This is a genomic window from Methylobacterium brachiatum (assembly GCF_900113845.1).
In the GTDB taxonomy this organism is placed as follows: Bacteria; Pseudomonadota; Alphaproteobacteria; order Rhizobiales; family Beijerinckiaceae; genus Methylobacterium; species Methylobacterium brachiatum.
On sequence record NZ_FOQW01000008.1, the window covers coordinates 57672 to 166596 of the forward strand.

Annotated in this window: 113 protein-coding genes and 1 pseudogene (2 of these 114 only partly in view); 57 read left to right on the forward strand and 57 right to left on the reverse strand. The window is 70.5% G+C overall.

The window, feature by feature from the left end; translation table 11 throughout:
* Both BMZ47_RS11720 and BMZ47_RS11725 read left to right on the forward strand, forming a co-directional pair.
* Positions 1-376: the 3' portion of a DUF1345 domain-containing protein gene (locus tag BMZ47_RS11720; RefSeq protein WP_007559750.1), read on the forward strand. The gene continues 284 nt to the left of window position 1, outside the view; only the last 376 of its 660 coding nucleotides appear in the window; its start codon lies off the left edge, out of view; its stop codon occupies positions 374-376.
* Between the two features lie 76 nt (positions 377-452).
* Positions 453-1607 carry a pyridoxal phosphate-dependent aminotransferase gene (locus BMZ47_RS11725; protein ID WP_091862223.1) on the forward strand — a complete coding sequence of 385 codons (1155 nt, stop codon included), beginning with the start codon at positions 453-455 and terminating at the stop codon, positions 1605-1607.
* 4 nt (positions 1608-1611) lie between these two features.
* Here BMZ47_RS11725 and gph read toward each other — a convergent pair whose 3' ends face one another.
* Positions 1612-2310 (reverse strand): phosphoglycolate phosphatase, encoded by a 699-nt coding sequence (gph, locus tag BMZ47_RS11730; RefSeq protein WP_091862228.1) that lies wholly within the window; start codon positions 2308-2310, stop codon positions 1612-1614.
* A 128-nt stretch (positions 2311-2438) separates the two neighbouring features.
* On the opposite strand from gph, the gene BMZ47_RS11735 reads away from it, so the two are divergent.
* From BMZ47_RS11735 to BMZ47_RS11765, 7 genes are all read left to right on the forward strand, one after another.
* Entirely contained in the window at positions 2439-2903 is a 465-nt protein-coding gene (locus tag BMZ47_RS11735; RefSeq protein ID WP_091862231.1) for a hypothetical protein, read from the forward strand.
* Between the two features lie 130 nt (positions 2904-3033).
* Positions 3034-3747 carry a ribose-5-phosphate isomerase RpiA gene (rpiA, locus tag BMZ47_RS11740; RefSeq protein ID WP_007559775.1) on the forward strand — a complete coding sequence of 238 codons (714 nt, stop codon included), beginning with the start codon at positions 3034-3036 and terminating at the stop codon, positions 3745-3747.
* Between the two features lie 30 nt (positions 3748-3777).
* Positions 3778-4341, forward strand: a complete 564-nt coding sequence (locus BMZ47_RS11745) for a DUF2059 domain-containing protein (protein WP_091862234.1) — start codon at positions 3778-3780, stop codon at positions 4339-4341.
* Between the two features lie 153 nt (positions 4342-4494).
* Positions 4495-5763 carry an O-antigen ligase family protein gene (locus BMZ47_RS11750; RefSeq protein WP_425285059.1) on the forward strand — a complete coding sequence of 423 codons (1269 nt, stop codon included), beginning with the start codon at positions 4495-4497 and terminating at the stop codon, positions 5761-5763.
* Positions 5760-7142: a glutathione-disulfide reductase gene (gene gor / locus BMZ47_RS11755; RefSeq protein WP_091862240.1), complete on the forward strand. Its 1383-nt coding sequence runs from the start codon at positions 5760-5762 to the stop codon at positions 7140-7142. Before BMZ47_RS11750 ends, gor begins: the two co-directional genes overlap by 4 nt.
* A 54-nt stretch (positions 7143-7196) precedes the next feature.
* Positions 7197-7517, forward strand: coding sequence for an RNA polymerase sigma factor region1.1 domain-containing protein (locus BMZ47_RS11760; RefSeq protein WP_091862243.1), 321 nt, complete (start codon positions 7197-7199; stop codon positions 7515-7517).
* Between the two features lie 208 nt (positions 7518-7725).
* Positions 7726-9108 (forward strand): class II 3-deoxy-7-phosphoheptulonate synthase, encoded by a 1383-nt coding sequence (locus BMZ47_RS11765; RefSeq protein ID WP_091862246.1) that lies wholly within the window; start codon positions 7726-7728, stop codon positions 9106-9108.
* Positions 9109-9150: 42 nt separating this feature from the next.
* Here BMZ47_RS11765 and BMZ47_RS11770 read toward each other — a convergent pair whose 3' ends face one another.
* The gene (locus tag BMZ47_RS11770) at positions 9151-11970 is read right to left on the reverse strand and encodes an EAL domain-containing protein (RefSeq protein WP_230366745.1); all 2820 of its coding nucleotides are present in this window, start codon (positions 11968-11970) and stop codon (positions 9151-9153) included.
* A gap of 262 nt (positions 11971-12232) precedes the next feature.
* Here BMZ47_RS11770 and BMZ47_RS11775 point away from each other — a divergent pair, with 262 nt between their 5' ends.
* The 3 genes and pseudogenes from BMZ47_RS11775 to BMZ47_RS11785 all read left to right on the forward strand — a co-directional run bounded on the left by BMZ47_RS11775 (position 12233) and on the right by BMZ47_RS11785 (position 14485).
* On the forward strand, positions 12233-12610 hold the full coding sequence (locus tag BMZ47_RS11775) for a plastocyanin/azurin family copper-binding protein (protein WP_007559784.1): 378 nt from the start codon (positions 12233-12235) through the stop codon (positions 12608-12610).
* A gap of 351 nt (positions 12611-12961) precedes the next feature.
* A pseudogene (locus BMZ47_RS11780) lies at positions 12962-13895 on the forward strand (IS110 family RNA-guided transposase).
* A gap of 233 nt (positions 13896-14128) precedes the next feature.
* On the forward strand, positions 14129-14485 hold the full coding sequence (locus tag BMZ47_RS11785; RefSeq protein ID WP_244536803.1) for a hypothetical protein: 357 nt from the start codon (positions 14129-14131) through the stop codon (positions 14483-14485).
* 12 nt (positions 14486-14497) lie between these two features.
* Here the strand turns inward: BMZ47_RS11785 and BMZ47_RS11790 are convergent, their stop codons facing one another.
* The 3 genes from BMZ47_RS11790 to BMZ47_RS11800 form a co-directional block, all read right to left on the reverse strand.
* Positions 14498-15214 (reverse strand): YoaK family protein, encoded by a 717-nt coding sequence (locus tag BMZ47_RS11790; protein WP_091862255.1) that lies wholly within the window; start codon positions 15212-15214, stop codon positions 14498-14500.
* Between the two features lie 238 nt (positions 15215-15452).
* Positions 15453-15839, reverse strand: a complete 387-nt coding sequence (locus tag BMZ47_RS11795) for a hypothetical protein (RefSeq protein WP_091862258.1) — start codon at positions 15837-15839, stop codon at positions 15453-15455.
* A gap of 107 nt (positions 15840-15946) precedes the next feature.
* On the reverse strand, positions 15947-16180 hold the full coding sequence (locus BMZ47_RS11800; protein WP_091862261.1) for a hypothetical protein: 234 nt from the start codon (positions 16178-16180) through the stop codon (positions 15947-15949).
* Positions 16181-16433: 253 nt separating this feature from the next.
* On the opposite strand from BMZ47_RS11800, the gene hrpB reads away from it, so the two are divergent.
* The 8 genes from hrpB to BMZ47_RS11840 all read left to right on the forward strand — a co-directional run bounded on the left by hrpB (position 16434) and on the right by BMZ47_RS11840 (position 24299).
* Positions 16434-18887 (forward strand): ATP-dependent helicase HrpB, encoded by a 2454-nt coding sequence (hrpB, locus tag BMZ47_RS11805; protein WP_091862263.1) that lies wholly within the window; start codon positions 16434-16436, stop codon positions 18885-18887.
* A 46-nt stretch (positions 18888-18933) separates the two neighbouring features.
* Complete coding sequence (locus tag BMZ47_RS11810) at positions 18934-19359, forward strand: PaaI family thioesterase (RefSeq protein ID WP_091862266.1); 426 nt, start codon at positions 18934-18936, stop codon at positions 19357-19359.
* A gap of 79 nt (positions 19360-19438) precedes the next feature.
* The gene (locus tag BMZ47_RS11815) at positions 19439-20650 is read left to right on the forward strand and encodes an SMP-30/gluconolactonase/LRE family protein (RefSeq protein WP_091862269.1); all 1212 of its coding nucleotides are present in this window, start codon (positions 19439-19441) and stop codon (positions 20648-20650) included.
* Positions 20651-20865: 215 nt separating this feature from the next.
* The gene (locus BMZ47_RS11820) at positions 20866-21150 is read left to right on the forward strand and encodes a hypothetical protein (protein ID WP_091862271.1); all 285 of its coding nucleotides are present in this window, start codon (positions 20866-20868) and stop codon (positions 21148-21150) included.
* A gap of 398 nt (positions 21151-21548) precedes the next feature.
* Complete coding sequence (locus BMZ47_RS11825; RefSeq protein ID WP_091862274.1) at positions 21549-22133, forward strand: DUF1285 domain-containing protein; 585 nt, start codon at positions 21549-21551, stop codon at positions 22131-22133.
* Positions 22130-22789, forward strand: coding sequence for a CoA pyrophosphatase (locus BMZ47_RS11830; RefSeq protein ID WP_091862277.1), 660 nt, complete (start codon positions 22130-22132; stop codon positions 22787-22789). Before BMZ47_RS11825 ends, BMZ47_RS11830 begins: the two co-directional genes overlap by 4 nt.
* A gap of 14 nt (positions 22790-22803) precedes the next feature.
* Positions 22804-23061, forward strand: a complete 258-nt coding sequence (locus BMZ47_RS11835) for a DUF6111 family protein (RefSeq protein ID WP_091862280.1) — start codon at positions 22804-22806, stop codon at positions 23059-23061.
* Positions 23058-24299, forward strand: coding sequence for a CCA tRNA nucleotidyltransferase (locus BMZ47_RS11840; RefSeq protein ID WP_091862284.1), 1242 nt, complete (start codon positions 23058-23060; stop codon positions 24297-24299). Before BMZ47_RS11835 ends, BMZ47_RS11840 begins: the two co-directional genes overlap by 4 nt.
* 4 nt (positions 24300-24303) lie before the next feature.
* On the opposite strand, the gene BMZ47_RS11845 is transcribed toward BMZ47_RS11840, so the two are convergent.
* From BMZ47_RS11845 to BMZ47_RS11885, 9 genes are all read right to left on the reverse strand, one after another.
* Entirely contained in the window at positions 24304-24705 is a 402-nt protein-coding gene (locus BMZ47_RS11845; RefSeq protein ID WP_007566550.1) for a F0F1 ATP synthase subunit epsilon, read from the reverse strand.
* A gap of 148 nt (positions 24706-24853) precedes the next feature.
* On the reverse strand, positions 24854-26311 hold the full coding sequence (atpD, locus tag BMZ47_RS11850) for a F0F1 ATP synthase subunit beta (protein WP_007566551.1): 1458 nt from the start codon (positions 26309-26311) through the stop codon (positions 24854-24856).
* 42 nt (positions 26312-26353) lie between these two features.
* On the reverse strand, positions 26354-27244 hold the full coding sequence (locus tag BMZ47_RS11855) for a F0F1 ATP synthase subunit gamma (RefSeq protein ID WP_007566552.1): 891 nt from the start codon (positions 27242-27244) through the stop codon (positions 26354-26356).
* Between the two features lie 162 nt (positions 27245-27406).
* The gene (gene atpA / locus BMZ47_RS11860; RefSeq protein ID WP_007566553.1) at positions 27407-28942 is read right to left on the reverse strand and encodes a F0F1 ATP synthase subunit alpha; all 1536 of its coding nucleotides are present in this window, start codon (positions 28940-28942) and stop codon (positions 27407-27409) included.
* Positions 28943-28997: 55 nt separating this feature from the next.
* Positions 28998-29570, reverse strand: a complete 573-nt coding sequence (locus BMZ47_RS11865) for a F0F1 ATP synthase subunit delta (RefSeq protein ID WP_091862286.1) — start codon at positions 29568-29570, stop codon at positions 28998-29000.
* 241 nt (positions 29571-29811) lie between these two features.
* Positions 29812-30168, reverse strand: coding sequence for a DUF6883 domain-containing protein (locus BMZ47_RS11870; RefSeq protein WP_091862289.1), 357 nt, complete (start codon positions 30166-30168; stop codon positions 29812-29814).
* On the reverse strand, positions 30169-30429 hold the full coding sequence (locus tag BMZ47_RS11875) for a hypothetical protein (protein ID WP_007566556.1): 261 nt from the start codon (positions 30427-30429) through the stop codon (positions 30169-30171).
* 77 nt (positions 30430-30506) lie between these two features.
* Positions 30507-31199, reverse strand: a complete 693-nt coding sequence (locus BMZ47_RS11880) for a DsbA family protein (protein ID WP_091862292.1) — start codon at positions 31197-31199, stop codon at positions 30507-30509.
* 93 nt (positions 31200-31292) lie between these two features.
* On the reverse strand, positions 31293-31919 hold the full coding sequence (locus BMZ47_RS11885; protein ID WP_007566558.1) for a 2-hydroxychromene-2-carboxylate isomerase: 627 nt from the start codon (positions 31917-31919) through the stop codon (positions 31293-31295).
* Positions 31920-32123: 204 nt separating this feature from the next.
* Between BMZ47_RS11885 and BMZ47_RS11890 the strand changes: the two genes are divergently transcribed.
* Complete coding sequence (locus BMZ47_RS11890) at positions 32124-33362, forward strand: argininosuccinate synthase (RefSeq protein WP_007566559.1); 1239 nt, start codon at positions 32124-32126, stop codon at positions 33360-33362.
* A gap of 21 nt (positions 33363-33383) precedes the next feature.
* Here BMZ47_RS11890 and BMZ47_RS11895 read toward each other — a convergent pair whose 3' ends face one another.
* Positions 33384-34004, reverse strand: a complete 621-nt coding sequence (locus tag BMZ47_RS11895) for a hypothetical protein (protein ID WP_208601043.1) — start codon at positions 34002-34004, stop codon at positions 33384-33386.
* A 161-nt stretch (positions 34005-34165) separates the two neighbouring features.
* Here BMZ47_RS11895 and vapB point away from each other — a divergent pair, with 161 nt between their 5' ends.
* The 3 genes from vapB to BMZ47_RS11910 are packed head-to-tail and all read left to right on the forward strand — an operon-like array spanning position 34166 to position 35410.
* Positions 34166-34399, forward strand: coding sequence for a type II toxin-antitoxin system VapB family antitoxin (vapB, locus tag BMZ47_RS11900; RefSeq protein WP_091862298.1), 234 nt, complete (start codon positions 34166-34168; stop codon positions 34397-34399).
* Positions 34399-34821, forward strand: a complete 423-nt coding sequence (gene vapC, locus BMZ47_RS11905) for a type II toxin-antitoxin system tRNA(fMet)-specific endonuclease VapC (RefSeq protein ID WP_091862301.1) — start codon at positions 34399-34401, stop codon at positions 34819-34821. Before vapB ends, vapC begins: the two co-directional genes overlap by 1 nt.
* A gap of 7 nt (positions 34822-34828) precedes the next feature.
* Positions 34829-35410: a hypothetical protein gene (locus tag BMZ47_RS11910; protein WP_091862304.1), complete on the forward strand. Its 582-nt coding sequence runs from the start codon at positions 34829-34831 to the stop codon at positions 35408-35410.
* Here the strand turns inward: BMZ47_RS11910 and mtgA are convergent.
* Positions 35388-36083, reverse strand: coding sequence for a monofunctional biosynthetic peptidoglycan transglycosylase (gene mtgA / locus BMZ47_RS11915; RefSeq protein WP_425285063.1), 696 nt, complete (start codon positions 36081-36083; stop codon positions 35388-35390). The two genes, BMZ47_RS11910 and mtgA, sit on opposite strands and share 23 nt — an antisense overlap.
* 135 nt (positions 36084-36218) lie before the next feature.
* Between mtgA and BMZ47_RS11920 the strand changes: the two genes are divergently transcribed.
* Together BMZ47_RS11920 and BMZ47_RS11925 are read left to right on the forward strand one after the other, a co-directional pair.
* Positions 36219-37190 carry a polyprenyl synthetase family protein gene (locus BMZ47_RS11920; protein WP_007566563.1) on the forward strand — a complete coding sequence of 324 codons (972 nt, stop codon included), beginning with the start codon at positions 36219-36221 and terminating at the stop codon, positions 37188-37190.
* 123 nt (positions 37191-37313) lie between these two features.
* Complete coding sequence (locus tag BMZ47_RS11925) at positions 37314-37670, forward strand: hypothetical protein (RefSeq protein WP_091862310.1); 357 nt, start codon at positions 37314-37316, stop codon at positions 37668-37670.
* Between the two features lie 32 nt (positions 37671-37702).
* Here BMZ47_RS11925 and mmsB read toward each other — a convergent pair whose 3' ends face one another.
* The 4 genes from mmsB to BMZ47_RS11945 all read right to left on the reverse strand — a co-directional run bounded on the left by mmsB (position 37703) and on the right by BMZ47_RS11945 (position 42876).
* Positions 37703-38944 carry a multiple monosaccharide ABC transporter permease gene (gene mmsB, locus BMZ47_RS11930; protein WP_091862313.1) on the reverse strand — a complete coding sequence of 414 codons (1242 nt, stop codon included), beginning with the start codon at positions 38942-38944 and terminating at the stop codon, positions 37703-37705.
* Positions 38941-40476 (reverse strand): multiple monosaccharide ABC transporter ATP-binding protein, encoded by a 1536-nt coding sequence (mmsA, locus tag BMZ47_RS11935; protein ID WP_091862315.1) that lies wholly within the window; start codon positions 40474-40476, stop codon positions 38941-38943. The genes mmsB and mmsA overlap by 4 nt, the downstream gene beginning before the upstream one ends.
* 100 nt (positions 40477-40576) lie before the next feature.
* On the reverse strand, positions 40577-41650 hold the full coding sequence (chvE, locus tag BMZ47_RS11940) for a multiple monosaccharide ABC transporter substrate-binding protein (RefSeq protein ID WP_091862317.1): 1074 nt from the start codon (positions 41648-41650) through the stop codon (positions 40577-40579).
* A 473-nt stretch (positions 41651-42123) separates the two neighbouring features.
* Positions 42124-42876 (reverse strand): SDR family oxidoreductase, encoded by a 753-nt coding sequence (locus tag BMZ47_RS11945; RefSeq protein ID WP_091862320.1) that lies wholly within the window; start codon positions 42874-42876, stop codon positions 42124-42126.
* A 197-nt stretch (positions 42877-43073) separates the two neighbouring features.
* On the opposite strand from BMZ47_RS11945, the gene BMZ47_RS11950 reads away from it, so the two are divergent.
* The 5 genes from BMZ47_RS11950 to mutS all read left to right on the forward strand — a co-directional run bounded on the left by BMZ47_RS11950 (position 43074) and on the right by mutS (position 49565).
* Positions 43074-44807, forward strand: coding sequence for a patatin-like phospholipase family protein (locus tag BMZ47_RS11950; protein ID WP_091862323.1), 1734 nt, complete (start codon positions 43074-43076; stop codon positions 44805-44807).
* Between the two features lie 107 nt (positions 44808-44914).
* The gene (locus tag BMZ47_RS11955; protein WP_091862326.1) at positions 44915-45145 is read left to right on the forward strand and encodes a hypothetical protein; all 231 of its coding nucleotides are present in this window, start codon (positions 44915-44917) and stop codon (positions 45143-45145) included.
* Between the two features lie 62 nt (positions 45146-45207).
* Positions 45208-46068 carry an alpha/beta fold hydrolase gene (locus tag BMZ47_RS11960; protein ID WP_091862329.1) on the forward strand — a complete coding sequence of 287 codons (861 nt, stop codon included), beginning with the start codon at positions 45208-45210 and terminating at the stop codon, positions 46066-46068.
* A 325-nt stretch (positions 46069-46393) separates the two neighbouring features.
* Positions 46394-46693: a hypothetical protein gene (locus BMZ47_RS11965; protein ID WP_050732619.1), complete on the forward strand. Its 300-nt coding sequence runs from the start codon at positions 46394-46396 to the stop codon at positions 46691-46693.
* A 154-nt stretch (positions 46694-46847) separates the two neighbouring features.
* A complete protein-coding gene (mutS, locus tag BMZ47_RS11970) occupies positions 46848-49565 on the forward strand; it encodes a DNA mismatch repair protein MutS (protein ID WP_091862333.1) in 2718 nt (905 codons plus the stop codon).
* Between the two features lie 69 nt (positions 49566-49634).
* On the opposite strand, the gene BMZ47_RS11975 is transcribed toward mutS, so the two are convergent.
* Together BMZ47_RS11975 and BMZ47_RS11980 are read right to left on the reverse strand one after the other, a co-directional pair.
* Positions 49635-50078, reverse strand: a complete 444-nt coding sequence (locus BMZ47_RS11975; RefSeq protein WP_007566579.1) for a response regulator — start codon at positions 50076-50078, stop codon at positions 49635-49637.
* A gap of 66 nt (positions 50079-50144) precedes the next feature.
* The gene (locus BMZ47_RS11980) at positions 50145-51185 is read right to left on the reverse strand and encodes a histidine kinase dimerization/phosphoacceptor domain -containing protein (RefSeq protein WP_007566581.1); all 1041 of its coding nucleotides are present in this window, start codon (positions 51183-51185) and stop codon (positions 50145-50147) included.
* A 253-nt stretch (positions 51186-51438) separates the two neighbouring features.
* Between BMZ47_RS11980 and BMZ47_RS11985 the strand changes: the two genes are divergently transcribed.
* The 3 genes from BMZ47_RS11985 (at position 51439) to BMZ47_RS11995 (ending at position 54563) form a co-directional block, all read left to right on the forward strand.
* The gene (locus tag BMZ47_RS11985; RefSeq protein ID WP_091862336.1) at positions 51439-52821 is read left to right on the forward strand and encodes an AmpG family muropeptide MFS transporter; all 1383 of its coding nucleotides are present in this window, start codon (positions 51439-51441) and stop codon (positions 52819-52821) included.
* A gap of 25 nt (positions 52822-52846) precedes the next feature.
* A complete protein-coding gene (locus BMZ47_RS11990) occupies positions 52847-53785 on the forward strand; it encodes an EcsC family protein (protein WP_091862339.1) in 939 nt (312 codons plus the stop codon).
* A gap of 118 nt (positions 53786-53903) precedes the next feature.
* Positions 53904-54563, forward strand: a complete 660-nt coding sequence (locus BMZ47_RS11995; protein WP_007566585.1) for an MgtC/SapB family protein — start codon at positions 53904-53906, stop codon at positions 54561-54563.
* A 3-nt stretch (positions 54564-54566) separates the two neighbouring features.
* Here the strand turns inward: BMZ47_RS11995 and ilvA are convergent, their stop codons facing one another.
* From ilvA to BMZ47_RS12010, 3 genes are read right to left on the reverse strand one after another with little or no spacing between them, the layout of a single operon-like run.
* Positions 54567-56150, reverse strand: coding sequence for a threonine ammonia-lyase, biosynthetic (ilvA, locus tag BMZ47_RS12000; protein ID WP_081497019.1), 1584 nt, complete (start codon positions 56148-56150; stop codon positions 54567-54569).
* A gap of 15 nt (positions 56151-56165) precedes the next feature.
* The gene (locus tag BMZ47_RS12005; protein ID WP_091862341.1) at positions 56166-56456 is read right to left on the reverse strand and encodes a type II toxin-antitoxin system RelE/ParE family toxin; all 291 of its coding nucleotides are present in this window, start codon (positions 56454-56456) and stop codon (positions 56166-56168) included.
* Entirely contained in the window at positions 56453-56704 is a 252-nt protein-coding gene (locus tag BMZ47_RS12010) for a type II toxin-antitoxin system ParD family antitoxin (RefSeq protein ID WP_091862344.1), read from the reverse strand. Before BMZ47_RS12010 ends, BMZ47_RS12005 begins: the two co-directional genes overlap by 4 nt.
* 152 nt (positions 56705-56856) lie before the next feature.
* On the opposite strand from BMZ47_RS12010, the gene BMZ47_RS12015 reads away from it, so the two are divergent.
* Positions 56857-57426 carry a DUF433 domain-containing protein gene (locus BMZ47_RS12015; RefSeq protein ID WP_091862346.1) on the forward strand — a complete coding sequence of 190 codons (570 nt, stop codon included), beginning with the start codon at positions 56857-56859 and terminating at the stop codon, positions 57424-57426.
* A gap of 3 nt (positions 57427-57429) precedes the next feature.
* Positions 57430-57774 (forward strand): DUF5615 family PIN-like protein, encoded by a 345-nt coding sequence (locus BMZ47_RS29145; RefSeq protein ID WP_167369037.1) that lies wholly within the window; start codon positions 57430-57432, stop codon positions 57772-57774.
* Between the two features lie 13 nt (positions 57775-57787).
* Here the strand turns inward: BMZ47_RS29145 and BMZ47_RS12025 are convergent, their stop codons facing one another.
* From BMZ47_RS12025 to BMZ47_RS12040, 4 genes are all read right to left on the reverse strand, one after another.
* A complete protein-coding gene (locus tag BMZ47_RS12025) occupies positions 57788-58135 on the reverse strand; it encodes a diacylglycerol kinase (protein WP_007566598.1) in 348 nt (115 codons plus the stop codon).
* Positions 58132-59190 carry an AbrB family transcriptional regulator gene (locus BMZ47_RS12030; RefSeq protein ID WP_091862353.1) on the reverse strand — a complete coding sequence of 353 codons (1059 nt, stop codon included), beginning with the start codon at positions 59188-59190 and terminating at the stop codon, positions 58132-58134. Before BMZ47_RS12030 ends, BMZ47_RS12025 begins: the two co-directional genes overlap by 4 nt.
* Before the next feature lie 361 nt (positions 59191-59551).
* Entirely contained in the window at positions 59552-61042 is a 1491-nt protein-coding gene (locus BMZ47_RS12035; RefSeq protein WP_091862355.1) for an argininosuccinate lyase, read from the reverse strand.
* A 229-nt stretch (positions 61043-61271) separates the two neighbouring features.
* Entirely contained in the window at positions 61272-62201 is a 930-nt protein-coding gene (locus BMZ47_RS12040) for a LysR substrate-binding domain-containing protein (RefSeq protein ID WP_091862358.1), read from the reverse strand.
* Between the two features lie 137 nt (positions 62202-62338).
* On the opposite strand from BMZ47_RS12040, the gene BMZ47_RS12045 reads away from it, so the two are divergent.
* Positions 62339-63928 (forward strand): catalase, encoded by a 1590-nt coding sequence (locus BMZ47_RS12045; RefSeq protein ID WP_007566607.1) that lies wholly within the window; start codon positions 62339-62341, stop codon positions 63926-63928.
* A gap of 102 nt (positions 63929-64030) precedes the next feature.
* On the opposite strand, the gene BMZ47_RS12050 is transcribed toward BMZ47_RS12045, so the two are convergent.
* The 13 genes from BMZ47_RS12050 to BMZ47_RS12110 form a co-directional block, all read right to left on the reverse strand.
* Positions 64031-64489, reverse strand: coding sequence for a BA14K family protein (locus BMZ47_RS12050; protein ID WP_091862360.1), 459 nt, complete (start codon positions 64487-64489; stop codon positions 64031-64033).
* A gap of 258 nt (positions 64490-64747) precedes the next feature.
* Positions 64748-65974: an MFS transporter gene (locus tag BMZ47_RS12055; RefSeq protein WP_091862363.1), complete on the reverse strand. Its 1227-nt coding sequence runs from the start codon at positions 65972-65974 to the stop codon at positions 64748-64750.
* On the reverse strand, positions 65971-67626 hold the full coding sequence (lnt, locus tag BMZ47_RS12060; protein WP_091862661.1) for an apolipoprotein N-acyltransferase: 1656 nt from the start codon (positions 67624-67626) through the stop codon (positions 65971-65973). The genes BMZ47_RS12055 and lnt overlap by 4 nt, the downstream gene beginning before the upstream one ends.
* Before the next feature lie 39 nt (positions 67627-67665).
* Positions 67666-68799, reverse strand: a complete 1134-nt coding sequence (locus BMZ47_RS12065) for a hemolysin family protein (protein WP_091862366.1) — start codon at positions 68797-68799, stop codon at positions 67666-67668.
* 36 nt (positions 68800-68835) lie between these two features.
* Positions 68836-69321 carry an rRNA maturation RNase YbeY gene (gene ybeY, locus BMZ47_RS12070; RefSeq protein WP_091862369.1) on the reverse strand — a complete coding sequence of 162 codons (486 nt, stop codon included), beginning with the start codon at positions 69319-69321 and terminating at the stop codon, positions 68836-68838.
* Positions 69318-70424 (reverse strand): PhoH family protein, encoded by a 1107-nt coding sequence (locus BMZ47_RS12075; protein ID WP_007566619.1) that lies wholly within the window; start codon positions 70422-70424, stop codon positions 69318-69320. The genes ybeY and BMZ47_RS12075 overlap by 4 nt, the downstream gene beginning before the upstream one ends.
* 37 nt (positions 70425-70461) lie before the next feature.
* Positions 70462-71799 carry a tRNA (N6-isopentenyl adenosine(37)-C2)-methylthiotransferase MiaB gene (gene miaB, locus BMZ47_RS12080; protein ID WP_091862372.1) on the reverse strand — a complete coding sequence of 446 codons (1338 nt, stop codon included), beginning with the start codon at positions 71797-71799 and terminating at the stop codon, positions 70462-70464.
* A 208-nt stretch (positions 71800-72007) separates the two neighbouring features.
* Positions 72008-73744, reverse strand: coding sequence for an L-lactate permease (locus BMZ47_RS12085; RefSeq protein WP_091862375.1), 1737 nt, complete (start codon positions 73742-73744; stop codon positions 72008-72010).
* 263 nt (positions 73745-74007) lie between these two features.
* Positions 74008-74877 (reverse strand): lysophospholipid acyltransferase family protein, encoded by an 870-nt coding sequence (locus BMZ47_RS12090; protein ID WP_091862377.1) that lies wholly within the window; start codon positions 74875-74877, stop codon positions 74008-74010.
* Between the two features lie 4 nt (positions 74878-74881).
* Positions 74882-75397, reverse strand: a complete 516-nt coding sequence (locus tag BMZ47_RS12095; protein WP_007566627.1) for a GNAT family N-acetyltransferase — start codon at positions 75395-75397, stop codon at positions 74882-74884.
* A complete protein-coding gene (gene tsaB, locus BMZ47_RS12100; RefSeq protein WP_007566628.1) occupies positions 75394-76068 on the reverse strand; it encodes a tRNA (adenosine(37)-N6)-threonylcarbamoyltransferase complex dimerization subunit type 1 TsaB in 675 nt (224 codons plus the stop codon). Before tsaB ends, BMZ47_RS12095 begins: the two co-directional genes overlap by 4 nt.
* A 173-nt stretch (positions 76069-76241) precedes the next feature.
* Complete coding sequence (locus tag BMZ47_RS12105) at positions 76242-77933, reverse strand: methyl-accepting chemotaxis protein (RefSeq protein WP_091862380.1); 1692 nt, start codon at positions 77931-77933, stop codon at positions 76242-76244.
* A gap of 364 nt (positions 77934-78297) precedes the next feature.
* A complete protein-coding gene (locus BMZ47_RS12110) occupies positions 78298-78864 on the reverse strand; it encodes a NifU family protein (RefSeq protein WP_050732597.1) in 567 nt (188 codons plus the stop codon).
* Between the two features lie 175 nt (positions 78865-79039).
* Here BMZ47_RS12110 and BMZ47_RS12115 point away from each other — a divergent pair, with 175 nt between their 5' ends.
* The 4 genes from BMZ47_RS12115 to BMZ47_RS12130 all read left to right on the forward strand — a co-directional run bounded on the left by BMZ47_RS12115 (position 79040) and on the right by BMZ47_RS12130 (position 81223).
* Positions 79040-79501 (forward strand): atp-dependent helicase, encoded by a 462-nt coding sequence (locus tag BMZ47_RS12115; RefSeq protein ID WP_425285060.1) that lies wholly within the window; start codon positions 79040-79042, stop codon positions 79499-79501.
* 99 nt (positions 79502-79600) lie between these two features.
* Entirely contained in the window at positions 79601-79999 is a 399-nt protein-coding gene (locus tag BMZ47_RS12120) for a DUF2934 domain-containing protein (RefSeq protein WP_091862664.1), read from the forward strand.
* Positions 80000-80160: 161 nt separating this feature from the next.
* Complete coding sequence (locus BMZ47_RS12125) at positions 80161-80826, forward strand: HAD family hydrolase (RefSeq protein ID WP_091862386.1); 666 nt, start codon at positions 80161-80163, stop codon at positions 80824-80826.
* A gap of 190 nt (positions 80827-81016) precedes the next feature.
* The gene (locus BMZ47_RS12130) at positions 81017-81223 is read left to right on the forward strand and encodes a hypothetical protein (protein WP_007566640.1); all 207 of its coding nucleotides are present in this window, start codon (positions 81017-81019) and stop codon (positions 81221-81223) included.
* A gap of 21 nt (positions 81224-81244) precedes the next feature.
* Here the strand turns inward: BMZ47_RS12130 and BMZ47_RS12135 are convergent, their stop codons facing one another.
* Both BMZ47_RS12135 and BMZ47_RS12140 read right to left on the reverse strand, forming a co-directional pair.
* The gene (locus BMZ47_RS12135) at positions 81245-81490 is read right to left on the reverse strand and encodes a hypothetical protein (protein WP_425285061.1); all 246 of its coding nucleotides are present in this window, start codon (positions 81488-81490) and stop codon (positions 81245-81247) included.
* Positions 81491-81666: 176 nt separating this feature from the next.
* A complete protein-coding gene (locus tag BMZ47_RS12140; protein WP_244536806.1) occupies positions 81667-81996 on the reverse strand; it encodes a hypothetical protein in 330 nt (109 codons plus the stop codon).
* Between the two features lie 413 nt (positions 81997-82409).
* Between BMZ47_RS12140 and BMZ47_RS12145 the strand changes: the two genes are divergently transcribed.
* Positions 82410-83333, forward strand: a complete 924-nt coding sequence (locus BMZ47_RS12145) for a DUF6328 family protein (RefSeq protein ID WP_091862392.1) — start codon at positions 82410-82412, stop codon at positions 83331-83333.
* 84 nt (positions 83334-83417) lie between these two features.
* Here the strand turns inward: BMZ47_RS12145 and BMZ47_RS12150 are convergent, their stop codons facing one another.
* On the reverse strand, positions 83418-83792 hold the full coding sequence (locus BMZ47_RS12150; protein WP_091862395.1) for a DUF6481 family protein: 375 nt from the start codon (positions 83790-83792) through the stop codon (positions 83418-83420).
* A 470-nt stretch (positions 83793-84262) separates the two neighbouring features.
* On the opposite strand from BMZ47_RS12150, the gene BMZ47_RS12155 reads away from it, so the two are divergent.
* From BMZ47_RS12155 to BMZ47_RS28810, 11 genes are all read left to right on the forward strand, one after another.
* Positions 84263-84733 (forward strand): ureidoglycolate lyase, encoded by a 471-nt coding sequence (locus BMZ47_RS12155; protein WP_167369038.1) that lies wholly within the window; start codon positions 84263-84265, stop codon positions 84731-84733.
* A gap of 177 nt (positions 84734-84910) precedes the next feature.
* Entirely contained in the window at positions 84911-85105 is a 195-nt protein-coding gene (locus BMZ47_RS12160) for an AtzG-like protein (RefSeq protein WP_091862667.1), read from the forward strand.
* Positions 85102-86499: an AtzE family amidohydrolase gene (locus BMZ47_RS12165; protein ID WP_091862401.1), complete on the forward strand. Its 1398-nt coding sequence runs from the start codon at positions 85102-85104 to the stop codon at positions 86497-86499. Before BMZ47_RS12160 ends, BMZ47_RS12165 begins: the two co-directional genes overlap by 4 nt.
* Entirely contained in the window at positions 86499-86882 is a 384-nt protein-coding gene (hpxZ, locus tag BMZ47_RS12170) for an oxalurate catabolism protein HpxZ (RefSeq protein WP_091862404.1), read from the forward strand. The genes BMZ47_RS12165 and hpxZ overlap by 1 nt, the downstream gene beginning before the upstream one ends.
* A 108-nt stretch (positions 86883-86990) precedes the next feature.
* A complete protein-coding gene (locus BMZ47_RS12175) occupies positions 86991-88613 on the forward strand; it encodes an ABC transporter substrate-binding protein (protein WP_091862407.1) in 1623 nt (540 codons plus the stop codon).
* A 291-nt stretch (positions 88614-88904) separates the two neighbouring features.
* On the forward strand, positions 88905-89858 hold the full coding sequence (locus tag BMZ47_RS12185) for an ABC transporter permease (protein WP_091862414.1): 954 nt from the start codon (positions 88905-88907) through the stop codon (positions 89856-89858).
* A gap of 14 nt (positions 89859-89872) precedes the next feature.
* Entirely contained in the window at positions 89873-90802 is a 930-nt protein-coding gene (locus BMZ47_RS12190; RefSeq protein WP_007566660.1) for an ABC transporter permease, read from the forward strand.
* On the forward strand, positions 90799-91854 hold the full coding sequence (locus BMZ47_RS12195) for an ABC transporter ATP-binding protein (RefSeq protein ID WP_091862417.1): 1056 nt from the start codon (positions 90799-90801) through the stop codon (positions 91852-91854). Before BMZ47_RS12190 ends, BMZ47_RS12195 begins: the two co-directional genes overlap by 4 nt.
* Positions 91855-91862: 8 nt before the next feature.
* The gene (locus BMZ47_RS12200; RefSeq protein WP_007566664.1) at positions 91863-92888 is read left to right on the forward strand and encodes an ABC transporter ATP-binding protein; all 1026 of its coding nucleotides are present in this window, start codon (positions 91863-91865) and stop codon (positions 92886-92888) included.
* A gap of 95 nt (positions 92889-92983) precedes the next feature.
* The gene (locus tag BMZ47_RS12205) at positions 92984-94231 is read left to right on the forward strand and encodes a hypothetical protein (protein WP_091862423.1); all 1248 of its coding nucleotides are present in this window, start codon (positions 92984-92986) and stop codon (positions 94229-94231) included.
* A gap of 13 nt (positions 94232-94244) precedes the next feature.
* Positions 94245-94874 (forward strand): hypothetical protein, encoded by a 630-nt coding sequence (locus BMZ47_RS28810; RefSeq protein ID WP_139220972.1) that lies wholly within the window; start codon positions 94245-94247, stop codon positions 94872-94874.
* A gap of 22 nt (positions 94875-94896) precedes the next feature.
* On the opposite strand, the gene pdxR is transcribed toward BMZ47_RS28810, so the two are convergent.
* Positions 94897-96378, reverse strand: a complete 1482-nt coding sequence (gene pdxR, locus BMZ47_RS12215; RefSeq protein ID WP_091862425.1) for a MocR-like pyridoxine biosynthesis transcription factor PdxR — start codon at positions 96376-96378, stop codon at positions 94897-94899.
* Between the two features lie 93 nt (positions 96379-96471).
* Between pdxR and BMZ47_RS12220 the strand changes: the two genes are divergently transcribed.
* Positions 96472-97098 (forward strand): FMN-binding negative transcriptional regulator, encoded by a 627-nt coding sequence (locus BMZ47_RS12220; RefSeq protein ID WP_091862428.1) that lies wholly within the window; start codon positions 96472-96474, stop codon positions 97096-97098.
* Positions 97095-97811 carry a GNAT family N-acetyltransferase gene (locus tag BMZ47_RS12225; protein ID WP_091862430.1) on the forward strand — a complete coding sequence of 239 codons (717 nt, stop codon included), beginning with the start codon at positions 97095-97097 and terminating at the stop codon, positions 97809-97811. The genes BMZ47_RS12220 and BMZ47_RS12225 overlap by 4 nt, the downstream gene beginning before the upstream one ends.
* A gap of 2 nt (positions 97812-97813) precedes the next feature.
* Here the strand turns inward: BMZ47_RS12225 and BMZ47_RS12230 are convergent, their stop codons facing one another.
* Together BMZ47_RS12230 and BMZ47_RS12235 are read right to left on the reverse strand one after the other, a co-directional pair.
* Positions 97814-99361 carry a GMC family oxidoreductase gene (locus BMZ47_RS12230; protein ID WP_091862433.1) on the reverse strand — a complete coding sequence of 516 codons (1548 nt, stop codon included), beginning with the start codon at positions 99359-99361 and terminating at the stop codon, positions 97814-97816.
* Positions 99358-100782 (reverse strand): alpha/beta hydrolase, encoded by a 1425-nt coding sequence (locus BMZ47_RS12235; protein ID WP_091862436.1) that lies wholly within the window; start codon positions 100780-100782, stop codon positions 99358-99360. Before BMZ47_RS12235 ends, BMZ47_RS12230 begins: the two co-directional genes overlap by 4 nt.
* A 118-nt stretch (positions 100783-100900) precedes the next feature.
* Between BMZ47_RS12235 and BMZ47_RS12240 the strand changes: the two genes are divergently transcribed.
* Positions 100901-101674: a GNAT family N-acetyltransferase gene (locus tag BMZ47_RS12240; RefSeq protein ID WP_091862439.1), complete on the forward strand. Its 774-nt coding sequence runs from the start codon at positions 100901-100903 to the stop codon at positions 101672-101674.
* Here the strand turns inward: BMZ47_RS12240 and xseA are convergent.
* The 9 genes from xseA to BMZ47_RS12285 all read right to left on the reverse strand — a co-directional run bounded on the left by xseA (position 101657) and on the right by BMZ47_RS12285 (position 108349).
* Positions 101657-103351: an exodeoxyribonuclease VII large subunit gene (gene xseA, locus BMZ47_RS12245; protein ID WP_091862441.1), complete on the reverse strand. Its 1695-nt coding sequence runs from the start codon at positions 103349-103351 to the stop codon at positions 101657-101659. The genes BMZ47_RS12240 and xseA overlap by 18 nt on opposite strands.
* A gap of 114 nt (positions 103352-103465) precedes the next feature.
* The gene (locus BMZ47_RS12250; protein WP_091862444.1) at positions 103466-103768 is read right to left on the reverse strand and encodes a type II toxin-antitoxin system RelE/ParE family toxin; all 303 of its coding nucleotides are present in this window, start codon (positions 103766-103768) and stop codon (positions 103466-103468) included.
* Positions 103765-104046 (reverse strand): type II toxin-antitoxin system ParD family antitoxin, encoded by a 282-nt coding sequence (locus BMZ47_RS12255; protein ID WP_091862447.1) that lies wholly within the window; start codon positions 104044-104046, stop codon positions 103765-103767. The genes BMZ47_RS12250 and BMZ47_RS12255 overlap by 4 nt, the downstream gene beginning before the upstream one ends.
* 139 nt (positions 104047-104185) lie before the next feature.
* Complete coding sequence (locus BMZ47_RS12260; protein WP_091862450.1) at positions 104186-105658, reverse strand: MDR family MFS transporter; 1473 nt, start codon at positions 105656-105658, stop codon at positions 104186-104188.
* A gap of 97 nt (positions 105659-105755) precedes the next feature.
* The gene (locus tag BMZ47_RS12265) at positions 105756-107090 is read right to left on the reverse strand and encodes an MFS transporter (protein ID WP_091862452.1); all 1335 of its coding nucleotides are present in this window, start codon (positions 107088-107090) and stop codon (positions 105756-105758) included.
* A complete protein-coding gene (locus BMZ47_RS12270; RefSeq protein ID WP_091862455.1) occupies positions 107090-107299 on the reverse strand; it encodes an Rmf/CrpP family protein in 210 nt (69 codons plus the stop codon). The genes BMZ47_RS12265 and BMZ47_RS12270 overlap by 1 nt, the downstream gene beginning before the upstream one ends.
* A 65-nt stretch (positions 107300-107364) precedes the next feature.
* Positions 107365-107622, reverse strand: coding sequence for a DUF6894 family protein (locus BMZ47_RS12275; protein WP_007566692.1), 258 nt, complete (start codon positions 107620-107622; stop codon positions 107365-107367).
* 71 nt (positions 107623-107693) lie between these two features.
* The gene (locus BMZ47_RS12280) at positions 107694-107957 is read right to left on the reverse strand and encodes a hypothetical protein (RefSeq protein ID WP_091862458.1); all 264 of its coding nucleotides are present in this window, start codon (positions 107955-107957) and stop codon (positions 107694-107696) included.
* Between the two features lie 158 nt (positions 107958-108115).
* Positions 108116-108349: a hypothetical protein gene (locus tag BMZ47_RS12285; protein WP_091862460.1), complete on the reverse strand. Its 234-nt coding sequence runs from the start codon at positions 108347-108349 to the stop codon at positions 108116-108118.
* A 122-nt stretch (positions 108350-108471) separates the two neighbouring features.
* On the opposite strand from BMZ47_RS12285, the gene BMZ47_RS12290 reads away from it, so the two are divergent.
* Positions 108472-108925 carry the start of an NAD-dependent epimerase gene (locus BMZ47_RS12290; RefSeq protein WP_091862463.1) on the forward strand. Its footprint extends 563 nt past the window's final position, so the window shows 454 of its 1017 coding nt (coding positions 1-454); its start codon is at positions 108472-108474; its stop codon lies off the right edge, out of view.

Here is a 108925-nt window from a genome sequence, read left to right on the forward strand (position 1 = left end):
GCTGGTGGTCGGCGGCCGCATCGCCGGACCCGGCGAGCGCTACGCCCTGGCGCTCGCCGGCGCGAGCCTGCTCTGCACCTGGGTGTTCGTGCAGATGATCTTCACCGTGCACTACGCCCACGTCTATTACGGCACCGAGGACGAGGCCGGCGCCGAGCGCGGCGGGCTCGACTTCCACGGCGAGACCGAGCCGGATTTCTGGGACTTCCTGTACTTCACCGTGACCATCGGGGCGGCGGCGGCCACCTCCGACACCAATCTCACCAGCAAGCGCATGCGCCGGATTGCCACCGCGCAGACGATCGGCGCCTACCTGTTCAACACCGGCATCCTGGCGCTGGTGGTCAACATGGCCGCGGGCCTTGCGCCGCACTGACGCCGGTTGAGGCCGGGGCCGCCAGGGGCTAACCCCGGCGCTCCGCTGACCCGCCCTCGCGCCCCGTCAGGACAACATGATTCCGATCTCCCGGCGGGCCGCCGCCGTCCAGCCGTTCCTCGCCATGGACGTCATGGCCGCGGCCGCCGCCAAGGCCCGGCGCGGCGATGACGTGGTGCGCATGGAGGTCGGCCAGCCCTCGGCCCCGGCCCCGCGGGCGGTGATCGCGGCGACGCAGGCGGCGCTCGCCACCGGCCGGGTGCCCTATACCGAGGCGCTGGGCCTACCGGCCCTGCGCGAGCGGATCGCCCGGGACTATGCCCAGCGCCACGGCGTCGCGGTGAGCCCGGAGCGGGTGGTCATCACCACCGGTTCATCGGCGGGCTTCGTGCTCGCCTTCATGAGCCTGTTCGATGCCGGCGCCCGAGTGGCGGTGCCGCAGCCGGGCTATCCGGCCTATCGCAGCATCCTGGCGTCCCTCGACCTCGTGCCCGCCCCGATGGTGCTGCGCGACGAAGACCGCTTCGCCCCGACCGCCGCGCTCCTTCGGGAAACCCATGCCCGCGCCCCGGTGGCCGGCGCCCTGGTGATGAGCCCGGCGAACCCCTCCGGCACGGTGATCACGGAAGCCGCGTTGCGCGACCTCTGCGCGGCCACCCGGGAGCTGGGCCTGCCGCTGATCTCGGACGAGATCTATCACGGCCTCAGCTACGGCCTGCCGACCATCACCGCCCTGCGGTTCGATCCCGACGCCGTGGTGATCAACTCGTTCTCGAAATACCACTGCATGACCGGTTGGCGCGTCGGCTGGATGGTGGTGCCGGAGGTCCTGGTCCGCCCGATCGAGCGGCTGGCGCAGAATCTCTACATCTCGGCACCCTATCTCTCGCAGGTCGGCGCGCTGGCGGCGCTCGACGCCACGGACGAGCTCGACGCGGTGCGCGACGGCTATGCCCGCAACCGGGCGATCCTGCTCGACGCGCTGCCCGGCCTCGGTCTCGGGCGCGTGCACCCGGCCGACGGCGCCTTCTATCTCTACGCGGATGTGGCGAACCTCACCAACGACGCCACCGGCTTCTGCCGGCGCATGCTCGACGAGGCCAACGTCGCCGCGACCCCGGGGCTCGATTTCGACCCGGATCTCGGCCACCACCATGTCCGGTTCTCGTTCGCCGGCTCCGAGGCCGAGTGCCACGAGGCGGTGGCGCGGCTGCGGAGCTGGCTGCGCTGAACCTTTAAGCGGCCTCCACCGGCACCAGGGCGCGGACCGCCTCCGGCAGCTCCGAAAAATGCTCGATCACCCGGTCGGGCCCGAGCTCGGTCACCGGCTTGTCGGTATAGCCGAAGGTCACCGCCACCACCGGGATGCCGGCGGCCTTGGCGGTGTCGATGTCGGTGCGCGAATCGCCGACCATGACGGCCCGGGCCGGATCGCCTCCGGCGCGCTCGATCGTGCCGGTGAGGTGGCTCGGGTCGGGCTTGTAGGCCGGGAAGGTGTCGCGTCCGCAGATCGCCGCGAAGCGGTGGCCGATCCCGAGCAGGCGCAGCAGCTCCACCGACTGGCCCTCGAACTTGTTGGTGCAGACCGCCAGCCGGAAGCCCGCCGCCTCCAGCGCATCCAGCGCCTCCACCACCCCGGGATAGAGGTGCGACGTGTCGGCGAGGTGCTTGCCGTAATGGGCGATGAAGGCCTCGAACAGTCGCCCGTGGTCCTCCGGCGAGAGCGCGCGGCCCTCCGCCTCGAAGCCGCGCCGGATCAGCGCCTTGGCGCCCGCGCCGATCAGGCCGCGGGCCTGGGACAGGGGCAGCTCGGCCAGGCCCTCGCGCTTCATCAGCACGTTGAGGGTGCCGATCAGGTCGCCCGCGGTCTCGGCCAGGGTTCCGTCCAGGTCGAACACGGCGATCGGCGGACGGGCGGTCGAGTCGGGCGGCATCTGGTCGGGCTCCTGCTGGGATACGGTCTCGCTAAAGCCGGCCAGACCCGGCGGCAAGGCGGCGCGGCGCCCCACACTCGCCCGAAAGCCCAGCGAAAGGCTGGGCGCGTCAGCTCCCGGATCCCGCGATGAAACCGTCCCTGCCCCTTCTTGCCCTCTGCCTCGCGCTGGCGAGCGCGCCGGCCGCCGCGACCTCGTTCGAGTTCGTGCCCGCGCCGCAGACCGACCTCAACCGGATGTACCGGGTCGACAAGGTCACCGGCGAGGTGACCTCGTGCCAGTACGGGCTGCAGGAATCGGCCGGCGGCATCGGCCAGACCGTGTGCTTCGGCCCCGGGGAGGGCGCCGGCTCGCAGGCACCGTCGGAATACGGGCTGGTGGCGAGCCGCCACACCCGCGAGGCCGGCGTGTTCCGGGTGAATTACCGAACCGGCGAGATGAGCATCTGCTTCGTGCTCGTGAAGAAGGAGCAGGTGGTCTGCACCCAGCAGGCCAAGCCCGGCGCCGAGGCGAGTTCCGACGCGCCGCTCACCGGGCCGGCCCCCGGCCGGGCCGGGGCCAGCGCCACGCCGGCACAGGGCGGACGCTTTTGAAGCCACCCGTCCCGCGGAGGCGTTCCGGTCCGCCCTGCGGCGTGCTAGGGGCCGCGCGACCGCCTCAGGAAGCCCGGCTGCCCCGCATGCGCGACATCTCGATCCACCCCGCCGACCGGGCCGACCGGCCGTGAGCGGGCCGGACCTGCGCCGGGCGGCGGCGTCGCGCGCCCTCGACCTGGTCGAGCCCGGCATGCGGCTCGGCCTCGGCACCGGCTCGACCGCGGCTGCCTTCGTGGCCCTGCTCGGCGAGCGGGTCCGCGACGGGCTCGACATCGTCGGCGTGCCGACCTCGGAGGCGACGCGGTTGCAGGCCGAGGGCCTCGGCATCCGCCTCGCCACGCTCGACGAGCAGCCCGAGCTCGACCTGACCATCGACGGCGCCGACGAGGTCGACGACCAGCTGCGCCTGATCAAGGGTGGCGGCGCCGCGCTGCTGCGGGAGAAGATCGTCGCCTGCGCCAGCCGCCGCATGGTGGTGATCGCCGACGCGGCCAAGCACGTCGCCCGGCTCGGCGCCTTCCCGCTGCCGATCGAGGTGAACCTGTTCGGCTTGACCGCGACCCAGCGCGCCGTCGAGGCGGCCGTCGCCCGGGTCGGCTGCTCCGGCCCAGTTCGGCTGCGCCGCGACCCGGCCGGCAAGCCGCTGCTGACCGATGGCGGCCATCACATCCTCGACGCCCATCTCGGCGCCATCCCCGACCCTGACGCGCTCGGGGCCGCCCTCTGGGCGGTGCCAGGCGTAGTCGAGCACGGCCTGTTCCTCGGCATCGCCGACGCCGCGATCCTCGCGGCGAATCGGGACGGGCAGGCCGAGGTCACCGTTCTCGGCAGCTTGGTCTGAAGCGCGATACTCCTTGCAGGAACGTTCAGCATGTCCCGTCGCCTCACCGCCGCGCTCGGCCTCGCCCTCGCCGCGGTCACGATCCTCCCGCATGCGGCCTCGGCCCAGGCGAACAAGACGGCCCCCGCCAAGCCGGCGGCGCAGCCGAACACGCCGGCCGCCGCGACGCCGACCTACACGCCGAGCCATCTGGCTCTCGCGCGCGAGGTGATGCTCAGCTCCGGCATCGCCCGCTCGTTCGATTCGGTCCTGCCGGCCTTCGCCGACCAGATCCGCAAGCAGACCGTGACCCGCCCCGAGCTGACGAAGGATCTCGACGAGGTCCTGGCCTCCCTTCAGCCGGAGATGGAGCTGCAGAAGCAGCGCATGATCGACATCGCCGCCCGCACCTACGCGGCGAAGTTCCCGGAGCCCGAGTTGAAGGAGATCGCGACCTTCTTCCGCTCGCCGGCCGGCAAGCACTACGTCGAGGCCCAGCCGCAGCTCCTCGACGAGATGGTGCAGGAGATGCAGGACTGGACGCAGGAAGTGTCCGAATACGTCATGGTCCGGGTCCGGGCCGAGATGGGCAAGCGCGGCCACCAGATGCAGTGAGGATCGCGCCGGCGGATCGACCGCCGCGCCGACGGCCTCGGCCCGCGCAAACCGCGACGCGCCCCCTCTCTCCTGCACGGGAGAGGGGACCCGCGCCACGACCGAAGATGTGTGAACATCCTCGCTCGAAGATGGGGGCGCCTTGGACATCCGATGCCGTTGAACTCCATGCCGGCGCGCGCGCGCGGTCAGACACGTTCCGCGCAGACGACCCACCGCCTCTACGCGGCCGGCGCGACGGTGCTCGCCGTCCTGCCGCTGGCGATGGTGCTCGCCAACCGGTCGAGCCCGGTCTTCATCGGCCTCGCCGCGCTCGCCTTCCTGGTTGGACGCTTCCTTGAGGATCGCCGCACCCTCGCGCCGCGCGTCGTTGCCCCCCTGAAACAACCGCTCGGCCTCGCGACGCTCGCCTTCCTGGCCTGGTGCCTCGTCTCCTTCGCTTGGACGCCATTCCCCGGTGCGTCGCTGCGGGTGCTGGGCGAGTTTCTGCCCACCCTGATCGCCGCCTACCTGCTGGCCTGCCTCGCCCCGGGCCGGATCCCGGATTTCGCGCCCCCTCTCGCAGCGGCGGCGATCGGGCTGGCGGGCCTGATCATCGCCATCGACCTCGCCTCGGACCTCGCCCTCGAACGCGCGCTCGGGCGCCGGGTCGCGGCCTTCGTCCACAATCGGCCGGCCCTGACCCTCGATCTCGTGGCTGGCCCCGTGGCCCTCGTGCTCTGGCGGACCCGGGCCCGAGGTCTCGCTGTCGCCACCCTGGTCTTCGGCGCCCTGGGCGTGCTGCGCTCGATCAGCGGCGCTGCGCAGCTCGGCCTGCTGGCCGGAGCCGGGCTGTTCGCCCTGGCCCGTCTGCTGCCCCGGCGGGCCGGCATCGGTCTGGCGGGCCTGGGCCTCGGCCTCGCCGTGGCCCTCGCGCCCGTGGAAGGCGACTTGCTCGCCAAGGTCATGCCCGAGGCGGCGCATGAGCGCCTGGTCCAGTCCTCCTCCCGGGCCCGGGTCGCCATCGCCCGCAGCTTCGGCGCGGCCGTCGCGGCCGATCCGTGGCTCGGAGCCGGATTCGGCACCAGCGCGCGCTTCGCCGAGACCCCGGTGGCCGGCACGGTCGCGCCGGAGATGCGGATCATCCTCGGGGTCGGCCACCCGCATAACAGCTTCCTGCAGGTCTGGGCCGAGCTGGGATTGCCCGGCGCGCTCCTGGGGACATTGGTCCTGCTGCTGATGCTCGGCCGGATCGCCGGGCTGCCGCAGCCCGACCGGGCCGCGGCACTGGGTCTCGTCGCCTGCGCGGCCGCCATCGCGTTCGTCGAGCACAATGGCTGGGCGGCGTGGTGGACGGCCGGGCTCGGCGCTGCCATCACCTGGATGCGTGCAGCTGCGCCGCGCGCCGCCGCGACGGAACCCGAGATGGACGGCCCCGCATGAGCGCCTTCGACGTCGACCTCTTCGTCATCGGCGGCGGCTCGGGGGGCGTCCGCGCCGCCCGGATCGCGTCCGGCTACGGCGCCAAGGTCATGCTGGCCGAGGAATACCGGGTCGGCGGCACCTGCGTGATCCGCGGCTGCGTGCCCAAGAAGCTCATGGTCTATGCCGGCCGCTTCGCCGACGAGTTCGAGGACGCCGCGGGCTTCGGCTGGACGGTCGAGCGCCCGCGCTTCGACTGGCACGTCCTCAAGCAGCGCCGCGACACCGAGGTGACCCGGCTCGAAGGGATCTACGACACCAACCTGATGCGCGCCGGCGTCGAGATCGTGCCCGAGCGCGCCGTGATCGAGGATCCGCACACGATCCGCCTGCTCGGATCGGACCGGATCGTCCGGGCCGAACGGATCCTGGTGGCGGTCGGCGGTCATCCGGTGAAGGAGCCCGCGGTGCCCGGGATCGAGCTGGCGATCACCTCGAACGAGGTGTTCGAGCTGGAGAGCCTGCCCGAGCGCATCCTGGTGATCGGCGGCGGCTATATCGCGGTCGAGTTCGCGGGCGTGTTCGCGGCTTTGGGCAGCCGCACGACCCTGCTCCACCGGGGCGATCGGCTGCTGCGCGGCTTCGACAACGAGGTCCGCGACGCCCTCGCCGAGGCCTACGGCCGGCGCATGGACCTGCGGCTCGGCCGCACGCTGACCCGGATCGACCGGCGCGCCGACGGGCTGCGCGCGCGCCTCGACGACGGCTCCGAGATCCTGGCCGATCAGGTCCTGGTGGCCACCGGCCGGCGCCCGAACGTCGCCGGGCTCGGGCTGGAAAAGGCCGGGATCGAGACCGACGCTGCCGGAGCGATCCCGGTCGACGCCTATTCCCAGACCTCGGTCCCCTCGATCTACGCGGTCGGCGACGTCACCAACCGCGCCAACCTGACCCCCGTGGCGATCCGCGAGGGCCACGCCTTCGCCGACACGGTCTATGGCGGCAAGCCGTCCTGCGTCGACCACCGGCTGATCCCGACCGCGGTGTTCTCGACCCCCGAGATCGGGATCGTCGGCCATACCGAGGCCGCCGCCCGGGAGATCTACGGCAAGATCGACGTCTACAAGGCGCGCTTCCGGCCGATGAAGGCGACGCTCTCGGGCCGCGAGGAGCGGATCCTCATGAAGGTGCTGGTCGATTGCGCCAGCGACCGGGTCGTCGGCGTCCACCTCTTCGGCCACGATGCCGGCGAGCTGATCCAGGCGGTCGGCATCGCGGTCACGATGGGCGCCACCAAGGCGGATTTCGACCGCACCATCGCGGTCCACCCCACCGCCGCCGAGGAGCTCGTGACCATGCGGGTGCCGGAGGTGACTAAGCATCCCGTAGGGGTCGGTTAAGTTCGCCGCGTCGCGGGGTCTCGACGCGGTGCGCGGCCGAGCCATATCAGGGTCATGGGCAAGCAGGGCGCAGGCAAGGGCAATCGCGAGGACGACGCGCACGCGCGGCGTCAGGCGATCATCGACGGCCTGCTGGCCGATGCGCTGCGGCCGGCCTTCAGCTACCGGGTCCCCAGCCACGACGCGCTGCCCCCCGACATCCGCCGGGCGATCGACCGGCTGCTCGCCAAGGCCGAGACCCTGCGCAGCCGCTGCCTCACCTACGACGACCTCGAGGAAGCGCTGCCGCCCCGAGACGTCTCCGCGGAGGATCTGGAGGCGATCTTCTGGATCCTGGCCGAGCACGGGATCGAGGTCGAGGACGGCGAGGCGTGAGGCCAGACCAATCTCAAGACTTCGCCTGCCGGATCGGCGAAGAAACGTCCGCCGAGCGCTGAGCTCAGCCGCGCCAGACAAACAACTCTGCTTCAGGCTCCTGCCTGCCCTCAGGAATCCGGCACTCGCAAGGGCCCGGGAACCTCTCTATAAGCCGCGCTTCGCGCGTCACGCGCGATCGCACGAAGGATGTGCGCGGAGAGAGGTCATGGCCGAGCGTTGGACACCGAAGAACTGGCGGAACCTGCCGATCCAGCAGGTCCCCGCCTATCCGGATTCGGCGGCGCTGCAGGCGGTCGAGACCCAGATCGCGAGCTTTCCGCCGCTGGTCTTTGCCGGTGAGGCCCGCAAGCTGAAGACGGCGCTCGGGCGCGTCGCGGCCGGCGAGGCCTTCCTGCTCCAGGGCGGCGACTGCGCCGAGAGCTTCGACGAGCATTCGGCCGACAACATCCGCGACTTCTTCCGGGTGTTCCTGCAGATGGCGATGGTGCTCACCTTCGCGGGCGGCTCGCCCGTGGTGAAGGTCGGGCGCATCGCCGGGCAGTTCGCCAAGCCGCGCTCCTCGCCGACCGAGACCCTCGATGGCGTGAGCCTGCCGAGCTATCGCGGCGACATCGTCAACGGCATCGGCTTCAGCGAGGAGGCCCGCACGCCGGACCCGCGCCGCCAGCTCGAGGCCTACCGGCAATCGGCCGCGACCCTGAACCTGCTGCGCGCCTTCGCCACCGGCGGCTACGCCAACCTGGAGAACGCGCATCGCTGGATGCTGGGCTTCGTGAAGGATTCGCCGCAATCCTCGCGCTACCAGGATGTCGCCGGCCGCATGACCGACGCGCTCGACTTCATGCGGGCGATCGGCATCAACCCGGAGACGCATCCGGAGGTGCGGACCACCGACTTCTACACGAGTCACGAGGCCCTGCTGCTCGGCTACGAGGAGGCGCTGACCCGCGTCGACTCGACCACGGGCGATTGGTACGCGACCTCCGGGCACATGCTCTGGATCGGCGACCGGACCCGGCAGCCGGATCACGCCCATGTCGAGTACGCCCGCGGAATCAAGAACCCGATCGGCCTGAAATGCGGCCCGTCCATGCAGGCGGACGGCCTGATCCGGCTGATCGACCTGCTGAACCCGGAGAATGAGCCCGGCCGGCTGAGCCTGATCTGCCGGTTCGGCGCCGACAAGGTCGGCGACCACCTGCCGGGTCTGATCCGGGCGGTCGAGCGGGAAGGGCGGTCCGTGGTCTGGATCTGCGACCCGATGCACGGCAACACCGTCGCGGCCGGCCGCTACAAGACTCGGCCGTTCGACCGGGTGATGCAGGAGATCGAGGGCTTCTTCGGCGTCCACCGGGCCGAGGGCACGTTCGCGGGCGGCATCCATCTCGAGATGACCGGCAAGGACGTGACCGAGTGCACCGGCGGCGCCCGGGCGCTCACCGCCGACGACCTGCAGGACCGCTACCACACCTACTGCGACCCGCGCCTCAACGCCGAGCAGGCGCTGGAGGTGGCGTTCCGCACGGCCGAGCTGGTCAAGGCCGAGCGCAGCCATGTGGAGCGTCCGCGCCTCGACGCGGCCGAGTGAGGCGCCGCGCCAATCCCTCCCCCGCCACGGGGGAGGGGCCCGTCAGGCGATCGCCCGGGCGGCGCCGTTCCAGCGCTGGATGACCTCACCCACCTGGCAGACCGGGACCGGGCGGCTGATCAGGTAGCCCTGGACCTCGTCGCAGCCCTCGGCGCGCAGATGCGCGAGCTGGGCCTCGGTCTCCACGCCCTCGGCGGTGGTGGTCATGCCGAGGCTGGTGCCGAGCCCGATCACCGCGCGGACGATGAAGTCGGTCCCGTCCTTCAGGCACAGGTCGCGCACGAAGGACTGGTCGATCTTGATCTTGTCGAACGGGAAGCTGCGCAGGTAGCTCAGCGACGAGTAGCCGGTGCCGAAATCGTCCATCGAGACGCGCACGCCCAGCGCCTTGAGGCTGTGCAGGATCGCGGTGGTGGCGCCGGGATTGGCGACCAGCACGGATTCGGTGATCTCGAGTTCCAGCCGGCGGCCGGGCAGGCCGGTCCGGCGCAGGGCCTCGCGCACCGCGGTCACCAGGCTCGCCGAGGTGAACTGCACCGCCGAGACGTTGACCGCGACCTTGAGCCCGTCCGGCCAGCGGGCGGCCTCCTCGCAGGCCCGGCGCAGCACCCATTCGCCGAGCGGGACGATCAGGCCGAGCTCCTCGGCGATCGGGATGAACTCGGCGGGCGAGACGAAGCCGCGGCTCGGGTGGTTCCAGCGCAGCAGGGCCTCGAAGCCGCAGATCCGGTCCGTGGCGAGGCTGTAGATCGGCTGGTAGTAGACCTCGAACGCCTCGCGGGCCAGCGCGTCGCGCAGGTCGCGCTCCAGCATGCGCCGGGCCTGGAGACGGGCATCCATCTCGGGCTCGAAGAACCGGAACGAGCCCCGGGCCTCGGTCTTGCCGCGGTCGAGGGCGACCTCGGCGTTCTTCAGGAGCTTCTCGCAGCTCGCGCCGTCGCCCGGCGCCAGGGTGATGCCGATGGTCAGCCCGACGCTGATCTCGTGGTTGCTCAGGCTGTAGGGCGCGCTCAGCACCTCGAGGATCCGCCGGGCCAGGATCGCGGCCTCCTCCGGCCGGTCGACGCCCCGCTGGACGACGATGAACTCGTCGGCCCCGAGCCGGGCGACGCAGTCGACCTCGCGCACGCAGGCGGTCAGCCGCGCGCCGACCGCGGCCAGCAGCTCGTCCCCGACCCCGTGCCCCAGGGTCTCGTTCACCGGCCGGAAATCGTCGAGGTCGATGGCGAAGACCGCGAAGCCCGCATCGCGCCCGGCCTGGGCCACCGCCAGGTCGATCTGCTGGCCCAGAGCCTCCCGGTTCGGCAGCCCGGTCACCGTGTCGTGATGCGCCAGGAAGGCGATGCGCGCCTCGGCCCGCCGGCGCTCGGTGACGTCCTCGTAGGTCGCCACGAAGCCGCCATCGGCGGTCTCGCGCCGGTCGATCGAGACCGTGCGGCCGTTGGCGAGTTCCTGAAACTGCGTGTGCCAGGTGCCGCCGCGATGCGCCTCGTGCTCCTGGCGGAGGAGGGCAGCGAGGTCGCTGCCCGGATGGTTGCCGGCCGCGAGGCTCACCCGCAGCACGTCCTGCGCGGACATCCCGGGGACGATCGCACCGGCGGGCAGGCCGTAGATCTCGCTGTAGCGCCGGTTCACCACCATCAGGCGGTGCTGGGCATCGTAGAGGCACAGCCCCTGGGACATGTTGTCCAGAGCCGCGTCGAGCCGCAGGTTGGTTGCGGTGAGCCGGTCCTCCTGCTCCTTGAGGAGGCTGATGTCGCTGCACACCGCCACGAAGCCGCCCTGCTGGGTGGCGCTGCGGCTCACCCGCAACCAGCGCCCGTCGGCCAGCCGGATCTCGCCGTCGCGGGCGAGCGCCCGGAAGCACTCGTCGAGATTCGGCGAGCCGGGGGCGGGGCGCGACAGGGACAGGCCGGCCGCGATCGCGGCCTCCAGCCCGTCGAAGAAGTGCAGCGCCTGGGTGTTGGCGAGCGCGATGACGCCCTCGGCATCGACCACGATCACGCCCTCGCGGGAGGTCTGGAGCGCGTCGGTCACCAGGGCCTCGGCGACGCGGCGCTGGCTGACCTCGCGCTGCATCATCGCCCGGATGTTGTCGCGCATCACCGCCATCGAGCGCAGCAGGCTGCCGAGCTCGTCGCGACCGCCGGCCGGGATCCGGTCGTCGAGCCGGCCGCTGGCAATCCGCTCCGCCGCCGCCGAGGCATCCGCCAGGGGTCCGGTGATGCGGCGGTTGAGCAGCCAGGCGATCATCGCGCAGGCGAACACCGCCAGCCCCGCCACGATGGCGTTGACCTGCATCTCCCGGGCGACGAGCATCCGGGCGGCCTGCCGGAAGGTGAAGCCGTCGCCCGCGGTGTAGTTGACCAGCAGGTCGATCTGGCCGTCCACCACGTTGGCCTGATGGTCCAGGGCGTCCCAGCGCTCGGGCCGGGCGGTGGCCGGATCGAGGCCGCGGCGCATCTCCTCCCAGGTGGCCACCGCGGCCTGGACAGCCCCGGCGGTGCGCACCGACCGGTCCGATTGCGAGCGCTCGACCGCGATGGTCAGGTCCTCGGAGAGGGTGGTCGAGAGCTCGGCGATCTCGGCATCGAGCTTGGTCGCCGCTGCGGCGTCGCGGGCATGGGTCCGGCGCGCGAAGGCGCTGCGCATCTTGGCGAAATCCGCCGCGGTCGCCCGGGCGTAATTGATCGACATCAGCGACTCGTCATAGGTGCGATTGACGAGCGCCCCGACATGCGAGATCGCCACGACGGCGTAGAGGCCGAGCGCGCCGGACAGCAGGCTCATGCCCAGGAAGGCGACGAAGATCCGGCCGCGGATCGTGGCGGGCAGGCCCGCGATGCCGCGCACGGCGCGCATCGAACTCGAGGGTTCGCGTTCGTCCGTCGCTCTCTCGGGGTCTCGCATCGCACCGGGCCGCCGTGTGACAGGTGCGGTCGACCGTAATTGCTACATGTTAAGACGCGATTAGCCGGGTGGATTGCCGAATCGACCCGTGAACAACCGTTTTGGTATCGCGATCACTGCCCAAACAGCCGAAATGGCCGGAACACGAGGCATCGCGAAAATGATTTCTCAATAAAATCTCAGGTAGATTGCCGCGACGAGCCCGAGGAACAGCATGCCCCCCGCAGCGTCGAGTTTGTTCGCACAGCCCCGCGGGCGATCGGCCCTGCCGGCTTTCGCCGCTCTGGCGCTGGGGATGATCTGCGGATTGATCCTGATCGGCGATCTCGAAGCCTCCGGGCTGATGGTGTCGCAGAAGGGCCGGGCGTTCCAGCCGGGCAACCTCGCGTTGAGCCGGGGCGAGACGGTGATGTTCGTCAACGACGACAGCGACCTGCTGCATCACGTCTTCGTCGAATCGGACACGTTCAGCTTCGATTCCGGCGACCAGGAGCCGGGCAGCCGCACGCCGGTCACCTTCACCGAGCGCGGCACCTTCCAAGTGCTGTGCGGCATCCATCCGAAGATGAAGCTGGTAGTGAAGGTGAATTAGGCCCGTTCGGTAGGGGGCGCGGTCGCGGTTCGATCGCTCACCGGCATAGCCTGCGCAGAGACGTAATTTGGGGCGGCGCGCGCTGCCCGAATATCGTGTTTCCCTGGATTGCTTCGTTGCGCGCGCAATGACGGTGGATGCGTAGACCAGCATCGATCCGAACCGCGCCCTCATCCTGGTAAGTCAGTTCGGGTCCGATCTGGTAAGGTCGGCGCTGCGGCGACGGACAGGACCCCGGCTCATCCTAGGGCTCTGACGCCTGTACCTCAGCTTGGGAGCCTGCCCGTTCCTTCCATGACCCCGGACAGTCGCTCGGGCCGCAAGAGCCCGGTTGCGCAAGGGTGGGGCGGGATGGGGCCGGTGTATGTCGGGATCGACATGTGCAAGGCGCGGCTGGACGTGCATGTCCTGCCGCAGGGCCAGGCCTTCGCGGTAGCCCGCGACGGGGCGGGTCTGAGCGACCTGGTGGCGCGCCTGCGGGCGTTGGCGCCGGATCTGGTCGCGATCGAGGCAACCGGCGGCTTCGAGCAGGTGGCGGCGGCCGCGCTGGCGGGGGCGGGTCTGCCGCTGGTGGTGGTCAACCCGGCCCAGGTCCGGCACTTCGCCAAGGCGCTGGGCCAGCGGGCCAAGTCGGACCCGATCGACACCCGCGGTGATCGCCCGGTTCGCGGCAGCGACGCGGCCCGAAGTGCGGCCCTTGCCGGAAGCGGCGACGCGGTTGCAGGCCGAACTAGTCGCCCTGCGCCGTCAGATCATCGAGATGCTGGCGGCGGAGAAGAACCGGCCTCACCGCACCGAGGTGCCGCGGATCGCCAAGAGCACTACCCGGCTGGTCAAGGCGCTGGAGAAGGAGCTGGCCGGCGTCGACGACGAGATCGACACGGGCGTGCGCGGCTCGCCGGCCTGGCTTGCCACGGAGGACCTGCTCGCCTCAGTGCCCGGGGTGGGGCCGGTCACGGCACGCACGCTCCTGGCCGAGTTGCCGGAACTGGGCCGGCTCGACGGACGGCAGATTGCCGCCCTGGCCGACCTTGCGCCGTTCGTACGCGAGTTCTGCAAGTGGAAGGGCCGCGCCATGGTGGCGGGCGGGTGCAAGAGCGTGCGCACGGCGCTGTTCATGGCCGCGCTGACCGCCTGCCGGCACAACCCGGTGCTCAAGCCGTTCCGCGACCGCCTGGTCGCCGCCGGCAAGCCCAAGATGGTGGCCGTCATCGCGGTCGCCCGCAAGCTGCTCACCATCCTCAACGCCATGCTCAGGGACCAGAAACCATGGCAAATCGCTTGACGACCAACACAGTCGCTGAGGAGCCCGCGCGAGCGGGCCTCGAAGGAAGCCTCCAGGGATCGCGCGGCTGGCTGGAGCCCTCCTTCGAGGCCTACGCACGCTCCCTCGTCTCGGGATCGAGCTGCGAATCGATCCGGCTCGTCGCGATGTCGATTCGCGCATCCGGCGCCGCGCGCCTGGATACTAGTCCGATGGAGCCGTCGCATACGAGGGATCCGTAATGCGATTTGGGCATGGCCCTGGCCCAGGGCACCAAACAACCCGAATCCCTCGCATTTGAGCGATCCGCGAAACCCTCGCGTCTCATCGTCGTGGCAAGCTCTCCGCCAGGAGACCCCGCGATGATCGACGCGCTTCAGACTGCGACCGCCGGCATGACCCGGGCGACCGACCGGCTCGGCACGGCAGCACAGACAGTCGCGGCGATCGGCGCGCCGGTCGGGGATGCGGCGCTGCCACCCGCCGTGCAGGTCGACCTGTCCAGCACCGTCGCCGATCTGATCGAATCCCGGACGTCCTTCGCGCTGAACGCCGCGGTGGCGCGCACCGCCGACCGCATGAGCGGCCAGCTCCTCGACATCAAGGCCTGAGCGCGGCGTCCGTCAGTCCGCCGGGGCCGAGCGGCGGGCGGCGATCGCCGGAATCGCCAAAAGGGCCAGGATCGCGGCGGCGGCGAACAGGAGCCCCACGCCGATCGCGCGATAGGCGACCACGCCCAAAAGGCCGCCACCGAGGAACGCGCCGACCGTCATCAGGTGGAGCCGCAGCTTGGCGGGGTCGTGACGCTTGGCCTGGGGATCGCCCGCCTTGCGGTCCAGCCAGCGCGCGAGCTCGATGCCGATATCGGTGACCATGCCGGTGACATGGGTGGTCCGCACCCGGGAATCGGTGATCTTCGTCACGGCGGCGTTCTGCAGCCCCAGGACGAAGCTGAGGCCGAACACCAGCGCCTCGCCTCGGGCGGGCTCGGCCAGCGGCAGCGCGATCAGGCCGATCGCGACGAGCAGGCAGGCCTCGGCGCAGATGCTGTAGGCATAGGCGCCGTAGGGCGCATGGCGGCGGCGCCGCCGGATCAGCAGCGTCGAGGTCGCGGCGCCCAGCGCGAACAGGATGACGAGGAGCAGCGCCTTGGCGGCGAGGATGAGGTCGCCGGTCCCGGCCCGGTCGGAGATCGCCGACACATTGCCGGTCATGTTCGAGGCGTAGAAGCCGACCGCGTAGAAGCCGGCCGTATTCAGCGCGCCGGCCACCGCGGCGAGGGACCAGGAGAGGTTGAGATCCGCCTGGAAGGTGCGCGTCCCGCCTTCATGGACAAGCATGGAAGTGCCGATGCCGTGGAATCAAAGCCGACTGAGCCAGCAATCGTAACCGACCCCACTTCGATCGGGTACGCGGTTCCGGTGCAGCCGTGCCCTGCGCGGCCCCGGCGTCCCCCGATGTCGGGGATGCTGCGGATGAAAGCGGGCTCTGGATCCCGGCGAAACGATACGGCGCAGCCTCCCGGGAAGGCTGCGCCGTTCGGATCTCGTGACGCCCCAGCCAGGGCACCGGACCGGCTCACCAGCCGCGGTAGTGGCGGCGGTAGCCGTAATCGTCGTCGCAATCCCAGTCGTCGCGCCAGCGGCGATGGCCGTAGCCGACCGGAACGCGCTCGTAGGTGACGACCCGTCGCGTCGCGTAGACCGGTTCCACCTCCTCGTAGGCGCGGTAGACCGGGCGGGGCCGGACGACCACGGGCGTCGGCCCGTAGCCGTCATACGGGGTGCTATAGGAATAGCTGTAGGCGGGGGCGGCCTGGGCCGCAGCGCCGATCAGGGCGCCGGCCGCCAAGCCGCCGATGATGCCCGCCGCGATGGCGCCGCCGCCGCGGGCCTCGGCGGCGGTGGAAGCGAGGGTCCCCGCGCCGATCAGCGCGGCGGCCGAAAGCACAGCGATCCGTCTCATGACCTGACTCCGAGTGCAGCGCGGGACCGCCGGGGCGTTCCCGATCACGGAAGACAGAATGCCTAGGATTCGCTGCATCGACGCTGAAGTGGGCTTGCAGCTTCTGTTCAGCTTTCGACCGGTGCGGCGGTCGCCGGTGATTCCCGGATGTAGCCGCGCGAGATCAGACGGCTGCGCTCGCGGGTGCGCCGCTCGGCATCCATCAGGTCGGACAGGGCGTCGGCGATGGCGCAGCGGAGCGCAATGCCCGCGTCGCCGTCGGCGAAGCCGAGATAGGCGCGGCTGATCGCATCGACCGGGCAGGCATGGTCCTTCTGGGCGGCGAGGGCCTGGGTCAGCATCGGGATCCCCTTCGTTGCTGCCGGAACGAAGAGAGAACAAGCCAGAAGGGTTAACGTTTCGTCAACGGGCCTGGCCGCCCCATCGCGAACGCCCGTTAACCCTGTGGATAACGGGGATCCGGCTGCCAGCGGGCTGTGGATAGGCCTGTTCACGCCGGCCCGGCAGGCCGGCGCATCCCATCCCGGCGAATCGCGTGCACCCCGTCGGCGGGACGGTTGCGCCACGGCGCCGACCGGGCCATCAGCGGAGGCGATGGCCGGCCCGACACCCGCACTGCCGATCGAGGCAGCGCTCCCCGCATTGCGCAGCGCGCTCGCCGCCCGGAACGCCGCCGTGCTGGTGGCGCCCCCCGGTGCCGGCAAGACCACACGCGTCCCCTTGGACCTGCTCGACGCACCCTGGCTGGGCGCGAAAAAGATCATCCTGCTGGAGCCGCGCCGCCTGGCGGCCCGGGCCGCCGCCGCCCGGATGGCGCAGATCCTCGGCGAGGCGGTCGGCGGCACGGTCGGCCTGCGGGTCCGGCTCGGGTCGAAGATCTCGGCGAGGACCCGGATCGAGGTGGTCACCGAGGGCGTGTTCACGCGCATGATCCTCGAAGATCCGGAGCTCGCCGGCGTCGGCGCGGTCCTGTTCGACGAATTCCACGAGCGCTCCCTCGACGCCGATCTCGGCTTGGCCTTCGCGTGCGATGCGCAGGGCGGGTTGCGCGAGGATCTGCGCATCCTGGTCATGTCGGCGACCCTGGACGGCGCCCGGGTCGCGCGGCTGCTCGGCGATGCCCCGGTCGTAGCCTCCGAGGGCCGGGCCTTCCCGGTGGAGACCCGCTACGCCGAGCGCGACCCGAACCGGCGGATCGAGGATTCGGTCGCCGAGGTGACCCTGCGGGCGCTGCGGGCGGATCCGGGCTCGGTGCTGGTGTTCCTGCCCGGACAGGCCGAGATCCGCCGGACCCACGATCTCCTGGCCGACAAGGTCGGGCCGGAGGTCCAGCTCGCTCCGCTCTACGGCGCGCTGACCCCGGCCGAGCAGGACCGCGCCGTCGCGCCGGCGCCGCCCGGAACCCGCAAGGTCGTGCTCGCCACCAGCATCGCCGAGACTTCCCTGACCATCGAGGGCGTGCGGATCGTAGTGGATTCCGGTCTGGCGCGGGTACCGGTCTACGAGCCCGGCCTCGGCCTGACTCGGCTGGTGACCGCCCGGGCTTCGCGCGCCTCGGTGGACCAGCGCCGGGGCCGCGCCGGGCGGACGGAGCCGGGCCTGTGCTGGCGGCTGTGGTCCGAGGCCGGCACCAACGCGCTCGAACCGTTCACCCGGCCCGAGATCCTGTCGGCGGACCTTGCCGGGCTGCTGCTCGACTGCGCCGCCTGGGGCGTCACCGACCCGCGCACGCTCAACTTCCTCGACCCGCCCCCTGCGGCCGCGCTCACGGAGGCCCGCGCCATGCTCGGCGCCCTCGGGGCGCTCGATTCCGACGGGCGGCTCACCGAGATCGGCACGAAGCTGCGCGCCCTGCCGCTGCCGCCGCGGCTGGCCCGGATGGTGACGGTGGCGGCCGGGACGGGCCAGGCGCGGGCCGCCGCCGACCTCGCGGCGGTGCTGGTCGAGCGCGGGCTCGGCGGGGACGGCATCGATCTCGACGAGCGGGTGGAGCGCTTCCGCCGGGACCGGGGCGGCCGGGCCGCGGATATGCGGCGCCTGGCCGAGAACTGGGCGCGGATCGCCGGGGGCGCCCAGCAGGACGATCGGGAAGCGGCCGGCCCGCTGCTGGCTCTGGCCTATCCGGACCGGGTCGCCCGGGCCCGGGGCCGGGAGGGCGAGTTCGTGATGGCCAGCGGCCGCGCCGGCCGTCTCGACCCGGCGAGCCCGCTCGCCCGGGAGACCTATCTGGTGATCGCCGACCTCGCGGGCGCCGCCGGCAATGCGCGTATCCTGGCGGCCGCCACCATCGGGGCCGAGGCGATCGAACGGCTGTTCGCCGACCGGATCGAGGCCCGCACCGAGGTGACCTTCGATCCGCAGGCCGCCGCCCTGCGGGCCCGGGCGGTCCGGCGTCTGGGCGCGGTCAATCTCGGCGAGCGGCCGTTGCCGGTCCCGGCCGACACGGAGTCCGCGGCGATCCTGGCCCGCGGCATCGTCGGCCTCGGCCTCGACCGCCTGCCCTGGACCCCGGGCCTGTCGCAATGGCGCGCCCGGGTGCGGTTCCTGCGCGCCGCGGGGGGCGGGGATTGGCCGGACCTGTCGGACGCCGCCCTGGCCGAGAGCGCCGAAACCTGGCTGGCGCCGGCCCTCGTCGGGCGCAACGCCCTGGCGGCGATCACCCCGGCCGACCTCGCCGGTGCCCTGCAGGACCTTCTGCCCTGGCAGCTGCGCGGCCGTCTCGACGCCGCGGCGCCGACCCATGTCGAGGTTCCGACCGGCTCGCGCATCCCGGTCGATTACACCGAGGCCGAGCCTGTCCTGGCCGTCCGGGTCCAGGAATTGTTCGGCCTCGACCGGCACCCGACCGCGGGCGGCCGCCCCCTCGTCCTGCACCTGCTGTCGCCGGCGCACCGCCCGATCCAGATCACCCGGGATCTCCCGGGCTTCTGGCGTGGTTCCTGGGCGGCGGTGCGGGCGGAGATGCGCGGGCGCTACCTGCGCCACCCCTGGCCGGAGGACCCGCTGGCCGAGGCCCCGACCCGGCGCGCGAAGCCGCGCGGGACGTAAGTCCGCGGGGCATCGACCCTCTCAACGACAGGACGGACGCGACGCGATGACGACCGACCCGAAGACGTTCGATCCGGCATCCGAGGGCTGGGCGGAGGTGGAGGACCACGGGTTCATCGCCCATGTCGGCCCCCTGTATGTCCGAGCCGCGGACGGCGCCTACGCGTTCCGGGCCGAGCAGAAGCACGCCAACCTGATCGGCGTGGTCCATGGCGGCATGCTGATGAGCTTCGCCGACCGCGCGCTGGGCGAGACCGCGATGCGGGCGGCGGACGGTGCGAACTGCGTGACGATCCAGCTCGAGATGAAGTTCATCGATGTCGGCCGCCTCGGCGACTGGATCGTGGTGCATCCCCAGGTGGTCAAGCGCACCGGCTCCCTGGTGTTCATGCGCGGCGATGTCCGGGAGGGAACGCGCCTCGTGGCGTCGGCGGACGGCGTCTGGAAGATCCTGCGGCGCAAGCCCAGTTGATCGCCAGACGTTCCGCGCCATAATGCCGCGATCGCCAAGATCGAGATCGAGAAACGGTCGGCAGATGGGGAGGAACGTCATGCGGCAACCGCAGGTTGATGCAATCAAGACTGGGCTCGCCTTGCCGTCACGGCGCGCGATGCTTGTCGGCGCTGGCGCTGCTCTGGCTTCCGCCACGAGCGCCTTCGGCCAGCCGGAACCGCCGAGCACGGTGACCAACCCGCCGCGGGACTTCCGGCCCGGCGCATCGCCGAGCACCTATTTCAACGATCCCGACGTGATCACGGTGGATCCGTCCTTCGAGCGTTACATCGTCCCCAACAGCGCGATCCGCCGTCTCTGGACCGGCGCGCTCTGGGCCGAAGGGCCGGCCTGGAACAGCCTCGGCCGCTTCCTGATCTGGAGCGACATCCCGAACGGCCGGCAGATGCGCTGGCTGGAGGAGGACGGCCATGTCGGCGTCTTCCGCAGCCACAGCAACAACTCGAACGGCAACAGCTTCGACCGCCAGGGCCGCCAGATCTCCTGCGAGCACATCACCCGCCGGGTGGTGCGCTACGAGCTCGACGGTTCCGCCACGATCCTGGCCGACCAGTTCGACGGCAAGCCGTTCAATTCCCCCAACGACGTCGAGCAGCACGCCGACGGGTCCTACTGGTTCACCGATCCGCCCTATGGCGGCCTTCTGTACGAGGGGACGCCGGACGAGCCAGGCGGCCCCTCGAACCCGCAGGGCCATCTCAATCCGCTGCTCGGCCAACCGGCCGGTCTCCGGACCAGCAAGCGCGCGCTTCCCAACGCGCTCTACCGGATCGATCCCACCGGCCGGATCGACCAGGTCCTGACCGACGCGCAGGTGCCTAACCCGAACGGCCTGTGCTTCTCGCCCGATCACAAGACGCTCTACCTCTCCTCCACCGGCAAGGGCCCGGGCGATACCGGCCCCGGCGGCAAGGGCGAGATCTACGCCTTCGATGTCGGGACCGGCGCCAGCCTGTCGAACCGGCGGCTGTTCTCGGATTGCGTCGTCGACGGTGTGAAATGCGGCCCCGACGGGATGCGGACCGATGTCGACGGCAATCTTTGGGTGGCGAGCAACGCGGGCCGCGCCGTCGGTTACAACGGCGTCACGGTCTGGAACCCGCAGGGCAAGCTGATCGGCCGCATCCGCCTGCCGGAGGTCTGCGGCAACCTCACCTTCGGCGGCCCGAAGCGCAACCGCCTGTTCATGACCGCGAGCCAGTCGCTCTACGCGGTCTACGTGAACACGCAGGGGGCGGGACCGGCCTGAGCCGGGAGGGCGGGTCGGGCAGGCGCCGCTTGTCGGATCTTGATCGATCCGGGACCGGAGAGCGGGCAACAATCGACTCGCTCACGCGTCGCGGGCCGAAATCGTTCCGTGCACAAGCAAAGGGACGGGATTGCAAGACCAGCATTGCGCTGTGTGTCGTCCAACCGTGCGGCGCCAGGCAGATTGATTGCGGCTGAAGACGAGAAGTCCCGACGATGTTCAACACCGTCAAGCTCGCCAAGACCCTCGAGGCCAGCGGTCTCAGCCGCGATCAGGCCGATCAGATCGCCAGCAGCCTATTCGAATCGCTGAAGGAATACTCTGGCGACATCGCCACCAAGGGCGACTTGAGAGCGCTCGAAGCGTCTATCCGCGCGGAGATCGCGACGGGACACCTTGCTCTCGAGAAAATCGTGCACGCTCAAACGAAGTGGCTACTCAGTGCACTGGTCGGAGCGACGGCGTTGATGACCGCTGCCGCAAAGTTCTTACTCCACTAATCTTGAACGCAAAATCGATTTGCCCGCGTGTCGTTTGATGCGGGGCCGTGCTACAATAGCGTCCCTCAGCAGGAGGAATGTCATGTCTTCCTATCATCGACCGATGCGGGGCCTTGAACAGGCGATCCGAAAACAGACTGTGATGCTTGTTGCAGGCTTGATGGCTTGTGGCGTGTTGTCCCTCGCGGTGCTCGCGTTGACTTAGGGCTGGCGGGAACACGGAAGAAGCGGTCCTCTGCCGGCCCATTCAGTCTTGCCCGATCCTGGATGCGAGCGACAGACGGATCGCTGGCGAACCGGGCCATCAGACGCGGCGGCGACCGGCGCAGGCCCTGTCGAGCGAATCGAAGATGACCAACCGTGGTTGCGGGGCCGCGGAAGCGCTATCTGTAACGGGCATGAGCGAGGATCCCGCCCCCGACCCGACCTTGAGCCGCCTCAGCGCCGCCCTGGGCGACCTGCCCAAGCGTGGGCTGCCGCCGGTCGACAAGTGGGATCCGCCCTATTGCGGCCCCATCGACATCCGCATCGCCGCGGACGGGACCTGGCACCACAACGGCTCCCCGATCCGCCGGGAGAAGCTGGTCAAGCTGTTCGCCTCGATCCTGCGGCGCGAGCCGGATGGGCGGGTCGTGCTGGTCACCCCGGTGGAGAGCGTCGGCATCACCGTGGAGGATGCCGCCTTCGTGGCCGTCGAGATGGCGGTCGACGGCGAAGGGGAGGGCCGGCGGATCTCGTTTCGGACCAATGTCGACGACCTCGTGAGCGTCGATTCCGAGCATGCCTTGCGCTTCGAGCAGGGCCCGGACGGGGCGTTGAAGCCCTATCTCCATGTCCGCCGCGGGCTCTGGGCCCGGGTGACCCGGGCGCTCACCTACGATCTGGTCGATCTCGCGGAGGAGCGCGTGATCGACGGGCGGCCGTGGCTCGGGCTCTGGGCCGGCGGCATCTTCCACACTATCGCCCCGGCCGAGGCCGCGTGAGCGACACGCGCGCCGATTTCCTCGCCCGCGCCGCGTCCCACCTGTCGCCGGACCCGCCGGGCCCGGACGACCCAACGTCGAATCCCCGCGGCGATCACAGCCTCGACCCGGACGGCAGCGCCGTGATCCCGCCGCCGCCACATCGGCGGGCCGCCGTGCTGGTGCCGGTGGTGTTCCGGGTCGGCGGTCCCCGGCTGGTGCTGACCCAGCGTGCGGCCAATCTCCGCGACCATTCCGGGCAGGTCGCGCTGCCCGGCGGCAAGATCGACCCCGCCGATCCCGGACCGGCGGATGCGGCCCTGCGGGAAGCCCACGAAGAGATCGGGCTCGCGCCCGAAAGCGTGCGCCTGCTCGGCTATCTCGACCCCTACCTGTCCGGCACCGGGTTCCTGGTGACACCGGTGATCGGCATCGTGCCCGACGACGCCGCCTTCACGCCGAACCCGTCCGAAGTGGCGGACGTGTTCGAGGTGCCGCTGCCGGTTCTGATGGATCGGGAGCGCTACGTCCTGGAGGCGCGGATCTGGCAGGGACGCACCCGCCGCTACTATGCCCTGACCTTCGAAGACCGCCTCATCTGGGGGGTCACGGCCGGGATCCTGAACAACCTCCGGGAGCGCCTCTACCCGGAAACCAGCACACACCCCGCGGGATAAGGTCACCGACAATCATGCTGCGCCGCCTCATTGAAGAGTTCGGCCTCTTCCTCATCCCCTTCGCGGTGTTCACGATCTACCTGGTGCTGGTCGGCCGCAATCCGCTCCGCCGGGTGCATTGGGATCCGCACCTCCTCCGCCTCGTGCTCACCGGACTCGCCATCGTGATCGGCACGCTGGTCTACGAGGGCCTGTTCTCCGAACGCCGGGCCGGCGGGTACGTGCCGCCCCACATGGAGAACGGCCGCCTCGTACCGGGCGGCTTCAAGTGACGCACGCGCTCGATCACGGCGGGCTGGCGGCCCTCCTGGACCAGCCGGCCGTGCGCCGGGCGCTGGCCGCTCTGGACGCGAAGGGCGCCGAGACCCGCCTGGTCGGCGGCTGCGTGCGCGATGCGCTGCTCGGCAATCCATCCGCCGATATCGACCTCGCGACCACGCTGCTGCCGGATGCGGTGATGGACGCCGCCCGCGGGGTACCGGGCCTCAAGGCCGTGCCGACCGGGATCGAGCACGGCACCGTGACGCTGGTCACCGGGGACGGACCGATCGAGGTCACCACCCTGCGCGAGGACGTCGAGACCGATGGCCGCCACGCCGTGGTGCGGTTCGGCGGCGATTTCGCCAAGGATGCCGAGCGGCGCGACTTCACCGTCAACGCGCTCTCCCTCGGGGCCGACGGGCGCCTGCATGACACGGTCGGCGGGCTGCCCGACCTGGCGGCCGGGCGTGTCCGCTTCATCGGCGATCCCGCAACCCGCATCCGCGAGGATGCGTTGCGGATCCTGCGCTTCTTTCGCTTCCATGCCCGCTTCGGCGCGGGCCCGCCGGATGCGGCGGCGCTCGCCGCCTGTATCGCTGCGCGCGACGCCCTGGACCGGCTATCCCGCGAGCGCGTCCGGGCCGAGTTCCTGAAACTCCTGACCGCCCCCGGCGGGGTGCCGATGGTCGGAACGCTGAGCGCCACGGGGCTGCTCCAGCGGATCACGGGCGGCGTCGCCGAATGCGGGCGCCTGGAACGAGCCAGCGTCGCCGCACTCTCGCCGGCGATGCGTCTCGCCGCCCTCTCGGTCGAAAACCGGCAGGACGCGGATCGCCTGCGGGAGCGCTTGCGTCTGTCGAAGCAGGAATACGCGCTGCTCACCGGCTATGCGGATGCGCTGGCGGACCTTCACGGCCGCGCCGGGATCGACGCACCGGCCGCGCGCGCGCTGGCCGCGGAACACGGGCTGCCGTTACTCAGTGAGACGCTGGCCATCTTGTCCGGCGAGCCCCGGCCGATCCTGACGAAGGACGCCGAGCGGGCGCTGCAGGCTCTGAGCGGGGAGGGCGGTGCGCCGAGCTTCCCGCTGGCGGGGGCGGATCTCGTGGCGGCCGGACTGCCGGCCGGCCCCGCCATCGGCCGCGGATTGGCCGCGGCCCGGTCGCTCTGGTTGGAACTCGGTTGCCCGATGGACGCCGAGACGCGGGCGTCGCTGCTGGAGCGGGCGCTCGCGAGCGCCCGCCCGTGACCGATCAGAGCTTGAGCAGCGCCTTGGTCTCCTGGAGCTGAACGATCTGGCCGTTCAGCTCCTCGCGCTTCTGCAGGTCCTCGGTGGCGTCGCGCTGCAGCTCGGCCGCCTCGATGTCGCGGTCGAGGGATTCGTGCGTCAGCTCCTCGATCGGCGCGGCGCGCTCGGCCAGCACCGTCACGGCGGTCGGGCCGATATCGGCGAAGCCGCCGCGGACGTAGATCCGCTTGCCGCTGCCCTGGCTCTCGGTGATCACGATGACCCCGACCCGCAGGGAGGTCAGGACCGGGGCGTGGCCCGGCATCACGGTCATCTCGCCCTCGGTGCCGGGCAGCTGAACGGCCGTCACCTCGCCGGAATACAGCGTCCGCTCGGGGCCGACGAAATCGAAGTGGAAGGTGGCCATCTCAGGACGATCCCGGAACCGCAACACGCTCTCCGCCCCATCGCGGGGCGGAGCTGGAGGTGGGGCGGTACGGACGGCGCCGACGAAGCTCGCCGATGCCGCCACCCCACCCCGACCCCTCCCCGCAACCGGGGAGGGGATGCCGGCCTTAGGCGGCCTTCAGCTTCTTGGCCTTCTCCTGGGCCTGCTCGATCGTGCCGACCATGTAGAAGGCGGCCTCCGGCAGGTCGTCGTAATCGCCGTTCACCAGGCCCTTGAAGCCCTTGATGGTGTCTTCCAGCGGCACCTGCACGCCCGGCGAGCCGGTGAACACCTCGGCGACCGAGAAGGGCTGCGAGAAGAAGCGCTCGATCTTGCGGGCGCGGGCGACGGTGAGCTTATCCTCCTCGGACAGCTCGTCCATGCCCAGGATCGCGATGATGTCCTGGAGGGCCTTGTAGCGCTGCAGCGTCTGCTGGACGCGGCGAGCCACGTCGTAATGCTCCTCGCCGAGAATCGCCGGCGACAGCATGCGCGAGGTCGAGTCCAGCGGATCCACCGCCGGGTAGATGCCCTTCTCGGCGATCGAGCGGGACAGCACGGTCGTGGCGTCGAGGTGGGCGAAGGAGGCGGCGGGCGCCGGGTCGGTCAGATCGTCGGCCGGCACGTAGATCGCCTGCACCGAGGTGATCGAGCCCTTGGTGGTGGTGGTGATGCGCTCCTGCAGGGCGCCCATATCGGTGGCCAGCGTCGGCTGGTAGCCCACCGCCGAGGGGATGCGGCCGAGAAGCGCCGACACCTCGGAACCCGCCTGGGTGAAGCGGAAGATGTTGTCCACGAAGAACAGCACGTCCTGGCCCTCGTCGCGGAACTGCTCCGCGATGGTCAGGCCGGTCAGCGCGACGCGCGAGCGGGCGCCCGGCGACTCGTTCATCTGGCCGTAGACCAGGGCGCACTTGGAGCCCTCGGCCGAGCCGTTATTCTCCTTCGGGTCCAGGTTCACCTTGGACTCGATCATCTCGTGGTAGAGATCGTTGCCCTCACGGGTCCGCTCGCCGACGCCGGCGAAGACGGAGTAGCCGGAGTGCACCTTCGCGATGTTGTTGATCAGCTCCATGATCAGCACGGTCTTGCCGACGCCGGCGCCGCCGAACAGGCCGATCTTGCCGCCCTTGGCGTAGGGGGCGAGCAGGTCGACGACCTTGATGCCCGTGACCAGGATCTGCGCCTCGGTGGACTGGTCGGCGTAGGAGGGGGCCGGCTGGTGGATGGCGCGGTAGGTCTCGCACACGACCGGGCCGGCCTCGTCGATCGGCTCGCCGATTACGTTCATGATTCGGCCCAGCGTGTTCATGCCCACCGGGACCTTGATCGGCTCGCCGGTATCGGTGCACTCCTGGCCGCGGGTCAGGCCCTCGGACGTGTCCATGGCGATGCAGCGCACGGTGCTCTCGCCGAGCTGCTGGGCGACCTCGAGGACGAGGCGGGCGCCGTTGTTCTTGGTCTCCAGGGCGTTCAGGATCTCGGGCAGGTGCCCGTCGAACTGCACGTCGACCACGGGGCCGATGACCTGGGTGATCTTGCCGACCTTGTTGGAGCCGGCGCCGGGGATTGCGGTGTTCGCCATCGTAAACCTACCCTTCAAGCTGTGCGTTCAGGTCGCGGAGCCTCAGAGAGCTTCCGCGCCCGAGATGATCTCGATGAGTTCTTTGGTGATCATGGCCTGACGCGTGCGGTTGTAGATCAGCGTCTGCTTCTTGATCATCTCGCCCGCATTGCGGGTGGCCGAGTCCATGGCGCTCATCCGCGCACCCTGCTCGGACGCGGCGTTCTCCAGGAGCGCCCGATAGACCTGCACGGTGAGGTTCTTCGGCAGCAGCGTCTCCAGGATCGCCTCCTCGGAGGGCTCGAATTCCAGAGCGGCGTTGCCGTTGGCGCTCTTGACCGCCGTGTCGGCCGCCGGCAGCTCCGCCGGGATCAGGCGCTGCGCGGTGGGGATCTGCGAGATCACCGACCGGAACTCGGAATAGAACAGGGTGGCGACGTCGAACTCGCCGGCCTCGAAGCGCGTCAGGATCTTGTTGGCGATCTCGGCGGCGAACTCGTAATCGACCGGGCGATTGCCGCGGATATCCATGCTCTCGACGATCTGGTCGCGGTAGAGGCGACGCAGCTGGTCGTTGCCCTTCTTGCCGACCGTCATGATCTTGACGGTCTTGCCCTCGGCGGTGAGCTTCTGGATGTATTCCCGGACCGCCAGGCGGACGATCGAGGAGTTGAACGCGCCGCACAGGCCGCGATCGCCGGTGCAGACGACTAGGAGATGGGTCTGCTCGGAACCGGTGCCCGAGAGGAGCTTCGGGGCGCCGACGCCGCCGACCAGATTGCCGGCGAGGTTGCCGAGCACCTGAGCCATCTTCTCCGCGAAGGGACGGCCGGCCTCGGCGGCCATCTGCGCACGGCGCAGCTTGGCGGCGGCGACCATCTGCATGGCCTTGGTGATCTTCTGCGTCGCCTTCACCGAGGTGATGCGGTTGCGCAGGTCCTTCAAACTCGCCATCGGGCCGCGTCCAGATCCGTTCCAGGGCCTCTCCTCCCCCGTGCGGGGAGGAGCCGAAGGTGGGAATTGTGCCGGGTCCGGCGGCCGATGGTGCGATCAGCACCGGCGCCGCCCCCAACCCTCCCCACCGGAGGCGGGGAAGTCACACGGGTCAGCGCCCGATCAGGCGCCGATCGACTTGGCCACGCCCTCGACCACGCTCTTCAGCTTGCCGGCGCTCTCGTCCGACAGATCCTTCGAGGTGGCGATGGCGCTGAGCAGGTCCTGGTGCTTCGTGCGCAGCGTGCTGAGCAGGCTGTCCTCGAAGGCGCGGATCTTGCTGACCGGGAGCTTGTCCAGGTAGCCGTTCACGCCGGCGTAGATCACGGCGACCTGCTCTTCCATCTTCAGCGGCGAGAATTGCGGCTGCTTCAGGAGCTCGGTGAGCCGCGAGCCGCGGTTGAGGAGCTGCTGGGTCGAAGCGTCGAGATCCGAGCCGAACTGCGCGAAGGCCGCCATCTCGCGGTACTGCGCCAGCTCGCCCTTGATCTTGCCGGCGACCTTTTTCATCGCCTTGGTCTGGGCGGAGGAGCCCACCCGCGACACCGAGAGGCCGACATTCACCGCCGGGCGGATGCCCTGGTAGAACAGGTCGGTCTCGAGGAAGATCTGGCCGTCGGTGATCGAGATCACGTTGGTCGGGATGTAGGCCGAAACGTCGTTTGCCTGAGTCTCGATGACCGGCAGGGCGGTCAGCGAGCCGTTGCCGGCGGCGTCGCCCATCTTGGCGGCGCGCTCGAGCAGGCGGCTGTGGAGGTAGAACACGTCGCCCGGATAGGCCTCGCGGCCCGGCGGGCGGCGCAGCAGCAGGGACATCTGGCGGTAGGCCACGGCCTGCTTGGACAGATCGTCGTACACGATCACGGCGTGCATGCCGTTATCGCGGAAATACTCGCCCATGGCGCAGCCGGCGAAGGGCGCGATGAACTGCATCGGCGCGGCGTCCGACGCGGTGGCCGCGATGACGATCGAGTATTCCAGGGCGCCCTGGTCCTCGAGCACCTTCACGAACTGGGCGACCGTGGAGCGCTTCTGGCCGATGGCGACGTAGATGCAGTAGAGCTTGGACTTCTCGTCCCCGCCCGCGGCATGGCCCGGCTTCTGGTTGAGGATGGTGTCGAGGGCGATGGCGGTCTTGCCGGTCTGACGGTCGCCGATGATCAGCTCGCGCTGGCCGCGGCCGACCGGGATCAGGGCGTCGATCGCCTTCAGGCCCGTGGCCATCGGCTCGTGCACCGACTTGCGCGGGATGATGCCCGGCGCCTTCACGTCGACCCGGCGACGCTCGGTGGACTGGATCGGACCCTTGCCGTCGATCGGGTTGCCGAGGCCGTCGACCACGCGGCCGAGCAGGCCCTTGCCGACCGGCACGTCCACGATGGCGCCGGTGCGCTTGACGGTCTGGCCTTCCTTGATCTCGCGGTCGGAGCCGAAGATCACGATGCCGACGTTGTCCTGCTCGAGGTTGAGCGCCATGCCGCGCACACCCGACTCGAACTCGACCATCTCACCGGCCTGGACGTTGTCGAGGCCGTAGGCGCGGGCGATGCCGTCACCGACGGACAAGACCTGCCCGACCTCGGAGACCTCGGCCTCTTCGCCGAAGTTCTTGATCTGGTCCTTCAGGATCGCGGAGATCTCGGCGGCGCGGATGTCCATACTCGGGCCTCTGTCGCTAAATCGTCAGTGCATGTTCGGATCGGATGGGGCGCGCTTACTGCGCGGTCCGCATCGCGAGGCGGATACCGTTGAGCTTGGTCTTCAGGGACGCGTCGATCATCCGCGAGCCCATCCGGACGACGAGGCCGCCGATCAGGCTCGGATCGACGACCAGGTCGAGATCGACATCGGCCTTGGCGATGTCGCGCAGCGACGCCTTGATCTCCTCGATCAACGCGTCGGACGGCCGTTCGGCCACCCGCACCTCGGCGCGCACGACGCCCTCCGAGTCCTGAACCAGCGACCGGAAGGCCCTGATCATGCCCGGCAGGGCGAACAGGCGCCGATTCGAGGCCGCGAGGCGGATGAAGTTTCCGGCGAGACCACCGATCCCGGCACGGTCGAGGACGGCGCCGATGGCGGCGGTCTGCTCCACCGGGGTGAAAGCCGGGCTGCGGACGAGGCGGCGCAGGTCCGCGCTCTCCTTCAGCAGGGCATCGAATTGATTGAGGGCCTCGGCGACCGCGTCGACCTGGCGCTCGTCACGCGCGAGCTCGAAAAGGGCGGAAGCGTACCGGCCCGCCACGCCTGCGACCAGGGGACCAGCCTCGGAACCGTTCTGCGCCACCCGTCGCTCTCTTCTCTGTTGCCCGCCCGATCCGCGCGCTCCGGCCGGGAACGCGGTGCGGATCTCGTTCGGGACGTGGGATCGCGCCAGCAGCGGGAAGGGTCGAGAACCAGCCCTTGTGGCGCGGCGACCGCCTAGCATGCCAGCATGGCCGCACGCAACACGGACCGGCGCGGCTCTGCGCGATACGGCGGCGGAAGTGTGACGCAGTGGATCGTTCGAACACGACCCGCGGGCCCATTCAGATCCGATGCGCGGTCACGAGCTCCGCAACGCCGCGGATGCCGCTCGGTGTTCCGGAGCTGACTTGCCAGATCGATCGGACCTCTGGGTTCGAGGCCAGGGGCGTGCGGATCGGCCCCTCGAAGACGAGGCGATGTCCCCACATTTTCGGCGGCAAACGAAGGCCGACGAAATTCGTCGCCGACGTATGCTCGAACAGGGCCTCGATCAGCACTCCGGGGCGATCCGGATCAAACCCTTGCGAGAGCCACCACCGGGCCTTTGCGGGGCTTCCGCCCGAAAGGTTCAGCAGATAGCCGGTGATCTTGGCCGGCGCGATATTGAAGCCGGACGGCCAGGAAATGTAGGGCCGCACTTAAGCCGGCCGCCGGTGCTCGCGGATCATCTCCCGACCGATCGTAACGAGGCCGGTGAAGGGAGCGTCGAACTCGATGTCGAAGGCCTCGGCCTCGCCCCAGACCGCAACGACGGTCCCGACCGTCCCCGCCGGCACGGTCTCGCCATCCTCCGTCTGCGCGTCGACCGCGAGCGTCACGGCGTCGAGGGCGTCGATCGCGAAACGGCGAGGGGGCCCGTCCGTCGTGAAGGCCGGGCGATTGGGCGCTTCGTAGGTCATGGCCGTCTCTTCCAATCGCTCGAATCTGCAACGCCGCGCGGGGTTGCACAAGTCGGGCGCCCGACGGTCAGGAAATCTCAGCAGGCCAGCCGATCGCACCGCCGGGTGCTGGCGATCATCTTCGCCATGGCGTTGGCGCCGGGATGGCCGAGGATACCGCTGTTGCCCAGGACATAGGAGGGCGTGGCGTAGAGGCCGAGATCGGCCGCCATCCGCATCTGGCTCTTGAGGGCCTGCCGGACCTCCTCGCTGTCGGCGATCTCCTCGACCTCCGCCTGCGGAATGCCGAGCGCCGCCGCGGCCGTGAGGGCGCCGGGCCCGTCGATCCGTCCGGGTTTCCCCAGGAGCGTGCGGTAGAAGGTCCAGGCGGCGGCCGAGCCGAGCTTGCGCTGGACCGCCAGCATCACCTTGGCGGCCTGGGCGGATTGCGGAGACAGGATCGGATTGTTGACGAGGCCGACGCGCAGGTCCGGATCGGATTCGTGCAGGGCCACGACGTCGGCGGCGGCCTTGCGGCAGTACGGGCAGTTGAAGTCGAAGAACTCGTACAGGGTGGTCTGGGCCTCGCGCGGGCCGGCATAGGTGACGCCGCGCAGCGCCGGGATCTGGCCGGTGATCTCCCCCGGCAGTATCGAGTTCGCGACGGGCCTGCCGTCATCGCCCGTCACCGCAACACGCTGGCCGTAGGATTGGGCGGCGGCCCGTCCGAGTCCGGCACCGATGGAGGCACCGGCGGCGGCAGCGATGAGGTTACGACGGGTCAGCACCATAGACATCGTCCGGGACGGGAGGGATTTCGGGCCGAGGCGGGGCCGCAACGCGGATGCGCGCCGCCGTGATGGCGCAGGTCCGTGAACGCCGCCCTACCGGATGCCGGCCGGACGGTCGCCCACCGCCCAGGCCAGGGCCTGTTCCAGGCGGTCGTTGCCCCAGAACAGCTCGCCGTCATCGGCGAGAAAGGTCGGGGCGCCGTAGATGCCGCGCGAACGGGCTTCCTCGACGGCGACCCGAAGCCGGGTCTTGTTGGCCTCGCCGGCGGCGGCGCGCACGGTCTGGGTACCGTCGAGCCCGAGCGAATCGAGGATCTCGACCACAGCGGCCGGCTCCGCGATCGAACGCCCCTCGGCGAAGCTCGCGGTGAAGACCGCCTTCGAGAACGGCACCAGCCAGTCCTGATCGTGACCGTAGATCGCCGCCCGCACCGCGCTCAGGCTGTTCTGCGGGAATTGCGCCGGCCGGGTCAGGGGCGGCAGGCCGAGGCGGGCGGCCTCGCGCTCCACGTCGCGCCACATATTCTTGCCCTTGGCCGGGTAGAGATTGAACGGCGAGGTCGTCCAGCCCTGCGAGGCGAAGAGCGGGCCGACCAGGAACGGCCGCCAGCGCACGGCGACGCCTGCCGCCTCCGCGGCCGCCTCGATCCGCATCGCCGCCAGATAGGAATACGAGGAGGCGAATTCGTACCAGAACTCCAGGGTGGGCTGGCGCGCCATGGACTTCGCTTCTCCGATGCTTGTCGTGCTGCGGGGATCAGGCAATGCCCACGCCGCGCCGTGCCTCACACGGCCGCAAGGCCGTCATGAGGCGAAACGCTGTCGATCGTCCGGCAACAGGCTACGCGCGAGGCGGCACGCCGGTTGCAGGCCGATGACACCCGCGATAAGCCGCCGACACCCTGCACCAGTTCCGGAACCAGCATGTCCGATCCCGCGAAGAGCCCCGTGAAGAAGGTCGTGCTGGCCTATTCCGGCGGCCTCGACACATCGATCATCCTGAAGTGGCTGCAGACCACCTATGGCTGCGAGGTCGTCACCTTCACGGCCGATCTCGGCCAGGGCGAGGAGCTCGAGCCGGCCCGCCGCAAGGCGGAGCTGCTCGGCATCAAGCCCGAGAACATCTACATCGAGGACCTGCGCGAGGAATTCGTGCGGGACTACGTGTTCCCGATGTTCCGGGCCAACGCCGTCTACGAGGGCGTGTACCTGCTCGGCACCTCGATCGCGCGGCCCTTGATCGCCAAGAAGCAGATCGAGATCGCCGAGCGGGTCGGGGCCGACGCGGTCTGCCACGGCGCCACCGGCAAGGGCAACGACCAGGTCCGGTTCGAGCTCGGCTACTACGCGCTCAAGCCCGACGTCACGGTGATCGCCCCCTGGCGGGAATGGGACCTGCGCTCCCGCGAGCAGCTGATCGCCTTCGCCGAGCAGCACCAGATCCCGATCGCCAAGGACAAGCGCGGCGAGAGCCCGTTCTCGGTGGACGCCAACCTCCTGCACGCCTCCTCGGAGGGCAAGGTGCTCGAGGATCCGGCCGTCGAGGTGCCCGACTACGTGTTCTCGCGGACGATCTCGCCGGAGCAGGCGCCGGACACGCCGACCATCATCACCATCGGCTTCGAGAAGGGCGACGCGGTCTCGATCGACGGCGAAAAGCTCTCGCCCGCCAGCCTGCTGGCCAAGCTCAACCAGCTCGGCCACGACAACGGCATCGGCCGGCTCGACCTCGTCGAGAACCGCTTCGTCGGCATGAAGAGCCGCGGCATGTACGAGACCCCAGGCGGCACGATCCTGCTGCCCGCCCACCGGGCGATCGAGTCGATCACGCTGGATCGCGGCGCGGCCCACCTCAAGGACCAGCTGATGCCGCAATACGCGGAGCTGATCTATAACGGCTTCTGGTTCTCGCCCGAGCGCGAGATGATCCAGGCGCTGATCGACAAGAGCCAGGAGAAGGTCACCGGCACGGTGCGGCTGAAGCTCTACAAGGGCGGCGTCCACGTGATCGGCCGCGAGAGCCCGCACTCGCTCTACGACCAAGACCTCGTGACCTTCGAGGAAGGCGCCGTGGCGTACGATCACCGCGACGCCGCGGGCTTCATCAAGCTGAACGCGCTCCGGCTGCGCACCCTGGCGCAGCGCAAGAAGCGGGACGCCTGAGCGTCCCCCGGGGGCCCGCGCTCAGGCGGGCTCCCACACCGACGCGGCGTTCCGGCGGAAGGTGCCGGGCCCGAGATCGGCGTAGCGCAGGAAGATCTGGAAGGCCGGCTGCATCTCGCGGTGGAGCCGGACCAGGTTCTCCGGTTCGGTGCCGCCGCCGAGATGCCGGCCCATGTCGAGCGTGTAGGCCTCCGCTCCGCCGTAGGGCCGCTCCGGGTCGATCCGCGGCACGCCGTGATCGTCGTCCCACATGTGGTTGAGCCGCGGGATCAGCGCGAGATGCTCCTCCGTCACCGCGAAGGTGATGTGCTCCGGGGTCTCGCCCGTGGCGGAATCCCTGAACACGTCGGTGATCGCCGCGCAATCCAGCTTCGCCAGCGGGTTGTGGTACTGGTAGCGGCCGGGCTTCAGCCGGGCATTCTGCGAGAACACGGCGAGCCCATCCTCCAGCGCCCGGTGCTCCTCCTCGGCGCCGTCATCGTCCCCCGTCACGTTGGCGATGTCGCCGTCCCGGTCTCGGCTGCCGTAGGGCGCCTCCGGGTGGATCATCGGCGCGCCGGGCTCGGCGCCGTTCCAGGCGACCACCATCCGGCGGATCAGGGCGATGCGCTCGAGGGTGAGGTCGTAGACGGCGTCGGTCATTGTCATTCGGTCCCGGATATCGCGGCTCTGGCGCTCCTCTTACAGAGCCGATTCGGTGCCTGCTACCGCCCGAACGGCCTTGTGTCTCCACGCGATCGGTCCTACGTATATCCCAACTGGATATCCCATCGCCCGATTGAGATATCTCCAGGAGGTTGCGCATGGCCAGTTCTACGGTGTTCTCCAGCAATCGCAGCCAAGCGGTGCGGCTACCCAAGGCGGTCGCTTTCCCTGCCGACGTGCATCAGGTCGATGTCTTGAAGATTGGCCGCAGCCGTGTGATCGTTCCACAGGGGCAGAGATGGGACGATTTTTTTCTGAATGAGCCGTGCGCGAGCGAAGATTTTATGAATGAACGCGTGCAGCCGGGAGCGGAGACACGCGAGCTGTTCTGATGTTTACGTACATGCTTGATACAAACATCTGCATCTACGTCATAAAGAGGCATCCTGCCGCAATGCGTGAAAAATTCAATGCGCTCGCGGAGCAGCTTTGCATTTCGAGCATCACGTTCGGCGAATTGTATTATGGGGCGGAAAAATCGGTGCGCCGCGCCGAGAATCTGACGAATATCACTCGCTTCGTAGCACGGCTGGAAGTGCTGCCCTTCACCGATAAGGCAGCGGTCCATTACGGGCAGGTCCGGGCCGAACTGGAGCGGGCCGGAACACCGTGCGGTATCCATGACATGCAGATCGGCGCTCACGCTCGCAGTGAGGGGCTGATCGTCGTCACCAACAACATGCGGGAGTTCAACCGTATGCCCGGGGTAAGGTCGGAAAATTGGCTGACCGCACCCACTGGACCGGCCGCCTGACACCGACATGCACCTCCTCCACCGATACCTGCCGACCTACCAGTTCAGCGAGACGCATGCCTGTCTGATCGCCGCCGAGCCCACCGCGATCCTCGACAACGTCGTCGCCTACCGGCCGGATTCGGATCGATTCTTCCGGACGGTGATCGGCCTGCGCGAGATTCCGATGCGCCTCCTCGGCAGGCCGGACGGGCCGCGCGCCCCGTTCGGCTTCGACGATTTCACCCTGCTCGACCGGAGCGCGGACGAGATCGTCTACGGGCTGGTCGGACGATTCTGGCGTCTGGATTACGGGCTGGAGCCGGTGGCGGACGGCCCAGCGTTCCAGGCATTCGCGGCGGGAGACGTCGCCAGGCTCGCGCTGGCCTTTGCCACCCGGCGTCATCCGGACGGCCGAACCCAATTGGTCACCGAGACGCGGATCGACTGTCCCAGCCGCGCTGCACGCCTGAAATTCACGCTCTACTGGCTCGTAATCCGGCCCGTGAGCGGCCTCGTGCGCCGGCGCATGCTCGCATCGATCCGGCGCGCCAGCGAGCAGCCCCCGGGGGAGCGATCGGGACACGTCACCGCCGCAGGCAGCCCGTGAGCCCCTCGATCTGACCCATCATCGCCTGGATCTGAGCGGCCCGGCGGCGGACCCCGGGGGAGGGGCGGCCGGCGCTGCGGGTGATCGGGTTCGGCAGGACGGCGGCCAGCAGGGCGGCCTCGCCCCGGGTCAGCCGGCTCGCATCCTTGCCGAACCAGTGCCGGCTCGCCGCCTGGGCGCCGTAGATGCCGTCGCCCCATTCGGCGATGTTGAGATAGATCTCCATCATCCGCCGCTTGCCCCAGAGGGCATCGAGCGCCAGCGCGAGCGGGATCTCGAAGGCCTTGCGGATGTAGGACCGGCCCGGCCACAGGAAGACGTTCTTCACGGTCTGCATCGCGATGGTCGAGGCGCCCCGGCTCGGTGAATCCTCGTCCTCCACGACCTCGCGGATCGCCCCGAAATCGACGCCGTAATCCAGGCAGAAGCGCTGGTCCTCCGAGGCGATCACGGCCTGCGGCAGGACCGACGCGATCGCGGCCAGCGGCACCGGATCCCGGCTCACCGGCTGAAGCGTCAACCACCGTCCGAGCATCAGAGTCGACGGCGGCGTCACCGCGCTATAGACGAGCGCCAGCGTGAGCGTGAAGATGAAACCGAGGGCGGGGAGCAGCAGCAGCGCTCCCACGAGCCGGCGCACACGGCGGGGGCGCCTCGGGCGAGCGCGCGGCAGGTCGCGTGGCCCGTCTCTCGAGACGGCGCGTGACGCCGCGATCCGCCTGGGTCCGGTTCGGTCGTACTTGATTTCATCTCCGCGCAAAGCGACGCCCGATTGATTTCGCCAGGCCAAGACCGGACGCAGCGCCCGATGACCTCGACTCCCTCAACGCAGGCTCAGACCGGTTCGGTCAAGACGGCCACCCCCGCCGCCGAGTTTTCCCACAGGCTGGCGCAGGTCGCCGAGACGGTCGAGACCTTCCTGGTCGAACGGCTCGGCCCGGACATCGGCCCCGGCGAGATCGCCCGGCCGCCGCGCCTGATGGACGCGATGCGCCACGCCGTGCTGGGCGGCGGCAAGCGCCTGCGCCCGTTCCTTGCCATCGAGACCGCCCGGATGCTGGGCGGCTCCGAGGCCGCGGCGCTGGCGGCCGGCGCCGGGGTCGAGCTCGTGCATTGCTACAGCCTCGTCCACGACGACCTGCCGGCGATGGACGACGACGACATGCGCCGGGGCAAGCCGACGGTGCACAAGGCCTATGACGAGGCGACCGCGATCCTGGTCGGCGACGCCCTCCAGACGCTGGCCTTCGAGATCGTGGCCGACCCAACCTGGCAGCCGGATGCACGGATCCGCGCCGACCTGGTGCTCGGGCTGGCCCGCGCCTCAGGCCTCGGCGGCATGGTCGGCGGCCAGCTCCTCGACCTCACTGCCGAGGGGCGGTTCGGTGCGGCCAACATGGATGTGGACGACACCCTGCGGATGCAGGCGATGAAGACCGGCGCGATCCTGGCCTTCTCGGTGGAAGCCGGCGCGATCGTCGGCGGCGCCGACGCGGGACAGCGCGCGGCGCTGCTGCGCTACGGCCTGGCGCTGGGCCAGGCGTTCCAGATCGCCGACGACATCCTGGACCGGGAAGCCTCGCCCGAGGCGATGGGCAAGGCGACCGGCAAGGACAAGGATGCCGGCAAGGCGACGCTGGTCGACCGCCTCGGCCTCGACGGCGCCCGGGCCGAATGCGACCGCCTCGTCGGCGTCTGCGAGGACGCCGTCGCACCCTGGGGCGAGGGCGCGCGCACCCTTCGCGATGCCGCCCGGTTCACGGTTGCCCGCAAGACCTAAGGCCATGCATCGGTGAGGGCGGTTCGCCGTCACGCATGCTCACGGCACAGGGCGACGCCGGATCGCGACAATTGAGCGGGTCGGTTTGACCGGCCCGCAAGGACGGCGCCGCGATCGTCGGGCATGCCCTCCTCTCCGTCGCTTTCGCGTATCCTGGCCGCCGGCACGGGCCTCGGCGGGCTCGGCTACATGATGGCTCACCCGGACCCCTCCGTGGAGAGCATCCTGATCGGTCTGGCGTGCGTGATCCTGTGCGCCGGCCTGTCCGCGATGCCGGCTCCCAAGAAGCCGATCCGGCGCGAAGCGGCCCCGATCCAGCCGCCGCCCCGGCAGCCGGAGCCGCAGGCGATCCAGCTCCTGCCCGGTCCGCAACCCCATCGGCTGCTCATGGCCAAGGTCATGCAGCCCGGCTCCGAGCCCCCCGCGGCGGCGAGCCAACGGGAGCGCAGCGACGACCGGCAGCCTCAGCGGACCCCGTAGATCCGCAGCGAGGGACCGGCCTTCGCCGCCGGTCAGGCGCGGTTCTTCTTGTTGTAGACGTCGAGGCAGACCGCAGCCAGGAGCACGACGCCCTTGATGACCTGCTGGTAGTCGATGCCGATCCCGAGGATCGACATGCCGTTGTTCATCACGCCGATGATGAACGCCCCGATGACGACACCCGAGACCTTGCCGATGCCGCCGGCCGCGGAGGCGCCGCCGATGAAGCAGGCCGCGATGACATCGAGCTCGAAGCCGACGCCAGCCTTCGGGGTCGCGGTGTTCAGGCGCGCGGCGAAGATCATGCCGGCGAGCCCGGCCAGGGCGCCCATATTGGCGAAGGTCAGGAAGGTCAGCCGCTCGGTCTTGATCCCCGACAGGCGCGCGGCCTTGATGTTGCCGCCCAGCGCGTAGATGCGCCGCCCGATCGTCGTCCGCGTGGTGATGAAACGGTACAGCATCACCAGCACGAACATGACGATCAGCACGTTCGGCAGGCCGCGATACGCGCTCATCTGGTACGCGAAGGCGAGGATCACGATGGTCGTGATGCCGTTGCGGAAGATGAACGACGCCAGACTGTCGGGCTGACTGCCATGCCGCACCTGCACCGCGCGGCGCTGCCAGTTGACCCCGAACAGGATGAGCGCGAGCAGCGCCCCGATCAGCAGGGAGGTCCAGGGGCCGGCGAAATTGGTCAGGAACCCCTTGGCGAGGAGCTGGAACACCTCCGGGAACGGCCCGATCGAGGCGCCCTGCAGCAAAGCCAGGGTCAGGCCCCGGAAGACCAGCATGCCGGCCAGGGTGACGATGAAGCTCGGAATGCCGAGATAGGCGACGAACGCGCCCTGCAGACCGCCGATGGCGGCCCCGACCGCGAGGCAGACCACCGTGGCCGAGAGGGGATCGAGGCCGACGCGGACCATCAGCAAGGCGGCGAGCGCGCCCACGAAGCCCACGATCGACCCGATCGACAGGTCGATATGCCCGGCCACGATGACCAGCAGCATGCCCAGCGCCATCACGACGACGTAGCTGTTCTGCAGGATCAGGTTGGTCAGGTTGAGCGGCTGAAACAGCACGCCATTGGTGGTGTACTCGAAAAACAGCGTGATCAGCAGCAGGGCGATCAGCAGCCCGTAATCCCGGAACTGCGAGGTCCCGAGGAAGCCGCGTTTCGCGCCCGCATCGGCGGCGGGCTTGGCCTCGGGCAGGGACTCGGGAAGGGACTCGGTGCCGGGGATCATCGACTTGCCCGCAGAGATATCGCTCATCCGTTTCGTTCCTTCGAGCGCATGATCGCGCGCATGATCGCCTCCTGGCTCGCTTCCGAGCGCTGGAACTCGCCCACGAAACGCCCCTCGTTCATCACGTAGATGCGGTCGCACATGCCGAGCAGCTCCGGCATCTCCGACGAGATCATCAGCACGGCCCGGCCGCCATCGGCCAACTCGTTGATGATCGAGTAGATTTCGTATTTGGCGCCGACATCGATGCCCCGTGTCGGCTCGTCCAGGATCAGCACCTTGGGGTGCGTGAACAGCCACTTGCTCAGCACGACCTTCTGCTGGTTGCCGCCCGAGAGGTTGACCGTCTGCTGCGCCACGCCGAAGGAGCGAATGCGCATCTTGGTCCGGTAATCGGTGGCGACCTGGCGCTCCTTGTCCTCGTCGATCACCGCAGCCGTGGACACGCCCGGCAGATTCGCCAGCGTCGTGTTCTTGGTGATGGTCTCCTCGAGAACGAGGCCGAGCTGCTTCCGGTCTTCGGTCACGTAGGCGATGCCCGCCGCGATCGCCTTGCCGATGGTCGAGACATCGACATCCCGGCCCTCGATCCGGACGCGGCCCGAAATGCCCTGGCCGTAGGAGCGGCCGAACAGGCTCATCGCGAGTTCGGTGCGGCCGGAGCCCATCAGGCCGGCGATGCCGACGATCTCGCCTTTGCGGACGGTGAGGTTGACGTTGCGCACCACCGCCCGGTCGGCGTGGACGGCGTGGTGCACCGTCCAGTCGCTCACCTCGAGCATCACGTCGCCGATCCGCGGCTCGCGGACCGGATAGCGGTTGGCCATCTCGCGGCCGACCATGCCCCGGATGATGCGATCCTCGTCGATCGTCCCGTCGCGGCAATCGAGCGTCTCGACCGTGGTGCCGTCGCGCAGGACGGTGATCCGGTCGGCGACCTTCGCGATCTCGTTGAGCTTGTGCGAGATCAGGATCGACGCGATGCCCTGCTCGCGGAAGCGGATCAGCAGGCGCAGGAGCGCGTCGCTATCCTTCTCGCTGAGGCTCGCGGTCGGCTCGTCGAGGATGAGCAGCTTGACCTTCTTCGACAGCGCCTTCGCGATCTCGACGAGCTGCTGCTTGCCGACCCCGAGATGGGTCACCAGCGTATCGGGATTCTCGTCGAGGCCTACGGTCCTGAGGAGTTCGACCGCCCGGGCGAACATCCGGTCCCGGTCGATGATGCCGAACCGCGCCGGCTCGTTGCCGAGGAAGATGTTCTCGGCGATCGACAGGAACGGGACCAGCGCGAGCTCCTGGTGGATGATGACGATCCCGACGCGCTCGCTGTCGGAGATGTCCCGGAACTGGCAGAGCCGGCCCTCGTAGTGGATCTCGCCCTCGTAGGTGCCGTGGGGATAGACCCCGCTCAGCACCTTCATCAGCGTCGACTTCCCGGCGCCGTTCTCGCCGACCAGGGCGTGGATCTCGGCGGGCTGGACCGTCAGGTTGACGTTGGAGAGCGCCTTGACGCCGGGGAATGTCTTAGTAATCCCGCGCATTTCGAGGACGGGCTGCATGCGACCAATTCCGGCTCGTCGTTCATGAGGTCGGCAGCCGACGCCGGGGATGCCGGCATCGGCCAGGATCGGTCGGAGCCGGCGCCCGGCCCCGGACGGCTTACTTGAGCTGGTCGAGCGTGTAGTAGCCCGTATCCACCAGGGCCGGCTTCCAGTTGGCCTTGGTGACGATTACGGGCTTCAGCAGGTAGGCCGGAACGACCTTCTTGCCGTTGTTGTAGGTCTTGGTGTCGTTGACCTCCGGCTGCTTGCCGGACACGATGGCGTCGATCATCGCGACCGTCACCTTGGCCAGCTCGCGCGTGTCCTTGAAGATCGTCGAGTATTGCTCGCCGGCGATGATCGACTTGATCGATTGCAGCTCGGCGTCCTGGCCGCTGACGACCGGCATCTTCAGGCTGCCGGACCCGTAGCCGACGCCCTTGAGCGACGAGATGATGCCGATCGAGATGCCGTCGTAGGGCGACAGGACCGCGTCGAGCTTGGCGTTGCCGTAATAGGCCGAGAGCAGGTTATCCATGCGGGCCTGGGCCGTGGCCGGATCCCAGCGCAGGGTCGAGACCTTGTCCATGCCGGTCTGGCCGGACCGCACGACGAGCTTCTTCGCGTCGATGTAAGGCTGCAGCACCGACAGGGCGCCGTCGTAGAAGAAGTAGGCGTTGTTGTCGTCCGGCGAGCCGCCGAACAGCTCGATGTTGAACGGCCCCTTGCCGTCCTTCAGCCCGAGCCCGTCGACGATCGAGCTGGCCTGCTGCACGCCGACCTGGAAATTGTCGAACGTGGCGTAGTAATCGACGTTGGGTGTGCCCTTGATCAGGCGGTCATAGGCGATGACCTTGACGCCGCTATCCTTGGCCTTCGACAGAACGTCGCTCAGCGTGGTCCCGTCGATCGAGGCGATCACCAGGACCTTGGCGCCCTTGGTGAGCATGTTCTCGATCTGGGCGAGCTGGTTCGGGATGTCGTCGTCGGCGTATTGCAGGTCCGGCTTGTAGCCCTTGGCCGCCAGCAGCTTCACGATGTTGTTGCCGTCGTCGATCCAGCGCTGGGACGACTTGGTCGGCATGGCGACGCCGATCAGGTCGCCGCCGGCGGCAAGCGCCCCGGGAACGGCGATACCCGCCAGCATCGAGGCGGCGAGCGCGAGCTTGAGAAAGGTCTGCCTGGTGATCATCAAGTCCCCCCGGTCGTAGCGTAGTCTTGCGCGCCTCTTCGGCGCACTTCGCATTGTGCGAATGTTTTTTTGATTTGCAGAAGTCATCGCGTGGCCGGATCGATACGTCCGGTCCGGAACGATCACCTTGCGCCGGCGCGTGGATCCCGGCTCATCCGGGGCGACCGAAAGTCGTCGGCCTCGCAGCACCCCGTTCACGCGCTCTGCAGACGCTCGGCGACGGGACGCGCGATGGCGATGCACAGGCGCGAGGGCCCTCGACCTGTGCGCGACCGAGTTCGGACCCCGGCCGTTTTGTTCAGAGATTTGTATGAGTTATAAAACCGGGCGTCAATCGGCGCCGCGCGGCGCGCACGGAAAAACCGTGGCTGTTGGTAAGCGCGACCCCGCCGGCTCGGCGCGACGCGGTCTCCGGGCGGCGCAGGCCTGAGCGGCGGGCGCGGCGATCGCCTGGGCGCGCCGCGCCGGGAAGCTCAGCCGCGGCCGACGAACGGCATCTTGGTCGCCATGACGGTGATGAACTGGACGTTGGCGGACAGGGGCAGGTTGGCCATCATCAGCACCGCGTCGCCGACATGGTCCGGGTCCATCACCGCCTCGGCCCGGATGGAGCCGTCGGCCTGGGCGACGCCCTCCTTCATCTTGCCGCCCATCGGGGTGTCGGCATTGCCGATATCGATCTGGCCGCAGGCGATGTCGTAGGCGCGCCCGTCGAGCGAGGTCGCCTTGGTCAGGCCGGTCACCGCGTGTTTCGTGGCCGTATAGGCGATCGAGTTCGGCCGCGGGGCATGCGCCGAGATCGAGCCGTTGTTGATGATCCGCCCGCCCCGGGGATCCTGGTCGCGCATGATCCGGAAGGCGTGCTGGGTGCACAGGAACAGGGCGGTGAGGTTGGTGTCCACCACCTGCCGCCACGTCTCCAGCGGCAGGTCTTCCAGGGCGACAGGCGGCGCGCCGATCCCGGCATTGTTGAACAGCAGGTCCAGGCGGCCGAACCGCGCCTTGGTCTGCGCGAACAGGTTGGCGATCGAATCCGGGTCGGTCACGTCCGTGGGGACCACGAGCGCGCGCCCGTCCTCGATCTGCGCCGCGACCGCGTCGAGGGGGGCCTGCCGCCGCCCCGACAGCACCACGCTCCATCCGGCCCGGGCGAGGGCCAGGGCCGAAGCCTTGCCGACCCCCGTCCCCGCTCCGGTCACGATCGCGATCCGATCAGCCCCCGACATCACTGCCTCCCTGTTTATGGCGTTGTCCTGCCTGTACCGGACGGCCGTGGCGGCGCGAAGGGCGATCCGTTTCAGATCGGCCCGAACCGTCGCGGACCGCACCACCACCGACACGCTATAGTAGTACGGGGGAAGCGGGCCGGGAGCGGGGCGATGCGGGCGTATGGGATGGCGGACGTGACCGGGGCGGGGCGGGGGTGAGCCAACCCGAGATCCCGTTCCTCGCCGGTCTCGACCCTGCGGCGGTCGAGGCGGTGCGGGCCCGCATGGTCGCGCTGACGGTGCCCGGGGGCCGGACGCTGTTCGAGCAGGGCGAGACCGGGGATGCGCTCTACACCCTGGTCTCCGGCGCGGTCGGCGTTTCGACCCGCGACCATCACGGGGTCCAGACCCGGATCGCCCGGCTGCGCCCGCCCGCGATCTTCGGCGAGATGGCGCTGTTATCCGACGCGCCGCGGGCGGCGACCGTGACGGCTTTGCGCGAGTCCCAGTTCCTGTGCCTCACCCGCGCGGCCTTCGAGACCGTGATCGCGGAGCATCCGCACACGCTCCTGTACTTCGCGCGAATGCTCGCCGAGCGCCTGCGCACGCTCTACGAGGGGCATTCGGTCCACCACGCGCCGCGGACCTTCCTGGTGATGGCCGTCACCGAGGGCCCCGATCCCGAACCGTTCGCGCAGGCCTTCGCCACCGCCCTGGACGCCATCCTGCCGGGAAAGACCGGTTGCCTGAGCCATTGGCCGGCGGGTGCCGACGAGGATGGGGTCCAGGCCTTCGAGGCCCGTCACGCGCGGACGGTGTTCGTGGCCCGGGACATCGATTGCCCCTGGTGCCGCCTGAGCCAGCGCCTCGGCGACCACGTTCTGCTCCTGGCCGAGCCCGGCGCGCCGCCGCGCCCGGACGTGACCGCCTATCTGGAGCGGGTGCGCTCCGACTGGATCCGGATGGATTTGGTCGTCCGCCAGGATCCTCGGGCGCCGCACCCGAAGGCCCTGCATCCGGCCGTCGCGGCCATGCCCGCGGCGATGCGGATCCAGCTCCGTCCCGGGCGGGCGGACGATATCGGACGGCTGGCGCGGCTCGCCAGCGGCCTCGGGCGGGGCCTCGTGCTGGGCGGAGGCGGCGCGCGGGCGCTCGCCCATCTCGGCGTTCTGCGCGCCCTGGACGAGGCCGGTTGCGCGCCGGATTTCGTCGGCGGCACCAGCATGGGCGCGGTGATCGCCGCCAGCCTCGCCATGGGCTGGAGCCTCGCCGAGATCCGGGAGCAGACCGAGGCCGCCTTCGCGGGCCGCAACCCGATCAACGATTACACGCTGCCGATCCACGCCCTGACCCGCGGCGCAAAGGTCGATGCGAGCCTCGCCGAGCGCTATGGCGGCGCGCGCATCGAGGATCTGTGGCTGCCGTTCTTCTGCGTGTCGTCGAACCTGACGACCGGCCGCGCGATGATCCACCGCGCCGGCGACCTCCCCAAGGCGCTGCGCGCCAGCATCGCCATCCCGGGCCTCCTGCCGCCGGTCCTGTGCGACGAGGGCGTCCTGGTCGATGGCGGCATGATGAACAACGTGCCGGCGGACGTGGCGGCCGATCTGGAGCGCGGTCCGGTCCTGGCCGTCGATGTCGGCAGCGATCGGGCGTTCCAGGACATGCCGACACGGGGCTGGCGCGGCCGGCTCCTGCGCAGGCTGATCAGATCGCCGGCGGCGATGCCGGGCCTGGCGCCGCTGCTGCTGCGGGCCGCCACCGTATCGAGCGACGCGCAGACGATGGTGGCCGCAGCCCATGCCACGGCCCTGCTCAGACCGCCGCTCGCCGGCATCGACCTGCGGGCCTGGTCGAGCTTCCGGGAATCCGCTGAACTCGGCTACCGGGACACGCAAGCGAATATCGCGGCCGGCCATCTGGCGCCGTGGCTCGACCCGATGCGCTGACGGATCGAGGCGCCGCCCCGGCGGTCGGGCGTGTGCCAGCGCACGGCGGCGATCCGCACGCGGTAACCGAATGGCCGGGGCAACGATCTTCCCTCTGAGACGACACGTTGAGCCCGAAGATCATGATTCCCCATTCAGCCAGACCGCGCGCGACGACCGAGACGACCGGCGCGCGAAGCCTACGCGACACCGCGGGGTCGCCCTATGTCCCGGCGACCGGTGCCCTGCTGCACGGCGCGGCCTTCGTCCTGCTCTGTCTCTGGACGCGGACCTCCCCCGACCGGCTCAGGGACCAGCTCGATCCCGGGGCGGATTCCTGCTCGGCGCTCGGCTTCTGACCGGACGGATGCGTGGCGGTCCCGCGGGGTGAGCCCGTGGGCATGAGGGAGCAAGGCACGGGATGACGGATGTGGCGGGCGTCGCGTTTCGTCGGGTCGGCCTGCCGGGGCTGAGCCTGTACGTCGCAGAGGCCGGTCCGGAGGCGGGTCCGCCCACCATCCTGCTGCATGGCTTCCCGGAATTCTGGTACGGCTGGCGGCACCAGATCGGGCCGCTCGCGGAGGCAGGCCTGCGGCTCGTCGTGCCCGACCAGCGGGGCTACGGCCTCAGCGACAAGCCGGATGGCGTGGCCGCCTATCACCTCGACAAGCTGGCCGGCGACGTGATCGCCCTGGCCGACGCGTACGGTTTCGCGACGATCCGCCTGGTCGGCCACGATTGGGGCGGGCTCGTCGCGTGGTGGACAGCCAGCCACTATCCCGACCGGATCGCGCGGCTCGCGATCCTCAACGCGCCGCATCCGGGCGTTGTCGGGGCCTACATCCGCAGCCATCCGGGGCAGTGGCTGCGCAGCGCCTATGTCGGGCTGTTCCAGCTTCCGGTCCTGCCGGAGCGGCTGCTCACGGCCGACCGATGCCGGGCTCTGCGGCACGCGCTGACCCGCACGAGCCGGCCGGGCGCCTTCGCGACGTCCGATCTCGACCGCTACGTCGAAGCCTGGCTGCAGCCCGGCGCGATGACCGGGATGCTGAATTGGTATCGCGCGCTCGCCCGATTGCCGCGGGCGACGCCGCCCCGGGTCCGGGTGCCGACCCTGATCCTCTGGGGCAAGCAGGACACCGCCCTCCAGCCCGGCCTCGCGGAGGCGAGCCTGGACCTCTGCGATGCCGGGCGGATCGAATGGTTCGATCAGGCGACCCACTGGCTCCCCCATGAGGAGCCGGCCGCGGTGAACGCCGCGCTGCGGCACTTCCTGAGCTGAGCGCCGGTTCGAGCGCGGCGGCACGAGCCCGCTCCCGGAGTCCCGCTTCTCCGTGACCGGGAAACCGTATCCGCGCCGAGCAGACCGCAAGCGCGTGCGGTGCTCGGGCTCGATCGTGGCCACTGGATAATCTTCCCAGAAGTTGCATCACCACAGTCAAAATGATGCGCAAGGTTAGTTTCGTCGGCTCGGTACGGTCGGCATCACCGATTAATCCGACCTTTTGTCAGATTGCGCAGGAGCATTTTTGCCTAGCGCACCGGAACATCTCGGTGCGCGAGCCATTATGGTGGCACCTCTCAGACTAGACCGGAGCATTTCAAAGATGTCATTTCGTTCACTGCTGACCGCGGGCCTGTTTTTCGGCGGCCTCGTCGCCGGGACAGCGGCGGTCCAGGCCGCTCCGGCGATGCCGCAGCCGGGCCTGGCCGGCGCCGACATGGTCGATACCGTGGCGATGCATCACCATCGCCACCATCGGATGCACCGGCACCATTCCACGCGCCATGAGCGTCGGATGCGCCGCATGAACACGATGCGTCACGGCAACCCGAACGCGAAGAACCCGGCCCTGCGCGGCTACCAGCAGAACCTCGGCAACACCACCGGCGGCCCGCGCTACTGAGCCGGATCAACCGGTCTTCGAACGACAGCCCGGCGCCCATGGCGCCGGGTTTTTTGTTGCGTGGGAGGCTTCATCCACCGGTGGTGACGGCTTCTCCCCAGGCGCGTCGCTCCGCACGACCTGATTCGGCGGGCCCACTCTGCTAAGAGGCGCCATGGCCCGAACCGCCGTCCGCTCCGCCCCCGAAACGCCCCCCGCCGCCGCCCTGGATCCGGCCGGCGCCACGCCCATGATGGCGCAGTATATCGAGATCAAGGCGGCCAATCCCGATTGCCTCCTGTTCTACCGGATGGGGGATTTCTACGAGCTGTTCTTCGGCGACGCGGAGATCGCGTCGCGGGCGCTCGGCATCGTGCTGACCAAGCGTGGCCGCCACGGCGGCGCCGAGATCCCGATGTGCGGCGTCCCGGTGGACCGGGCGGACGATTACCTCAGCCGCCTCATCGCCATGGGCAACCGGGTGGCCGTCTGCGAGCAGACCGAGGATCCCGCCGAGGCCAAAAGGCGCGGCCCGAAATCGGTGGTGCGGCGGGAGGTGGTGCGCCTCGTCACGCCGGGCACCATCACCGAGGACCGCCTGCTCGATCCCGCCAGCGCCAACCTGCTGCTGGCGATCGGACGGCGCAAGACCGGGGAGGGCGCGACTGCCTATGGTCTCGCCGCCATCGACATCTCCACCGGCCGCTTCTCGCTGAGCGAGGTCCCCACCGGGGATCTCGCCGGCGCGATCGCCCGGCACGATCCCCGCGAGATCGTCCTGTCGGAGGCGATCCACGCCGATCCGGCCCTGGCGCGGATCTGGCAGGAGAGCCGGGCCGCCATCGTCCCCCTGGCGCAGGCGGAGCTGGAGCCCGCCGCGGCCGAGCGGCGGGTGCGCGAGCAATACGGCGTCTCGACGCTCGACGGCTTCGGCAGCTTCACTCGGGCCGAGATCCAGGCGGCCGGGACCGGCCTTCTCTACATCGCCCGCACACAACTCGCCGCCCGCGCTCCGCTCTCGGTGCCGACCCGCGAGGCGGCGGGCTCGACGCTTGCGATCGACGCTGCGACCCGCGCCAACCTGGAGCTGACCCGCACGCTCGCGGGCGAACGCACCGGCAGCCTGCTCGACACGATCGACCGGACGGTGACCGCCAACGGCGCCCGGCTGCTGGCCGAGCGCCTGGCCGGGCCGCTGACCGACCTGACGCGGATCGCGCAACGACACGAGACCGTGGCGTATCTCGTCGAGAACCACACCCTGCGCCGGGCGATCCGCGACACGCTGGCCCGGGCGCCCGATCTGGCGCGGGCGCTCTCCCGGGTGGGCCTGGGGCGCAGCGGCCCCCGGGATCTGGCGGCGATCCGCGATGGGCTGACGGCCGCCGCCGGGCTCGGGGCGGTGCTGAACGAGGCCGGCGGAGCGACCGCCGAACTCGCCGAGATCGCGCAGGCGCTCGGCGCGGCCGATCCCGCTCTGGCGGCGGAGCTGCAGGCGGCGCTGGCCGACGAGCTGCCCCTGTCCCGGCGGGATGGCGGCTTTATCCGGGCGGGCTATTCGGAAGAGATCGACGAGGCGCGGCTGCTCGGCCAGGATTCGCGCAAGGTCGTGGCGGCGCTCCAGGCCCGCTACGCCGAGGAGACCGGCTGCCGGACCCTGCGGATCAAGCACAACAACCTGCTGGGGTTTTTCATCGAGGTCCCGCAATCGGTGGGCGAGGCCTGCCTCAAGGGATTGCAGCGTGAATTCGTGCATCGGCAGACCATGGTGGACGCGATGCGGTTCACCAGCGTCGAATTGGGCGACCTGGAGCGACGGATCAGCGGCGCATCGGAGCGCGCGCTCGCCCTGGAATCGGATCTCTTCGACGCATTGGCCCGCCGGATCGTCGAACAATCTTCGCAGACGGCACAAGTCGCCGAAGCGATGGCGGCCCTCGACGTCGCCGCCAGCAACGCCGAACTCGCGGTCGAGCTGGACTGGCGCCGACCGGAAGTCGACGATTCGCTGGCCTTCGCGATCACCGGCGGTCGTCACCCCGTGGTCGAGGCGGCCCTGCGCCGGGCCGGCGAGCCGTTCATCGCCAACGATTGCGACCTGTCGGGCGAGACGCGGGGCCGGATCCGGCTGATCACCGGCCCGAACATGGGCGGCAAGTCCACCTTCCTGCGCCAGAACGCGCTGATCGCCGTTCTGGCCCAGATGGGCGCCTTCGTGCCGGCCCAATCGGCGCGGATCGGCCGGGTCGACCGGCTGTTCTCGCGGGTGGGGGCGGCCGACGACCTGGCGCGGGGGCAATCGACCTTCATGGTCGAGATGGTGGAGACCGCGGCGATCCTGAACCAGGCGACGCGGCACTCCCTGGTGATCCTCGACGAGATCGGCCGCGGCACCGCGACCTTCGACGGGCTGTCGATCGCCTGGGCCTGCCTGGAGCATCTCCATGAGGCGAATGCCTGCCGGGCGCTGTTCGCCACCCATTTCCACGAGCTGACGGCCCTGGGCGACCGGCTGGCCCGACTCGACAACGCCACCCTGAAGGTGGCCGAGCACCGGGACGGCGTGGTGTTCCTGCACGAGGTCGTGCCGGGCATCGCCGAGCGCAGCTACGGCCTGCAGGTGGCCCGCCTCGCCGGCCTGCCCGCCAGCGTCGTGGCGCGGGCGGGCGCGATCCTCAAGAGCCTGGAGAAGGCCGAGCGCGGCCGCCCGGCCCGGGCCAAGATCGACGACCTGCCGCTGTTTGCGGCGCTCGCCCCGCCGCCACCGCCGGAGCCTCCGGCGGAGGATCCGCTGGGCGCGCTCCTCGACGCGATCGACCCGGATGCGCTGACCCCGCGGGAGGCGCTGGATGCGCTCTATCGGCTCAAGCGCGAGCGGGCGGAGAAGGGGTAGTGCGGAGCCTTCGACCAACCTCCCTCATCCTGGGGGGGCTGGCGAAGGAACCGTCTCAAGAAGCAGATCTCACAGCGCCGGCGCGAAGGAGAACCCGTCCGGGGCGCTGTGGGTCGGCACGCGGCCGGCGCGTCGGTCGGCGACCCAGTCGAGGATGCTGGCGACCACGCGCTCGGAATAGGGTTTTGCGATCACCCCGATGGCGCCGGCGAAGTCGTCCGGAATGCGCTTGGCGTTGGCGGTCATGAACACCACGGTGATCCGCGGGTCGGATGCGAGCGCTCGGGCGACCTCGACGCCGGTCGGGCCGTCCACCAGGTGAATGTCCACGAAGGCCACGTCCGGCTCAGCCGAGCGGCCGAGCGCGATGGCCTCCGCCGAGCTTCCCGCGATGCCGACCGTGACATGGCCGAGATCGTCGAGCAGGCACTCGAGTTCGAGCGCGATCAGCACCTCATCCTCGACCACGAGGATACGGAGCGCAGCATCCGCGCCGGCGTTCCCATCCCGCATGCGATCTCCTGTTTGGCGTCTGGACCGCTGAGCTTTTCACGAGCTTGAAGCGTTCGGGCCGGATTCTCAAGTCGGCGAGAGCAGCGGGATATCGATCGCCACATAGGTGCCGGGCCCGGCATCCGCCCACGCGATCGTGCCGCGCAGCTGACGGACCACCATCTCCACGAGATTGCGCCCGAATCCGGCCGGGTTCGGCGGCGCGGCCGCCAGGCCCACCCCATCGTCCCGGATCGTCAGCTGCATGCCCGATTGCGTCCGCCGGGCGGTGATCGACACGCGCCCCTCGCGGGCGTTCGGGAAGGCGTGGCGCAGGGCGTTGGCGGTCAGCTCGTGGATCAGCAGGGCGAGCGGCGCCGCCATGGCGGCCGCCACCGCGATCGGCTCGACCTCGGCCTCGACCCGCTGCTTCTCGTGATCGAGCCCGGCATTCACGTCGGACAGGAACTCGGAGGCGAAGTCGCCGAGGTTGAAATGGGTGCAGTCGCCCTCCGAATAGAGCATCCGGTGGGCGGTGGAGAGCGCGCCGATCCGCTCGGCCATGCCCTGCAGCGCGTCCCGGGCCTCACCCTCGGGGGTGCGGCGGGCCTTGAGCAGCATCAGCGAGGAGATCACCTGGAGATTGTTCTTCACCCGGTGATCGACCTCGTGGAGCAGGGCGGTCTTCTGCTCCAGGGCGGCGCTCAGGTCGTGGGTCCGGGCCGCGACCAGACGCTCCAGCTCGTCGTTGGTGACCCGCATGGTCACCTCACGCTCGCGGGTATGGGTCATGTCGGCCTGGGCCGCGTAGAAATAGGCGAGGCCGGCCTCGTCATGGACCGGCGTGACCGTCATCGCGCTCCAGTAGGGCGTGCCGTCCTTGCGATAGTTGAGAAGCTCGGCGGTCACCGGCTCGCCGGCCTCGATGGCGGCGTGGATCCGGGCGACCTCGGCCGGGTCGGTCCCGGGCCCCTGCAGCATGCGGCAGTTGCGCCCCAGCAATTCGTCGGTGGCGAACCCGGTCAGGCCCAGGAACGCGTCGTTGACCCAGGTGATCGGGTTGTCCGGCGCCCGTGCGTCGGTGATGACCATCGGCGACGGGCTGCGCGCGAACGCATCGACCAGCATCGCGTGCGGCGGGCTGGGCTCGGTTGAGGTACTCAACACATCATTCCACACTTGGTCGACACGACTCGTCCGCGCTCCGTGACAGCGTGGCGGAGCCGGGCGTGCTCCGCGCGTGCGGGACGTGGACACCACGTTAAGCAGTCATCGACCATGATTAAGGCGCACGGCCTCCCGATCCAGCCCCGGCCCGAACGGCCCAAGGCTGCCACGTTTTCGCGAGATCAAGGCCAGTAAGGCTCAGGAGTTCCATGCCATGGCCAACCCGCCACAGGCTGCCCACCGCTTTCATCTGCGCGATATCGTCCAGGACCGGCGAATCCTGCTGATGCTGGCGCTCGGATTCTCATCCGGATTGCCGCTCCTGCTGGTGCTGGGGACCTTCACGCTGCGGCTCGCCTTCTCGGATATCGACGTGCGGGCGATCGGCCTGTTCAGCTACGTGGCGCTGCCGTACTCGCTGAAATTCCTCTGGGCGCCGGCGATCGACCGGCTGAACGTACCGGTCCTGACCGCACGGCTCGGCCGGCGCCGGGCCTGGATGGTCACGACCCAGGCCGCGGTCGCCCTGTGCCTGATCCTGATGGCCTTCTCGGACCCGAAGACCAACCTGGCGCTCCTCGGCCTCGGCGCCTTCCTGGTGGCCTTCTGCGCGGCCAGCCAGGACGTGGTGGTGGACGGCTGGCGCATCGACGCCGCCGGCAGCGACTTCCAGGGTATCCTGGCGGCGACCTCGAACCTCGGCTACCGGCTCGGGCTGATCGCGGCCGGGGCGGGCGCCCTGTTCATCGCCGCGGCCGGGGGCTGGACGATCGCCTACCTGACCATGGCGGCCCTGATGCTGGTCGGCATGATCGCCGCGCTGCTGGCGCCGGCCTTCGACGCGCCGCCGCGGGTGCAGGCGGACTCCACCGGCCATTCCCGGTTCTGGTCGATGCGCCGGGCCGTGCTCGAGCCGCTGACCGAGCTGCACGGCCGGTTCGGCGGCGCGCTCTGGGGCATCCTGCTGCTGGTGGCGCTCTACCGGCTGCCGGACTTCCTCTCCGGGGTGATGGCGAGCCCGCTCTACCGGGCGCTCGGCTTCGACCTGAAGGAGATCGCCACCGTCACCAAGCTCTACGGCATCTGGGTCGGCATCGCGGGCGGCTTCGCGGGCGGTTGGGCGCTGGCCCGGCTGGGCCTGTTCCCGACCCTGCTGCTCGGCGCCTTCCTGGCCGCGTCCTCGCACCTCGCCTTCGCCTGGCTCTCGGCCGGCGCCCCCGAGATCTGGCGCTTGACGGTAGCGATCTCGATCGAGAACTTCTGCGGATCCTTCGCGGGCATCGTCCTCATCGCCTACATGTCCAGCCTCACCAGCACGGCCTACGCGGCGACGCAGTACGCGTTGTTCTCCTCGCTCTACGCGCTACCGGGCAAGCTGATCGCCGGCTCCTCGGGCTTCGTGGTCGCGGCGATCGGCTATCCGGCCTTCTTCGTCATGACCTCGCTGGTCGGGATCCCGGTGCTGATCCTCTGCCTGGCGGTCGGGCGGCGCGGGCAGCGGCAGGACGAGGCCGCGGCGCGGGCGGCCGAGGCGGCGGGGAACCGCATCCCGGGGCCCGAGCTTCCTTCCACGGCGCGGGCCTCCGGCACCGCGTGATGCGACCAGATCCAGGAATTCACGGATGAGCACGAGCGACCTCACTCGCGCCGACGCGACGCTGCCGGCCCCGATCCCCGAAACCGCCCTGAGCGACGCGGATCTGGCCGCCCTGCGTCGGGCCGTGCAGGTGCTGGAACGGCCGAGCCTGGCCGCCCGCCTGTCCTCGGCGGCCGGGGCCCCCCTCGACATCATCGGCCGCTCGCTGCCGGCCCCGGTGACCGAGGCGGTCGGCCGCTCCACCGAAGCGGCGATGCGCGGCGCCCTGCGGGTCGCCCTGGCGACCCTGCCGCGCAAGGACGTCGTTCCTGCCGACGGCACCGAGATCGAGGCGGTCGCCGCCAAGGCGGAGAGCCGGCTGACCCGTCTGCTCGGCTCGGGCGACACCAAGCACAAGGCGTTCGCGGCGCTCTCGGGAGCGCTGGGCGGGGCGTTCGGCCTGGCGACCCTGGCGGTGGAGCTTCCGGTCTCGACCACGCTGATGCTGCGCTCGATCGCCGAGATCGCCCGCGAGGAGGGCGAGGATCTCGAGACGCCGGAAGGCGCGCTGGCCTGCGTCCAGGTCTTCGCCCTGGGCGGCCGGACCAGTACCCAGAACGAGGCGGGCTCGGCACTCACCGAGAGCGGCTACTTCGCCGTGCGCGCGGCCCTGGCCAAGACGCTCGCGGAGGCGGCCCGCTATGCCGGCAGCAAGACCCTGCTCGACCAGTCGGCGCCGGCGCTCATCCGGTTCACCGCGCAGATCGCGGCCCGGTTCGGCCTGGTGGTCTCGCAGAAGGTCGCCGCGCAAGCCGTGCCGGTGCTGGGCGCCTTCGGGGGCGCGGCGGTGAACACCGCCTTCATGAGCCATTTCCAATCCACCGCCCGCGCGCATTTCACGGTCCGGCGGCTGGAGCGCACCTACGGGGCGGCCGCCGTCCGGGCGGCCTACGAGGTTGAGAAGGCGGCGCTCGGGGTGGCCTGAGCGGTTTCTTCCCGCTTCGCCGTCATTGCGAGCGCGCCTTGATCCGCCCTCCCAGTGCCTCCAGAAACGATCCGGGTGACGCGAAGCGACTGAGGCGATTCTGATCAGCAACGCGGAGATGGTGGCCCGGCTCGCCCTGGCCGCGCTCGCCGGGAGCGTGATCGGGCTGGAGCGCGAGCGGCTGCTCTGGGCGGCGGGCCTGCGGACGCACATGCTCGTCTGCGTCGGCTCCTGCCTCATCATGATCGTCTCGGCCTTCGGGTTCAGCGACGTGCTCGGCACCCAGCACGTCGTGCTCGACCCCTCGCGCATCGCCGCGCAGGTCGTGTCGGGCATCGGCTTCCTCGGGGCGGGCACGATCCTGCTGCGCGGCGAGGTGGTGAAGGGCCTGACCACTGCGGCGAGCCTCTGGGGCGTGGCGGCGATCGGCCTGGCGGTGGGCAGCGGGCTCTACGTGCCGGCGCTCGCGACCACGGCCCTGGTGGTCGGCATCCTGGCCGGGATCAAGCCGTTCGAGGAGCGCTGGCGCGAGCGGATGCGGTCGCAGACGCTGCGCATGACCGTGCGCCGGGGCACGATGTCGATCGACACGCTCCACGCGGTCACGGGCGAGCGCGCCTCGCGGGTGCGCCAGTTCACCACCCGCCCGGCCTCCGACCCGAATCTCGACGAGATCACCGTCACCTTCGTCCGGCTGTCGCGCACCAGCTTCGAGGCGATCGCCGCCAAGCTGCGCGAGACCCCGGACGTGGTCTCGGTCGATACCGTCAACAGCTGACGGTCAGGCAGCCGCCTCGCCGTCCAGGAACAGGCGATAGGCCGGGTTCTCGGTCTCGTCGGTGGCCGGGTAGCCCAGCGCCTCGATCGCCGCGTCGAACCGGGCGCGCTCGGCCGGCGGCACCGCGATCCCGGCGAGCACCCGGCCGTAATCCGCACCGTGGTTGCGGTAGTGGAACAGGGTGATGTCGAAGCCCGGACCGAGTGCGTCCAGGAACTTCATCAGCGCGCCGGGCCGCTCCGGGAACTGGAAGCGGAACAGCCGCTCATGCGCGACGCCCACGGCCCGGCCGCCGACCATGTAGCGGACATGGACCTTGGCCATCTCGTTGTCGCTCATGTCGAGCACCCGGTAGCCGGCCTCGCGCAGGTCGGCGATCAGGGCCTGCTTCTCGCGCTTGCCGCCCGCGATGTTGATGCCCACGAAGATCTGCGCCTCGGCGCCCGGCGCGTGGCGGTAGTTGAACTCGGTGATCGCCCGCGGCCCGAGCGCCCGGATGAACGCCCGGTAGGCGCCGGGCTGCTCCGGGATGGAGACGCCGAGCAGAACCTCGCGCTGCTCGCCGATCTCCGCCCGCTCCGCGATGTGGCGCAATCGGTCGAAGTTGAGATTCGCCCCCGAGGAGATCGCGATCAGGGTGCCGTCGCCGCCCTCGCGCTCGGCGTAGAGCTTGGCCCCGGCGAGGCTCAGCGCCCCGGACGGCTCGGACACCGCCCGGGTGTCGTCGAAGATGTCCTTGACTGCCGCGCACATGGCGTCGGTATCCACCGTGATGACCTCGTCGAGATGCTCGCGGCAGAGCCGGAACGTCTCCTCGCCGGCCTGGCGCACGGCGACGCCGTCGGCGAACAGCCCGACCGAGGGCAGGCTGACCCGCGTGTCGGCGGCCAGCGCCGCGGCCATGCAGGCGGCATCCTCCGGCTCGACGCCGATCACCTTGGTGCCGGGCCGCAGGTACTTCACGAAGGTCGCGATCCCGGCGGCCAGCCCACCGCCGCCCACCGGCACGAAGATCGCCTCGATCGGGCCGGTATGCTGCTCCAGGATCTCCTTGCCGATGGTCCCCTGGCCGGCGATCACCTCGGGATCGTCGAACGGGTGCAGGAAGGTCAGGCCCTGCTCGGCCTCCAGCACCTTCGCCTGGGCCAGCGCCTCGTCGAAGGCGTCGCCGTGCAGCACCACCTCGGCGCCGCGGGCCCGGCAGGCATCGACCTTGATCGACGGGGTGGTGCGCGGCATCACGATCACAGCCCGGGCCCCGAGCTTGGCCGCGGCCAGCGCCACGCCCTGCGCATGGTTGCCCGCCGAGGCGCAAACCACGCCGCGCGCGATCTGGTCCGGGCTCAGCCCGGACATCTTGTTGTAGGCGCCCCGCAGCTTGAACGAGAAGACCGGCTGCAGATCCTCCCGCTTCAACAGCACGGGCCGGCCGAGCCGCTGCGTCATCCGGGGCATCGGATCGAGCGGGCTCTCGATCGCAACGTCGTAGACGCGGGCGGTCAGGATCTTTCGGATGTAGTCGGTCATGGTTTCGGGACTTCGGCGCGCGGCGCGGATGGGCGGAGATAGACCCTCGCGCGGCGAGATGCGAGCGGGGGCCGGTCAGGTCAGATGCCGTGCCCAATCCTGGCGGCCGTGCAGGACGCGGACGATCAGGATGCCGTCCGCCTGCTCGACATACGCGACGACATGGGCGCGGTAGGGATACAGCCGCACCGGCCGCACGAAGTCATCCCGGAGGCGAGCCATCAGCGGGTTCTCGGCCAGCAGGATGAACAGGGCCTTCAACCCTGCATAGTACCGCTCGGCCCGGTCGCGGCCGAAGGTGGCGGAACCGGACACATAAATCTCGATGAGATCCCGGTCCGCCTGCCGCGTCGTCCGGATGGTCACGGATTCTGGGTAACCCGCACGCGCTCCCGGGCCTCGGCCAGAACATCATCCAGCGACCGCTCACTGACGCCACTGTCGAACCCTTCGGCAATCAGCGTCTGAAGCTGCGCAAGGCCGTCAATCTTTTCCTGATCGCGGCGGATCAGATCGCGGACATAGTCGCTGGCACTGCCAAAGCGCCCGGTCTCGGCCTGAGCCTCGACCCAGTCCTTCATCGCCTCAGGCAACGACACGTTCAGAGTCACCATGCCGAACGGCCTCCATCGTCGCGCAGCATGACAAAGATTTTGACCGGATGCCATTCCGACTCAGCTTGGCAGCCAGCGAGACGTCGAGCCGATCATCCTTGCACCAGGGTGCTGCGCAACATAAATTGATCCGCCATCACGGATAAGTTTCGATGCCGCTGGCCCGCCATGCTCTCACGGTCCCGGAAGCCGCCTTCGTCACCCAGTCCAGCGTGCGTGGGGTGAACAGCGAGATCGATGCCGGGATCGTCGCGGGGCGCGGTCAAACCGTCCGTGAGATCGGCAGCGCCGATCTGCTCTACCTCGCCGCCGTGCGCGACCTGCGCGTCGATCTGGCCCCGGCCCTGCGGCAACGCCTGCGGGATGCGATCGTGGCGGCTCATGAAGCGCAGGGGAACACCGCCCGGATCGGTCATCTCAGCGTCGCCCTCGACGCCGTGGAGGCCGAACTCGCCGATCGGCTGCGGATCCTCCATCAGCTGCGCGACGAGGCGATCGAGCAGAACACCGAGGTCCTGGGCGGCGAGCCGGTTCTGCGCGGAACGCGGATCCCGGCCCGGCACGTCGCCGACATGGTCCGGCAAGGGACCTCGCCGGAGACGCTGGCCGAGGAATTCGACCTGACGCCCGATCAGGTCTCCGCTGCCATCCTCTTCGACCGCGTCAGCCCGCGCCAGGGCCGCCCGCCCCGGAAGGCGCGCCGCGTTGTACCTGCTCCTTGACGAGTGCTGCCCGAAATCCCTGATCGGCATCGCGGACGGGTTGGGCCACACCGCGCAGCGGACCCTCGCCATCGCCGAACTCGGCCGCAGGCGACGGATGCAGCGATCTTCGCCTTCGCATGCGAGGCCCGCGCGATCGTGGTCACGGTGAACGCGGGCGATTTTCTGGGCCTGGCCGCGCGGGTGCCGGATCATCCGGGGCTGATCCTGCTGCCCTCGTTGCCGCCGGGCGAGACCGGCCAGCTGTTCCGAAAGGTCCTCAGGGCTGCGGACGAGGCGCTGCGGAAGCCGCGTGGCGTGATCCGGATCGACCGCGCCGGGCGCCTTCACCGCTCCGGAGCGTCATAGATCCGGGGGCACCTCATCCGACCCGCTCCACCAACGCCGCCACCCACACCAGCAGAGCCGCCATCTGCGCCATGAAGGTGCCGGCCGAGGCGAGGTCCTTCACGGTGCCGATCATCGGGTGGTGGTCCGGGTGGACGTGGTCGCAGAGCTTCTCCACGGCGGTGTTGAGGAACTCGGCGGCCAGCATCAGCAGCAGGCTCACCATCAGGGCGACCCGGACCCACAGGGTCGCGCCGAGGAGGAGGGCCACCGGTACGCCGAGCGCCAGCAGCATCAGCTCCTGCCGCACGGCCCGCTCGGTGCGGGCACCGTGGCGCAGGCCGCGCCAGGAATTGAGGAAGGCGAGGACCAGGGCGTTCATCGGGCCGCGCCCTCCGGCACCGACCGGCTGATCCATTTGGCGAGCAGCGGCCCGGTGAGCAGCACCACGAACAGGCGCAGGGTCTGCACGGCCAGGACGAAGGACACGTCCGCCTTCGAGCCGACCGCGATGATCGCAACCGAATCGAGGCCGCCTGGGCTCGTGGCCAGCACGGCGGTGAGCAGGTCGATCGGCAGCAGGAAGGTCAGGCCCCAGCCCCAGGCGGCGCAGAGCGCGATCACCGAGAAGGTCGCCGCCAGGATGCCGGGCAGCGCCGAGAGGGTGAGCCGCAGGGTCTCGCGGGTGAAGCGCAGGCCGACATAGATGCCGATGCAGGCATAGGCGAGTTCGAGGATCGTCACCGGCAGGGACATCCGCACCAGGCCGCTGGCATGGAGCAGGCTGCCGAGCACCATCGGGCCGACCTGCGCGCCCGCCGGGACCCGCAGGGCCAGGGCCGCGCCGGCGCCGACCACCGCGACCGCCAGCGTGGCGAGGAGCGAGAGCGGCCCGGTCACCTCGACCGCGCCGGCGGCTGCGCCCGGAACCGGCGCCTCCATCAGGAAGCGGGCCGCGAGCGAGGCCGAGAACACCACCGCGGCGACGCGGACATATTGCATGAAGGCGACGAGGCGCGGATCCGCGCCGAAATCCTCGGCCATCGCCACCATGGCGGACGCGCCGCCGGGGGACGACCCCCAGGCCGCCGTGGTGCCGGGCAGGACCCGCAGCCGGGTCAGGACCCAGCCGACGAGCCCGCTCGCCGCCACCGTCACCAGCACCACCGCCACGATCAGCGGCCCGTCATCCAACAGGGTCTGGGCGATCTGCCCGGTCACCGCGTGGGCCACCAGGCAGCCGATCATCGCCTGCGCTGCGTTGAAGGCAAAGCGCGGCACGTGCAGCCGGGAGCCGGCGACCCCGAAGGCGATCGCCGCGATCATCGGGCCGAGCAGCAGCGCCGCGGGGAAGCCCGCCTGCAGCAGGCCATACGAGACGGCCGCCGACGCGACGACGAGGGCGGCCCATAGGCCGAGGGTGCGGGAGGAGGGCAAGGCGACCGGTGGGGATTCACCCGCACTGATTGCCGGGCGTGAGGGCCGCTACACCGCAATATGGGCCCTGTCACGGCAAAGATTCTTTTTGGGAATGCCGATGTCAGGGTCGGCGAGGTCCGGTGTTCGCGTGGGGTTGGCTGAGCCCGTTTCTCTCAAGCTGAAGCATTTCGACCGCTTCGGGCTCGCCCCATAGCTTATCCCACCCCCCCCTCATCCTGATGTGCCGAAGCGAAGCGGAGGCCTCGAAGGAGGCCTCCAGCCTGCCGCGCGATCCCTGGAGGGCTCCTTCGAGGCCTCCGCTGCGCTCGCGCCTCAGGATGAGGGAATTGGATTGGAAGGGTGCCGATCAGGAACGGCCTTACGGTCCCTTTCTGATGTCTCCAAAAGCCGCATCCAATCGGCCACTTGCCGCCGCGAGCGCGGAACGGCGATCGGCCAGCCAGGTCCGGTCGGCGTCGAGGCGCGTCCGGGCGGAAGCGAGCATGCGCCGGACCTCCGCGGGTTGCGGGCCGCCGAGTCCCTTGGCGGCCTCGATCATGCCGCGGGCCGACAGGGCGGCCCGGAACCGGGCCTCGTCGAGGGGCAGGTCCGGCGTCAGCCCCGAGCCGGCGGCGGCCTCCGCGTAGATCCGCTTCACCTCGGCGAAGGGCAGGTCGGCCGGGCGCAAGTCATGGCTGCGGCCGTAGCTCACCAGCTCGGAGGCGAAATGGTGCCCCAGCCGGAACGGCACGTCGGCCTCGCGCTGGAGCGTGTCGGCAAGCTCCGTGGTGGTGGAATAATCGGCCGCGACCTCGTCGGCGGCGCGGTCGCGGTCGATCACCAGCCCGTCGAGCACGCGGGTCCAGCGCCGGCAGGTCTCGGCCGCCTCGGAGACCGTCCGGCCCGGCGGCTCGGCCTGGTTGCGCTTGTAGTCCGGCATACCGGACTCGACGTTGTGGGCCATGATGACGAAGGCCTGCGCGGCGCCGACGACGTCGCTGGCCTTCATGCGCAGGCTGTAGAGCGCCACCGGATTGCGCTTCTGCGGCATGATGCTGCTCGGGCCGGTCAGTGCGCCCTCGCGCAGCAGGATCCATGGCCGGGTCTGGTGATACTGCGCGTAGAGATCCTGCGCGAAGCTGCCGGCCGTGGTGGCGAGGTTGGCGGACAGGTCGGTCAGCTCGAGGCCGAGATCCATCGGGGCGAGCTGGCCGGCATCGTAGCTGTTCTCCACCGGCGCATCGAAGCCCAGCAGCCCGGCGAGGCGGGCGCGATCGACCGGGAAGCTCGAGGTGCCGAGCGCCGCGGCGCCCAGCGGCGACAGGTTCACGCGCGCCCAGCTCTCCCGCAGGCGATCGGCGTCGCGGGCCAGCGCCCCGGCATAGCCAAGCAGGTAATGGCCGAGCGTCGTCGGCTGCGCCTGCACGCCGTTGGTGTAGGCGGGGACGATCGTGTCGGCCTCCCGCTCGGCGACGGCCAGCAGGGCGGCGCGGGTCTTGTCCAGGGCCTCGGCGAGGTCGAGCAGCCGGTCCCGCTGGTCGAGCTTCAGCACGGTCGGGATGATGTCCTGCCGGCTGCGGCCGGAATGCATCCGGGTCGCGTCCGGGCCGGCGATCGCGGTGATCAGCGGCTCGATCCGCAGGTAATCATCCGGCCGCTCGGCCCCCGGCTTGGCGGCCTCCGCGGCGACCTGGTCGAGGGCCCGGGCGATCCGCGCCCCGAGGTCCCGCGGGACGATGCCGGCCTCCACGGTCATCACCAGGGAAGCGCGGTCGATGGCGTCGATCCGGGCGAAGGTGTCTTGGGAGGCGGCGAGGGTCGTCGCGGGGGTGAGGAGGGCGACCAGGGTCGCGATCAGTCTGCGCCGCATGCACGTGCTCCTATGCGCCGCCGTTTCGCGCCGGCGAGGGCATTCTGTTCGATCCGGCGTGTAATCACACATCACAATCCGGCTTGGGGGCGGGGAAGGCGACTATTCGGACGTCTTCGGCATGCCGGCAGCTGCATGAATCACCCCGTCATTCCGGGGCGCCGCAGGCGAGCCCGGAATGACGGGGCGGGCCGACGAATGCCGTGCCCCAGAACCCAAACCGGGAGAACTATTCCGCCCCGTCCCGGCAGGCCGCGGTGCCGGCGGGCGCGTGCGCGCGAAAGAACGCCGCGAGATTCGCGAGGCCCGGGGCGCGGGGGTCGCTCGCCCGCCAGGCCAGCGCGATGGTGCGGCCGGGGCCGTCGACGTCGAAGGCCCGGGTAACGGTCAGGCCGGTCGGGTCGGGGCCGGGGGGTACGGCGAGCGCCGGCAGCAGGGTGTAGCCGCTCCCGGCCGCCACCATCGAGCGCAGGGTCTCCAGGCTGGTGGCGTGGCGCCCGACCGAGGAGCCCGCACCGCAGGCCGCGATCGCCTGGTCGCGCAGGCAATTGCCCTCGTCGAGCAGCAGCAGGTCTGGCCCGGCGATCTCGGTGGCCGAGAGGGCGCCGCCGCGGGCGAGCGCGTGCTCGGCCGGGCAGGCGAGCCAGAACGGCTCGACGAAGAGCGGCGCCACCGCCAGCCCGACCGGGGGCAGGGGCAGGGAGACCAGGGCGGCATCGATGCGTCCGTCGCGCAGGCCCTCGACGATCTCGGCGGTGCGCGATTCCGACAGGGACAGCGTCAGCAGCGGGTATTGCTGGCGCAGCGGCCGCAGCACCAGCGGGAAGAAATAGGGGCCGAGCGTCTGGATCGCGGCCAGGACCAGCCGGCCGGTGAGCGGCGAGCCGCGGCCCTCAGTGGCGAGCGCCAAGAGCCGCTGGGCCTCGGCCAGGACGATGCGCGACTGCCGGACGATCCCCTGGCCGGCCTCGGTGAGCAGCACCCGGCGGTTCGAGCGCTCGAACAGCGTGAGCCCGAGGGTCGCTTCCAGCTTACGGACCTGCACGCTCAGGGTCGGCTGGCTGACGTTGCACCGCTCGGCGGCCCGGCCGAAATGGCCCTCATCGGCGACCGCGACGACATATTCCAGGTCGCGCAGCGACAGACCGGACAGGTTCATAGGCTGCGTCTATCACGGCGTTTGCGACGATGCATTAGCCAAGGGGCCTGGAGCGGTCCATAACCTCGTTGGAACGGTTTCAGTCTGGCGAGTCGGCCCCATATGCCGCTCACGGACTTCACGGAGAGACGAGACGCATGAGCGATCAACGCCCGATCCTGACCACCCGCCAGGGCCATCCGGTCCGCGACAACCAGAGCACCCGCACGGTCGGCGAGCGGGGTCCCGCGACGCTCGAGAATTACCAGTTCATCGAGAAGATCACCCATTTCGACCGTGAGCGGATCCCGGAGCGCGTCGTGCACGCCCGCGGCGCCGGCGCCCACGGCTGGTTCGAGGCCTACGGCAAGATCGGCGACGAGCCGGCTTCCAAGTACACCCGCGCCCGGGTTCTGAACGAGACCGGCGTGAAGACGCCGATGTTCGTGCGCTTCTCCACCGTGGCCGGCGCCAAGGAGAGCCCGGAGACCGAGCGCGACCCGCGCGGCTTCGCGGTGAAGTTCAAGACCGTCGACGGCAATTGGGACCTGGTTGGCAACAACCTCAAGGTGTTCTTCATCCGGGACGCCATCAAGTTCCCCGACATGATCCACGCGTTCAAGCCGGATCCGGTGACCAACCGCCAGGAGGCGTGGCGCTTCTTCGACTTCGTGGCCCAGCACCCCGAGTCGATCCACATGGTGACGCACCTCAAGTCACCCTGGGGCATCCCCGCCAACTATCGCGAGATGGAAGGCTCGGGCGTCAACACCTACAAGCTGGTCAACGACCAGGGCGAGGCTGTGCTCTGCAAGTTCCACTGGGAGCCGAAGCAGGGTGTCCGCAACCTGACCTCGCAGCAGGCCTCCGAGATCCAGGCCAAGGATGTCGGCCACGCGACCCGCGACCTGTACGACAACATCAAGGCCGGCAACTTCCCCGAGTGGGAATTCTGCGTGCAGATCATGCCGGACGGCCCGAACGAGCACCTGTCGTTCGATCCGCTCGACGACACGAAGCTGTGGCCGGTGGACCAGTTCCCGCTGCTGCCGGTGGGCCGCATGGTGCTCGACCGCGTGCCGGACAATTTCTTCGCTGAGGTCGAGCAGTCGGCCTTCGGCACCGGCGTGCTGGTCGACGGCATCGACTTCTCGGACGACAAGATGCTGCAGGGCCGGACCCTGTCCTACTCGGATACCCAGCGCTACCGCGTCGGCGCCAACTACCTGCAGCTGCCGATCAACGCGCCGCAGCCCGGCGTGAAGGTCTACTCGAACCAGCGGGACGGCCAGATGACCTACACGGTCGACGGGACCGGCCCGAACAAGCACATCAACTACGAGCCCTCGACCCTGGCCGAGGGCCTGCGCGAGGCCCCGAAGCCGGCCAAGGACTACCACCAGCCGGTGCAGGGCCAGCTCGGCCGCTACCAGACCTCGCGCACCGAGGACGACTACACCCAGGCCGGCGTCCGGTACCGCTCGTTCCAGGATTGGGAGCGCGAGGACCTGATCGCCAACCTCGTGGCCGATATGAAGCAGTGCCCCGAGCCGATCCAGCTGCGGATGGTCTGGCACTTCTGGCACGCGGACGAGGATTACGGCCGCCGCGTCGCCGAGGGTGCGGGCATCGATCTGGAGAAGGCCAAGGCCCTGCCGCCGCTGCCGGGCCGCGCCGCCCCGCACAAGCGCCTGCAGGCCGAGACCTACACGGACGGGTCCCAGGCCCACCGGGTCGCCGCGGAGTAAGTTTTTTACGCAGCGCCGACCCGGCCTGGACTGAATGAAGGCCCCGCGGGTGCGAACCCGCGGGGCCTTTCTTTTGGCCGCATCGCGAAGCGCCGTCCCCGCTCAGGGGCAGCGGCGGCGGACGTGGCCCCGGCCGAGATAGGTCTGGGTGACCGGATCGTAGGTCCTGAAGCGGCGGGCGCAGGCCGCCACCGCGGCCGCGAGATCGGCCGGGTCCGTCTCGACCACGGGCGGCACGTCGGCGGGCGCCACGTAGACCGGGCGCCGGTAGACCCGCGGCGCGTAGACATAGGCGTCGTCGTAGAACGGATCGCCGAGATCGCCCCACAGGGTGCCCAGGCCGAAGCCGAGACCGAAGCCCGCGAGCCCGTAGCCGTAATAATCGTCGTACCAGGGGCGATAGACATAGGGACGTCGGAACGCGAAGCCGGGGCGGTGGCCCCGCCAGCCGACGATGGCCGGGCCCGGCCGGACCGGCCCGAGGGGCCGTCCCCAGGCGCCGACCCGGGTCCCGATCCCGCCGTGGAAGCCGGGCCCGAACCCGCGCGCCTCGGCGCCCACAATCGTCAGTGGAAGCGCAATGATCGCAGCTGCTACCAGTAGAAGCGGAGACTTGTCGATACGTGCCATGCGGTTCACCCGAAGCAACGCGCCGGTGCCGCTCAGAGGCGGACTCGGCGGAATAGTTCGGGTTATCCTGGCTCGGCCGCTTCTCGCGTCAAGAGTTCTCGGCGCACCTGTCGGGCCACGCGAACGCGACTGTCGCGCGGACAGGCAATTGACGGGGGACGGGCTGCTCTGCGGCGTCCGCCGCCTCGGTCAGCGGCCGCCGGCCGGCAGCGGCGGCGGAAGCGGCGCGCTGCCCGGATCCGGCGCGGCGGCGCTGACCTTGCGGTCGCGGCCGGCGGCTTGCCCAACCAGGATCGCCGCGATGGCGATGGTGACGAACAGGGCGCCCGGCAGCCCCCAGCCGCCGGTCGCCTCGTGGGCGAGCCCGAAGGCGAGGGGGCCGAGGCAGGCGCCGGTATAGCCGATGCCCTGCGCCATGGCCGACAGCCCGGCGGCGCTGGCGGCATCCGCGGCGCGCAGGACGATCAGGGTCAGCCCCAGGCCGAAGCAGCCGCCGATGCCGAAGCCGAGCGCGCAGGCGGCGGGGATGCGCAGAGCCTCGGGGCCGAAGGCGAGCACCAGGAACGAGGCCGCCGTGAGCCCCGGAATGGCGACGATCCAGGCCCGCTGGTCCCGCGCCCGAGCGGCCAGCATGGCGGTGAGCAGCGCGCCGGGCGCCTGGATCAGCGTCATCAGCGAGGCGTAGAGGCCGGCATCGAGCGCCGAGAGGCCGCGCGCCTGGAGCAGCAGCGGCAGCCAGCCGAACAGGGTGTAGGCGAGCGACGATTGCAGGCCCATGAAGCCCGTGACCCACCAGGCGAGCGGATCGCGCAGCAGCCGTCCGGCGGACGGCGCCCGGGTCGAGGCCGTGCGGCGGGCGAACGGGATCCACAGGAAGGCGGCCACCAGCGCCGGCAATGCCCAGACAGCCAGCGCCGAGGGCCATCCGCCGCCGAGCGCGTGCTCCACCGGCACGGCGGCGCCCGCGCCCGCGGCCGCGCCGAGGCAAAGGGTCATGGTGTAGAGGCCGGTCATCAGGCCGCCGCTGCCGGCGAAGTCGCGCTTCACCAGGGCCGGCAGGAGCACGTTGTCGAGCCCGATGCCGATGGCGGCGAGCGCCGTCCCGACGAAGAGGGGGCCGAGGCCGCCGAGCCCGCGCAGGGTCAGGCCGGCGGCGAGGATCGTGGCGCCCACGAGCACGGCGAGATCGGGCCCGATCCGGCGGATCAGCGGCGCCGCCAGGGCGCAGGCGATGCCGAGGCACAGGACCGGCAGGGTGGTCAGGATCGCGGCGCCCCCGGCGCTGAGACCGGTGCTCTCCCGGATCGTCGCCAGCAGCGGGCCGATCGTGCTCAGCGCCGGGCGCAGGTTGAACGCCACCAGCATCAGCGCGAGGCCCAGCAGGATCCGGCCCGGGGCCGTACGCTCGGGGCTCATGCCCGCCGCCGGGCCGTGAGGGCGCCGCCCAGGCAGGCGGCCAGCATCAGCGCGAAGGCGGCGTCGCCGAGCTGCCCGTACAGGGTGCCGCCGACGATCCGGGCGGGCAGGTCGGCATCGAGCCAGGTTTCCTGATCGAGCTCGGTCCGGGTGACGATGCGGCCATGGGGGTCGATCACGGCGGAGATCCCGGTATTGGCGTCCCGCACCAGCGGCAGGCCCTCCTCGACAGCCCGCAGCCGCGCCTGGGCCAGGTGCTGGCGCGGGCCCGGCGTGTCGCCGAACCAGGCATCGTTGGTGACGTTCAGGATCAGCCCGGGCGGCCGCGGCACCGAGGCGGCATTGGCCGGAAGGATCGCGTGCGGAAAAATCGCCTCGTAGCAGATCGTGGCCGCCACCGGGGGCAGGCCCGGCACCCCCAGGATCCGCTGGGCCGCCAGGGTGCCGGCCGAGAAGCCGCCGGGGATCGCCACGAACTGGCGCAGGCCGAGCGCCCGCAGCGCGGCGTCGAGGGGGGCCGGCAGGTACTCGCCGAACGGGACGAGATGGACCTTGTCGTAGGTGTCGGAGATCACGCCGTCCGGCCCGATCACCATGACGGCGTTGAAGTAGCGCAGGCGCTCGCCCGGCAGGGGCTCTTCGGCCCGGGCCGCACCGGTGACGAGTTGCTGCCCGGGCTTGAGGCCCGCCGCCACCTTGGCCAGGGCGTCGGGATCGCGCTGGATCAGGAACGGGAAGGCCGATTCCGGCCAGACGATATGGGTCGGCTCGGGCGCGCCGGCCTCGGTCGGGCGCTGGCTCAGCTCGATGTAGCGGTCGACGATGTCGGCGCGGTTCTCGGGCCGGAACTTGGCATCCTGCGGCAGGTTCGGCTGGACGAGGCGCAGGCGGACGCCCGCCACCACCGGATCCGGCGGCCCGAGGCGCGCGGCCCCGTAGAGCGCCATGCCGATCAGCACGATCGCGGCGGCGGCGCTCGGCCCGAACCGGCTGCGCGGATGCGAGCCGGTGGCGAGGGTCGCCGGGGCGGCGCAGATCAGCACCGCCAGCACGGTCAGGCCGTAGAGGCCGATCACGGCGCCCCATTGCATCAGCCAGAGGTTCTGGGCGAGCGCCATCCCGAGGGTGTTCCAGGGGAAGCCCGTGAACAGGTGGCCGCGCAGCCACTCGGCGGCGCCGATCCCGAAGGCGAGGGCGGCGATCCGGGCCGGACCGCGCAGCCAGAGCAGGCCGGCAGCGCCGAACCCGGCGCCGTAGAACAGGCCGAGCGCGAAGGGCAGGCCGACGACGCCGAGCGGCATCGCCCAGAGGAACTCATCGGCCTCCACCAGGAAGGCCTGTCCGAGCCACCACAGGCCGGCGGTAAGGTAGCCGAAGCCCCAGGCCCAGCCGACCACGAAACAGGGCCAGAGGCGCCGCGGGGCGGTCCGGTCCGCGGCCGCCCCGTCCATCAGCCAGACCGCCACCGACAGGGAGACGGCCAGGGCCGGCAGGAACCCGTAGGGCGGCATCGCCAGCGCGCCCAGCGCGCCGGCGAGCCAGGCGAGGCCGAGCCGGCGCCAGCCCTTCAGCCGGGCGATCGCCCGCACGAAGCCCGAGGCGGGGCGGCCGAGCGGGCTGCTCGGGGCGGCCACGTCCCGGGCGTGCCCCACGGTCAGGACCGCCACGCAGCACCCGTCACGCGAAGATCCTCATGGATGCGGCGTCTCGGGCACCGGCGCCGGGGTGGGCGGGGGCAGGGCCAGCGGCACCACGGTGCTGATTCGCGCCGCGCCCTTGTGGAAGCGCAGCCGCTTCAGTCGGCGGGGATCGGCGTCGAGCACCTCGAATTCGAGGTTGCCCGGCCCGGCGATGAGCTCGCCCCGGGACGGGACCCGGCCGGCCAGGGTGACGATCATGCCGCCCAGCGTATCGATCTCCTCGGCCATGTCGCCGACCGCGGCCACGAGGTCGACGCCGGTGGCCTCGGAGACCTCGGCGAGGGGCGTGCGGGCATCGGCCACGAACACCTCGTCCTCGCCGTCGACCCGCTGGACCTGCTTGGCCTCGGCGACGTCGTGCTCGTCCTCGATGTCGCCGACCACGACCTCGATCAGGTCCTCGATGGAGATCAGCCCGTCGGTGCCGCCATACTCGTCGATGACCAGGGCCATGTGGGTGCGCGTCGCCTGCATCCGCACCAGCAGGTCGATGGCCGGCATGGACGGCGGCACGAACAGGACCGGCCGCTGGATGCGGGCGGCCGCCAGCGTGGTGGTGAGGTCGACCTTGCCGAGGTCGAGGGACCTGTGCATCCGGGTGGGCGGGCGCCGGGTGGTGCGCGGCGCGACGGTGGCGTCGGCCTCGCCCTCGGCGGGCGTGGCGGGCCGGACCGCGGATGCCGCGCTGCGCCGGGCCGGCTCGGCCTCGGCGGCGATGTGGTCGACCAGATCGCGGATGTGGACCATGCCGCGGGGGTCGTCCAGCGTCTCGCCATAGACCGGCAGGCGGGAATGGCCGGCGCTGCGGAACAGCTTGAGCAGATCGCCGAGATTGGTATCGTTCGAGACCGCGACGATGTCGGCCCGGGGGACCATCACGTCGTCGACCCGCACCTTGTGCAGGCCGAGCACGTTCTTGAGCATCACCCGCTCGAGGGGGGTGAGACCGCTCTCGCCGGCATCGGGCTCGGCGAGCGCCTCCTCAAGCCCCTCGCGCAGCGAATCGCGCGGCTTGAGATGGAGCGCCTGCAACAGGCGGTCGTACCAAGGGTCCCGGGTCTGGGACTCGCCCTCGGTGGAACTGGGCGCGGCCAGGGCCGCGCCGCGACTTCGATCGTTGCTCATGTCTCTCGGATCTGGGGGCGGTGGGGAATCGGCCGCTCAGGCATAGGGATCTGGAATGCCCAGGGTCGCGAGGGCCGCGACTTCGAGCGCCTCCATGGCCTCGGCCTCGGCCTCGCCGTTCTCGTGGTCCTGACCGAGACAATGCAGGGTGCCATGGACGAGGAGGTGCGCGAGGTGATTCTGGAGCGGCTTCGACTGCTCGGCACTCTCGCGCACAAGGGTCTCGTAGGCAAGGACCACGTCGCCGAGCGGCAGCGCGGCGCCCGCATGCCGGGGCTGCGGGGCGGCCGGGAAGGACAGCACGTTGGTGGGCTTATCCTTGTTGCGCCAGGTGCGGTTGAGCTCCTGGACGGTGGCGTCGTCGGTCAGCATGACGCTGACCTCCACGGGCCCGTCCGGCGACTCGGGGGCGGCGGCCAGCCCGGCCTCGACGGCGCGGATCACCAGCGATTCGAGGTCCGGGATCGCGGTTTCCCAGCGCTCGTCCTCGACCGTGATGTCGATGTCGTGGGGCGTGCTCACGCCAGCGGCCGGCGCCGGGGGTTGGGATTGCGGTCGGCATCGCCGTCGCCGTGCGCGGCGCGCTCATAGGCGGTGACGATCCGGCGCACGAGGTCGTGACGGACCACGTCCACGTCCTTGAAGGTCACCCGGCCGATTCCCTCGACGCCGTCGAGGACGTTCACCGCCTCCACGAGGCCGGATTTCTGGCCCGGCGGCAGGTCGACCTGGCTGGGGTCGCCGGTGATGATCATGCGCGAGCCCTCGCCGAGGCGGGTCAGGAACATCTTCATCTGCATGGAGGTGGTGTTCTGCGCCTCGTCGAGGAGCACCACCGCGTTGGTCAGGGTGCGCCCGCGCATGAAGGCGAGCGGCGCGATCTCGATGATCCCGGTCTGCAACCCGCGGTCGACGTGGCGCGCCTCCATGAAATCGTAGAGGGCGTCGTAGATCGGGCGCAGATACGGATCGACCTTGTCGCGCATGTCGCCGGGCAGGAAGCCCAGGCGCTCGCCGGCCTCCACCGCGGGACGGGACAGGATCAGCCGCTCGGCATGGCCCTGCTCGAGCAGCGAGACCGCGTGGCCGACCGCGAGCCAGGTCTTGCCGGTGCCGGCCGGGCCTTCCGCGAAGACCAGCTCGTTGGTCCGCAGCAGCTTGATGTACTGGTCCTGCGCCTGGTTGCGCGCCCGCACCGCCCCACGCTTGCGCGTGGCGATCTGCTCGAAATGCGGCTTGTCGGCCTCCGCGGCGATGTCCTCTGCGGGGAACAGGGTCGCCTGGGCGGTGGCCTCCCGGATCGCGCCATCGACATCGCCGAGCGTCAGGGTGCTGCCGCCGGTCCGCACCCGGGCGTAGAGCTTCTGGAACACCCGCCGGGCCTTCTCGGCGGCGTCGGGCGAGCCCTTGATGACGAGGTGGTTGCCGAGCGCGGTGGCGGTGACGTCGAGCCGGCGCTCGATATGGGCGACGTTCTGGTCGTATTGACCGAAGACGAGGCTCGCGAGGCGGTTGTCGTCGAAGGTCAGCGGCACCTCGACCGTCTCGTCCGATCCGGGCGGCCTCGCCGCCGGCCCGCGGCCCCGCAGGGCGCCGCGCACGCCAGACCCGTCCGACGCGCTCAACCTGTGATCCTCACCGCCATCCCCATCGATACGATCCTCACGCCGCCACGGCCTCGGAGGCAAGCTGCCCGAACAGGCTGTTGGTTCCAGCCCGGACGATCCGGACCGGCACGACCGACCCGATATGGTGGGGCGGCGCGTCGAACTGCACAGCCAGAAGGTGCGGCGTCTTGCCCGCGACCTGGCCGGGATGCCGCCCCGCCTTCTCGACCAGGACGTCGAAGACCTGGCCGACCGCGGCCCGCTGATAGGCGTAGCGCTGCGCGTCCAGCAGCGCCTGCAGCTCGGCGAGCCGCTCGGCCATCACCGAATCGGGGACCATGTCGGCGCGTTCGGCCGCCGGGGTGCCGGGGCGGGGGCTGTACTTGAACGAGAAGGCGCTCTCGAAGCCGATCTCGCGCACCAGGTCCAGGGTGTCGGCGAAGTCGGCGTCGGTCTCGCCGGGGAAGCCGACGATGAAGTCGGAGGACAGCGCGACGTCCGGCCGGGCGGCGCGCACGCGGTCGATCAGGCTACGATACACGTCGCGCGTGTGCTTGCGGTTCATGGCGGCGAGGATCCGGTCCGAGCCCGACTGCACCGGCAGGTGCAGGTAGGGCATCAGGGCCGGCACCTCGGCATGGGCGCGCACCAGCGCGTCGTCGAAATCGTTGGGGTGGCTCGTGGTGTAGCGGATCCGCGCGAGGCCGGGGATCTTCGCGACCGCCCGGATGAGATCCGCCAGCCCGACCGGGGCGCCGTCGGGCCCGAACCCGTGATAGCCATTGACGTTCTGGCCGATCAGCGTGAGCTCGCGGGCGCCGCCCTGCACGAGCTTCTCGGCCTCCGCCAGCACCGCCGACACGGGGCGCGAGACCTCGGCACCCCGGGTATAGGGCACCACGCAGAAGGCGCAGAACTTGTCGCAGCCCTCCTGCACCGTCAGGAACGCGGTCGGCCCGGAGGTGCGGCGCCGGGGCAGATGGGTGAACTTGTCCTCGATCGGGAATTCGGTGTCGACCACCCGGCGCTCGCGGGAGCGGGCCAGGAGGTCGGGCAGGCGGTGATAGCTCTGGGGGCCGACCACCACGTCGACCGCGGGCTGGCGGGCCTGGATCTCGGCGCCCTCGGCCTGGGCGACGCATCCGGCGACCACGATCCGGGTGTCGAGGCCGCGGGCCTCCCGCTCGCCCTTGAGCACCCGCAGGCGGCCGAGCTCGGAATAAACCTTCTCGGCGGCCTTCTCGCGGATGTGGCAGGTGTTGAGGACGACGACATCGGCCTCCTCCACCGAATCGGTCGGCGTGAACCCTTCAGCGCCCAGCACGTCGGCCATGCGGGCCGCGTCGTAGGCGTTCATCTGGCAACCGTAGGATTTGACGAAGGCCTTCTTCAACGCGTGCCGCCCTAAACCGTCCGCTCGTCCGATGTGCCGGCGCCGATCCTGCGCGGATCGGCCGGCCGCAGGCCTGTAGCATGGATCGTGCGGATCGTCGCGACGCCTTCGGGCCGCGGAAGCTCCACGAGAAACGCCGGACCGCCCGGTAGCTGGGGTGATCCGGCGTGGTGTTCGACAGGGGCGGCGGGGGTTGCCCGCCACCCGTTCAGTGCGCGACCGGAGCGACGGCCGGGACGGCGAGCACCATGTCCTGGAAGAACGGCACGTAGGCCTGGAGCATCACGAACAGGCCGACCAGGCAGGCCAGCGCGATCGAGTGCCAGAACACGAAGCGCAGGATCGTGCCCTCCTGGCCGAAATAGCCGGTGGCCGTGGAGGCGACGACGATCGACTGCGCGTCGATCATCTTGCCCATCACGCCGCCCGACGAGTTCGCCGCCGCCATCAAGACGCCCGACAGGCCGAGCTGCTCGGCGGTGATCCGCTGCAGCCCGCCGAACAGGACGTTCGAGGCCGTGTCCGATCCGGTCAGCGCGACGCCGAGCCAGCCGAGCAGCGTGCCGAAGAACGGGTACAGGATGCCGGTTCCCGCGAAGGCGAGGCCCAGCGTGGCGTCGACGCCGGCGTAGCGGGTGAGCACGCCGAGCGCGAGCATCGCCGCGATGGTGATCAGCGAGAAGCGCAGCGCCCAGATCGTCTCGATATAGGCGGTCACGAGGCGCAGCGGCGAGAACCGCATGATCAGCCCGGAGATGATCGCCGCGATCAGCACCCCGGTCCCGGTGTAGGACATATAGGTGAACAGGAAGACCGCGCCCTCGGGCACCGGCTTGGCCACCACCGGCGGCACCTTCATGATCGCGTTGTGCAGGCCCGGCACCTCGTATTTCCAGGTGAAGAGCGGGTTCACGATGCCCTTGAACCAGCCGGTGCCCCAGATCGCGACGACCACCGAGAGGATGATCCACGGCAGCCAGGCCAGCAGGATCTCGCGCTGCGAGGCCGTGCGCGTGCCGATATGCACCGGGGGCGTGCCGGGAACGCCGGCGCCGAGCGGCGACGGGCGCGGGGTCGCCAGGGCCAGGGACGGATCGTGGCCGCGCAGGGCCGGCGATGTCCAGATCTCCCGCGGCTGCCAGACCTTCAGGAACAGCACGAGGGCGAGCATCGACGCGATCGAGGCGCCGATATCGACGATCCACGGATTGACGTAGTTCGAGATCAGGAACTGCGCGGCCGCGAAGGATCCGGCGCAGACCAGGATCGGCGGCCAGACCCGGACCATGCCGCGGAAGCCCGCGAACACCCAGATCAGCCAGAACGGCACGATCAGCGAGAACAGCGGCAGCTGCCGGCCGATCATCGCGCCCAGGATCTCCGGCGGGTAGCCGGTGACAGAGGCCAGGCCCTGGATCGGCGCGCCCAGCGCCCCGAAGGCCACCGGCGCGGTGTTGGCGATCAGCGACAGGCCCGAGGCCGCGAGCGGCGAGAAGCCCAGCCCGATCAGGATCGCCCCGGTGACGGCCACCGGCGTGCCGAACCCGCCCGCGCCCTCGAAGAAGGCGCCGAACGCGAAGGCCACCAGCAGGAGCTGCAGGCGCCGGTCGGCGGTGATGCCGGCCACCGATTGCTGCAGCACCGAGAACCAGCCCTTCTCCACCGTCAGCCGGTAGAGGAAGATGACGTTGAGGATGATCCAGCCGATCGGGAAGAAGCCCGTGACCATCCCGAGGATGGCAGCCCGGGACGCCAGCCCGGCCGGCATGCCGAAGCCCACGATGGCGACCAGCAGGGCGAGGCCCAGCGCGATGACGGCGGCGATATGGGCTTTCACGCGCCCGCTCGCGATCATGGCGAGCAGGGCGATCACCGGGACAGAGGCGGCCAGCGTCGAGAGCCATGGGCTCCCGAACGGATCATAGACCTGGTTCCAGGGTTGCAACGGGCGTCCTCCGATACCCCGACTTCACGGGTTTCGGCCTAGCTATCAGAGGCCCACCAGCCGCTCAACTCACATGCATCATGTATTCATGGGGTGGTTTTACCGGGTCGTCGCGGTCGGGACTCGATATGTCCGCGGCATGATTGCGCGGGCCGCGAAGCGACCCAACGCGGCGGCGAACGGCCGGATGCAGCACGTCACCGGGTCGCTTGGCGGCGGGCAAGGACGGGGGAACCGGTGGGGTCCGGTCGCCCCGAGGCGCCTCAGACCGTGGCGATCTCGGACCCGCCGAGATCGAGCCCGGGTGGGGCCGGCCGGGTACCGAGCGTCGGCTGGGCCTCGCCGCGACCGGTGCGGATGCCCGTCAGGGCGGCGCGCACCTCGGCCTCCGCGGCCGCGGTCGCGACCTTGCGGTCGGTGGTCGCCTCGAAGGTGATCGGCTTGCCCCAGACCACCTGGACGTCGATCGGGCCGCCCTGCACGAAGGTCGCGAGATGCGGCGCCAGGTCCATGTCGCCGTACCAGGCGATCTCGGACCGTTCGGAGCGCACCACCGGCAGGCCGTTGCGCCGGGGATAGGCGATCGCCAGCGGCTGGAGGCGCACACGGCCCCGTCCGGCCTCGGCCTGCAGGGCCGCCCGCGCCGCGCCGACCAGCGCCGAGCGGAACGGCAGGAGCCGGTTGCCGTCGCCGGTGGTCCCCTCCGCGAACAGCACCACCAACTCGCCCTCGGCCAGGCGATGGCCCATCGCGGTGCTCACCGTGGCGGTGGCACCGCGGCGCTGCCGGTCGATGTAGATCGTGCGCTGGAGCGCCGCGAGCGCGTTGATCACCGGCCAGCTGGCGATCTCCGATTTCGCCACGAAGGAGAGCGGGCGCAGCGAGCCGATCACCACGATGTCCAGCCACGACACGTGGTTCGACAGCACCAGGGCCGCCTCGCCGGGATCCGGCGGCGTTCCGGACTGCGTCACCCGGACGGAGAACAGCCACAGGAAGAGGCGATGGAACAGGATCGGCGCCACGGTCGTGCGGCGGCCGAGCAGCCGCATCGCGATCCAGTGCGGCGGCGCCAGCACCAGGAAGGCGAGGGCGAGCAGAGCGCAGCGCCCGATGAGGCCGAGGCGGCTCACGCCGTTACAGGTCGGCGCTCATGGTCAGCGCGGTCGCCCGGCTGCCGTCGGCCTTGAGATAGTAGCCGGTGCGCTCGCCGACCTTGCGGAAGCCGTGGCGGGCGTAGAGCTTGAGCGCGGGAACGTTGCCCTCGTCGACCTCCAGATGGACCCGGCTGATCCCGGCATGCGCCAGGCTGGACAGGTGCTCGCGCAGCAGCCGGCGGCTATGCCCGCCGCCGCGAAGCGCCGGGGACAGCACCACGGTCAGGATCTCGGCCTCGTCGGCGGCGCGGCGCGACAGGACGAAGCCCTGGAGCGTCCCGGCCCGCCACAGGGCATGGGCCTGCGTCGAGCGCTCGCACAGCATGCGCTCGAACTCGTGGGCCTCCCAGGGCCGGGCGAAGGCGGTGGCGTGCAGCCGGGCCAGCGCCGGCGCCTGCGCGGCATCGGCGAGCGGCGCCACGTAGGGCTCGGGGGTGAGGGCGTCCCACCAGGCGGCCCACCAGTCGAGGGGCCAGAACGGGAGGGGACGCGTCATTGCCGCGCGATCCTGGCATGGTCCTGGGGCCGCGCATCGGGCCCGCGGAGGTAGAGCGGACGCGGCAGGGCCTGGGCCGGGTCGGCCACGAGACCGAGCGAGGCCACGGCGGTGATCTCGGGTGCGCCGAGGCCGGCGACGCGCGCCGCGACCCCGCGGGCGGCCAGGGCGGAAGCCACCAGGGTGGCGCCCGAGCCGGTGAGCACCACCGGGCCCGATCCCAGCCGTTCCGCGGCCGTCTCCACCGGGAGGTGCGCCGGCGCGAGCCCGTCGCTCGAGCCGAGCGCCTGGACGTAGACGGCACCGTGCCGGGCATCGATCGCGGCGGCGATCACACCCTCCACAGAGTCCGCCAGCAGCGGCGCGAGCAGGGCCGAGAGGGTGCCGACGCCGACGACCGGCTTGCCGGTGGCGAGGCCGATGGCCCGGGCCGCCGAGAGACCGACCCGCAGCCCGGTATAGCTGCCCGGTCCCACCGTCACGGCGATGCGGTCGATCGACTCGAAGCCGCCCTCGACCCGGGCGATCACCCGCTCGATCAGCGGCAGGAGCGCCTCGGCATGGCCGCGCACCATCGGCAGCGACTCGGCCGAAAGCGGCGCGTCGGCATCGTCCGCGGCGACGCAGGCGGCGCACAGGTCCAGCGCTGTGTCGATGGCTAGGATACGCACGCCCACTCCCGAATGCCGGACCGGACCGACGACCGCTCCCATTCTGCCCCGAAGGACACGAAGACCCTAGCGTTAGAACAAAACCGCCGCCCCGTCAGCGCGGGGCGGCGGAGAGAACCGCGTTGGCGGTGAAGTGTTGCCGGCTTGCGCCGGTCTGCAGCTCCCAGGGACCCTCAGGCCGCCCGGACCACCGAGAGGAATGCGCGGACCTCGGCGTTCAGCCGCTCGGATTGCCGGGACAACGCGGAGGCCGAATCCAGCACCAGGGTGGCCGCCGAACCGGTCGCCTCGGACGCCTGCGCCACACCGACGATGTTATGCGTCACCTCGCCGGTCCCGCTCGCCGCCTGCGCGACGTTGCGGACGATCTCCTGGGTCGCGGCGCTCTGCTCCTCGACCGCGGCGGCGATGCTGGTGGCCACGCCGCTGATCTCGCGGATCAGCCCCACGATCGAGCCGATCGCCGAGGCCGCCTGGCCGGTGGCGCCCTGGACCCGGCCGATTTGCGCGGCGATTTCGTCGGTGGCCTTGGCGGTCTGCTCCGCCAGCTCCTTCACTTCGGCCGCGACCACGGCGAAACCGCGCCCGGCCTCGCCGGCGCGGGCCGCCTCGATGGTCGCGTTGAGCGCAAGCAGGTTGGTCTGGCTGGCGATCGACGCGATCAGGCCGACCACGTCGCCGATCCGCGCCACGGCGGCGCTCAGCTCCTGCATCAGCACGCCGGTCTGGTCGGCCTGGCCCACCGTCCTCTGGGCCAGGTCGGACGCGCCCTCGACCTGGCGGCCGATCTCGCCGATCGAGACCCCGAGCTCCTCGGCCGCCGCCGCAACGGTGTTGACGTTGGCTGCCGCCTCTTCGGCCGCGGAGGCCACCGCACTGGTCTGGCCGGCGGTCTCGGTCGCGGTGCCGGTGAAGGTCTGCGCCGTGGTCTGGAGCTCGGTGGCCGAGGTCGCGACCTGGCCGACGATGCCGCCCACCGCCTCCTCGAAACGGTCGGCCAGCTCGGCCATCGCGCGCCGCTGCTGCTGCTGCGCGGCCTCGTCGGCCTTGCGCTTGAGATCGGCCTCCTCGGCGGCCTTTCGGGCCATCATCGCCTTGATGCCCTCCACCGCCCGTCCGACAGCGCCGATCTCGTCGCCTCGGCGCGCCTCCGCGATCTCGGCCTCGATCTCGCCCTTGGCCATGCGCTGGAGCACCGCGACCAAGCGGTTGAGCGGCCCGGTGATGCCGAGGGTCGAGACTAGGAGCGAGGAGAGGATGCCGATGACCAGGCCGAAGGCGCCGAAGCCGATCAGGCTGTAGCGGATCGCGTTCGTTTCGGCGGTGAGGTCGCTCGAGCGCTTGCGCATGTAGGCTTCGATGGAATCGCCGAGCTTGGTCCCCTCGATCCCGAGGGTCGCGAAGATCGGCTCGCTCGTCTCGCGCGCCACCTTCAAGGCGGCTTCCTTCTGCCCGGCGACGGCGAGGCGCCGTGCCTCCGACGCCGCCGCCACGAAACGGTTGGTGCGCTCACGCTGCGCCTGGATCGCATCGGAGAAGGCCGGCACCTGCTCTGCGAGATCGGACAGGGTCTTGTCGGCCTGCGCCACGATGACGTCGAACTGCGCGCCCGCCTGGCGGACCTGCTCCGGATCCGTCTCGGCGATCGTCCGGTACATCAGGTAGTTCAGCGTGTTGTTCAGGCGATTGGTCCGCCGCACGTTCGACACGGCCTTCGCCTCCCGGGCGATCAGGTTCGTGTAGATCGCGTCGATCACGACCATGCGGGACTGGGCGAACCAGATGCAGCCGCCCACGATCACCGCGATGATGAGATTGATCGCCAGGAGCTTCGTAACGATGTTCGTGCGGCTGAGGAGGTTCATGCGGAGCCCCGGGAATCGTCCGGCCACGAACAACCCGACGAAACCTTACGTCAAGCCCAGGACGTCGAAACCCACGGATCTCATGACTGCAAGCATTCCGCGCATTCAGTCACCAGGCATTTCTATAAGAAGTTCATGCCTACGCGATCATGAACTTATCTTGCGTTGTCGGCCGATCATCATGACGAAAATAGTGACATCGTGCGATTCACCCGATCGGTGACAAGTCGTGCCGAGCCTCTCGATCAGTTCCCGCGGCGCCGGCGCGAGCCTGACTCAACCTCACCCTCGGCAAACGAAACGCCGGCGGTCTTGCGGCCGCCGGCGTCGGTCAGATCGGGATCGATGGGGACCGCGTTGGGCCTCAGACGGCCTGGACCTCGCGGATCTCCGGCAGGAAGTGCCGGAACAGGTTCTGCACGCCGTGCCGCAGGGTGGCGGTGGAGGAGGGGCAGCCCGAGCAGGCGCCCTTCATCTCGAGATAGACCACGCCTTCCTTGTAGCCGCGGAAGGTGATGTCGCCGCCATCGCCGGCCACCGCTGGGCGCACCCGGGTCTCCAGCAGGTCCTTGATGGTCACGACCGTATCGTGGTCGGCCTCGTCGTAGAACTCGTCCTCGCCATCCTGGTCGTCGAGGCCGCCTTCGGCCATCACGGGGGCGCCGGACTGGAAATGCTCCATGATTGCGCCGAGCACGGCGGGCTTCACCTGAGCCCATTCGGACCCGTCCTCCGCCTTGGTCACGGAGACGAAGTCGTGGCCGAAATAGACGCCGGCGACGCCCGGGACGGCGAACAGCGCGGACGCGAGGGGCGAGCGGTTGGCCGCCTCGGCGTCCCGCGCCTCGAAGGTGGATTCGGGCAGGACGACGCGGCCCGGGAGAAACTTGAGGGTCGCCGGGTTCGGCGTGGCTTCGGTCTGGATGAACATGGTCGGCGAACTCCGCTGCGCCGGTTCAAGGCCGGCCGGGACAGGTGCCGCGAGGCACCGCCTTCCATGTGGACCGGCGAGGGGATTTTCTCAACCGGGGCCGCGCGCCTGGAGAGTGGACATTCGTGCCACGCCCCTTCAGGACGGCGCAAACGGGATGCTGACGGAGCCGGCGGTGGATGTAACCGGAGAAGAGACGCTCGCGCAGGAGTTGCTGAAGGATCTGCGCGCCGCGCAGGCCAAGCTGGAGGCCGCGCGCGAGGACGCGGCGTCGCTGAAGGTGCTGCTCGCCCTGCGCACGCATCAGCACGATCTGGCCTGGCAGGATGCGCAGCGCCTCGCCGCCGAGCTGGAGGGCGCGCGGTCGCGGGCGACCGGCCTCGAAGCCGCTTTGGCCGAGGCCCGGGCCGACGTCACCGCCGCGGAGGCCCTGGCCGAGGCCGAGGAACGCACGGAGGCGGTCCGGGCCGTGCTCGGCGCGGTGCTCGACAGCATCGGAAGCCGTGCCCTCGACCGGCGGCGGTTCCAGGAGATCATCGCCCGGGCCGGGCGCGAGGCGCCGAGCGACGGTCCCGGGGCGGCCCGGCACGCGGTGCTGCTGACCGAGGCGCGGCGGGTTCTGGGCATCTCCGGCTGAGGCGATCGGGCGGCCGGCCCCGCCCGACGGCTGAGGGTTAACCCGCCTTTAACCACCCGCTCGCATCGTCGATCCCACGACGGAGTGGAGATCGGACTCATGCAGATCAGCGAGCAGCACGTGCGCGAATGCGCCTATTACATCTGGGAGAAGGAAGGCCGGATCCACGGCCACGCCGTCGCCCACTGGATCCGCGCCGAGGCCGAGCTGCGCGCCGGCGTCGTGCTGGCGGACGGCCAGGCCGTCGAGGCCAAGCCGGTCGCCGCGAAGGCGTCGGCTTCCAAGGTTGCCGCCCCCAAGGCTGCCGCCAAGACCGCGGCTCCGAAGGCCCCGGCCAAGGCCGCCGCCCCCAAGGCTGTCGCCTCGAAGACCGTGACGCCGAAGGTCGCGCTGGCCAAGCCGGTCGCCGCGAAGACTGCCAAGGCCTCGAAGGCCGCCGTGACCGCCGGTCTCGCCGCCAAGGCCAAGCCGGCCCGCGCCCCGGCCTCGATGCACTGAGCCGACGGCGCTTCCTGCGTCAGTGCGGCTGTTTCAGGAGCCCGCCCCTTCACGGAGGGGCGGGCTCCTGCCGTTTCCGAGGCCTTCACGACCGGAACAGCCCGACGCCGCCACCGTTGTCCGCCGTGATGCGTACGCCGTGCGCCGCCAGGAGGGCCGTGATGCGCGCCGTGATCTTCGACATCGATGGAACGCTGCTCGACAGCGTCGACCTGCACGCCAAGGCCTGGGTGGAGGCCTTCGCGCATTTCGGCGTCGAGACCGACGTCGCGAAGGTCCGCAGCCAGATCGGCAAGGGCGGCGACGAGCTGATGCCGGTGTTCCTGCCGCCCGAACGGATCGAACGCGAGGGCAAGGAGATCGAGAGCTACCGCTCGGATCTGTTCAAGCGAAAGTATCTGCCGGAGGTCCGGCCCTTCCCGGCCGTCCGGCCGCTGTTCGAGCGCATCCGCGCGGCCGGCCTGAAGATCGCCCTGGCCTCTTCGGGCAAGGGCCCGGAGGTCGAGCGCTACCAGGAGATCCTGGGGATCGCCGACCTGGTCGACGTCGTGACCAGCTCGGACGACGCGGATCGTTCGAAGCCGCATCCCGACATCTTCGAAGCGGCCGCGCAAAAGCTCGAAGGGTTCGGCAAGGACGAGATGATCGTGATCGGCGACACGCCCTACGACGCGCAGGCGGCCTCGAAGGCCGGGCTGCGCACGATCGGCGTGCTCTGCGGCGGCTTTCCCGAGGTCGATCTGTCCGGCGCGGGCTGCGTCGCGATCTACCGCGACCCGCAGGATCTCCTCGACGAATTCGATCGCTCGCTGCTGGCGACAAGCTGAGCGAGGGCAAAAGCAAGGGGAATCTGGAGCTTCGCGCGCGCCTTCCACGGTTTCCCGTGCTCTGTGTTGCAGTGCGGTGACGGTACACGACGCCGGCTACGCAAATGCGCGAATGGGGCTGGCGCGGTGAGGCCGGAAGGCGTAGCCACCCGGCCGCCATCTGGAACGTCTCAAAGCACGAGCGCCGCGCATGCCCCAGACTCACCAGGCCAGCCCAGCACCGCGTTTCGTGCCTGCGGCCAAGCCCCTGGCCGACCAAATCGCCGAGGCCATCGCGTGCCGGTCGACGCCGCTCAGCCACCTGCTGCGGCTGATGTCGGCGCTGAACGCCGAGGGCGGCAACGAAGCCCTGCGCCACAAGCTGCGCGTCCGCATCGGCGCCCCGCTGGACGCCTGAGCGCGCGTTGCTGGCGGCGCCTCAGCGCCGCCGGTGCCGGCGATGCTTGCGCTTCGGCGCTTGGGCTGCAGCCTGATTCGTCCGCCCCATGCAGGCGAAGTAGATCTGCCGGCCGATCTCTTCCAGTTCCAGCCCCTGCGGATTCGGTGCTGAGAAGACCTTGGCGCGGGCCTCGTTCCGGCAGGCCGCGTCTTCCGGGCTGCGGATCGGCGGCTCGGCCCGAGCCGGCGCGCCGACGATCATTGCAAGCAGCACGGCCGAGACCATTGCGGGGACCCGCATCCTGGCTTGGATACTCAACATACCGGAGCGTATTCCTCGTGAGACCGATCCGCCGAGATAGGGCCGGATCGCTCTGCCGTGAAGCTTCGTCAGACTGCTGGTCCTGGGCGGGACGCCGCCCCGGCTGACCGCCCGTTCGCCTCCGGTCTTGCCGCGCAACCTCAGGGCACGACCCAGAGGCACCGGCCGGACCCTGCAACCGTCATGCATTCGTAGGGTGCCCCGCCGATCAGCGCCCGCTGCTCCACGGTCCCGATATCGGCCTTCGGAATCGTGCGGCATCCCGCTTCCGGCGCCTCGCGCGCTGGACCGGTCGCGGCATCGATTCGGCGGGTGGCGAGCAGCGTCTCGCAGGCGGTAACGGTGCTTCGATCCTGCGCCGCGCCTTGGCTCGCTCCCAGAACCGCGATCGGCAGCGCCGCCAGGATGATTCGAGACCGCATCGCTTCCTCGCCGTTGGGATCGATCGTGGGGCGGATCACCGGCCGCACCGCGAAGCCGGCATGCCGGCGCGGCTCTCAACACCGGTCGGCAGGAGATAGTTGCGGGGGCCGCCGCTCCGGCTGCGCCTGCCGGACCGCCCGGAGCGGACGCGCCCAGAGACGGGCCGTCCCCCCTCGGCGAAGCCCCGCCATGAGGAGCGCCGGCTGCGAAGCGCGATCATCGCCGTCGAACGGGACAGCCGGTCCACCGGGCGAAGCGGGGAGAGACGATAGCGGCAGATCCGGCTCTTCGGCGAGCCCGGCGCCTGGCGACCGGCCGACGGCATCCTGGCGCGCACGCCGGGCGGCCCGGAGACCATCGTGCGCCGCGGCGAACCGGTCGCGCCGCGGACGGTCGAGCCCGGAACCGCAGGCGGCGATCGGCCATTGCCGCATCCCAATCTCATCGAACCGCGTCGCGTATGTCCCTGTCGAAGAAGCTGAAGGTCGGCCTCGACGAGACCCGTATCCTGATCCTGGGCTCGCAGATCCTGCTGGGCTTCCAGCTCCAGGGGGCCTTCCGGCCGACCTTCGAACAGCTGCCGTTTCACAGCCGCGTGGTCTGGGTCGTCACGCTGGGGCTCATCACCTTGGCGGTCGCCCTTCTGATCACGCCGTCGATCCAACACCGGCTGGTTGAGGAGGGCCACGACACCAAGCGTCTGCTCGGCGTGATCCGCCTCTGCGCCGGCCTCTCGCTGGCGCCGTTCGCCCTGGCGCTCGGCGCCGACCTCTTCCTCGCGGCGGAGCCGGTCCTCGGGACCGGGTTGGCCGCGTCCATCGGCATCGTCGCCGGCCTCACCGCCCTGCTGTTCTGGTACGGGCTGCAAGCGCTGAGGGCCCGCACCACCGGCGAACAGGAGCGCACCATGATGAGCGCCGAACCGGAGCACGAGCACACGTCGCTGGAGACGAAGATCGAGCAGATGCTGACCGAGGCGCGCGTGATGCTGCCCGGGGCCCAGGCGTTGCTCGGTTTCCAGCTGGTCATCATCTTCTCGGAGACGTTCGAGGCCCTGCCGTTCACCACGAAGCTGATCCACCTCGTGGCCATCGGCTTCCTTGCCCTGACGGTGATCTGGCTGATGGCGCCTGCCGCCTTCCACCGCGTGGTCTATGCAGGCGCGGACACGCCCGACCTCCACAAGCTGGGGACCCGCTTCCTGCTCGCCGCGAGCGTGACCTTGGCGCTCGGCATCGCGGCCGATCTCGGCGTCGTCGTGGCGACGATCCTGAGATCCGGCGCGGCGGGCACGGTCGCGGCCGGCATGTCCCTCGTCGTGCTGAGCGGCCTCTGGCACGTGTATCCGGCGCTGCTGCGCAGGCGGCGCTCGCTGCGGGCCTGAGGCGCCAAACGACAACGCCGCCCGCCTGGGGGCGGACGGCGTTCGAGCGCGTGATCGATCTGCGCCGGGACCGGCGCGGCAGCTTCAGCGCTTGGCTTTGGCCTTACGGGCGGCGTAGCGGGCGTCGCGCTGCGCCTTCTTCATGGCGAGTTCGGCGGCCTTGCGCTCCTGGGCGGCGGCGAGTTCGGCAGCTTCGCGGGCGAGGCGCGCAGCGAGTTCGGCCTCCTCGCGCAGACGCTTCTCCTCGGCGGCCTTCCGCTCGGCGGCGATCCGGGCGGCCTCGCGCTCGCGGGCGCGCTCTTCGCGGGCCTGGACGATCGCGGCCCGGGCCTTCGCCTTGGCGATTACCTCGGGGTCATCGGCCGGCGGGCGGGACTTGAACTTGGCCAGCAGGGCGGCCTTGGCGTTCTGCGAGTGCTGGCGGCGGTCGTCGAAATTCCGGTAGTCGAATGCGCTCATCTGACCTTTCTCGGTTGGGTACGTCACGCGTCTTGCGGGGACGACCGGCTACGCCGGTCACGTACTGAGACTGCAGGTTCCGCGACCGTCCCCGGGCCCCGGAACCGCACCGATCCATCGGCGCTGCCGATGGTCCGACCCGAGCGCTCGGCTCACGCTGGAGCGCTCGGGTCGGACCATGTCTGGAAAAAACGGGACAGCCCTTAGACCCAGCCTCCCCCAGGACGCAATCGGGTCTGCGTGCTGAGATGGCGGGTAACGCGACAATCCACGTCGACTCTGTAAAAGTTTTACCCGACGATGCTGAAAAACCTCAGCCCGACGGTGAAATCGTCGGTTGCCGGGTGGGCCGAGCCGCAGGCTCGTTTCAATGCAAGTCAGGTAGGTCGCACGCGCTTGAACGGCAAGACCGGTGGCGCGGCACGATTGCCGCAGCGGCCGGCGGGAGCAAACGAGAGCCAGGAGTGGCGATGCGTATCGTGACGACCTCGGAGATCACGGCCGAAGCCTTCGCGGCCTACGGGGAAGTCCTGGCCGCCCCGGTGACGGAGCCGAGGCAGGATCACGCCGGTCGGATCCAGAACGCCCGCCCGGCGGCCCGCGCCAATCTCGCGCTGGTGCGCAGCGACCCGTTCGACCGGCTGATGCCGCTGCGCCGCCTGGAGCAGCACCGCCACTCGAACCAGGCGTTCCTGCCGCTCTCCGTCGAGGCCTATCTCGTGGTCGTGGCACCGGACCGCGACGGCAGTCCCGACGAGGATCGGATCCGGGCCTTCCGCGTCCCGGGCCATATCGGCATCAACTACCGGGCCGGCGCCTGGCACGCGCATATGATGACCCTGCGCGAACCGGGGGTGTTCGCCATGCTGGTCCACGAGGACGGCACCGAGGCGGATTGCAGCTTTGCGCCGATCGCGCCTCTGACGCTCGCCCTGCCGTGAATTGCCCAACAGATAGGCAATTTCTTCATCAGGCTGGAACTCCTCCGGTTCGGTTGGGAATTTGCACAATAATTAGGCATCACGAGATTTGCCACGGCAGGAGCGGTCAGGCGCGTTCGGCACGATGCCTGCAAACGGCGAGGGCCGGCTGCCCGAATGGCCGGTGTGAGGATCGCGATGCCTGAGACGCCCCCGCCATTCGAACCGGATGCCTACGCGGCGCTCGCCGCCCCGCTTCTCGGGCTGGCGCTCGATCCGGCCTGGTTGCCACCCATCACCGCGAACCTGCGTGTCCTGGCGGCGGCGGCCGACCTCGTGGCGGACTTCCCGCTCCCCGACGCGGTCGAGGCGGCACCGAGGTTCGAGGCATGAGCGGACCTGCCATCCCTGATGCCACGACCATCGCCGCCGCGATTGCGGAGCGCCGTTCGAGCGCCCGGGAGATCGTCGTGGCCACGCTCGACCAGATCGCCCGGATCGACGGGCGGGTGGGCTCCTTCACCGACGTGCTGCCTGAGCGGGCGCTGGCCCGCGCCGACGCGATCGATGCCGCCGTCGCCCGCGGCGAGGCGATGGGCCCGCTCGCCGGGGTGCCCTTCGCGGTGAAGAACCTGATCGACGTCGCCGGGCTGCCGACCCGCGCCGGGTCGAAGATCAACCGGGACCGGCCCCCGGCCGCGCGCGACGGCACCGTGGTGCGGCGCCTGGAGGCCGCCGGGGCCATCCTGGTCGGCGCGCTCAACATGGGCGAATACGCCTACGACTTCACGGGCGAGAACGTCCACGACGGCGACGCCCACAATCCCCACGCCCTCGACCACATGACCGGCGGCTCATCCGGAGGCTCCGGCGCGGCTCTGGCAGCCGGGCTGGTGCCGCTGACGCTCGGCTCCGATACCAACGGCTCGATCCGGGTGCCGGCGGCCTTCTGCGGCTGTTTCGGGATGAAGCCGACCTACGGGCGGATCAGCCGGGCCGGCAGCTTCCCCTTCGTCGGCAGCCTCGACCATCTCGGCCCGATGGCCCGCAGCGTCGCCGACCTCGCACTGGCCTACGACGCCCTACAGGGCCCCGACCCGGAGGATCCGGTCGCCACGACCCGGGCGCCCGAGCCGGCCGCCCCCGGCCTGGAAGCCGGGATCGGCGGCCTGCGCATCGCGGTGGCGGGCGGCTACTTCGCCCGCGGCGGCGACCCGGAGGCTTTCGCCGCGGTCGCCCGCGTCGCCGAGGCGCTCGGCGCGAGCCGCACGGTCGAGCTCCCCGAGGCCCACCGCGCCCGGGCCGCGGCCTATTTGATCACCGCGGCCGAGGGCGCGACGCTGCATCTCGACCGCCTGCGCACCCGGCCGCAGGATTTCGACCCGGCGGTGCGGGACCGGCTGATCGCCGGGGCGATGATCCCGGCACCCTTCGTCGAGCGCGCCCAGCGCTTCCGCCGCTGGTACCGCGACGCGGTGCTGACGCTGTTCGACGGCGTCGACGTGATCCTGGCGCCGGCGACGCCCTGCCGGGCGCCGAAGGGCGGCCAGACGCACTTCGTCATCGACGGCGTGACCCTGCCGGTGCGGGCCAATATCGGGCTGTTCACCCAGCCGATCTCGTTCATCGGCCTGCCCGTGGTGGCGGTACCCGTCCGGCTCGATGCCGGGCTGCCGCTCGGCGTCCAGGTCATCGCCGCGCCCTGGCGCGAGGATCTTGCCCTGCGGGTCGCCCGCCAGCTCGAGCGGGACGGGATCTGCACGGCCCCCGTGGCGGAGCTCGGCTGATGGTCATCGACGATCCCGCCGTGAAGGCCGAGGTCGAGGCCGCGTTCCGGGCCTACGAGGTCGCGCTCACCACCAACGACGTCGCCACCCTGGAGGCCCTGTTCCGGGACGATCCCCGGACCATCCGGTACGGCATCGGCGAGAACCTCTACGGCATGGACGCGATCCGGGCCTTCCGGCGGGCGCGCTCGCCGGTGGGCCTGGAGCGGGTGCTCGCCCGGACGGAGATCACCACCTACGGGCGCGACTTCGCCACCGCCATGACCCTGTTCACCCGGGACAACGCCCCCGGAAAGACCGGCCGCCAGAGCCAGACCTGGGTGCGCTTCCCCGAAGGCTGGCGGGTGGTCGCCGCCCATGTGAGCGTGATCGCGGCGGACTAGCTTTCGCCGGCTCCGTGCATGGGCCGGAACCGGTTGGCCGCGGGCTTGCATACGGTCCAGCGTATTCCGGGCCCGCCCTCCCGGACCAACGCGAGTCCCCGATCCGACATGCTGTCTCTTCTGAAAACTCTCAGTGCCCGTGCGGCGCTCGCCGGCGCCCTCGCGCTCTCCGCGAGCACCGCGGCCCTCGCGCAGGGCACGCTGCGGATCGGCATGACCGCGTCCGACATCCCGCTGACCACCGGCCAGACCGACAATGGCGGCGAGGGCATGCGGTTTCTCGGCTACACGGTCTATGACGGCCTGATCAATTGGGACCTGTCGAGCGCCGAGCTGGCCTCCGACCTCGTGCCCGGCCTCGCCACCAGCTGGGCGGTCGACGCCGCCGACAAGACCAAGTGGACCTTCAAGCTGCGGCCGGGGGTGAAATTCCACGACGGCTCCGACTTCACCGCCGACGCGGTGGTGTGGAACCTCGACAAGCTGCTGAAGTCCGACGCGCCGCAATACGACCCGCGCCAATCCGCGCAGGGCAAGACCCGCATCCCGGCGGTCGCCACCTACAAGGCGGTCGATCCGCTGACGGTCGAGATCGTCACCAAGGCCCCCGACGCGACGCTGCCCTACCAGATCGCCTGGATCATGATGTCCTCGCCCGCGCAGTGGGAGAAGGTCGGCAAGTCCTGGGACGCCTTCGCCAAGCAGCCCTCGGGCACCGGCCCGTGGAAGCTGACCCTGTTCGCGCCCCGCGAGCGCGCCGAGATGGTGCCGTTCAAGGAGTACTGGGACACGAACCGGGTGCCCAAGCTCGACAAGCTCGTGCTGGTGCCGCTGCCCGAGGCCAATGCCCGGGTCGCCGCGCTCCGCTCCGGCCAGGTCGACTGGATCGAGGCCCCCGCGCCCGACGCCGTGGCCTCGCTCAAGGGCGCCGGCTTTACCATCGTCACCAATGCCTACCCGCATAACTGGACCTGGCACCTGTCCCGGGTCGAGGGCTCGCCCTGGAACGACATCCGGGTCCGGAAGGCCGCCAACCTCGCCATCGACCGCGACGGCCTGAAAGAGCTGCTCGGCGGCCTCGCGATCCCCGCCGAGGGCTTCATGCCCCCCGGCCATCAGTGGTTCGGCCACCCGACCTTCGACGTGACGTACGATCCGGAGGCGGCCAAGAAGCTGCTCGCCGAGGCCGGCTACAGTTCGGCCAAGCCCCTGAAGCTCAAGGTCGCGATCTCGGCCTCGGGCTCGGGCCAGATGCAGCCGCTGCCGATGAACGAGTTCGTCCAGCAGAACCTCGCCGACGTGGGCATCCAGGTCGATTACGAGGTGGTCGAGTGGAACACGCTGATCAACATCTGGCGGGCCGGTGCCAAGGCCGACATCTCCCGCGGCGTCTCGGCGATCAACTATTCGTACTTCATCCAGGACCCGTTCACCGGCTTCATCCGCCACCTGCAGAGCAACTTCGCCCCGCCGAACGGCACCAATTGGGGCTATTACAGCGACCCGGCGATGGACAAGCTGTTCGATCAGGTCCGCAACACCTTCGACAAGGCCGAGCAGACGAAGGTCCTGGAGAAGGTCCACGAGAAGTACGTGGACGATGCGCTGTTCATCATGATCACGCACGACGTGAACCCGCGGGCGATGAGCCCGAAGGTGAAGGGCTTCGTCCAGGCCCAGAACTGGTTCCAGGATTTTTCCAAGATCACCATCGCGACGGCGGGGCGGTGATGAAAGGAGGGCCGGTCTCCGTACCTCCTGGGCTACGGACGGCCCCCGTGTGAGGCACCGGCGCTGTTGCAGGTCGCAACGCGCTCCCTCTCCCGGGCGGGAGAGGGTTGGGGTGAGGGATCAGGTCCATCCAGAGAGGTCGCACCCCTCACCCTGTCCCTCTCCCGCACGGGAGAGGGGACCCGCGCCTTAGCTCGTCTGCGGCAGGGCCGCGGCTGAGAACGAAACCTGTGTTGCCCGTAGCCCCTGCGGGGGAACACCTCCGACTGGAACGCGACATCGGGGCCCATGATGCTGATCTACATCCTCAAACGCCTGGTCTACGTGACGCCCGTGGCGTTCGGCGTCAGCCTGGTCTGCTTCATGCTGGTCCATCTCGCGCCGGGCGATGCCCTGAGCGCAGTGCTGCCGGCGGACGCGACCCAGGAGACCATCAACGAGATGAAGGCCGCCTACGGCTTCGATAAGCCGTTGCCGGTCCAGTACCTGATCTGGCTGTGGCATGTGCTCCACGGCGATCTCGGCACCTCCATCGCCACTGGCCGGCCGGTGCTCGGCGAGGTCAGCCGCGCGGTGGTCAATTCGCTGATCCTCGCCTCGGTGGCGACCGTGATCGGCTTCACTTTCGGGACGCTGTTCGGCTTCGTGGCCGGCTACCACCGCAATTCCGTGGCCGACCGGGCCGCCTCCGCGCTCTCGGTCTTCGGCGTGAGCGTGCCGCATTACTGGCTCGGCATGGTGCTGGTGATCGTGTTCTCGGCGACGCTCGGCTGGCTGCCGCCTACCGGTGCCGGGCCCGACGGCTCCGGCAACTGGCGGCCCGATTTCGACCATCTGCGCTACCTGATCCTGCCGGCGGTGACGATGTCGGTGATCCCCACCGGCATCATCGCCCGGACGGTCCGCGCCCTGGTGGCCGACATCCTGGCCCAGGACTTCGTCGAGGCCCTGCGCGCCAAGGGCATGGACGAGTTCGGCGTGTTCAAGCACGTCGTGCGCAACGCCGCCCCGACCGCGCTGGCGATCATGGGCCTGCAGCTCGGCTACCTGCTCGGCGGCTCGATCCTGGTCGAGACCGTGTTCGCCTGGCCGGGCACCGGCTTCCTGCTCAACGCCGCGATCTTCCAGCGCGACCTGCCCCTGCTCCAGGGCTCGATCCTGGTGCTGGCGATGTTCTTCGTCGTCCTCAACCTGCTGGTGGACGTGATGCAGACCGCCCTCGACCCGCGCATCGAACGCGCCTGACCCGGAGGCCGATGATGAACGCACCGATCACCGCATCCGCCATGGCCCTCGACGGCGGCGTGCTCGCCCCGAGCGACGTCGCCCCGGAGGCCGCCTTCGTCCCGTCCCGCGGCTTCTGGGGCCATGTCGGCCACCGCCTGGTGCGCGATCCCGTGGCCATGGGCGCCGGCGCCCTGATCCTGCTCATCGTGGTGATCGCGATCCTGGCGCCCTGGATCACCCCGATGGACCCGTACAAGGGGTCGATGCTGCGCCGGCTGAAGCATGTCGGCGATGCCACCTACTGGCTCGGCTCGGACGAGCTCGGGCGCGACATGATCAGCCGCCTGATGCTGGGCGCCCGGCTGTCGCTGTTCATCGGGGTCACCCCGGTGCTGATCGCCTTCGTGATCGGCTCCGCCATCGGCATCCTGGCCGGCTATGTCGGCGGCTGGCTCAACACGATCCTGATGCGCACGATCGACGTGTTCTTCGCCTTCCCGTCGGTGCTGCTGGCGATCGCCCTCTCCGGGGCGCTGGGCGCCGGCATCTTCAACTCGATCGTGTCGCTGACCTGCGTGTTCGTGCCCCAGATCGCCCGGGTCGCCGAGAGCGTCACGACCGGCATCCGCAAGCGCGACTACATCGACGCGGCCAAGCTGTCGGGCGCCTCGCCGCTGACGATCATGCGGGTGCAGGTGCTCGGCAATGTCGTCGGGCCGATCTTCGTCTACGCCACCAGCCTGATCTCGGTCTCGATGATCCTGGCCTCGGGCCTGTCGTTCCTCGGCCTCGGCGTGCGCCCGCCGGAGCCGGAATGGGGCCTGATGCTCAACACCCTGCGCACCGCGATCTACGCCAATCCGGTCGTCGCGGCCCTGCCGGGCGTGTGCATCTTCGTCGTCTCGATCGCCTTCAACCTGTTCTCGGACGGCCTGCGCGCCGCGATGGAGATCCGCCAGTGAGCGTCATCCCGAGCGCCCCCGACCCGTTCGCCCACGACCGCGGCGGACCGGCCCAGCCGCTCCTGTCGGTCTCGGGCCTCTACAAGCACTTCCCGGTCCGCAAGGCCGGGGGCAAGAAGCAGGTCGTACGCGCCGTCGACGGCGTCGATTTCAACGTCCTCAAGGGCGAGACCCTGGGCATCGTCGGCGAATCCGGCTGCGGCAAGTCCACCACCGCCAAGCTGCTGATGGGCCTGATCGAGCGCGATTCCGGCACCCTTCTGTATGACGGCCAGGCGGTGGGCGAGCGGGCGATGCCGTGGCGGTCCTACCGCCGCCAGGTCCAGATGGTGTTCCAGGACAGCTACGCCTCGCTCAACCCGCGCATGACCGTCGAGCAGTCGATCGCCTTCGGCCCCAAGGTCAACGGCGTGCCCGGGCGCGAGGCCGTGGAACGCGCCCGCGCCCTGCTGGCCCGGGTCGGCCTGGAGCCGAAGCGATTCGCCGGCCGCTACCCGCACGAGATTTCCGGCGGCCAGCGCCAGCGGGTCAACATCGCCCGCTCGCTCGCCCTGGAGCCGCGGCTGGTGCTGCTCGACGAGGCGGTCTCGGCACTCGACAAGTCGGTGGAGGCCCAGGTGCTCAACCTGCTCCTCGACCTCAAGGCCGAGTTCGGCCTGACCTACATCTTCATCAGCCACGACCTGAACGTCGTGCGCTTCATCTCCGACCGGGTGATGGTGATGTATCTCGGCCGGGTCTCGGAGATCGGGCCCTCCGACACGGTGCTCGACGCGCCGGCCCATCCCTATACCGAGGCGCTGCTCGCCTCGATGCCGTCGCTGGATCCGGACAACCGCACCCAGGCCGCGCTTCTGCAGGGCGACCCGCCGAACCCGATCGACCCGCCCCGCGGCTGCCGGTTCCACCCGCGCTGCGGCCTCGCCGAGCCGATCTGCGGGGACAAGGAACCGCCGCTCGACGCCGTCGGGCCGCTGCACCGGGTCGCCTGCCTCGCCCGCCAGCCCGGCTCCGGCCACTCCGCCGCCCCGGCCCGGGCGCTCGCGGCATGAGCGCCCCGATGTCGAACCCCGAACCCGCTGTCACCCTCGAGAACCTGCGCGTCGCCTTCGGCAAGGTGCAGGTCGTCGACGGCGTCGATCTGACCGTGGAACGCGGGCAGGCGATGGCGCTGATCGGCGAATCCGGCTCCGGCAAGAGCGTCACCCTGCGGGCGATCCTGCGGTTGTTCCACGAGGGACGCAGCCGGATTGAGGGCAGGATCCTGGCGGCCGGCCGGGACGTGCAGGCGCTGAGCAAGCGCCAGCTCGCCGATTTCCGCGGCGGCGACGTCTCGATGATCTTCCAGGAGCCGCTGCTGGCCTTCGACCCGGTCTACACGGTCGGCCGCCAGATCACGGAGGCGATCCAGCGCCACGAGAAGATCTCCGGCGAGGACGCCCGCAAGCGCGCGCTGGCCCTGTTCGAGCGGGTGCGGATCCCGAGCCCGGAGCGGCGGCTCGACAATTACCCGCACGAGATGTCGGGCGGGATGCGCCAGCGCGCCATGATCGCGCTTGCGCTCGCCTGCCGGCCGCAGGTCCTGCTGGCCGACGAGCCGACCACGGCGCTCGACGCGACGGTGCAGATCCAGGTGCTGCTGCTCCTGCGCGAGCTTCAGCGCGACCTCGGCCTGTCGATCATCATCGTGACCCACGATCTCGGCGCGGCGGTCGAGGTCGCCGACCGGATCGCCGTGATGTACGCGGGCAAGATCGTCGAGACCGGGACAGCCCATCAGGTCGTGCTCGACCCGCACCATCCCTACACGATCGGCCTGCTGCGCAGCCGGGCGGAGGGGGCGCTGGCCAAGGGCTCCCGCCTCCAGACGATCCCGGGCAGCCCCCCCGACCTCGCCAACCGGCCCCCGGGATGCCCGTTCGCGCCGCGCTGCTTCCTGGCCGAGGACCAGTGCCGCCGGGAAATGCCGCCGGTGGCCGAGATCGCCCCCGGTCACAGGGTGGCCTGCTGGCGGACCGAGGACGCCGCGGCCGCCTACCGGGCCGGGCCGACGCCGGTGCGCGCGGCGGAGCCGGTCCCGGCCTGAACCCCGGAGTCGACGCGTCCGCGCGAAGCCTTTATCCGGCATCGCGCGGCTTTCAGGCGGCGGATCACCGTGCGACCGGCCGCCCGAGCATCGCGATGAGCCCATCCGCCTCCGAGATCGTCCTGGTTCCCCGCGGGGAGGCCGGCCATTTCCTGCCGGCGGCTCTGGGCTGGTTGGGCAAGCCGATCACCGTCACGGCCCATCCGGGCGCGGCCAACCACATCCTCTGCCTGCCGGTTCTGGACTTCGTCCGGCTCGGCTTCCCGGAGGCGAACGGGCGGCTCGACCTCCTCGAGCCCGGCGACGTCGAGAACCTGCGTTCCGGACGGGCGGCCCTGCTGCTCGACCTGTCGAACGAGGGGCCGGGCCTCCACGCCCCGACCTTCGAGGCCTTGCACCGCAACCTGAAGGGTCTCGGCATCCCGCGGGCGCAGGTCATCCTGGTCAGCCAGAACCGGGCGCTCCGGCTCGATTACGAGCAGCTCTACGGCGAGGGCCTGCGTTTCTGGACCTTCGACTTCTTCCCGCTCCAGGTCGCCCTCTGGCTCGACGACGAGGCCGGCCCGAGGCTCTTCTCCCAGCATCCCCTCGACCGAACCGGCTACGCGCCGCTCGCACACGACACCGGCCCGGCCCGGTTCCTCTGCCAGAACGCGGCCCTGCGCTGGCACCGGGTGCTGCTCTACCGCTGGTTCCAGATCCAGCGCCTCGACCGCGACGGCCTGATCTCGTTCCACGGGATCGGCGCGGACAACCCGAAGGCGGGCGGCATCGACGTGTTCCACGCCCCGCCGGAGATCGCGGACGCCTTCGGGCCGCTGCTCGCGGATGTCGGCACCTGGATCCCAAGGCAGGCGCGGCGGATCGATACACCGGCGCCGGGCGGCGACATGGTGCTGACGCTCGATACCCAGGCCTATGCGGCGTGCGACCTGACCATCATCTCCGAGACGGATTTCTTCGAGCTCGGCGTCGAGCGCGTCACAGAGAAGTCGCTGAAGGCCGCCGCCATGGGGCTGCCTTTCGTGATGGTGGGCGCGCCCCGCGCCGTGGCGCTCCTGTCGGAATTGGGCTTCCACACCTTCGGCAGCCTGGTCGACCACCATTACGACCGGGTCACCGACCCGATCGAGCGCCTGCCGGAGGTGTTCCGCTCGATCGAGTCGGCCTGGGCCGATTGCCGGCACGACCGCGCCGCCTGGCAGCGCCGGGCGCGGGAGCAGGCCGAGGCGAATGTCGCGCATGCGCGCCGCGGGTTGCTGCGGCAGCTCGACCGGGTGATGGTCGCGCCCCTGGTGGAGCGGCTCGCCCGGTTCATGGAAACGGGCACCCTCGTGCACTGACCCGCGCCCCGCCGTGATCCTCGAAACCTCGATCGCGCTCCTGCGCTGCACGGCCTGCGACCGCGGCCATTACGTCCCGGTGCGGTTCTGCCCGTTCTGCGGGGCCGAGCAGGTACGGCGGAGAGCCGAATCACCGCCGCCGCCGCCACCACCACCGCCCGAGGTGCACGCACAGCCCCCGGTGGGCATCCCCCCGGAGCCCCCGCCGCCCGAACTTCCACCCGAGGATCCACCCGCACCGCCGCCGGCCGAGCCTGAACCGGCGCCGCCGAAGCCGGTCTGGACGATGCGCCGGCCCCCGCGGCGGCGCGGACGGCTCGTCCGCCTCCGGCAGGCGGTCCTGGCGCTCGCGGCCATCGTCGGCCTCGCGGCCCTGGCGCTGGCGCGCCGCGACGTCGTCCCGGCCCCGACGCGGGTCGAGGTCGGGCCGGCCTGGACCGCGGTGGCGCTGAAGTCGTTCCGCAGCGTCGCGCTGCTGCGCCTCACCGCGGACGGCGCGTTCAGCCTGCGGCTCGACGGCGAGCGCGTGCAGCGGGTCAGTCCGTCGAGCGGTGCGACCGTGCGGCCCAAGACCCTCCGGAGCCTGGAATTGCGATCCGGCCGCGGCCCGATCACGGTGACGCTGACCCCGCGGGGCGAGTGAGCGGGCGGGATCCGGGGCGGTCTCAGCGGGCCGGCCGCAGCGTCTCGGCCAGGCGCCGCACCGCCGGCTCGATCGCCCGCTCGGGCACAGCCGCGTAGCCGAGGAGCAGCCCCGGCTCCGGCGCGCCGGCATGGTAGGCCGAGAGCGCGACCGCGGAGATCCCGGCATCGGCGAGGCGCGCGACGGCTTCGCCATCGTCGCGCGTGGAGGCCCAAGTGGGCCCCGGCCGCGCGATGAGGTGCATCCCACCCTCCATCGGGGCGACGGCCACCACGTCCGCGGCGTGGCGGCGGGCCGCCTCGACCAGGGCCTCCTGGCGCAAAGCGTAGAGCCGCCGGGTCCGGCGCAGGTGACCGGCGAGGTGGCCGTCCGCGATGAAGCGGGCCAGCGCCCATTGCCCGATCCCCGGGGGTGCCGGCCCGATCTCGGCAAGCGCCCGGTTCACCGGCGCCACGAGCCCGCGGGGCAGGACGAGGTAGCTGAGACCGAGCGCGGGCAGCAGGAGCTTGGAGAAGCTGCCGGCATAGATCACACGGCCGCCGCGATCGAGCGCGCGCAGCGGCGCCAGGGGACGCCCGGCATAGCGGTAGGCGCCGTCGTAATCGTCCTCGACGATCCAGCCCGCGGCGGTTTCGGCCCAGGCCAGGAGGTCGAGGCGGTTCTCCAGGCTCATGGCGTGGCCCAGCGGATAATGGTGGGCCGGCGTCACCACGGCCAAGCGCGCGCCCTGCAGGAGCGGGCCGGCTCCGGCCACCGCGAGCCCGCCGGGGCCGACCGGGATCGGGACGGTGCGCAGGCCGGCGCTCGCGAGCGCCAGGGCGATCCCGGGAAAGCCCGGCTCCTCGACAAGCGCCGCCTCCCCGGGATCGAGCAGCAATTCGGCGAGCAGGCGCAGGCTCTGGCGAATGCCCGCCGTGACGATCACGTCGTCGGCCTCGCAGACGACGCCCCGCGCCTGTGCGAGATAGGCGGCGATGGCCACTCGCAGCGCCGGCGCGCCGCGGGGATCGGGCCGCTCAGCCGGTCCATGGCGCCACTCCGCCTGGAGCAGGCGTGCCCAGACCGCGTACGGGAAGGCATCGAGCGCCGGCCGGCCGAGCGCGAAGGCGTCGGGAACGCCCGGACCGGCCATGAACCGCGGGGCCGGTGTCGCGACGCGACGGGCGCCGCGCCGTGACAGGCTCGGCACGACCGCAGGCGCCGGCCGCTGCGCCGGGTCCGATCGCGGCAGGGTGTCGTCCGGCAAGGTCGCGGCGACCCGGGTGGCCGAGCCGGATCGGGCCGTCAGGTAGCCCTCGGCGATCAGTTGCTCGAGGGCGAGCACCACCGTCCCGCGGGCGCAGCCGAGATCGGCCGCCATCACCCGGGAGGCCGGCAGCCGGGCCCCGCGCGGCAGCCGGCGGTCGAGGATCGCCGCGCGCAGGCCCTCGCGCAGCTGGACATGCAACGGCGTCGGCCCGTCCGGATCGAGGCTGACGGGCAGCGGCAGCGGGCCCCGGGCCATGGCAGCAAGCGGTCCAGTCGGATTTCGGAAACCGGACCTTTTGCCTGGTCCGCCCTGCGGTCAAGCAGAGCTGCGCCAACAGGGACAAAGTCGATGTATCAGCCGCCGCACTTTCGGGACGAGACGCGCGCGGCGCAACACGGGCTCATCCGTGCCTATCCGCTCGGCCTGCTGATCACCGGCGGCGCGGCCGGCCTGATCGCCGACCCGGTGCCGTTCCTGCTGGATGAATCCGGCCCGCACGGCACCCTGCGCGCCCATCTCGCCCGCGCCAACCCGCACTGGCAGGCTCTGGCCGAAGCCGAGGAATGCCTGGTCGTGTTCCAGGGGCCGCAGGGCTACGTCACCCCCGGCTGGTACGCGAGCAAGCGCGAGCACGGCCGGGTGGTGCCGACCTGGAACTACGCCACGGTCCACGCCTGGGGCCGCCCCCGGGTGATCGAGGACGCGGATTGGCTGCGCCGCCAGGTTGCCGACCTCACCACCCTGCGCGAGACACCGCGCGCCGCGCCCTGGGCGGTGGACGATGCACCGGCACCGTTCGTGGCGGCCCAGCTCCGCGCCATCGTCGGCATCGAGATCCCGATCACCCGTATCGAGGGGAAGTGGAAAATGAGTCAGAACCGACCCGAGGCCGACCGCGCCGGTGTGGTTGCCGGGATGCGGGCTGAGGGCGAGACGGCCCTGGCCGAGTTGGTCGCCGAGCGGAGTGGATTATGAGCGCGCGCGTCAACGCCTTCGGCCAGCCGATAGGCCCGGCCCTGCCGGACTGGACCCCGCGTCCGCGGCCGCCGCGGGCGCCGATGGCGGGCCGCTTCTGCAGGGTAGTGCCGCTCGATGCCGAGGCTCATTCGGTCGGCCTATTCGCTACTTACAGGGCTGCACCCGACCGGAGCGGTTGGACCTATCTCGGCGACGAGATGCCCGAGAGCGAGGCGGCCTACCGGACGCGCCTCGAAACGCAGGCGCAGAGCCAGGATCCGCTGTTCCACACGATCCTCGACCCGGCGACCGACGCCCCGCTGGGGATCGCCTCCTACCTCCGGATCGACCCAGGCAACGGCGTGATCGAAGTCGGCCATCTCCATTTCGGCCCGGCGCTTCAGCGCTCTCCCGCATCGACCGAGGCGATGGCGCTGATGATGGCCCGGGCCTTCGATGAGCTCGGCTACCGCCGCTACGAGTGGAAATGCGACAGCCTCAATGCCCCGTCCCGGGCGGCGGCGCTGCGCCTGGGCTTCACCTTCGAGGGCATCTTTCGCAATGCCACGGTGGTGAAGGGCCGTTCCCGCGACACGGCGTGGTTTTCAATCACGGACGCGGACTGGCCGCGGGTGCGGGCGGGCTTCGCGGCCTGGCTCGACCCGGCGAACTTCGATGGAGACGGACGGCAGCGGCGTGGGCTCGCCGAGTTACGCGGCGAGCCCAACTGATCTCAGCCCCCGGCGGCCAAAAAGGCCTCCGCGGTGCGCAGGCTCAGCGCCATGATGGTCAGAGCCGGGTTCGCGGCGAGCGAGCTCGGGAAGGTCGAGCCGTCGCAGATCCAGAGGTTGTCGATGTCGAAGCTGCGGCCGACCGGGTCGACCACGGCGCTCGAGCCGTCGCGCCCCATCCGGCAGGTGCCGATCGTGTGGGCGACCCGCTCCAGAACCCAGATATCCTCGGCGCCGGCGGCCTCCCAGAGGTCGCGCATCACCTTGGTGGCATGGGCGTTGAGGCGCTCCTCGTTGGTGCTGTAGCCGAAGCTGATCTGCGCCTTGCGCATCCCGCGGGCATCGGTCTCGTCGGAGAGGGTCAGCACGTTGGCATCGCAGGGCAGCGTCTCGCCGTTGATGCCGATGCCGGCGACGTGGTTGTAGCCGTCGAGATAATCGAGCAGCTTCTGGCCCCACAGGCCGCGCCCGCGCGCCACCGCGTTGCCGAAGGTCAGCGGCACCACGCCGAGGCTCTGGATCAGGTAGCCGCCGGCGAAATCGGACCCCGCGCGGATGAAGTCCTCGGTGATCAGTGACGAGGGGTAGCCGCGGTTCATCCGCACCTCGTTGGCGAAGGTGCCCCAGACCTGCGTGGCGACGTGGCCCATGTAGTTGCGGCCAACCTGATCGCTCGAATTGGCCAGCCCGAGATGCAGGAGCAGCCGCGGTGTCTCGACGGCGCCCGCGCAGAGGAACACCGCGCCGCAACGCTGGCGCCGCTCCTGGCCGTCCTGAACATAGACCACCGCGGTGACCCGGCCGTCGCTGCCGCGCTCGAGCCCGTGGACGAAGGCCCCGGCCCGGATCTCGGCCCCGTGGGTGAGCGCGAGCGGCAGGTAGGTGACATCCATGCTGGCCTTGGCGCCGTTGCGGCAGCCCTGGTGGCAGAAGCCGCAATTGATGCAGGCGTTGCGGCGGGGACCGCCCTCGGATTCGAAGTCCTGCGAGACCACCGCCGCGGGTGCGTCGGCCCAGCGGATGCCGAGGCTGTCGCAGGCGCCGGCCATGAGCTGCGCGGGGGCGTTGCGCGGCACCGGGGGGAGGGGATAGCGGCGGCCGGGATCCCAGGGATAGGATTGCGGCCCCGAGACCCCGATGAAGCGCTCGACCCGCTCGTAGTACGGGGCCAGCTCCTCGTAGCTCAACGGCCAGTCGACGCCTTCCCCGGTCTCGGTATGGAGGCGCAGGTCGCGGGCATCGGCGCGGGGCACGAAGGCGCCCCAGTGCAGGGTCGAGCCGCCGACCCCGGTGCCGCTGTTATTGGCCCCGAACGCCTCCGGCGTGGAGCCGCCGCTCAGGCGCTCCTCGGTCCAGTAGATCTCGTCGGCCAGGGTCTCGTCGAACGCGAAGCGCTCGGGTGTGAAGTTCGGTCCCGCCTCCAGGGCCACGACCTTGAGGCCGGCCGCGGCCAGCCGCGCCAGCAACGGCGCGCCGCCGGCCCCGGTGCCGACGATGACGGCATCGACGGACTCGTCCGTGCGGTAGGTCCGCATCCCGTCGAGGTTCATCGGACCACCTCCGCCTGGTTCGCGCGTGGTTCCCAGGGTTCCGGCGCGTCGAGACCGACCTCATGAAAGCCCGGAAGCCCGTCCGCGATCGGGCCCGGACGGTCGCCGCCGGCCCCGATGCCCGAGAAGCCGACCCGGGCCAGGGCCGCCGGATGGCCGAGCCAGAGGCGGACCGCGTCGGCGCGCAGATCCTCGAACCAGAACCGCATCCGGTCGCCGTCGAGCTGTCCGCCCAACGCCTCGGGCACCGACAGCGCGCCGCGCTCGGCGAGGGTCAGCAACGCATCCTGGCTCGACCCGTCGAGCACCGTGAAGGGGCGGCCCTGGGCGGCCCGTGCCGCCGCATCCAGGGTGCGCAGGGCGGCCCGATACGCCTCCGGGTCGGGCGGCAAAGCCACGAAGCGCCAGCCATCCCCGGCGCCGGACGCGAGACGCCTGTCGATCCGGGCGGCGAGATCCACGCCGCCCGCCGGCAGGACGCGGGCACAGGCAGCGCGCAGGATCGCCAGCTCCACCGGATCGAGCGCTTCCGGGGCATAGGCAGGATCGTCCGGCTCCGCGCGGGCCGCGAGGGCGCCGCGCAGGCGGCTGTTGACCCGCTCGGAGCCGATCAGCGCCGCGTAGGGGGACGGCACCTGGGCGGCCCGCGCAGCATCCGCCTGCGGGCGATCGCGCCAATGGGCGCGCACGATTTCGGCCAGGGCTTCGGGCCGCTCCATCGGCAGGAGATGGCCGACGCCCTCCACGGTCACGATCCGGTGATGGGCGAGGTGCGGCGCCATCAGGGCCGTCTGCGCATCGGCGCCCAGATCCGCGTCCTCGGATCCCGCGAGGATCAGGGCCGGAATCCGCAGGACGCCGATCCGCCGGCACCAATCCTCGCGGGAGCCCGCCTCGAGCCAGGCCGTCCAGGCCTCGGGGGCCGCCTGCAGCACGTCGGCGACCGCGCGCGCTTCGGTCTCCGGGTCGAGAGCCGTGCCGACATTCGCCTGCACGAAGGCCCGGGCCTCGCGCTGGCGCGTCTCCGGATCGGCATCGATCCAGGCGATCATCTTGGCCCGCCGGTCGTCCGGGATCGGCTCGGGGCTCGGCGGGGAGCCGGAGATCAGGACCAGATCGGTCAACCCCTCCAGGCCCGCCTCGCCGTCCTCGGAGCGGCGGGCGAGGGCCAGGGCGACCTTCGCGCCCATGCTGTGGCCGGCAATGGCGAAGCGCGCCGGCGCCCGGGCGCGGATCACGCCCGCCACGTGGTCGGCCATGGCCGCGATGGAAAAGCCCGTTGCCCCGGACGCGTCACCGAAACCGGGAAGGTCCACCGGCAGGCAGGCCGGAATCCCCCCGAGGGTACGGGAGAACGGCGCCCAGCTTCGGGCGCTGCCGCCGAGGAAATGGAGGCACAGGAGGAGATCAGGCGCGGACATCGCACCGACATCGCGCGAGCCTGGAATGCTTCAAGCGTACGCGACGCCGCACGGCCGCGTTCGTGCGGAGTGGCGCTATCGCGTCCGGCATGGAATCCTGACGCCTGAGCGAGGAATCATGACGTCCGACATCGATCTGGCCTGGCGGGTCGAGGAAGCCTGCCTCAATGCCTGGCCGAGCCCGCGCCAGCTTCTGGTCCACGGCTACCTGCTGCGTGCCACGGGCGGCAGCTCGAAGCGGCAGAATTCCCTGAATCCCCTACGCGGCAGCGGCGCGCCCGAGCCGGCGATCGCGGCCGGACAGGCGCTCTACGCCGCCCTCGGGCGCCGGGCGATCTTCCGGGTGCCGGCGATCGCGCCGCAGATGGAGCCCATCCTGGCGGGGGGCGATTACACCGTCGTCGACGAGACCTGCACGCTGTTTCGCGATCTCGACGACCTATCGGGCGGCCCGGATCCGGCGGTCAGGCTCATGCCCGCGCCCGATGCCGACTGGCTCGCCCTGCGCGATGCCGTGAACCGGGCCGACGCGGCCGCCGCCCGGGCATTCCGCGACACGGTCGAAACCCTGATCCTGCCGCGGGCCTTCTCGGCGGTGCCGGCGGAGGGTGGGATCGGCGCCTTCGCGTTCGGGGTGCTCGACGGCGACCTGCTGGTGATCGAGTCGGTTGCGACGGTCGAGCACCTGCGCGGGCGCGGCCATGGAAGGCGCGCCGTCAGCGCGCTGCTGCACTGGGCCCGCGGGCAGGGCGCCCGGGCGGCCTGCCTCCAGGTGATCGCCGCGAATACGCCGGCGCGGGCGTTGTACCGGGGGCTGGGATTCGCGCGCGAGCTGTACCGGTATCACTACCGGGTCGGGCCGGAGCCCGTCCGCTCACGCGTCGAAGAGTGACCCCTGCCGCGTCGGCGCGGTGGCGTTCGGGGCATTGCGCTTCCCGCTCGCACCGTCGGAGGTTTGCTGAGACCGGGCGGTGCGTCGGGCGGGTTTGGTGGACACGGACGGGTCTGAGGTCCCGTCCGGCACCGCGTTCACCGTCCCGTCGGCGAATTGCAGGCTGAGGCGGCTGGCGGTCACGGCCTTGGCGGCGTGTCGGACCGGCAGGCCGGCGGCGTCCCGGACAAGGACGTAGCCGCGCTCCAGCACGGCCCGGTAGCTCAGCGAGCCCAGCAGATGGGCGAGGCCCTCCAGCCGGTCGCGGCGGCGCTCGACGCCGCGGAGGCCGGCCTGGGTGAGGCGGTTCGACAGGGCGACGAGGCGGTCGGCCCGGCGCGCCTGCAGCGCCCGCGCCCGCTCCAGGCTGGCATCCCGGGCGACGACCAAACGGCGGCCCAGCTGGGACAGGGCCTCGCCCTTGCGCTGGACGTCGTTGCGCAGGGCGGTGAGTGGCCGGTGATCGATCCGGGCCAGCCGCGCCCGCGCATTAGCGAGCGCCACGTCCGGCGAGCGCCGGGCCATGCGGTCGAGGAGCAGTTGCAGCCGGGCGCGGTGCCGGCTGGCCCCCGCCGCGAGGGCCGGGGCGAGGCGCGCCTCGGCGAGGTCGAGGCGCTGACGCTTCGCCGCCAGCAGGGCATCGGCGCTCGGCAGGGCGCGGGCCAGCGCGCGCAGGTCGGACCGGTCGCGCTCGACCCGGCGACCGATCGAACCGACCGCGCGGGCGGAGAGGTCGGCCACCGTGGCAACCAGATCGGCCCGGACCGGCACGGCCATCTCGGCGGCGCCGGTCGGGGTCGGCGCCCGCCGGTCGGAGACGTAATCTATCAGCGTGGTGTCGGTCTCGTGCCCGACCGCCGAGATCAGCGGGATCCCGCTCTCGAAGGCCGCGCGGACCACGCATTCCTCGTTGAAGGCCCAGAGATCCTCGATGGAGCCGCCGCCGCGCGCGACGATCAGCACGTCCGGGCGCGGGATGGCGCTGTTCGGGCCCAGGGCGTTGAAGCCGCGGATCGCCGCCGCGACCTCCTCGGCCGCGCCGTCGCCCTGAACGCGCACCGGCCAGACCAGCACCGGCCGCGGGAACCGATCCTCCAGCCGGTGGAGGATGTCGCGGATCACCGCCCCGGTGGGCGAGGTGACCACGCCGACCACGCGCGGCAGGTAGGGGATCGCCCGCTTGTGCTCGGGGGCGAACAGCCCTTCGGCGGCAAGCTGCTTCTTGCGCTCTTCCAGCAGGGCCATCCAGGCACCGAGGCCGGCCGGCTCCAGGCTCTCAACCACGATCTGGTAGGAGGACTTGCCCGCGAAGGTGGTGATGCGGCCGGTGGCGACCACCTCCAGCCCCTCCTGGGGCTTCTGGCGCAGGCGCCCGAACACGCCCTTCCAGACGACGGCGTCGATCCGCGCCTGTCCGTCCTTCAGGGAAAAATAGGCGTGGCCGGAGCCGTGCTGCCCGCGATAGCCGGAGATCTCGCCGCGCAGCCGGACATGGCCGAAGGCGTCCTCCAGGGTGCGCTTGAGCGCGCCCGCCAGTTCGCCGACCGACCATTCCGGCTGGTTGGCGGTGAGCACGCTGGTCGGCGGGATATCCGCCGCAGGCGAGGCTACGGGGCGCGGAGGCGGCACGAGGGGCATGGGCGGACGCTAGAGCAAGAGGCGGAAAAGTGGAAACCGGATTTGCGCCCGATCAAACCCGCCGTTGGGGCATGTGACAGAGCGGGCGAAACCGTCTGCCAGCCGGATCGCCGGTTATCGGAAATCCATCTCCCAATCGCGGCCGCCATAGAAGATGCGCAGGATCACAACGCGGTGCTCCTCGACCGTAAAGGCAACCGTGACACGCCGCGCGAAGCCGATCGTGCGCAGGCCCGGTCGGAGATCGCTGTGCAAGCTCCCGCGCTCCGCACCGTATTCGAGCCGCTGACAAAAATTGCGGATGCTCTGCTCGAATTCCGACGCGATCACGGGTGTGCTGGCCTTCGCGACGGTGTCGTAGATCCAATCCAGGTCATCACCGGCGGCGGGCGCGTAGGTGATGCTCCGCCGTCTCACGCACCGTCTCGCAGCCGCGCTTCGTGACGCCGGCGCATCCGCTCGGCCATGTCCTCCGACGAGATCGCGCGCTCGGGATGCGTTTTCATCTCGTCGTAGGTCGCAACCACCTCGTCGCGAAGCCAGCGCTCGACGGCGGCGTCGCGCTCCTGCAGCGCGCGTAGACCGGCGCGCACCACCTCGCTCGCGCTCGCGAACGCACCGGTCTTTACCTGTGCATCAATGAAGGCGGCCTGCTCGGAGGGAAGGCTGAAGGTTCGCTTCTCGGTCGCAGCCATGCGGGCTCCTGCGATGGCGGTATGACTATATCATACCATTGTCGGGGCGCTCCGCAATCTTGGGCAGGCCCTTGCCCCACGGAGCCAAAGCCGTCCGTGATGGAAGGACCGGCAAGGCGCCTGCGCCGGCAGCGATACCCTATTCCACCGCCAATTCACGCGGCGCGTCCGAGATCGAGACGCGGGGGACGAACAGCGACAGGACCAAGGTCAGCAGGGCCACCGCGAAAACCGTCCAGAACGTGCCGTGCAGGGCGTGCTGGAGCCCGTCGCGGATCGCGTCGCCGCCGGCTCCGAGGCTTGCGGGATCGTCGAGGAGGCGCCGGAGCTGACCGGAATCGACCGGCGGGCCGTCGATCGGGTTGACCAGGCGGTAATTCAGCACGGCACCCAAGGCGGTGGCCCCCAGGGTGGAGCCGAGGTTGCGGGCGAAGATGTTCGAGGCGGTCGCGGCGCCGCGCTGCGCCCAGGTCACGCTGTCCTGGATGATCACGATGGCGGCGGTCGAGAGGAAGCCCATGCCCAGACCCATCACGATCGAGCCGCAGGCGGCCACGATCGGCGAGGTCTCCGACCCGAGGGCGACGAAGGCGGTGGCGCCCAGCGGCAGCAGGGTGGCGCCGACCAGCAGCGTCGGGCGCAGGCCGAAGCGCACGAAGTTGCGCGCCGCCGTGGTGGCGCCGATCGGCCAGCCGAGCACCATCAGGGTCAAGGTCAGGCCGGCGATCAGCGGCGATTGCCGCAGCACGCCTTGGACGTACATCGGCAGGAAGGCGGTGAGCCCGATCACGGTCATGCCCGAGAGCAGCGTCGCCGCGTTGGTCGTGGCGATCGGGCGCTGCATCCACAGGCGGATGTCGAGCATCGGGTCGGCGGCCCGGCGCTCCTGGAGCACGAACAGGATGGCGGCCACGACGAAGCCGAGGGCCGGCCAGAACGCCGCCGCGGCCGAGGTCCCGGCCTCGGTCAGGGCCATCATCAGCGCGGCGATGGCCGCGGTGAACAGGGCGGCGCCCAGCGCATCGATCGGCCGGCTGCGGCGCTCGACGCTCTCCCGCAGGTAGACCAGGAACAGGCCGGCTGCGACCACGCCCACCGGCAGGTTGATCCAGAAGATCCAGGGCCAGCTCAGATGGCCGATGATCAGGCCGCCGACCAGCGGTCCGGCCACCGACGAGATGCCCCAGACGCTGGCGAGATAACCCTGGACCTTGCCGCGCTCCCGGGCCGGGTAGAGGTCGCCGATCACCGTCAGGCTCACCGGCTGGATCGCCCCCGCGCCGACGCCCTGCACCAGGCGGAACAGGATCAGCGAGGGCATCGACCAGGCGAGCCCGCAGAGCAGCGAACCGGCCAGAAAGACTGCGATGCCAAACAGCAGCACCGGGCGGCGTCCGTAGAGGTCGGACAGCTTGCCGAACACGACCGTGGTGGCGGTCTGCGTCAGCAGGAACGAGCCGAAGACCCAGGCATAGAGGTGGAGGTCGCCGAGCTGAGCGGCGATCTGCGGCATGGCGGTCGAGACGATGGTCGCCTCGATGGCGATCATGAACATCGCCGCCATCACCGCGGCGAGGACCAGCGGGCGGCGCGTCTCGGAGGGACTGGGCATGGGCGCGGTCTAGGCCCGGGGCCGGCCCGGACCTAGCGTGGAAAAGGCGCGCCCGACCGGCCCCGCTTCCGGGCCGTGCGGGAGCGCACATCCACCTTCATGCTTCGAGCTCCGCGTCGAGGTCGCGACCGCGGGTCTCGGGCAGCAGGAAGGCCGCGATGGTCCCGATCAGGCTGAACGCCGCGAGGTAATAGGCCGGCGCCAGCCGGTCGCCGGTCGTGGCGATCAGCCAGTTGATCACGTAGTTGGTGCTGCCGCCGAAGATCGACACCGAGAGCGCGTAGACGATCGACAGCCCGGCACTGCGCACCGCGCGCGGCAACGCTTCCGGGATGCCGACGATCACCGCGGCGGCGTTGATCGAGGACAGGGCCGAGAGCAGGAACGTCACCGCGTAGACGCTCGCGGCGCTCGGGGCGCTGACCACCCAGGCGAAGGCCGGCACGGCCAGGACCAGGATCAGCGCCCGCGGCCAGATCATCACGGGGCGCCGGCCGAACCGGTCGGCGAGCCAGCCGCCCAGCAACGGGAAGATCACCGAGGCGAGGCCGAGCGCGATCGGCACCGCGGTAGCCGCGGTTTCGCTCAACCCCAACGTGGCGCCGGCAAAGACCGGCATGTTGGTGCCCACCGCGTTCGAGACGGTCGAGGCCGCGATGACCAGAAAGGTCAGACCCAGGAGGCGGCCATGCTCGCGCAGGAGCCGCCCGAACACCGCGACCGTCGAGGACGCCGCGTGGGGATCCTCCTCGGCGCCGCCGGTTTCGGGCAGGTGGCTCCGGATCACGAGGCCCACCGGCACGACGCACAGGCCGAGGGCGAACATCACCCGCCAGCCCCAGGCCGACATCGCCTGGTCGCCGACGATGAGCGCCAGGATGGTCGCCACGATTCCGGCGAACAGCGCCGCGCAGCCCTGGCTGGCGATCTGCCAGCTGGTCACGAAGCCGCGCTTGGCCGGCGGCGCCGATTCGAGGAGATAGGCGGTGGACGGGCCGACCTCGCCACCGAGGGCGAGCCCCTGGATGAGGCGGCCCGCGATCACGATGACCTGCGCCCAGCCCCCGATCGCCGCGTAGGACGGGCAGGCGGCCAGCATCAGCATGCCGAGCGCCATCAGCGCGATGGTGATCAGCATGGCCGGTTTGCGCCCGGCCCGATCCGCGAAGGCGCCGATCAGCGCGCCGCCGATCGGCCGCATCACGTAGCCGACGCCGAACAGGGCCAGCGACGCGAGCAGGCTGTGGGTCGGATCGGTCGCCGGGAAGAAGGCCTCGCCGATCGGCTTCGCGAAGAAGGCGTAGACGGTGAAATCGTAGAATTCGAGGGCGTTGCCGAGCACCACGGCGCCGACCGCCTTGCGGTCGAGAGCGGGGTGGGGTGCGGCGCCGGAGGGTAGCGTCGTCTTGGCGTCCAAAGTCTTGGCGTCCATCAGCGGGCCGGCTCCCCGGACGGCGGATACTTGGCGATTCCCCCGGATACCGGCTCGGCACCGTCGGCGACGGCCTCGTCGTAGCCGGCAAGCCAGCGCGTGCGCGCCTGCGTGCCCTCGGCATAGGGGCAGGCCTCGCGCGCCAAGCCCTTTCCGGGGGCGGCGCGGCCAAGGGCGTGCGTGTCGAGATCGTTCGGGGGCGAATCCATGCTGGCGCTGCTCCTCATGCGTCGCGTTCGCGGCGATGTAGGGCAGGTGGCGCCTGCCGGCGCGCTCAATGCAGCGTCGGATCCGCGTCCGGCGGCAGGGAGACGGCCTCGCTGAACGGAAATTCGAGCACCACCTCGCCGGCCGCATCGGTGACGACCAGGCAGGCGGTCATCAGCCGGGCCTGATTCCGCGGATCGGCCAGGGCTGCACGGATCGTGTCCTGGGCCTTCTCCCAGGCCTGGTCCGGATCGCGCAGCTCGACGCCGGTCGGATCGGTGATCGTGTCGTCACCGATCTGCGTGTGGAAGAAGTAGCGCGGCATCACCCTCATCCCCGGTCTCGAGCGCTCCCGCGGAGCGCACCCTCACCAGATGGGGATCGGAGCGGCCGAGGTCAGCCGTTGGCGGCACGCAGCTCCGGCGCCCCGGGGACAGGGCGGAGATTGTGAACCGTCGCGGACGCCGTGCCGGTGCGGTGCAGCTTCTCCATCGCCATGAGCGGCCGCAATTCGGGCTCGGCGAAGTCCATCAGCCGGGCGTTGCGCCAGCGCGGCTTGCCGGCCCCGCGGCCGAACCAGCGCGGGCGCACCTCCTCCACCAGCAGCACGAGCCGGCCCGTCCAGGATTTGCGGAACCAGAAGCGCCCCGTCAGAGCCATCGTCCCATCTCCCTGAAGGCCGGCCCAGCCATCGATCCGATGCCGCCGGGCTGTCGGCGCCTCCAATACCGGACTTGGCCGCGCAAGTACCGGTCGACCGGGCCGTGCCATCGCGGATCGACCGATATCCACAGGCCGGGGAGGGGGACGCAGGAAGCTCAGCGCGCGAGGTGGCGCAGGACCAGCCCGAGCACCAGCAGCCAGACCAGCCCTGAGATGACGTAGACGAAGCCGCGCAGGAGCGCGGATTCCAGAGCCTGATGCGCCGAGCGCGGATCGGCCCGCCGGCTCCCGCGATGCACGGGCGGTGGCGCCGGCTCGGCGGCACCGCCGGGCGGCAGAGCCAGATAGCGCGTCAGGCTCTCGGGCAGCGTGCGGTGGTCGGTGTTCACGGCTGTGGAGGTTACGCGCCGCCGGCCGCGCGCGGCAAGGCATCCCCTGCGGGTGAATCGGCTGCGGGCGCGTGGTACAGGTCGCCGACCCCGGCGGCACGGCCGGCCCTCGGCGTCCGATCATGTCCCTGCCCCCTGTCCTGATCACGGGCGTCGCCGGCTTCATCGGCAACGCGCTCGCGCTGCGCTTCCTCGAAGCCGGCCGACCCGTCGTGGGTCTCGACAACGTCAACGCCTATTACGACGTCGGCCTGAAGGAGGCGCGGCTGCGGCGGCTCGAACCCTTCGCGGGCTACAGCTTCGAGCGCCTCGATCTCACAGACAGCGCAGGGCTCGCCACGCTGTTCCGCCGCCACGGCTTCCGGACCGTCATCCATCTCGCGGCGCAGGCGGGGGTCCGCCATTCGCTGACCGACCCGCATGCCTACGCGTCGAGCAATCTCGTCGGCTTCCTGAACATCCTCGAGGCGTGCCGGCACGGCGGCGTGGCGCATCTGCTCTACGCCTCCTCGAGCTCGGTCTACGGCGCGGTCACGGCCATGCCGTTTTCGGTCCACCAGAACGTCGACCATCCGG

Excerpts from the sequence above, each read along its gene's own strand:
- BMZ47_RS11725 (WP_091862223.1), top strand. The coding sequence starts at position 453 with ATGATTCCGATCTCCCGGCGGGCCGCCGCCGTCCAGCCGTTCCTCGCC.
- gph (WP_091862228.1), bottom strand. The coding sequence starts at position 2,310 with ATGCCGCCCGACTCGACCGCCCGTCCGCCGATCGCCGTGTTCGACCTG.
- BMZ47_RS11735 (WP_091862231.1), top strand. The coding sequence starts at position 2,439 with ATGAAACCGTCCCTGCCCCTTCTTGCCCTCTGCCTCGCGCTGGCGAGC.
- BMZ47_RS11745 (WP_091862234.1), top strand. The coding sequence starts at position 3,778 with ATGTCCCGTCGCCTCACCGCCGCGCTCGGCCTCGCCCTCGCCGCGGTC.
- BMZ47_RS11750 (WP_425285059.1), top strand. The coding sequence starts at position 4,495 with ATGCCGTTGAACTCCATGCCGGCGCGCGCGCGCGGTCAGACACGTTCC.
- gor (WP_091862240.1), top strand. The coding sequence starts at position 5,760 with ATGAGCGCCTTCGACGTCGACCTCTTCGTCATCGGCGGCGGCTCGGGG.
- BMZ47_RS11760 (WP_091862243.1), top strand. The coding sequence starts at position 7,197 with ATGGGCAAGCAGGGCGCAGGCAAGGGCAATCGCGAGGACGACGCGCAC.
- BMZ47_RS11765 (WP_091862246.1), top strand. The coding sequence starts at position 7,726 with ATGGCCGAGCGTTGGACACCGAAGAACTGGCGGAACCTGCCGATCCAG.
- BMZ47_RS11770 (WP_230366745.1), bottom strand. The coding sequence starts at position 11,970 with ATGCGCGCCGTGCGCGGCATCGCGGGCCTGCCCGCCACGATCCGCGGC.
- BMZ47_RS11775 (WP_007559784.1), top strand. The coding sequence starts at position 12,233 with ATGCCCCCCGCAGCGTCGAGTTTGTTCGCACAGCCCCGCGGGCGATCG.
- BMZ47_RS11785 (WP_244536803.1), top strand. The coding sequence starts at position 14,129 with ATGGCCCTGGCCCAGGGCACCAAACAACCCGAATCCCTCGCATTTGAG.
- BMZ47_RS11790 (WP_091862255.1), bottom strand. The coding sequence starts at position 15,214 with ATGCTTGTCCATGAAGGCGGGACGCGCACCTTCCAGGCGGATCTCAAC.
- BMZ47_RS11795 (WP_091862258.1), bottom strand. The coding sequence starts at position 15,839 with ATGAGACGGATCGCTGTGCTTTCGGCCGCCGCGCTGATCGGCGCGGGG.
- BMZ47_RS11800 (WP_091862261.1), bottom strand. The coding sequence starts at position 16,180 with ATGCTGACCCAGGCCCTCGCCGCCCAGAAGGACCATGCCTGCCCGGTC.
- hrpB (WP_091862263.1), top strand. The coding sequence starts at position 16,434 with ATGGCCGGCCCGACACCCGCACTGCCGATCGAGGCAGCGCTCCCCGCA.
- BMZ47_RS11810 (WP_091862266.1), top strand. The coding sequence starts at position 18,934 with ATGACGACCGACCCGAAGACGTTCGATCCGGCATCCGAGGGCTGGGCG.
- BMZ47_RS11815 (WP_091862269.1), top strand. The coding sequence starts at position 19,439 with ATGCGGCAACCGCAGGTTGATGCAATCAAGACTGGGCTCGCCTTGCCG.
- BMZ47_RS11820 (WP_091862271.1), top strand. The coding sequence starts at position 20,866 with ATGTTCAACACCGTCAAGCTCGCCAAGACCCTCGAGGCCAGCGGTCTC.
- BMZ47_RS11825 (WP_091862274.1), top strand. The coding sequence starts at position 21,549 with ATGAGCGAGGATCCCGCCCCCGACCCGACCTTGAGCCGCCTCAGCGCC.
- BMZ47_RS11835 (WP_091862280.1), top strand. The coding sequence starts at position 22,804 with ATGCTGCGCCGCCTCATTGAAGAGTTCGGCCTCTTCCTCATCCCCTTC.
- BMZ47_RS11845 (WP_007566550.1), bottom strand. The coding sequence starts at position 24,705 with ATGGCCACCTTCCACTTCGATTTCGTCGGCCCCGAGCGGACGCTGTAT.
- atpD (WP_007566551.1), bottom strand. The coding sequence starts at position 26,311 with ATGGCGAACACCGCAATCCCCGGCGCCGGCTCCAACAAGGTCGGCAAG.
- BMZ47_RS11855 (WP_007566552.1), bottom strand. The coding sequence starts at position 27,244 with ATGGCGAGTTTGAAGGACCTGCGCAACCGCATCACCTCGGTGAAGGCG.
- atpA (WP_007566553.1), bottom strand. The coding sequence starts at position 28,942 with ATGGACATCCGCGCCGCCGAGATCTCCGCGATCCTGAAGGACCAGATC.
- BMZ47_RS11875 (WP_007566556.1), bottom strand. The coding sequence starts at position 30,429 with ATGACCTACGAAGCGCCCAATCGCCCGGCCTTCACGACGGACGGGCCC.
- BMZ47_RS11880 (WP_091862292.1), bottom strand. The coding sequence starts at position 31,199 with ATGGTGCTGACCCGTCGTAACCTCATCGCTGCCGCCGCCGGTGCCTCC.
- BMZ47_RS11885 (WP_007566558.1), bottom strand. The coding sequence starts at position 31,919 with ATGGCGCGCCAGCCCACCCTGGAGTTCTGGTACGAATTCGCCTCCTCG.
- BMZ47_RS11890 (WP_007566559.1), top strand. The coding sequence starts at position 32,124 with ATGTCCGATCCCGCGAAGAGCCCCGTGAAGAAGGTCGTGCTGGCCTAT.
- BMZ47_RS11895 (WP_208601043.1), bottom strand. The coding sequence starts at position 34,004 with ATGACCGACGCCGTCTACGACCTCACCCTCGAGCGCATCGCCCTGATC.
- vapB (WP_091862298.1), top strand. The coding sequence starts at position 34,166 with ATGGCCAGTTCTACGGTGTTCTCCAGCAATCGCAGCCAAGCGGTGCGG.
- vapC (WP_091862301.1), top strand. The coding sequence starts at position 34,399 with ATGTTTACGTACATGCTTGATACAAACATCTGCATCTACGTCATAAAG.
- BMZ47_RS11910 (WP_091862304.1), top strand. The coding sequence starts at position 34,829 with ATGCACCTCCTCCACCGATACCTGCCGACCTACCAGTTCAGCGAGACG.
- BMZ47_RS11920 (WP_007566563.1), top strand. The coding sequence starts at position 36,219 with ATGACCTCGACTCCCTCAACGCAGGCTCAGACCGGTTCGGTCAAGACG.
- BMZ47_RS11925 (WP_091862310.1), top strand. The coding sequence starts at position 37,314 with ATGCCCTCCTCTCCGTCGCTTTCGCGTATCCTGGCCGCCGGCACGGGC.
- mmsB (WP_091862313.1), bottom strand. The coding sequence starts at position 38,944 with ATGAGCGATATCTCTGCGGGCAAGTCGATGATCCCCGGCACCGAGTCC.
- mmsA (WP_091862315.1), bottom strand. The coding sequence starts at position 40,476 with ATGCAGCCCGTCCTCGAAATGCGCGGGATTACTAAGACATTCCCCGGC.
- chvE (WP_091862317.1), bottom strand. The coding sequence starts at position 41,650 with ATGATCACCAGGCAGACCTTTCTCAAGCTCGCGCTCGCCGCCTCGATG.
- BMZ47_RS11945 (WP_091862320.1), bottom strand. The coding sequence starts at position 42,876 with ATGTCGGGGGCTGATCGGATCGCGATCGTGACCGGAGCGGGGACGGGG.
- BMZ47_RS11960 (WP_091862329.1), top strand. The coding sequence starts at position 45,208 with ATGACGGATGTGGCGGGCGTCGCGTTTCGTCGGGTCGGCCTGCCGGGG.
- BMZ47_RS11965 (WP_050732619.1), top strand. The coding sequence starts at position 46,394 with ATGTCATTTCGTTCACTGCTGACCGCGGGCCTGTTTTTCGGCGGCCTC.
- mutS (WP_091862333.1), top strand. The coding sequence starts at position 46,848 with ATGGCCCGAACCGCCGTCCGCTCCGCCCCCGAAACGCCCCCCGCCGCC.
- BMZ47_RS11975 (WP_007566579.1), bottom strand. The coding sequence starts at position 50,078 with ATGCGGGATGGGAACGCCGGCGCGGATGCTGCGCTCCGTATCCTCGTG.
- BMZ47_RS11980 (WP_007566581.1), bottom strand. The coding sequence starts at position 51,185 with ATGCTGGTCGATGCGTTCGCGCGCAGCCCGTCGCCGATGGTCATCACC.
- BMZ47_RS11985 (WP_091862336.1), top strand. The coding sequence starts at position 51,439 with ATGGCCAACCCGCCACAGGCTGCCCACCGCTTTCATCTGCGCGATATC.
- BMZ47_RS11990 (WP_091862339.1), top strand. The coding sequence starts at position 52,847 with ATGAGCACGAGCGACCTCACTCGCGCCGACGCGACGCTGCCGGCCCCG.
- BMZ47_RS11995 (WP_007566585.1), top strand. The coding sequence starts at position 53,904 with ATGGTGGCCCGGCTCGCCCTGGCCGCGCTCGCCGGGAGCGTGATCGGG.
- BMZ47_RS12010 (WP_091862344.1), bottom strand. The coding sequence starts at position 56,704 with ATGGTGACTCTGAACGTGTCGTTGCCTGAGGCGATGAAGGACTGGGTC.
- BMZ47_RS12015 (WP_091862346.1), top strand. The coding sequence starts at position 56,857 with ATGCCGCTGGCCCGCCATGCTCTCACGGTCCCGGAAGCCGCCTTCGTC.
- BMZ47_RS12025 (WP_007566598.1), bottom strand. The coding sequence starts at position 58,135 with ATGAACGCCCTGGTCCTCGCCTTCCTCAATTCCTGGCGCGGCCTGCGC.
- BMZ47_RS12035 (WP_091862355.1), bottom strand. The coding sequence starts at position 61,042 with ATGCGGCGCAGACTGATCGCGACCCTGGTCGCCCTCCTCACCCCCGCG.
- BMZ47_RS12040 (WP_091862358.1), bottom strand. The coding sequence starts at position 62,201 with ATGAACCTGTCCGGTCTGTCGCTGCGCGACCTGGAATATGTCGTCGCG.
- BMZ47_RS12045 (WP_007566607.1), top strand. The coding sequence starts at position 62,339 with ATGAGCGATCAACGCCCGATCCTGACCACCCGCCAGGGCCATCCGGTC.
- BMZ47_RS12055 (WP_091862363.1), bottom strand. The coding sequence starts at position 65,974 with ATGAGCCCCGAGCGTACGGCCCCGGGCCGGATCCTGCTGGGCCTCGCG.
- BMZ47_RS12065 (WP_091862366.1), bottom strand. The coding sequence starts at position 68,799 with ATGAGCAACGATCGAAGTCGCGGCGCGGCCCTGGCCGCGCCCAGTTCC.
- BMZ47_RS12095 (WP_007566627.1), bottom strand. The coding sequence starts at position 75,397 with ATGACGCGTCCCCTCCCGTTCTGGCCCCTCGACTGGTGGGCCGCCTGG.
- BMZ47_RS12105 (WP_091862380.1), bottom strand. The coding sequence starts at position 77,933 with ATGAACCTCCTCAGCCGCACGAACATCGTTACGAAGCTCCTGGCGATC.
- BMZ47_RS12110 (WP_050732597.1), bottom strand. The coding sequence starts at position 78,864 with ATGTTCATCCAGACCGAAGCCACGCCGAACCCGGCGACCCTCAAGTTT.
- BMZ47_RS12120 (WP_091862664.1), top strand. The coding sequence starts at position 79,601 with ATGCAGATCAGCGAGCAGCACGTGCGCGAATGCGCCTATTACATCTGG.
- BMZ47_RS12125 (WP_091862386.1), top strand. The coding sequence starts at position 80,161 with ATGCGCGCCGTGATCTTCGACATCGATGGAACGCTGCTCGACAGCGTC.
- BMZ47_RS12130 (WP_007566640.1), top strand. The coding sequence starts at position 81,017 with ATGCCCCAGACTCACCAGGCCAGCCCAGCACCGCGTTTCGTGCCTGCG.
- BMZ47_RS12135 (WP_425285061.1), bottom strand. The coding sequence starts at position 81,490 with ATGGTCTCGGCCGTGCTGCTTGCAATGATCGTCGGCGCGCCGGCTCGG.
- BMZ47_RS12145 (WP_091862392.1), top strand. The coding sequence starts at position 82,410 with ATGTCCCTGTCGAAGAAGCTGAAGGTCGGCCTCGACGAGACCCGTATC.
- BMZ47_RS12150 (WP_091862395.1), bottom strand. The coding sequence starts at position 83,792 with ATGAGCGCATTCGACTACCGGAATTTCGACGACCGCCGCCAGCACTCG.
- BMZ47_RS12155 (WP_167369038.1), top strand. The coding sequence starts at position 84,263 with ATGCGTATCGTGACGACCTCGGAGATCACGGCCGAAGCCTTCGCGGCC.
- BMZ47_RS12160 (WP_091862667.1), top strand. The coding sequence starts at position 84,911 with ATGCCTGAGACGCCCCCGCCATTCGAACCGGATGCCTACGCGGCGCTC.
- BMZ47_RS12165 (WP_091862401.1), top strand. The coding sequence starts at position 85,102 with ATGAGCGGACCTGCCATCCCTGATGCCACGACCATCGCCGCCGCGATT.
- hpxZ (WP_091862404.1), top strand. The coding sequence starts at position 86,499 with ATGGTCATCGACGATCCCGCCGTGAAGGCCGAGGTCGAGGCCGCGTTC.
- BMZ47_RS12175 (WP_091862407.1), top strand. The coding sequence starts at position 86,991 with ATGCTGTCTCTTCTGAAAACTCTCAGTGCCCGTGCGGCGCTCGCCGGC.
- BMZ47_RS12185 (WP_091862414.1), top strand. The coding sequence starts at position 88,905 with ATGCTGATCTACATCCTCAAACGCCTGGTCTACGTGACGCCCGTGGCG.
- BMZ47_RS12190 (WP_007566660.1), top strand. The coding sequence starts at position 89,873 with ATGAACGCACCGATCACCGCATCCGCCATGGCCCTCGACGGCGGCGTG.
- BMZ47_RS12200 (WP_007566664.1), top strand. The coding sequence starts at position 91,863 with ATGTCGAACCCCGAACCCGCTGTCACCCTCGAGAACCTGCGCGTCGCC.
- BMZ47_RS12205 (WP_091862423.1), top strand. The coding sequence starts at position 92,984 with ATGAGCCCATCCGCCTCCGAGATCGTCCTGGTTCCCCGCGGGGAGGCC.
- pdxR (WP_091862425.1), bottom strand. The coding sequence starts at position 96,378 with ATGGCCCGGGGCCCGCTGCCGCTGCCCGTCAGCCTCGATCCGGACGGG.
- BMZ47_RS12220 (WP_091862428.1), top strand. The coding sequence starts at position 96,472 with ATGTATCAGCCGCCGCACTTTCGGGACGAGACGCGCGCGGCGCAACAC.
- BMZ47_RS12225 (WP_091862430.1), top strand. The coding sequence starts at position 97,095 with ATGAGCGCGCGCGTCAACGCCTTCGGCCAGCCGATAGGCCCGGCCCTG.
- BMZ47_RS12230 (WP_091862433.1), bottom strand. The coding sequence starts at position 99,361 with ATGAACCTCGACGGGATGCGGACCTACCGCACGGACGAGTCCGTCGAT.
- BMZ47_RS12235 (WP_091862436.1), bottom strand. The coding sequence starts at position 100,782 with ATGTCCGCGCCTGATCTCCTCCTGTGCCTCCATTTCCTCGGCGGCAGC.
- BMZ47_RS12240 (WP_091862439.1), top strand. The coding sequence starts at position 100,901 with ATGACGTCCGACATCGATCTGGCCTGGCGGGTCGAGGAAGCCTGCCTC.
- xseA (WP_091862441.1), bottom strand. The coding sequence starts at position 103,351 with ATGCCCCTCGTGCCGCCTCCGCGCCCCGTAGCCTCGCCTGCGGCGGAT.
- BMZ47_RS12255 (WP_091862447.1), bottom strand. The coding sequence starts at position 104,046 with ATGGCTGCGACCGAGAAGCGAACCTTCAGCCTTCCCTCCGAGCAGGCC.
- BMZ47_RS12260 (WP_091862450.1), bottom strand. The coding sequence starts at position 105,658 with ATGCCCAGTCCCTCCGAGACGCGCCGCCCGCTGGTCCTCGCCGCGGTG.
- BMZ47_RS12265 (WP_091862452.1), bottom strand. The coding sequence starts at position 107,090 with ATGGACGCCAAGACTTTGGACGCCAAGACGACGCTACCCTCCGGCGCC.
- BMZ47_RS12270 (WP_091862455.1), bottom strand. The coding sequence starts at position 107,299 with ATGGATTCGCCCCCGAACGATCTCGACACGCACGCCCTTGGCCGCGCC.
- BMZ47_RS12275 (WP_007566692.1), bottom strand. The coding sequence starts at position 107,622 with ATGCCGCGCTACTTCTTCCACACGCAGATCGGTGACGACACGATCACC.
- BMZ47_RS12280 (WP_091862458.1), bottom strand. The coding sequence starts at position 107,957 with ATGGCTCTGACGGGGCGCTTCTGGTTCCGCAAATCCTGGACGGGCCGG.